Genomic DNA, 115,343 nt, shown 5'->3' on the forward strand with positions numbered 1-115,343 from the left:
ATATATATTATTATTTATATATCAATTATTTGGAGGGAGACATTTACAAATGAAAAAAAGAAAAAGAAGTATTATTTTATTATGTGCATTATTGATCGTTGCACTTATACTGCCATGTAGTGGAAGCGAGGCAGCATCTAAGCTTACTAAAAAGCAAAAGGCAACATACAAGAAGTGTTTGGATAAATATTTTTATAAGACAAATTGGCCATCTTGGTGGACTTCGTATGTAAATGATACAAAGGAACATACGGAGATAGCATTTGCGGATATTAATAATGATGGAAAAAAAGAACTTTTGGTTTACAGTGCAGCAGGAGCTTCCTGGCAGTGGAGGGCAGCATATAAGACAAATGGGAAACCTTTAAAGTTTAAATATTATTATAAAGGAAAGCTTAGAAGCAAAAGTACAAAGAGTGACCAACATGGTATATATACACGTATAACAAAAATGTCTGATAAAGCATTTGTAGATGAATTTGGTGGACATATGGGCTTATATGTAAAAACATATTTTAAAAAGACCAAATCGGGTGGAACAGAGGTCGCGAAATATAGCACACGGATGGATCCGGTAACGTATAAAACAATAAACGAGTATTATGTAAATGGTAAGAGAACAACAAAAAGAGCTTATCAGAAAAAAGTAAAATCATTAGGAAAGTTTAAAAAAATTACATATCAGAATTATAATGATGTCTGGTAAAGTGGGAATATATTTAATATGAATACAAACGCCTGTCATTGGATTGAATAAGAACCAATGACAGGCGTTTGTATTACCTGTGCGAGGACAATAAGCTAAAGTCTGTATTTATACAATGTGCTCTGATAATTGCCCACGATATAAATATTATTTTGTAATAAAGGTGCTGTAGATTGCTTTGATGGCTGTCTCGAAGTCACGGTTTTCAACACCGATGATGATGTTAAGCTCAGAAGAACCCTGATCGATCATCTTGATATTGATGCCCTTGTTTGCGAGAGCAGTGAAAAGCTTGCCTGCTGTACCGCTGGCTGACTTCATACCACGACCTACAACCGCGATCAGTGCAAGACCGGATTCAATCTCAACAGAATCCGGTTCTGCCAGACGATGGATAGCAGATACAACGCTCTGTTCCTTATCGATGAATTCGTCTGCATGAACAACGATGGTCATAGTATCAATACCGGATGGCATATGCTCAAAGGAGATGTTGTTTTCCTCAAATGCCTGAAGAACTTTACGACCGAAGCCGATCTCTGAATTCATCATTGCTTTTGTAATGAAGATTGTACAGAAATCTTTCTTTCCGGCAATACCGGTTACGACATAATCCTGCTTCTGGCAGGTACTTTCAACAATCCATGTTCCTGCATCTTCCGGTGCATTTGTATTCTTGATATTGATAGGAATACCACAGCTTCTTACAGGGAAGATTGCATCTTCGTGGAGAACGGAAGCACCCATGTAGGATAACTCACGAAGCTCGCGGTATGTGATATATTTTATCGGCTTTGGATCCGGAACGATTCTTGGGTCAGCTACAAGGAAACCGGATACATCTGTCCAGTTCTCATATACATCTGCGCGGCTGGCTCTTGCAACGATAGAACCTGTTACATCGGAACCACCACGAGAGAAGGTCTTAACATTTCCATCTTTACCCATTCCGTAGAAGCCGGGGATAACGGCACGTTCATTTTGAGCGAGACGCTCGGTCAGACGCTTGTATGTCTTATAATCATTCAGATTTCCTTCTTCGTTGAAGAAGATGACTTCTGCCGAATCGATAAATGGAATACCAAGGTAAGCTGCCATGACTTTACCGTTTAAGTATTCACCTCTGGATGCAGCATAATCGCTCTGAGGATTCTCGGCGAGGTTCTTTTTGATCTCCGCAAAATCGTCATCCAGACTGAAATCCTTCAGCTCAAGACCTGTGATGATCTCATCATATCTTGCTTTGATCGCCTTTAATTCTTCGTCAACATCATTGCCTTCGCTGGCGGTCTGATATGCATGAAGTAACATATCGGTTACCTTAGTATCTCCATCAAATCTTTTTCCCGGAGCAGAAGGAACAACATATACACGGCTATCATCTGCATGGATGATTTTACCGACCTTCTTGAACTGCTCTGCACTTGCAAGGGAACTTCCACCAAATTTAACAACTTTCTTCATAATAAACTCCTGCATTTTTATTTTTATTTACAAATTATCTCTATCTTAATATTATTGTGCCGATTAGACAAGGAAAAAATGTGATTTTTTTGAATTTTGAATGATCGAATAAAAACCTCTTGTATAATGGTTTTGTTTTAGGCAAAATGTTGAACCTTTTCAGAAATAATCAGAGATTTTTGATAGATGAAATATAAGAATATGGATTTTACATGTAAATTGTGCAAAATGACTGAAACAGATGAAAAAATTCGTTATTCCAAAATGTGAAAAAACGTTGTACTTCCTTGAATTTGCTTGTTTTCTATACTAAAATGGCAGTCGAAAAGGTAGCATAATGCCCAAACGGCTAGAAGATTGAGGTGATAATGTGATTGATTATTATAAGTGTCAGTATCATTTTAACGCCAGTCATAGCTTTGATGGAAATAAAGAACAGGTACACAGTCATACATTCACGATGATACTGTATATTCGTAATCATTCCGGCCGAGATATGGATTTTAAACGGCTTGACAGAATGATTGAGATTTTTCTCGGCAGATATGAGGGCATGTATCTGAATGAACTTCCCTGTTTTGCCGGGAATGCAAGTATAGAGGCAATCGGAGATTATTTTTACGAACAATTAAAGATAAAATTATCGGAATTGAATGCGGAGCTGATGCAGCTTGATATAGGGGATACACCGCTTGGGGTGTATCAGGTATGTGATCGCATTTTGTTACCGACGGTTAATGAGAAACGGAGCAGAGAAAATCTGGAGGCAATCTTGTTCTATAAGAAACAGATGCCTGACCAGAAAAAATAGATAGGGACTCATTCGGATAAGATGGGTCTTTTTTGTGTGGAATGTCATAAAACAGACAGAAAGAAGGCATGTATGATGAGACATAAGAAAATCTGTAAAAAACTAATAACTGTAGGGATAGTGGTATTATTGATTGCTGTTTCCTGTATGCCAATGACAGGAATGAGGAGTCAGGCAGCAACGTTTGAGGATAATGGAAATACAGTGGATATATATACGGATAATAATTATTTGTGTATCCGTTATAATGGGAGCTGGTCAGGATATCTGAATGAGCGCTTTGACCTGTCGGCAGACGGAGTGTCACTGGATCGATTGAATGCGATCATATTGAATAATGAAAATAATGGAGACGGAAGTTCATTTTCAGTAAAGGATGCATGGAGTTCGGAAATCAGTGCGGCTTCCGGAACAGTTACAAATACCGGGAAAAAACAATATTACGGATATGAATTTATGACATGGAAGATTCAGGTTCCACTTGATACTTATGAGGCTTTTAATCTTGATACGCTGAAGGTAACATATAAAGGGCAGAGCACGGAAGTTACGATTGGAACAAAGAATACTACGGAAGAAGCTTCTACAGAAAATACGGAAGAAATTACATCTGCTACAGAGAAGGACTCAACGGAAGAAATTCTGACGACCGAAGATACAACTGAAACTGAAAAAAATGATACAACAGAGATATCCGGTACGGAATCAGAAGACAGCAGTGCAACAATTCCTGAGACTACATCGGAGGATAACAATAATGCAAGCACTACCGGAGAAATGACGGACGAGGCAACAACAGAAACAACAGGCGGAATCCATGTAGGCGGCAATATCCAGATTGATGGATATTATGATGATTGGGAAGGAAGACCGAAGACGGAGATTACATATTCCAGTAATAACAAACAGTGTAATCATTATGGTCAGCTTGCATTAGACGGGGATACTTTATATGGCCATTTTAAGATGAATGAATTATATACCTCCGGTATGCAGCTTCAGATCTGGTATCTGACGATCAACGGCAAGACATTTGCCATGCAGATCCAGCCGGAAAAGAACGGAAATATCGACTGGAGTACGCAGGTTCCGAGATCAGAAGGAATCCATACCAACTTGAAAGCTTTTATCGGATATGGAAATAATAATGAATGTGACAGTAAAGTAGCATATACAGTGTATGATGCAGAACATAAGGATAATACGCCGGGAGATGAGGTTGAATTCTCGCTCAGTCTGAAACGTCTGGCAGAATTAACAGGTATTCCTGCGGATGAGATGGGAACTATCACGATCCAGAATCCGAATATCGGAGGTCAGGGTGTGTCGATTGCCGGATCTTCTACAGGACCGGTCGTAGGTGTGTTGATCGCTCTGTTACTGGCAGCAGGCTATGTTGCAAAGAAAAGAAAGGATAAAAGGTAGAGGATGAACTGGCTGGTATTTGTCTGTCTTCTTGGTTGGATCTATATATTAACAGTATTATATCGGGCAAAATTGAATTTCTGGTATTATATCTGCGGAAGTGTGGGATTGTTTATTTTCAGTCTGATACTGATAGAACCGTATGTCGTAGTTCCGCTTCAAAAGGCCGTCTCTGCTGTTGCCGGTGTGATCGGTGGGCTGACGTATCTCTATGATTCTTATTTTCAGCAGGGGATTCTGTTTATCCAGAATGGCGGGACTAGCCTGTCCTTATATATTGATTTTGAGTGTTCCGGTGTGATCGAGATGCTGGCGTTTCTTGCGCTGCTCTGGTTCTTCCCGGTCTATGACAAATATGAGAGAGTGGTTGTAAGTATGATCGGAGTGATGGCGATCTTCCTTGCAAATGTGCTTCGGATCTTCTTTATCTGCCTGCTAGTTCATATATGGGGCATCGATATGTATTTCTTTGCACATACGATATTTGCCAGAATCCTTTTCTATGGATGTACAGTATTCCTGTATTTCTATGTATTTACGAAACCACAGATTGTCAGACAGAAGGTAGGTGCATTCCGTTATGACAGCAATTAAAAATATGCTTATGTCTTCCGTGATCTTCTGGGTGGCATGGATCATCATTCCGTTGATCATGGAAGTGATTCCGACGGTCGGGAACTTTATCATCCTGTTAAAACGCAGGATCATGAAGAAGAAATATAAGCCATTATCCCATTATCCGGAGGTATCTCTGATCGTTCCGGTCTACAATTCGGCAGAAACCCTGTATGCCTGTGTGCAGTCGATCTATCAATCGAATTACCCGAAGGATAAGATATTTGTTCTGCTTGTCAATAATATGAGTCAGGATAACAGCTTTGAGATATACAGCAAATGTCAGAAGGATTTCCCGAATCTCTCGATCAATTGGATGAATTCGAAGCAGGGAAAATCCAAAGCCCTTAATCTGGCATTGTTTAACTGCCAGGGTAAATATATTATCCATATTGACAGTGATGGAATGTTAGAACCGGATGCTATCAGAAATATTGTAACAATGTTTGAGAATGAACCGGAAGTTCACAGCCTGACCGGAACAGTACTGACGAATCCGGAGTTGATCGATCAGACGAATCGGTGCGCTTTACGGTTACTGCAGAAGATGGAGTTTGGTGAATATTGTCAGGCATTTCTATCCGGCCGTAATTTCCAGTCGGAGCTGAACAGTATCTTTACTCTGTCGGGTGCTTTTTCGGCGTTCCGTAAATCTGCGATCATGAAGACGCAGTTATATAATACGGATACTCTGTGCGAGGATACTCATGTAACTTTTCAGGTACGGTTTCAGATGAAGAAGCGTGTGGCACTTTGTCCGAATGCGATCTTTTTTGTAGATCCGATCGAGAGCTTAAATAAACTATATGTTCAAAGACAGCGGTGGCAGAGCGGTGAACTGGAAGTGCTTCATATGTTCCGAAAGGACAAGATGAACATTGGCAGGAGTTTCTTTAAAGATTTCGTCATGCGGATCCTTGTGTATGATCATACGTTTGCGTTTCCTCGAATGATCTGGTATTTTGCGATTATCTGTCTGGCATTTATCAATTATCCGATGAAGCTTATTGTGACATCACTCGTATTCTTATTCTTTTTATACAGTATGGCCAACTTCCTGTTGTATATCTGTATTATTCTTTTTTTAAAGGATTTTCCATATTTGAGAAAATATTATGCAAGGAAATGGTATCTGATCTTTTTACTTCCGCTGTTTAATTTTATTGTATTCTGGTTCCGGTTTGCAGGAATTATTAATTCAACCAGAAAAACAAGAACATGGCGGACAAGAGACCTGCATGAAGAATGGAATGACTTTAAACAGGTCGTGATGCATGATTTTGCAGGAGCACACTGGGTGCTGGAGAAGATCAGAGATGAGGTAAATACCAGTGAATAAAGAGAAAAAACAATCATGGATAAAAAAATTATATACATCACCGAATCATAGGATTTTTTCAATATCCGCAACCGTGATCCTGTTTATTATGATATTTATGGGATGTATCTGTTATGAGTTATTACAGAATCGGGAAGCAGTTATACAGGCATATGAGGATGATCAGGAGGACTATCTACAGTTATTAGCCTACAACATTCAGTCAGTCCAGAAGTCAGGAAAAGATGCAGAGGTTCTTGCTTTTTTACAAGAGAAGACAGTTTCCGCAGGAGAACGGTTCTTTGTATATACAAGAGGTTCGGAAGTGCTGTGGGCCAAGAATGAGAATACAACGAATGCATTAGGTAAATATTCAGAGATCACAGAATTCTGGAAGATGATACAAGAACAGGATGTTGTAGTGAATACAGTCAGATGGACGGTCGGACAGGAAGAATGTACGATCAGTGTGGTGTCTGATATGGATAGTATTCTGGAACGGACATCTACAATAAAGCATGGATATTATGTTGTAATTGCAACAGGACTGGTAAGTGTCGTTCTGCTCAGTCTGTTGATTGCATTGTTGGAATCATGGAACAAGGCAGAGAAAAATCTGAAGGGTACGAAAAAAGAACTGGACAAACGTAACAGGAAGCTTGAAAAGGTGACGAGTAATGCCGGAAATATGGGGTTTGAAAAGACTTCAGATGACGAGGTAGCAAAGAATATCTATGTGCAGAATCAATATAACAGTTCACATGAATTCTATGATAATAATTTTCTTCGTATTATGCTTCAGAAATCGGATGATGAAGCGTTAAAACCGATCCATTATATGTTTATTCATCTGGATATGCTGGATCGTTATTACAGCAGACAGGAGATCTTTCATTTTATGAGAAAGATTCGTTCCGGACTTTATCAAAATGAGATCATGGGTGAGGTGAAGAAAGGCTTTTTTGTTATTCTGATTTACAGGCTGGATGAACAGCAGGCAAAAGACAGGGCGGATGAGATTTACCGGTACTGTATCAGAAAGTCCGAGAATGCATATCGCTCGATACGATATGACTTAATTGATGTTGGAGTGAAAAAGCCGTTGGATGTGTACGATGCTTATACCAGAAAGCAGGAGGAGGCGTAGCAGAATGAGATATCAACAGTATAAATTCAAATTTTATATGGATGCCAGACATGCTATCTATATCGGTGGAAAATTAGGCGAAGTACATCCGCATACCTGGGAGATAGTTCTGCATGTGGTAAAGGGAAAGGAGAACTTTGAACCATTTCATGTACTTGAAAAGGCGGTTGAGGAATTTCTGGAACCTTTTCAGAATAATTATCTGAATGATATAAAGCCGTTTGATATATTAAATCCAACGATCGAAAACGTATGCCTTTATTTTAAAGAAAAATTGCAGGAGATATTAAATGCAATGGGATGGATTTTCCTGATGATCGAGATGAGTGAGACACCGGGAAGAACATATGTGATCAGTATGCTGGATGAGCAGGAGATGGAGCAGAATCAGACGGTGCAGACGCTTACAGACCTGATTTTAGATGAGATAAAACATATTGGAGAGTAAGAGATATGACAGACAGTCACAAGAGAATCCGGAAAAACTGCATATGTATAAGCATTCTGTTACTTGCAGGTGCAGGGCTTGCACTGTATCTTGTGCTGTCAGGATATGAGCCGTCCGGTGGTGATATCTGGGGACATCTCTATAAGTCGCAGGAAATGTATGAGAGCCTGAAAAAAGGAAACGTCTTTCCGTTGTTCTCCCCATACTGGTATAACGGAATCCAGCTTTTCAGATATTGGGGACCGCTCTCTTATTATATTATGGCGGGACTGATGTTTCTTACAGGGGGCGATCTTCTTCTGGCTTACAGGCTGCTTGCCTTTGTTATATTCGTAGTTGGTGGACTTCCGTGGATTCTCTGGGGGATCCATGAGAACCGCAGAGTGATTGGAACCTTCTTCGGACTGCTCTGGTTCTTTATGCCGGAGCATATCAGGATTTATTTTACAGCGGGAAATCTGCCACAGATGGTGACGACGATGCTTGTACCATATGTGATCTGGTTCTTATGGCTCTATGTAAGAAAAAAGAACAATCGTGCAGCTGTCGGATTGTTTGTCTGTATGACATTGATGAGTTTTACGCATCTAATGGTTACTGCGATCATGGGTGTATCTGCATTTTTATATTTGCTGATCGATCAGATATGGAATAAGGATACTAGAAGAAAAATATTTGCTCTTATCTATATGATCTGTGGAATCCTGGCAGCGGGTATATGGGTGATTCCTTCTTTAAAAGGCGGGCTTGTGACGTCGGAGAGTGGAGATGGAAGTGTTATGTCAACCTTGATCTATCCCCTTGCGACTTCATTAAATCCATTTAAACGTCTGAGTGCAGGAAATGACAGCTTTTATTTCGGACTGGCAGCAGTACTGATCGCGATAGCCGGGATCCTGCTTGCAACAGGCGGAAAGAAAGCCGGTTTTGTATTTTTACTGGTTATGCTTGCCTGTACAACGCCTGCTGCATATAAGATATTGGTAAAGCTTCCGTTCAGCCAGTTGTTCTGGATGACCCGGTTTGCGCCGATGACCTATGGTTTTTTCTTCAGTGCATGTCTGGAATGGGTTCGTCTGAAGAAAAAATATTGTGTGCTTCTGGCTGCGCTTTTGTGTGTAGACAGCATATCATGTATGAATCTGGATTTTTACAGCGTTGCTACATCAGATGAAACGAAAATGGAGATGCATCAGCTCGCGGAACTGACAGACCAGCGGACGGCTGTCATTGATAAGAGCTCTTACGGTTCTTATCCATCCTATGGAATCAGTGGCAGCAGTCATACGATGTACACGTATGGCTGGGCATGGCAGGGTGCTGAGACAGGAGATAATATTGTTCTGTTAAATGAAGCACTTGACCGAAAATACTATCGTTTTCTGTTTGATCGGGCAGTAGAGCTTGGAGCTGATACGGTTCTGATACGGAAGATTGATCTTGAGAAACAGGACATTACAATCTCTGATATTGAGCAGGATGCTGCAGCTAGCGGTTATTCTATGGTGCTGGAAACGACGACAGCGTATATTTATAAACGGGAGACACCGGAGAACTTTGGAACGGTCACCGGATACTATGGGCTTGCAATCGGAAAATATGCAAATGAAATGACCCTGCTTTATCCGGCCTTTGTGGCAGGAAGCTCGGATGTGATCGAGGATTATTCAGTGGAAGAACTGAGCAGGTATGATACTTTGTTCTTAACCGGATTTGAATATAGGAATCAGAGTAAGGCAGAAGCGATACTTACGGACGTGGCGGCAGCAGGTACCAGAGTTGTGATCGACAGTACTCATGTTCCGGCTAATAAGAGCAATAAGCAGGAAATGTTTCTCGGAGTATTTGCACAGCAGATCCATTTTGATGAACGATATCCGGTCCTTTCTTATCAGAACAGCGAGATCCGAAGTGATGACTTTGCGGAGAAAGACAGGGATTTTAGTACAGCTTATATAACCGGAACCGATATCGATATCGGAACGTTTCAGATGGGTGAACAGAAGCTGACGTTTTTAGGTATGAAAGATGATCTGCCAAATGTATATTTCCTCGGACTGAATCTGATGTATGAAGCTGTTAATAGGAAGGATGCGGCACTGACCGATATCTTAAATGATGTGCTCGGGATATCAAATGAACAGCTTCCGGACAGAGAACTTGTACCGATCACGATATCATACACAGAAGATGGACTATCGATCGATGTTGATGCGGATTTTGATCAGGAAACAGGCGTCAATACGTCGATTGCGGCACAGGATATATTTACATCTGATCAGGAGATTTCCGAGCAGATGAATCTTCTTGTTGTGCATGAGAAGCACACAGAGATTTCCTTTGTATATCCTTTGTTTATACCGGGAATTATTATCACGATATCGGGATTTATATGCTTTATACTGTGTATAAGTATGGATGTACGCGACAGAAGAAAACCTGTTGTTAAACAGATCGGACAAGAGAGCATTGCAGGATAGACGGAATAAAAGAGTATTGTCGGACAGACTGACTGCTGATTGTGTATTTGCGTCTGTTATGGTAAAATGGGCGGAACAGGAATAATAACGGATGAATACTCCAATTATAAACAGGATGAAAATACAGAAAGGGAACGGTGTGTATGGAGCGAAATACGAAAAAAGTCAGTGATTCAATGGTAGAGCAGGTCTTTCAGGTACGGCCGGAACATTTAAATGGTGCCGGACGATTATTTGGCGGACAGTTAATGGCATGGATCGATGAGGTTGCAGGGCTTGTAGGGATCCGTCATTCAAATGGAGATGTGATCACAGCTTCGGTTGATAATCTGAAATTTATGCGAGGTGCTTATCTGAAGGATCTGATCGTATTAGTAGGCCGTATTACCTATGTCGGACATACCTCGATGGATGTCCGTGTGGATACTTATATCGAGGATCACAGAGGAATCCGGCGTTCAATCAATCGGGCGTATCTGACATTGGTGGCTGTCGATGAAAATGACAAACCAAGACCGGTTCCGGGACTGACACTTGAGAACGAAAGTGAACAAGCAGAATGGCTGGCAGGAGAGAAACGGAGAGAACTCAGAGGACAGAGACGTAAAGAAGGTTTTTAGATAAAGCCGGGGGTGTGAATATGGCAAATATATTAGACTATCTGGAATGGCGGGGTGATCTGCCGTTTGAGGCATCGGCTTTTAATGAGGTGGATGCAGTTGTATTTTCAAGATTTTCATATATACCGTTTGAGGGGATCGTGCCGGATGATTTTAGTCATACGGTCACGGTAGCGGAGGCTGCAGAGCGTTTCTTAGGGGATACGGAACGCATGACACAGGTGATTTATGAAGATGATCTGAAGCTGCTTGCTGCAATGGGAGCGAGCAGACGATTTGGTGATCTGCTCTTATGCGGTTATGAGAATCAGTTGGATGAAGAGATACAGAAGCAGTTTTCAGCAGTCACAGTAAAATTATTTGACGATGTAAGCTGCGTGGTATATCGAGGAACCGATAAAACAGTTGTCGGTTGGCGGGAGGATTGTAATATGGCATTTCTTTCACCGGTTCCGTCTCAGCGGGCAGCAGTCGAGTATCTGCGGCAGGCAGCAGAACAGATACCCGGAACATTCCTGCTGTGCGGACATTCCAAAGGCGGAAATCTTGCGATCTATGCAGCAGCAACCTGTGAACGTACTCTGCAGGATAGGATTCTGAAGGTATGCAGTATGGATGGCCCGGGATTTGAACCAAATGTGTTAGAGCTTGCCGGTTACAACCGAATGCTATCACGGATGATCACATACATACCACAGAATTCCGTAGTGGGAATGCTGCTTGAGCACAGAGAGAAATATGTTGTGATCCGAAGTATGCAGGAGGGCTTGATGCAGCATGATGTATATAGTTGGGAGGTTCTTGGACCATCCCTGATCCATGAGGATGGAATCACAGATGAATGCCGTGTATTAAATGCTTCTTTAAAAGAATGGATCGACAATATGGACTACGACCAGCGCAGACAGTTTGTAAATTCTCTGTTCGACCTGTTAGATGAATGCGATGCGAAGACCACGGATGATCTGCAAAATAACTGGTATAAGGATATCGGAAGAATCCTGACTTCAATCAAGAAGATGGACGAAGCCAGCCGAAAAGTTGTCAGCCAGACAATCCTGTCGCTATTAAAGATAACCAAGAAAAATGTCACAAATAAAGAAAACTAGAAAAGGTTATATAAAACAGACAAAAACTGAGAGAGAATAAGCAGAGACGGTAATATCAGCAGAAAGATACAGTGGATGAAAAGGAAAACAAAGAGAGGTAAAGAAATATGAAATTTTTTATTGATACTGCAAATGTAGATGACATCAGAAAAGCAAACGACATGGGAGTTATCTGTGGTGTAACAACCAACCCATCCCTGATCGCAAAAGAAGGCAGAGATTTTAATGAAGTTATCAAAGAGATCACAACGATCGTAGATGGCCCTATCAGTGGAGAAGTTAAGGCAACAACTGTAGATGCAGAAGGCATGATCAAAGAAGGCAGAGAGATCGCAGCGATCCATCCAAACATGGTTGTTAAGATCCCTATGACAGTAGAAGGCTTAAAGGCAGTTAAAGTATTATCAGCAGAAGGAATCAAGACAAATGTAACTCTGATCTTTACAGCAAATCAGGCACTTCTTGCAGCAAGAGCAGGCGCATCTTATGTATCTCCATTCCTTGGAAGACTGGATGATATCAGCACAACAGGTATCAACCTGATCGAAGATATCGTAACAATATTTGATAATTATGATTTAGACACAGAGATTATTGCAGCTTCTGTAAGAAATCCAATCCACGTTACAGACTGTGCTCTGGCAGGCGCACATATTGCAACTGTACCATACAAAGTAATCGAGCAGATGACAAAGCACCCATTAACAGATCAGGGTATTGCAAAATTTCAGGCAGATTATAAGGCAGTATTTGGCGAATAAGAGTTTTTTAGATTTATTGTAGATGTTTGAATAAAATGTTACAATAAGCTCGATTTTTACTTTACGGTACATTTGTCCTATAAAGTAAAAACGATAGGAAAGGTGGTGAGAGAGGAACTTGGCAGAGTATAGGAATAATTACCGCCAGAGAGAGAACAAATCTGTATATGGGGAACGAAATACTTATGAAAAAAAGAAAAATTACCGAAATGAAAATAACAGACAACAGAACTTGAGGCAGAAAATGTATTATGATAAGAGCCAGCAGGGAAATTCCGGCAGACAGATGAATGATTCAAAACTCAGACGTAAGATTATGGCGGATGATAATGTGAAGTTTATCTGTTCCAGAAATGAAGATGTGATCCATGATAAAAGCTGTATTCTTACAAGAAATATTAAAGACAATGATCTGAAGTATCTGGTAAATTATCCGAAGTGGATGAAACAGTGCCCAAAGTGTGCGATAGAAGCGTATCTCAGATATGGGGCAGAGGATTATGACAAATTGGCAGAATATGATGCGTTATTCCGACTTATGATGATGTCTGTAGAGATGATCCGGCATATGTATATTGATTGTGATATGAAGACAAGGATAAATGGGGATACGCTTACAATCCATCACAAAGAAGATACATGGAAGATCGTATATTTAGACAGTCCGGGAAATGTCAGACTTCTGCATAATAATTATCACATAGTGGATGAACACAGGGAATTTGAAAAAGGTTTTCATATCCAGAGCGAATTTACTTCTAATACAAAGATTAAATATGCTATCGAAAATATTGAAACATATTCGTGGAGCATGCATCGGGTGCATGAACGGGAAGCGATGTTGGAACAGAAAAAGAATGAAACAGGGAAAATGGGATTCTGGTCACGGGTAGCACGAGCATTTCGTTATGTGTTTCATAAGCAGGAAGATGATGAATCTAAAAATCAGACAGATGATAACAGAAAAGATGATCCAATCGATTTTCAGTTGGATTTTTCGGATTTTAATTTTGTAAATAAGTTCGGTTACCCGGATAATGGTACCAGATGCATCTATATCTGGAAAACAAAAAACGGGATATATCAATGGCAGATCGGAGAATATATATCAAAGAAACGACAGTTTGTGATCAAATTTTCAGATCAGACTTTTATAACGGACTGGCGAAAAGTAATTGCATGGAAATATGTATGGAAAGGTGACCTGAACTGGTCATATGGTGAAAAGAATGAGACGAACCCTGATCGTAATTGATATGCAGAATGATTTTATTGATGGTTCACTTGGGACAAAAGAAGCAAAAGTAATCGTAGAACCGGTCAAAAAGTTGATACAGGAATATAAAAACAGGGGAGATGAGGTGCTTTATACCAGAGATACCCATGGGGCAGATTATCTGCAGACGAATGAGGGGAAACATCTGCCGGTGGAACACTGTATAAAAGGAACAAACGGATGGGAGATCGCAGATGGAATATATGCAGATGGCTGTAAGATCATAGATAAGCCATCCTTTGGATATACAGGTTGGGATCGGTATGAATTTGAAGATGTCTGTCTGATCGGGCTTTGTACCGATATCTGTGTAGTTTCAAATGCTCTTATCATAAAGGCGTTATATCCGGAGATTCGCGTGGCAGTCGATGTCAGATGTACGGCAGGAGTTACGCCTGAATCAAAGGCGGCGGCATTCGAAACGATGAAGATGTGTCAGATCGAGCTGATCGGTGAAGAATAAGCAGGATAAAAAGATCAAAAGCAGTAAGAAAGGAATTAAGACATGCTTGGAATTATAGGGGCAATGGATGAAGAAGTTGCAAAGTTAAAAGAAAAAATGGAACAGGTGCATATTGTTGAGAAAGCCGGTATGCAGTTTTACAGAGGATCCTTGTGTGATCGCGAAGTAGTTATAGTAAAATGTGGTGTCGGTAAGGTTCATGCGGCGATGTGTACACAGGCAATGATCGATCTGTTTCCGGTAGATGGAATTGTAAATACCGGAATCGCAGGTTCATTAAATGCAGAGATCAATATCGGCGATATTGTATTAGCAAAGGATGCGTTAGAGCATGATATGGATGTCTCGGCACTGGGATATGGACCGGGAATCAATCCGGATTTAAAAGAAGATGAGAATATCTTCAAGACAGATGTCAAAATGCTGGAGATTGCTCTTGCCGCAGCAAAGCAGGCAGAGCTTTCCGTCAATATCTTTACCGGACGAGTAGTCAGTGGAGATCAGTTTATATCGAGTAAGGACAAGAAGAAATGGCTGGTTGATACATTTGACGGAACCTGTACGGAGATGGAGGGAGCATCAATCGGACATGTCGCAACCATGAATAAGGTTCCATATCTGGTTATTCGTGCGATCTCAGATAAAGCAGACGACAGTGCGGAAATGGATTATCCGTCTTTTGCGGCTATGGCAATCAATAATAGCGTAGCGCTTATGACCGAATTTATAAAATTATGCTAAAACCGACAGCAGAAAGCTTGAAGTAAAAATAAATAAGTGATGAATTATCATATAAAACAGGAGGAGACTGAAGAAACCATGGAAAAGATTAAAAGTTTTCAGATTAATCATTTATTATTAAATCCCGGAATTTATGTATCCAGAAAGGATAAGGCAGGGGATTCTGTTATTACCACATTTGATATCCGAATGACAAAGCCAAACTTTGAACCGGTCATGAATACGGCGGAGATTCATACGATCGAGCATCTCGCAGCTACTTATCTCAGAAATCATGAGGATTATAAGGACAAAGTAATTTATTTTGGACCGATGGGATGCAGAACCGGATTCTATCTGATTCTTGCAGGTGATTATAAGTCAGAGGATATCGTAGATTTGATGATTTCAATGTTTGAATTTATACGTCATTATCATGATCCGATTCCGGGTGCAAATCCGAGAGAATGTGGAAATTATCAGGACATGAATCTGAACATGGCAAATTACCTTGCAGAGAAGTTCTTAAAAGAGGTTCTTTATAATATAGGCGAAGATCGCCTGAACTATCCGGAGGGTTGACCTTTTTTTTTCAAAGTGATACGATAACAGATAAAGATTGCCGGAAGAGAGCGGCAACCCATAATAAGTTCATGAGTTATGGGAAAAAGAATAAAAATCGCGAGAGGTGTAAACGAATGAGTAAGAGTTTTGAAGATTTATTAGCCAAGGTTGCAAAATGCAGCAAGAAGACAGTTTCAGTAGCATGTGCTCAGGACAAGCCTGTTCTGGAAGCCGTTAAGGCAGCAAAGGAAAAGGGTATTGCAGATGCGATCCTCGTCGGTGATGAAGCTGAGATCAGAAAGATCGCTGCTGAACTTGATATGAATCTGGATGAGTATAAGATCATAAACGAACCGGATAGTATTCAGGCTGCACATAAGGCTGTTGAGCTGGTACATAATAATAAAGCAGATATGTATATGAAGGGTATCATTGATACAAAAAACTTCTTAAAGAGCGTTCTGGATAAGGAGGTAGGTTTAAGAACCGGTAAGCCTTTATCACATGTAGCAGTTTTTGAGGTTCCGGGTGTTGACAGATTATTATATCTTTCAGACGTAGCATTCATGACATATCCATCTCTTGAGGATAAAAAAGCAATTATTGAAAATACAGTAAAAGTTGTTCATGCTTGTGGTATTCCATGTCCAAAGGTTGCTCCGCTTGCGGCAGTTGAAGTTGTAAATCCTAAGATGCCTGTAACTGTAGATGCAGCAGAGCTTACAAAGATGAACGAGAATGGCGAGATAACAGGCTGTATCGTTGACGGACCATTATCACTTGACCTTGCGATCGATCCGGAAGCAGCTAAGCATAAAGGAGCAGAAGACCGTAAGATCGTTGGTGATGCAGATATCCTCTTATTCCCGGATATCCATGCAGGAAACCTCGTATATAAGTGCCTGACACATACAACAGCAAGTAAGAATGGTTGTATCCTGACAGGAACAAAGGCTCCTGTTATCCTGACATCCAGATCAGACAGCTTTGAAGTAAAGATGAATTCTATCGCTCTTGCAGCAGTTGTTGCAGAGGCGATCAAGAACGAGCAGTAATCAGACCGTTATGGTTACGGAATAAATATATAAGAATTTTGGAGGAAGAACATGTCATACAAAATTTTGATCATCAATCCGGGTTCAACATCTACAAAGATAGGTGTGTTTGAAGACGAGAATTTATTATTTGAAGAAACATTAAGACATACAACAGAGGAACTTGCAGGCTTTAACCTTATCGTTGAGCAGAAGGACTTCAGAAAGAAAGTTATCCTTGACATTCTTGCAGAGAAGAACTTTGACATCAAGACGTTAGATGTATGTGTAGGCCGTGGTGGTATGTTAAAGCCGATTCCGGGCGGTACATATCCTGTAAGTGATGAATTGTTAGAGGACTTAAAGATCGGTAAGCAGGGACAGCATGCATCCAACCTTGGTGGTATCCTTGCAAGAGAGATCGGCGATGAGTTGGGAATTCCATCTTACATTGTAGACCCAGTTGTTGTAGATGAGCTGATGCCATCCTCCCGTTTATCCGGTGTACCTGAGCTTCCAAGAAGAAGTGTATTCCATGCATTAAACCAGAAGGCAGTTGCAAAGAGATATGCAAAAGAGCATGGTAAGAAATATGAAGATCTGAATCTGATAGTTGTACACATGGGTGGTGGTGTATCTGTCGGTGCTCACTTAAACGGACGTATCGTTGATGTTAACAATGCATTGGATGGTGAAGGTGCATTTTCACCGGAGAGAGCAGGTGGAGTTCCATCAGGTGATCTTGTTAAGATGTGCTTTTCAGGAAAATATACACAGCAGGAAGTTACAAAGAAGCTTGTCGGTAACGGCGGATTTAATGCATATATCGGCAGCAATGATGCAAGAGATCTCGAGAAGCTCGTTCAGGAAGGTGATGAGCATGCAAAGCTTGTTCAGGACGCATTCCATCAGCAGGTAGCAAAGGATATCGGTGCTATGTCAACCGTACTTTGCGGCAAAGTAGATCAGATCATCTTAACAGGTGGTATCGCATATTCCAAGCATACATGTGCGGAACTGGAAAAGAGAGCCGGATTTATCGCTCCGTTTACAGTATATCCTGGTGAGGATGAACTTCTTGCACTTGCACAGGGCGCATTAAGAGTTATGAATGGCGAAGAAGAGCCGATGACATATTAATTTGATGCTTGATTGACATTTTGCCTGTGAACTGTAAAAATACAAAAATTGGCATAATAGTTTTTCTTATAATACACATAATAGAATCAAGACAACAAAGTCTTAAATAAATGTATTGGAGGAAATGTATTATGGCAAGTTCAAATTCAACAGGAACAAGCAAGATGAGTGTTCCGGAAGCTAAGGACGCTATGAACAAGTTCAAAATGGAGGTTGCTAAGGAAATTGGTGTAAACCTCAAGGATGGTTACAACGGTGACTTAACATCTGCTCAGAGCGGATCAATCGGTGGCGAGATGGTTCGTCAGATGATCAAGAGACAGGAAGAACAGATGTCAGGCAGATAAGCAGTAAAATAAGAGGAATCTTATAGCTTTTGCTTAGCAGGAAGGGGTTATTGTCGAAAAGACAATAACCTTTTTCTGCGTTATTATAGAAAATGGACTGGACATATATCCGGTATATATGGTATAATCGGATGATTGATGCGGGTATTTTTATGCCCACAATAAAAACGAAATGATAAATGGATGCTAAATAATGCCTTATATATTATTAAAAGATGATGGCATAAGGCATCATTTGCATAATTTTAAGGAGGAAATAAAAAAATGAGTTTAGCAGTAGAAAATCTGGAACACAGTATGGCAAAACTTACAATCACAGTACCGGCAGAGGAGTTTGGTAAGGCAATGACAACTGCCTACAATAAGCAGAAAGGTAAATTCAATGTACCTGGTTTCAGAAAGGGTCATGTACCACAGGCATTTATTGAGAAGATGTATGGACCTGCAGTATTTTATGAAGAGGCAGCTAATTCATTAATTAATGAGTATTATCCAAAGGAAGTAAGCGCATCAGATGTTGATGTTGTATCAAGACCAGTTATCGATGTAACTCAGATCGAAAAGGGCAAGGATTTCATCTTTACAGCAGAAGTAGCTGTTAAGCCTGAAGTTGAACTTGGAGATTATAAGGGACTCGAAGTAGAAAAGGCTGACGTAGAAGTAACAGATGATGAAGTTATGGCAGAGCTTTTAAAAGTTCAGAAAGAGAACTCAAGATATAACCCTGTAACAGACAGAGCTGCACAGATGGATGATGAAGTTACACTTGACTTCGAAGGATCTGTTGATGGTGTTCCTTTCGAAGGCGGTAAGGCTGAGAACTACAAGCTCGTTCTTGGTTCTCATTCATTCATTGATACATTCGAAGATCAGCTTGTTGGTAAGAACATCGATGAGGATGTAGAAGTAAATGTTACATTCCCGGAAGATTATCAGGCAGAAGATTTAGCAGGTAAGCCGGCAGTATTCAAATGCAAGATCAAAGAGATCAAGGCTGTAGAATTACCGGAGTTAGATGATGAATTTGCAAGTGAAGTTTCAGATTTTGAGACATTAGATGAATACAAAGAAGATATCAAGAGTAAGGCTGCTGAGAAGAAGCAGAAGGATGCTGAGAACGAGAAAGAAAACAAGCTGATCGAGAAAGTAATCGAGAATGCAAAGATGGACGTTGCAGATGCACAGGTTGCAGATGTACAGGAAAGAATCAAAGATGAGTTCGCTCAGAATCTTCAGTATCAGGGAATCAACCTTGAGCAGTATATGCAGATCTGCAATATTACAGAGGAAGCATTAATGGAGAGAATCAAACCGGACGCAGAGAAGAGAATCAAATCCCGTCTTGTTCTGGAAGCAATTGCTGCTGCTGAAAACATTGAGGTATCAGACGATGAAGTACACGAAGAACTGGAAGCTATGGCAAAACAGTATCAGATGAATGTAGAAGATATCGAAGGCTTCATGGGTGATGCAGAAAAGGATAGCATTAAAAAGGATCTTGCTGTTAAAAAGGCAGTTAAGGTTGTTGTAGATAACGCAAAGGAAGTTTAATCCATAATTTCTGATTGCGATATTTTGGAGGTGTAAATATGAGTTTAGTACCTTATGTCATTGAACAGACCAGCCGCGGTGAACGTTCATATGATATTTATTCAAGACTTCTGAAAGACAGAATTATCTTTCTGGGAGAAGAAGTAAATGATACATCAGCAAGTATAGTGATCGCACAGCTCCTGTTTCTGGAGTCCGAAGATCCATCCAAGGATATTTCATTGTATATCAACAGTCCGGGAGGTTCTGTAACAGCAGGACTTGGAATCTATGATACAATGCAGTACATCAAATGTGATGTATCTACAATCTGCTGTGGAATGGCAGCAAGTATGGGTGCATTCCTGCTTGCAGGTGGTGCAAAAGGTAAGAGATTTGCACTTCCAAATGCCGAGATCATGATCCATCAGCCATCCGGCGGATCACAGGGTCAAGCTACAGAGATTGAAATTGCTGCAAAGCATATTTTAAAGACAAAAGAGAAATTAAATAGAATGTTAAGCGAGAATACCGGAAAACCATATGAGACAATTGCTGCTGATACAGAGAGAGATAACTGGATGTCAGCAGAAGAAGCATGTGCATATGGTCTGATCGACAGTGTGATCGCAAAAAGATAGTATAAAGAGGTATTGGAATGGCAAATCGTAGTGAAGATAGAAAACTACTTAGATGTTCCTTCTGCAATAAGACGCAGGATCAGGTCAGAAAACTTATAGCAGGACCAAACGCTTATATTTGTGATGAATGTGTACAGATATGCGCAGAGATCGTTGATGAAGAACTGGAAGAAACAGGTGCTGAAGATTCCATTAATTTACTGAAACCAAAGGAGATCCGTGAATTTCTGGATCAGTATGTAATCGGTCAGGAAGAAGCAAAGAAGGTCTTATCTGTTGCGGTATACAATCATTACAAACGTATCATGGCAGATAAAGATTTTGACGTAGAGCTTCAAAAGAGTAATATTCTCATGGTAGGACCAACCGGTTCCGGTAAGACATATCTGGCACAGACGCTTGCAAAGATCCTGAATGTTCCGTTTGCCATTGCCGATGCAACTGCATTGACGGAGGCCGGATATGTTGGTGAAGATGTAGAAAATATTCTTCTGAAGCTGATCCAGGCAGCTGATTATGATGTAGAACGTGCAGAGCATGGAATTATCTATATTGATGAGATTGATAAGATCACGAAAAAGAGTGAGAATGTATCTATTACCAGGGATGTATCCGGTGAAGGGGTACAGCAGGCTTTGTTAAAGATCGTGGAGGGTACGGTTGCATCAGTACCACCTCAGGGCGGCAGAAAACATCCACATCAGGAATTTATACAGATTGATACATCGAATATTTTATTTATATGCGGTGGAGCATTTGATGGTCTGGAAAAGATCATTGATAACAGAATCGGTAAGAAAGCTATCGGCTTCAATGCTGAGGTTGTAGATAAGACAGAGCAGGATATTGGAGAACTTTTAAAGCAGGTAACTCCTCAAGACTTTGTAAAATATGGATTGATACCTGAATTTGTCGGACGTCTGCCAATCACGGTTACGCTGGATCTGTTGAATAAGGATGCACTTGTAAGAATCCTGACAGATACAAAGAGTGCGATCTGCAAGCAGTATAAAAAGTTATTTGAATTAGATGGCGTGGAATTGGAATTTGATAAAGATGCACTCTACGCTATAGCAGAAGAGGCGATGGAGAGAAAGACCGGAGCCAGAGGACTTCGTTCCATCATAGAGAAAGCAACGCTTGATCTTATGTATGAGATTCCGTCGGATGACAAAGTTGCAAAGTGCGTGATCACAAAAGAGGTTATAACGGATGGAGCACAACCAGAAATCACTTATTCTGATAATCCGGCTGAGAAAAAGCAGATAAAGAAGAAGCGTTCAGTAAAAAACAGTGATGAAATAGCTTAAACAGGGAGCCGGGATGTTATACATCCCGGTTTTTTGATATAAAGGAGATAAAAGTATGGATAATATCGTCTGGAACAGACCGATGATCGTTTTGAACAATATTGTTATTATGCCGGATACTTCCTCACATCTGGATGTGATCAGTAAGGAGTCCTGTGAAGCAGTTGCTAATGCGATGAAGGGTGATTGCAGTATCCTGTTGGTTACAGCGAAGGAAGTGAAGGAGAATGCCAAAGCTCCTGATCTGTATCCGATCGGTGTTACAGCAAAGATCAAGCAATATCTGAAGATGCCGAACAAAACAGTCCGAATTCTTATCGAGGCAGAAAAACGTGCCAGGATCGTATCATTTTACAAGGAAGACGGAGCATATAATGCGGATTTTGAATATATAGATACAGAAGAAACAAACCATCTGGATGCTGCAGAGGAAGAAACATTGAGCCGTATGCTCACGGATAAGCTCAGACAGGCATTTGCAAATGGCATGGGAACAAATAAGCTGTTATATAAAAGACTGCTTACGATCGATGATCTTGCAAAATTTGCCGATGGAGTGACAGAATTCATTCCTGCGCCATATACGAAGAAGCAGGAGATACTGGAAACCCTCGATGTAAAAGAACGTGTAATGAAGATTCTTCAGACGATGGATGAGGAGATGGAGATCTTAGCTATCCGCCAGGAGATTCAGGAGAAATTACAGGATTGTGTAAATAAGCACCAGAGAGAATATGTTCTCAGGGAACAGATGAAGGTTATAAAGAAAGAGCTTGGTGAGGATGATAATACAGAAAAAGCGGCAGATGAATACATGGAGCGTTTGCAGGAACTGACGGCTCCGGATGAGGTCAAAGAGAAGCTTACGAAAGAGATATCCAGACTTCGTGCATTACCACCGATGGCTGCGGAATCAGGCATTCTTATAAATTATATCGAGACTTTGCTCGACTATCCATGGGGTAAATCCTCAAAGGAGAACAATAATCTCGAAGAGGCAATTAAGATTCTGGAACGGGATCATTATGGATTGGAAGAAGTCAAGGAACGGATCATAGATTATCTGGCGGTTCATATTTTAAATGAAAAAGGGAATATGCCGATTCTGTGTCTGGTTGGACCACCGGGAACCGGTAAGACTTCGATCGCAAGATCGATTGCTACCGCGACAGGAAAAGAATATATACGTATGTCACTTGGCGGCGTTCGGGATGAAGCAGAGATCCGTGGGCACAGAAGAACTTATATCGGTGCTATGCCGGGCAGGATCGCACAGTCTATCGCAAAAACAAAGACAGAGAATCCTTTGGTATTGCTTGATGAGGTAGATAAGGTAAGCAGCGACTACAAGGGAGATGTATCATCTGCCCTGTTAGAAGTTCTGGACAGTGAACAGAATAATAAATTTTACGATCATTATTTTGAAGTACCGATCGATCTGAGCAAGGTATTATTTATCGCAACAGCAAATGATGCATCCCTGATCCCCGGACCGTTAGCCGATCGTATGGAGATGATCGAGATTAGCGGATACACGGAAAATGAGAAGTTCAACATTGCGAAGCTGTATTTGGTCAATAAGGCGATCGAGAGAAACGGACTGACCAAGAAGCAGTTCAAGATCAATGGATCAGCGATCAAATACATCATCCGTCATTACACCAGAGAAGCAGGTGTGCGTGATCTGGAGCGGAATATCGACAAGATATGCAGAAAAGCCTGCAGAATGATCCTTACAGAACAGGTGGAGACTGTAAAGGTAACAAAGGACATGATACCGCAGCTTCTCGGAACCGAGAAGTATATGGATGACAGCTACGATTTGACCAATAAGGTAGGCTCTGTGCGAGGTCTTGCATGGACAGCTGTAGGTGGTGTAACACTTAATATAGAAGTGAATATTATGCCCGGAAATGGCAGTATACAACTTACCGGTAAATTAGGTGATGTTATGAAAGAGTCGGCTGTTACAGGTTTATCGTATATCCGTACGATGAAGGAATCAGAGACACTTGGTGAAGATTATTTTGAAAAGCATGATATTCACATTCATATTCCGGAAGGAGCAGTTCCAAAGGATGGCCCTTCGGCGGGAATCACGATGGCAACCGCCATTTATTCTGCGATATTTAATAAGCCGGTAAGGGGAGATCTTGCGATGACAGGAGAGATCACCCTGAGAGGAAGCGTACTTCCGATCGGTGGTTTAAAAGAAAAGCTTTTGGCAGCAAAAACGATCGGTATTAAGAAGGTGTTGATCCCTGAGATGAACCGCAGAGATCTTAACGATATCAGTACAGAGATCACAGACGGACTAGATATTACCTGTGTGAAAACAATGGAACAGGTGCTGAACCTCGCACTTGCAAAAGGAGAAAAGAAATGATAATTAAGAGTGCTGAACTTGAAACAGTATGTGGAATTACAAGTACACTTCCGGAGACAGAGATGCCGGAGATTGCATTTGCCGGTAAGTCCAATGTAGGGAAATCCTCACTGATCAACGGTTTATTAAATCGTAAGTCACTTGCCAGAACATCGTCACAGCCCGGTAAGACACAGACGATCAATTATTATAATATTAATCATGATCTGTATTTTGTCGATCTTCCCGGATATGGCTATGCACAGGTATCCGTAGAGATCCGTGCAAAATGGGGTAAGATGGTAGAACGGTATCTGCATACCTCGAAGCAACTGAGACTGGTTTTTCTGTTGATCGATATTCGACATGAGCCATCGGAAAATGATTGTATCATGTATGACTGGATCGTAAAAAACGGATACGAACCGGTAATTATTGCGACAAAGCTTGATAAGATCAAGAGAAGCCAGATTCAGAAGAATTTAAAGATCATCAGACAGAAGATCCAGCCTGTAGAGGGAACAATTATAATTCCGTTTTCGGCACAGACCAAGCAGGGGAAAGAAGAGATTCTGCAGTTGATCGAAGACCGGATCGCAGAATCAGAACCTGAATTTGAATAATATATGATCAGAGAAATAAAAAATCATTTATATGTATTACAGAAATACATATAAATGATCAGGATTGTTTTTCATCCTTATTATCAGAATACAGCCAGAGAGTATTGATGAGATAGTCATATACTTCGGCACTTTTCGCACGCCAGTTATCGCAGATAGCTATGGCGTGCGTTTTTGTCGGTACGTTGAATTTCAGGTCGACAAGGGTTTCCTTGCGATCTTTTATAATGCATTTAACGGAATATTCGCCATAGTCATTCAGAGAGTAATCTGCATAGATTTCGGATTCGTTTTTCAGATTGATCTTCTGATTATCAAAATAGTCGAGAATGTCCTGCTTGATCGCATAAGGGATACGATTTTCGAACATACTTAAGGCTTCTTCCCCTTTATCTGTAATCTTGTAGTGGGAAGATGACCGTATCATGGATACACAGACAAAATCACACTCGATCAGCCCGTTGATAGCTTCCTGAAGTGTGAAGTAGTTCGTATATCCTTTTGTCAGAACAAAATCTGAAATCTGAGAATTAGTCAGAGTGAAATCCACCCGATCCAGCATGTATAATATAATTAATTTGTATAAGACGATAGAATCTGTATTCATATAATATCCTTTGTATGTTTTGTAAGAATAAATGTATCACAAGAAAAGCATAAAATCAATGAAGTAATATTTCTATATAAGAATATTCTACAAAAGAAATGTAGTAATATTCCTGTAAAAGAAAAAGATTTACAAAATTGTTTTTTATGCTATACTAAGTCTATCAATTTAAACGATCACATGGCATCCGGATATCGACATGACAGGATGCACAGGTAATCATATATAGTATTTGATATGCCTGTTTCGAAGAGAATTCATTACGATAACAATATTTCCCAAATAATATTTGAATTGAATAGAATGGATAAAATCGGAAGGAGTAGAAGATGGATTTTAAAAATGCATCATTAGATGAATTGAAGCAATTCGTAAAGGAACATAAGATAAAGGGTGTATCAGCACTCCGCAAATCTGCCCTGATCGAATTCCTTGAGAAGAATTATAATGGTGAAACAGATCATACAGCAGAAATAAACGAAGCTAAACCACAAAAAGCCGATGCAGAAAAGAAAAAAAGGCCGGGAAAAACACAGAAAAAAGGGAAAACAGAGCATACGGATAAATCCGCAAGCTCAGACCAAACTGTGCAGGTAAAGAATGCGGAAGCGACAGAACAGCAGGAAAAGTCAGAGGCAGATGTAGTAAAAAAACCAGACAGAAACAAATCTGAGAATAGTCAGAAATCCGGAGAAGCCGGTAGAAGACAGCACAGAAATAATGCCGGACGACAGACCAATCGGAACGGTAAAAGGCAGGAACGTGATCATCGGTCACAGGGAAATAATAACAGAAATAATAATTCGAATCGTGCAAGTAATATATCAAATACGAATAACGCAAGAAAAGACACTGATCAGGAGAACAAGCAGGTTGTAGCTGAACAGACAAAGCAGGAAGTTAATACGGAAAAGACGGCTGTTGAAAAATCTGTGATGGCAGACAAGAAGACAGCTTATGAAAAAACTGCAATAACGGATAAGAAAGAGACTTATGAAAAGCCGGTTATGGAAGAAAAAAATCCGGGCTTTGATACAGAGGTAAGAACGGAGATAAAATCTGAGAACAGACAGGAGAACTCGCTTTCTCAGCAGGAATCAAACGGACCGGAGCTTGACAGTGGCAAGATGGCACATGGAATTCTGGAGGTAATGCAGGAAGGCTATGGTTTTATAAGAAGTGCAAATTATCTGCCGGGAGATCAGGATATCTATGTGTCACCGGCGCAGATCCGTAGATTTGGACTTAAGACCGGAGATATCATAACCGGAAATATCCGTGTAAAGACGCAGGGGGAGAAGTTTGGTGCATTATTATATGTGGCTTCTGTAAATGGAGAAAGCCCTGCAAGTATAGCAGGAAGAAAAGCATTTGAAGATCTGACACCAATCTTTCCAAATGAACGCATTAATATGGATGGAGAAGACAGCCCGATTCCGATCCGTATGATCGATCTGTTATCACCGATCGGTAAAGGACAGCGTGGAATGATCGTTTCCCCACCAAAGACAGGTAAGACGACATTAATCAAACAGATTGCAAAATGCATCAGTACCAGATATAGTGAGATCCATCTGCTTGTACTTCTGATCGATGAAAGACCGGAGGAAGTAACGGATATCAGGGAATCCATAGAGGGACCGAATGTAGAAGTTATTTATTCGACATTTGATGAGCTGCCGGAGCATCATAAGCGTGTATCGGAAATGGTGATCGAACGTGCAAAACGACTGGTAGAGCAGAAGAAAGATGTCGTGATCTTATTAGACAGTATTACAAGACTTGCAAGAGCGTACAACCTTACAGTTCCACCAAGTGGAAGAACCTTATCCGGTGGTCTTGATCCTGCGGCGTTACATATGCCGAAGAAATTCTTTGGTGCTGCCCGTAATATGCGTGAGGGTGGAAGTCTTACGATCCTTGCGACAGCGCTGGTTGAGACAGGAAGCAAGATGGATGATGTCGTATTCGAGGAATTCAAAGGAACCGGTAATATGGAACTGGTGCTTGACCGGAAGCTCGCAGAAAAGAGAATCTTCCCTGCAATCGACATTGCAAAATCCAGTACCAGACGGGATGATCTGTTATTATCACCGGAAGAACAGGAAGTTGTATACGCACTTCATAAGATCTTATCCGGTAATAAGGCAGAGGATATGCTGGAGGATGTACTGAAATTATTCGTCCGAACCAAGAATAATAAAGAGTTTATCTATTATGTTAAAAAATCATTGTTAAGAAAATAAAAAAACACTTGCATTTCTATGTCGGTTTGTGTTAGAATACAAAAGCTGTGTTTTATGAAGAAGTGAGGCTGATGGCCTATTCTCATATATCAATAATATAATAAAGAGGTGAGATTAAATGAGAGAAGGAATACATCCAAATTATTATCAGGCAAAGGTTGTATGTAACTGCGGAAACGAATTTGTTACAGGTTCTACAAAAGAAGAAATTCATGTAGAAATTTGCTCAAAGTGTCATTCATTCTATACAGGCCAGCAGAAGGCAGCTAAGGCTCGTGGTAGAATTGATATGTTCAACCGTAAGTACGGTGTTTCACAGTCAAACTAATAAAAAGGATGATAGGTTGAGGTTAAAGCTTTTAATCTCAGCCTATTTTTGTTTTAGGAAACAATTTAACGAGGTATAGAATTTGAAAAGAGCCAGAATAGGTGGTCAGGCGGTGATCGAAGGCGTAATGATGAAATACGAGGATCAGTACGCAGTAGCAGTCAGAAAGCCGGATCAGGAAATTGAAGTTAAAGTTGAAAGCTATACACCGATAGGTGAAAAATATAAAATCCTGAAATTGCCGATCCTTCGTGGAGTGGTTAATTTCTTTGAGTCGCTGGTAATTGGAGTTAAAACGCTGACATATTCAGCCGATTTTTATGAAGAGGAAGAACCGGCTGGAAAGAGTGAAAATAAAGATGATTCCAGGTTGTCAGATACAGAAAGTAATAATGGAAGCGGTTCAGGTGAGAACGGCAGTAAAAACAATAAAAAAGAAAGCAGTACAGGAGATGATCTGATGATGATCGGAACCGTTATTGTATCACTTGCCATTGCAATCGCATTATTCATGCTGCTTCCGGCATTTATTGCAGGACTGCTTGAGCATGTGACAAAAAGCAATGCATTGATAGCGGTAGCGGAAGGTGTGCTTCGCCTGGTGATCTTTCTTGCATATGTAGTATTAATATCATTGATGAAGGATATCAAACGTGTATTTATGTATCATGGTGCAGAGCATAAGACAATCAACTGTTTTGAAGCAGGCGATCCGCTGACTCCGGAAAATGTAAAGAAACATTCCAGATACCATAAACGCTGTGGAACCAGTTTTTTGGTAGTCGTTATGATCATAAGCATTATTGTATTTATGTTTATAAATGTGAAGTCTATGTGGCTGCGCTTGCTGTCGCGTGTACTTCTGGTTCCGATTATTGCGGGAATCTCGTATGAATTTATCATGTTTGCAGGCAGAAGTGACTCAAAGCTTGCGAATATATTAAGTGTACCCGGTATGTGGGTACAGCGTCTTACGACGAAGGAACCGGATCTTGAGATGTGTGAGGTGGCAATTCGTTCGGTAGAAGCGGTGATCGACTGGCGTGCTTATCAGGACGCTATGAAGCGTGGAGAGATCGAAGATTAAGAAGTTGAAATGATGCCAGTGAATGTAAAAGGAAATAGACGTATGACTCAGTATCAGCTTGTAACAGCAGGAAAAGAAAAACTGAACGAACATAATGTGCCGGATGCAGATATCGATGCAGAGTTATTATGGCTCTTTGTATCAAAGCAGGATAAGATGGCATATATTATGAATCGGCAGGAAGATGTTACCGAAACGATCCGTTCTTCCTATGAAGCGTTGATCGATAAAAGGTCAAAACGTATTCCGTTACAATATATAACAGGCATACAGTGCTTTATGGGGTATGATTTTGAGACTGCACCGGATGTACTGATTCCAAGATTTGACACAGAAGTTCTGGTGGAACAGGCAAACCGCTTGATTCAGGACATACATTCTGATAAGATGTCTGTGCTGGATATGTGCTGTGGTTCCGGGTGCATCGGATTGTCGGTAGCACTTATGAATCAGGATATTCATATAGATCTATGTGATATCTCAGATTCCGCGATCGCACTTACGACAAAAAATGCGAAACGATTAGAAGTATCTGATTATACTGTTATAAAATCAGATTTATTTGATAAGATAGATAAAAGATATGATATGATCCTGTCCAACCCACCATATATAGAGAGCAAAGTGATCGATGGATTGATGCCGGAGGTTCGGGATTATGAGCCGAGGCTGGCATTGGACGGCGATGCGGACGGATTGAAGTTTTACAGAGCAATTATAGAGAATGCGGAGAGTTATTTAAATGAAAAAGGATATATTTTATTTGAAATTGGTAATCATCAGGCACATGATGTGCAGCAGCTCCTTGTAGATAAGCATTTTGAAGATGTACGCGTAGTGAAAGACCTCGCAGAAAATGACAGGGTTGTAATTGGAAGAAAAGCCTGAAAAAAGGCTGGATATATTAACAGACACATGAACAGGAAATGAGCATGTGCTGCAGGAGGATTATTATGTTTGATAAATTAGAAGATTTAGTAGACAGACTTGATACATTAAATAACCAGTTGACGGATCCGGACATCGTATCTGATCAGAACAAGTTCCGTAAATTAATGAAGGAGCAGAGCGAACTGACTCCTATCGTCGAGAAATATAAAGAATATAAGGATGCAAAGCAGACGATCGAAGACAGTCTGCTTATGCTTGAAGAAGAAAATGATGAAGAGCTTCGTGAAATGGCGAAGGAAGAATTAAATGAAGCAAAGGCAACAGTAGAAAAGACGGAAAATGAATTAAAGATTCTGCTTCTTCCAAAAGATCCGAACGATTCCAAGAATGTTATCGTCGAGATCCGTGCAGGTGCGGGCGGAGATGAAGCCGCATTATTTGCATATGAGATCTACAGAATGTATCAGAAATACGTTGATCAGTTCAAATGGAAAGTAGAACTGATGAGTGTAAATGAGAATGGAATCGGTGGTTTCAAGGAAGCGGTATTTATGATCACAGGTGATGGTGCATATTCCAAGATGAAATATGAGAGTGGAGTTCACCGTGTACAGAGAATCCCGAAGACAGAGTCTGGCGGAAGAATCCATACCTCAACTGTAACAGTTGCAGTTATGCCAGAAGCAGAGGAAGTTGATGTAGAGATCAATGAAAATGATATCCGTATCGATGTCATGCGAGCATCCGGTAACGGTGGTCAGTGTGTCAATACAACAGATTCAGCCGTTCGTCTGACACATATACCAACCGGTATCGTAATTTACAGCCAGACCGAGAAGTCCCAGCTTCAGAATAAGGCGAAGGCATTTGCGCTGCTCCGTTCCAAGCTGTATGATATGGAGCTTCAGAAACAGCATGATGCAGAAGCTGCAGACCGTAAGAGCCAGATCGGAACCGGAGATCGTTCAGAGAAGATTCGTACTTATAACTTCCCGGAAGGCCGTGTAACCGATCACAGAATCAAACTCACCTTGTATAAGCTGGAACAGATCTTAAACGGTGATCTGAATGAGATTATCGACAGTCTGATCGCAGCAGATCAGGCAGCCAAGCTTTCTCAGGTAAATGAGGAAGAATAAAAGAAACCCTCGATATTGAAAAAAACAAGTTGGCATCTGCCTGATCCGGCAGATGCCATTTTTAAGTAAAAGAGGGTGTTGGCGAAATAAACCGAATAAATAGTTCAAATTGATTGACATATTTTTGAATAAGTGGTTATATTATATGTGGCTTAAATGGACATACTAATGATAATTTACAGATACGAAACGAGGTAGCTAGATGTATAAAAAGAATGTAAGGTTCTTCTTTGCTTTGTTCATGAGTAAGCTGGCAAGAACCATGCAGAGAATGTTGAAGATGAACGCAAGTTATTTTCCGGGAAAGCTGGCGATCAAGCTTTGTCCTGATTTCCTTGGAAGAATAGAAAAGCCGGAGACGATCATCAGTGTTACAGGTACAAATGGTAAGACTACAGTATGTAATATGATCATTGATGCACTGGAAAAAAATGGTTACGATGTCTTAAGTAATCGTGCCGGATCAAATATTAATGCCGGAGTTGCAAGTGCCCTGATCGCTGAAAGCAAGCTTTCAGGAAAAACAAGGAAAAAGATCGCAGTATTTGAAATCGATGAGAGAAGCTCAAAACTGATATATCCATATATAAAGCCGACATTTGCAGTATGTACGAATCTGTTCCGTGATTCCATTCACAGAAATGCTAATCCGGAATTTATATTCAATATTATAAACAGCAGTCTGCCGGAAGAATCTCATTTGATATTAAATGCAGATGATCTGATCAGTTGTAACCTTGGGGAGAAAAATAAAAAAACATATTTTTCAATCAACAGACTGCCTTCGGACAGGGAAGAGAGCATTAATCTGATCAATGATATGAGAATCTGTCCAAAATGTCATCACAAATTGAAATATAACTACGTCAGATATCATCACATCGGAAATGCAAAGTGTGAATTTTGTGGCTATGCATCACCGGTTGGAGATTATAAGGCAGAGCTTGATTTTGATAAAAATGTTATGGCTGTTGCACATGGAGATAAGACAGAAAATTACCATATGGTAAGCAACAGCATCTTTAATCTGTATAACCAGTTAACAGCGATTACGACACTTCGGGAAGCCGGACTTACAGAAGAACAGGTTCAGAAATCATTTGACAATCTGAATATTGTAGAGTCCCGTTACTCAAAGGAATCTGTAAAGGGCATTAATGTAATTACCCATATGGCGAAAGGTCAGAATCCGATCGCATGCTCCTGTGTATTTGAGTATGTAGCAAAGGAACCGGGTAAGAAAGAGATCATCTTGTTATTGGATGATATCTTTGACAGACGGGGTTCATCCGAAAACATGACATGGATTTTTGACTGCGATTTTGAATTCTTAAATCAGCCGAATATTACAAATATTGTTATTGCGGGTGTCCGTACAACTGATTATAAACTTCGTCTGATGATGGCAGGTGTGCCTGAAGAGAAGTTAAAAGAGACTTCTGATGAAGAAGGTGCTTATAAACTTCTGGAATTAAATGATACAGACAGTATCTATATACTTCATGAGTTATATGCAGCAGATACGGCTATGAAACTCAGAGACAGTGTTAAGCAGTATATAAACGAAAAGGAGGCATAGAAAAATGGGAACAGGTATTAAGATCGAAGTCCTTTATGGTGAATTTGCCAATCTTTTCGGAGAGCTGCAGAATGTTAATTATCTGAAATCATGCATTCCTGATGCAGAGGTGATCTACACTGGACTGCATGACAAACCGGCGTTTGCGGATGGCGGAGCGGATTTTGTATATATGGGTTCCATGACAGAGAACCAGCAGGAGCTGGCGATAGAAGCATTAATGCCGTATAAGGAAGAGCTTGCAGCACAGATTGATGCAGGAACAGTATTTTTATTCACGGGTAATGCCATGGAAATCATGGAAATGTACATTGAGAATGAAGATGGAAGTAAGATAACCGGACTGGGCTTCTTTGATACTTATGCGAAGAGAGATATGATGCATCGTTATAATTCATTGATCCTCGGAAAATATGAAGATATCAAACTGGTAGGATTTAAAGCACAGTTCAGTCATTCCTATGGAGATAATTCAAACAGTTATTTTTATGATGTGATCCGTGGTGATGGACTTCATCCGGGTGTACAGACAGAAGGATTAAAGAGAAACAATTTCTTCGGTACCTATACGGTAGGACCGTTTCTTGTATTAAATCCGTTATTTGTTAAATATCTGATGACACTTCTTGGAATCAAGGAACCAAAGCTTGCATATGAAGAAGTCATTATGAAGGCGTACAGACAGAGGCTTTCAGAATTTGAAGATGAAAAGTTGAGATACGAATAAGAGTCTTAACAGCTAAGGAGGCACAAAGACAATGAATGGTAAAGAGGTATTTGAAACATACGAATCAGAGGTAAGATCATATTGCAGAAGTTTTCCTGCAATCTTTACAAAAGCAAAGGGATCGATCATTACCAGTACGGATGGTACAGATTATATTGATTTCTTTTGTGGAGCGGGAGCGGTAAATTATGGTCATAACAATGATTTTATTAAAGGAAAGCTGATCGATTATCTTGCAAATGATGGCATTATCCATTCTCTTGATATGATGACAGAGCCAAAGGAAGAATTTATCCGTTATTTTGAGGAAGAAGTTCTTCAGAAGCGAGGCTTGAATTATAAGATCATGTTCCCCGGCCCAACAGGAACAAATGCAGTTGAAGCAGCATTAAAACTTGCAAGAAAAGTTAAAAAGACAAATCAGATTTGGGCACTTATGGGTTGTTTCCATGGAATGACACTCGGAGCTCTGGCTCTTACCAGTGATTCAGGAAGCAGAAAAGGAGGCGGTGTATGTTTAAACGATGTTACACATATTCCTGCACCATATATGTTTCCTGAATTTGATACGATCAAATATATGGAGACGTTACTGACAGATGATCATTCAGGTGTCGAGAAGCCGGCTGCACTCTTTATCGAGACCGTTCAGGCAGAGGGTGGCGTTCAGGTATTCTCGGTTGAATACTTAAAGGCTGTCAGAGAATTATGTGATAAATATGGTATCCTTCTGATCGTTGACGATATTCAGGTTGGCTGTGCAAGAACCGGCACTTTCTTCTCATTTGAACGTGCAGGAATCGTACCGGATATGGTCGTAATGTCCAAATCAATCGGTGGATATGGTATGCCATTTGCGCTTACAATGTTCAAACCGGAACTGGATATATGGGCACCGGGCGAGCATAATGGAACCTTCCGTGGAAATCAGCTCTCTATGGTTGCTGCCAGATACGGTCTTCAGTATATGCTTGAAAATAATGTAGAAGCAGAAGTAAAACGTAAAGAGAAAATTGTCAGAACATACTTTAATGATAATTTGCAGGGGGATGCGGTCCAGATTCGAGGAATCGGCCTTATCTGGGGTATTCAGGTTGCTGATGGAAAGACGGCACTTGCGATCGCTAACAGATGCTTTGAGAAGGGACTTATCATTGAACGCGCAGGTCGTGATAATGATGTAGTGAAATTAATGCCTGCACTTACGATTCCGGATGATCAGTTGGTAAAGGGCCTGGATATTCTTGTATCAAGTGTAAAGGAAATCTGCAATTTGTAAAAGTATAGATAACAGATGTGAGTTATGCTCATAATATTATAATATACCCCCGGGTGATGATACGTTCAAAATTTATGATTCATTACCCGGGGATATTTTATTATTTCGATTAATGATCTGTATCTTTTTATTGTTTGGTAAGTACACAGATCTCAGGCAGTAGGATTGGCGAAGAGAGTTGGTTATTAAAAAGAGAATCGGTTGTTAAGAAATATTCACTTGACAAAAAACAGGTAACATGAAACTATGGATGTAGGGTTTTTTGTTATAGGATGGAATGGGAGGTAACTTAATATGGATATAAATAGAACACCACCGAATTATGACGGACAGCCAAATTATAATAACGTGCCGCCAAACTTCGGTGAACAACAGAATTATAATAACGTGCCGCCAAACTTCGGAGAACAGCAGAATTATAATAACGTGCCGCCAAACTTTGGTGAACAACAGAATTATAATAACGTGCCGCCAAACTTTGGAGGACAGCAGAATTTTAACACACCGCCAAATTTTGGATGGCAGTCAAATTACGATTATAAGCCGAGAAGATCAAGACCGGGGGTATCGCCCGAACGGTTTGAGATTTTTGGCGGTTTTGCGTTTGGTTATGCCATGATCTACAGTGTGCTGATGTATCGAAATTATGCAAGTATCTGTGCTGTATTCATGGCGGTTATGACCGTTTTGTTTATGAGCTTCAGTATCATGCGCCATGAGAAGAATCTGCCGGTAAATGACGGAGAATCGTTATCTTTTGGGAAACTTTTTGGAAAGCAGACGAAGCTGATTCCGCATTATGCAGGTATCCTTTTGCTTGGAGTATCAGTTTGCAGGACCGATGATTCATTTTTGATCGTTTTGGATCATCTTTGCATTTTATTCCTTGTGTGTGCAGGGCTTCTCCGGTATTTTGATGATCTTAAAAATATGGGATTTATCGAATATGGTCTTACGGTTATCGAGAAGATGGCAGAGCCGTTTACCTGTTTTGACCGTTTTTTCTCAGACTACAGACAATATAACAGAGAACATGAAAATGCAAGAAAACGTGCGAAATTTGTCTATATTCTGATCGGTGTTGTCGTTGCGATTCCGTTGCTGTTCGTAATGATCAGCCTGCTTTCCAGTGCAGATCAGATCTTTGGAGATGCAGTTGAAACATTACTTGGAAATATTTTCCTGTCATGGGATGCAATCTGGTTTCTTGTATTTGCATTTGCGGCGTTATTATTTACATATGGTATCATTGTGTCAGCACCATTTGGAAGCAGACATCACAGACAGACAAAAGAAGGAACACATGAACCTATCATTGCGATCACGGCAATGGGGCTTCTTACCCTGGTGTATCTGTTGTTTTCAGTGATCCAGATCCTATATCTGTTTACAAATAATATGTCACTGCCGGATGATATGACTTATGCGGAATATGCCAGACAGGGATTCTTCCAGCTTATGTTCGTATCGGTGCTGAATGTGATACTGGTATTGATCTGTCATGCAATTTTCAGTAAAAGTACGGTGCTTAATATCGTACTGACTATTATGTCGGCTTGTACCTACGTGATGATCGCATCTTCGGCACTTCGTATGACAATGTATATCAAAGCATATGATCTTACTTATATGAGGATTCTGGTATTTGCAGCACTGGCTGTTCTTGCTGTGGTACTTGCAGGCGTGATTGTCAGAATCTATACTGACCGTTTTCCACTGGTGCGTTATTCGATGTTTGTGATCGTTACTGTATATATTATTGTATCATTCCTTCGCCCGGCTTATCTGGTTGCCAGATATAATCTGGAAAATCAGGATCCGAAGGATGTGGATTTCCGGTATGTGACGTCACTTGGCGCAGATGGAGCGGAAGAAGTATATGAGTTCATCGTAGATAACTATATGACGGGACAGGATGATGATTACTACGAGTACGATAACTACCAATATGACGATTATTATAACAAATATAATAATTATAAGGATATCAAGGGCTTCTCGTATGACAGAATGGAATGGTATTTTAATGGAATTCGGGATACCTATAAAGAAAAAGGTGCGATCCGTGGATTTAACTTCTCAAGAAATAAGGCAGAGAAGTATGCAAAACGTTTCTTTAAATGGTATGGAGAAGATGAATAAGGTACATTAATTTAGGATTAAAATAAGTTGTCCCTATTGTAAAAAAATGGGAAATAGTATAAAATAAAACTAAATTTGGGGCATACAGATGAGAGGTCAGAATGCCGCCGGATAAAAGATGATTTTATGGAGGTAGTAAAAAAATGAAAAAAGCAACAAAGAGATTATTAGCTGCATTTTTAGCCCTTGCAATGGTATTCACATTATTAGCAGTACCTGCAACAAGCATGAAGGATGTCAGCGCTGCAACCAGTAAGACTGTGTATATTAACCCGTATAGTGACAGAGTCGTTTCCTATAAGCCGGGACGTGCATATCAGACATCTGGTGTTATCAGTATCATGGGATGTACAAAGGCATCTCAGATCAAAAAGTTAAAATGTTCAAACAAAGATATGAAGGTATCGGCAAAAGACGGATATATTCGTGTAGAATACGGAAAGAAAGCCGGTAAGGCAACAATTACCTGTACAGTAAAAGGTGTTAAACTTAAAACAACTTTTACTGTAAAGAAATATACCAATCCTGTAAGTTCAATCAAGATTGGAAGCAAGAAATATACTTCGAAATTTGCGAAAAATGATTATATCTACATTTCAAAAAAAGTATCAAAGAAGGCACTGAACATAAAGGCTAAAAAGGGTTGGACGATTAAATCAGTAAGTGTATATAATGGTAAGAGTAAACATTACGATGTAAATAAATCCAGTTTTTCCAAGAAAATCACATTGAACAAGAAATATGCAGATGTGATCGTTATTATGTATCAGAAGAGTACAGGACTTACAGAGTCTTTAATGGTAACATACAGATAATTAAAATATAGAATTAATGAAAAGGTGTTGATATATATATTAGAAGAGATTATATGTCAGCACCTTTTTGTTGTGCCTGTTTATAAGGTGTGGTATACTTTACATAGCGATTTGGTAAAATATATCATGTGGTTTTAAAAACCATATTTGCCATAAAAAGGTAATGGAGGATGTTAAAATGAATGATTATGTTATATTGACAGATTCATCCTGTGATCTGCCGGATGATATCGTGAAGAAATATCAACTGGAGATCTTACAGCTTGATTTTATTGTTGAGGGGGAGGGAAGCTTTCATAATGATCAGGCAGATATTGGGAAAGTATATAGCAAATTAAGGAATGGGGCAAATATCAAGACTTCTGCAGCGAATATCTCGCAGGCATCGGAGGCGATAGAAGCTTTATTTAATCAGAAGAAAGATATCTTATATCTTGGCTTTTCATCCGGACTTAGTTCTACTTATCAGACCGTGTATATGGCCGGTCAGGAATTAATGGAGGAGTATCCGGAACGAAAGATGATCAGTGTTGATACCCTTGCGGCATCTATGGGACAGGGACTTTTGGTATACAAAGCATGTCAGGCAAAAGATGCAGGAAAAAGTCTGGAGGAGAATGCACAGTATATAGAAGATATCAAGTTAAAGCTATGCCACTGGTTTACAGTAGATGATCTTTTCTTCTTAAAAAGAGGAGGTCGTATATCAGGTGTGACAGCAACGGTTGGAACGATGCTGTCGATCAAGCCAATCCTGCATGTGGACGACGAGGGACATTTGATCAATGTAAGTAAGGTCAGAGGACGGAAAGCAGCAATCACAGAACTTGTAAATCGGATGGAGAAGCTGGCGGTACATCCGGAAAATCAGGATATCTTTATCAGTCATGGTGACTGTATAGAAGATGCAGAGAAACTTGCTTCTATTATTAAAGAGCGATTCGGAAATGACAGGATCACGATATCCTATGTCGGTCCGGTGATCGGAGCACATTCGGGGCCGGGAACATTGGCGTTATTCTTCCTTGGAGAACACAGATAAACAGCTTCTTACAGAATAAGGACAGACAGCACAAAGACTGATTAAATAAAAAAATAATTGAGAATCATTCCTAATAACTATTGACATTTATCAAAAATTGTGTAAAATAGAATCATAGAAATTGATAACGTTTCTCAATAAGAATAGAAAAAAGCAAAGGAGATTTTAATTATGGCAAAGTTTGTATGTAGTGTATGTGGATATGTATATGAAGGAGAAGAAGCTCCTGCACAGTGCCCTGTATGTAAGGCACCTGCTGAGAAGTTCATCAAACAGAGTGATGATAAGACATGGGCATCTGAGCATGTTGTAGGTGTAGCACAGGGTGCACCGGAAGATATCATGGAAGATTTAAGAGCAAACTTCCAGGGCGAATGTTCAGAAGTTGGTATGTACCTCGCAATGGCTCGTGTAGCATTCAGAGAAGGCTATCCTGAGATTGGTAATTACTGGGAGAAGGCAGCTTATGAAGAAGCAGAGCATGCAGCTAAGTTTGCAGAGCTTCTTGGTGAAGTAGTTACAGATTCAACAAAGAAGAACCTTGAGATGAGAGTAGAAGCAGAGCATGGTGCAACTGCCGGTAAGACAGATCTTGCAAAACGTGCAAAGGCACTGAATCTGGATGCAATCCATGACACTGTTCATGAGATGGCAAGAGATGAGGCAAGACATGGAAAGGCATTTGAAGGTCTCTTAAAGAGATATTTCGGTTAATTATTCTATGAATGAGCGTGCATGAGAAATGGCACGGCAAAATAATTATGAAGTAAATATATAATACACTCTAATAAAAAATCCGGCTGTCAAAATTTTTGACAGTCGGATTTTTTATTATACGGAATCAACCTCTTTTAGAAGTTCGTTCGATATTAATTTTCTATTGAATTTTTCTTTTAAATATAGAGATTATATTTATAATATTGATTAATCTTTTAATTTAAAAGATGAATTACCATTGCCGCTAAAGGTGTTAGGATCTAAGCCACTTGCAGTATCTGTATTTGTGCCATCTGTGTTTGAGAATGGAGTGGTTGGCTCAAAGGTTTCAGGATTTGTATTTGTATATGCCTGATCACCGTACTGCATTGTTCCATTATAAGGGCTGTATGTATCATTCATACCCGGATTCTGTGCGCCGGAACCAGTATAGTTCATACCGGTATTCATATTAGGAGTATTTGGATCACCATATGCATCTGGATAAGGTGCTGATGGAATTTCTGGTGTATAGACCATATTTTTATGTCTGATGAAAGCAAATACAGCGAGCAGGATTCCGATGACAAAGAATACAAGTCCTATGATAATAGACGTGCGGCATCCTTCTTTTGTCATGACCTTGATGTAGTATGGCTGCATATAGGAATCCAATAGTGTTTTGTCTTCAGAGGTAAGGGTGATGTCATAAGAGGATGCATACATATCATAGACAAAATCTCTCATATAACCCATGATTTCATTGTTTGATTTGCATAGCTTTCCGGTATAGTGCAATGGCCCCGGATTGGTATCTGAATGATACCAGGTATAGTCCGATAATTTTTCGAGATCATCTTTCTTTGATTCTGAGACATTCAGTCCGAGATAGTAATCATTATTTTCAAGTGCATTGATCAGATAATATTGTTCTGTAGTTCTTTTGAATACATAATTGGTAGTTTCGACATTTTCACAGAATGAATAATTGGCATATTCAACATTGATCTCTACATATTTGCCATCAGCCAGATCGCTTACTGATGCAGTATTTAGATTGAGAAGATCGCCGTTCAGATTGTTGTAATCACGAATCCCCTGAAAGGTAAATATAGCACCAATGACTGCGAATATAATGCCGGGAATAAGGAGATCTGAAAGTCTCTTTCTTTTTGAATTGTTTTTAAACATGTAATGTCCTCCCATTTTTGTTTTTGTGAGCAAAAATCTTCTTTTTGTAGTACAATAGAGTACAAGTTACGCTCTTTTGAAATTTTATCAAATTTGCATTTTTTCGACAATATGAAATCTGCTGAAAAAAAGCAGCTATTATAAAGGTATGAGGAATGATTGAATATTATTTTTTGGATAATTTGACCAGAGTATATTATTTTAGAAAAAACAGAAGAAGGAACAGTAAAGTGAAAGAACAGTAGGGTAAAAGAATAAAGAATGAGTAAAATAAACAGATCAGAAAAGGATTCGGACAGAGATGCAGAAGAATTATTCAACCAATAAAGTAAAATCCACAAATATAAATAAAGCTAAAAATTCAGGCGGATCAAGAACAACAAATAGAAAAGCAAATAAAAATACAGACAAATCTGCAAACAGCAAGGCATCATCAGCAAAAAGAAAACACAATACAGCAGACAGTAAAAAACGTTTCCTGTATCTGATTCCGGTTATCATATGGATGGTATTTATATTCTATATGTCAGGAAAGACCGGGCAGGAATCCTCCGGACAGAGCGGAAAAATCAGTTTGTTTATAACAAATCTCTTGGAAAAGGTACGGCAGGATCCGATACAGGAGATGCAGAATCTACAAGATATTCTGGAGCTTGTTATAAGAAAGACTGCACATATGACAGAATATGCGATCCTGTTCTTACTTTCATATCTGGCAATGGTGAAGATATCCATGAGCCAAAGCAGATTCTATAACAGAAGCATAGCTGTTTTAATTTCGTTATTATATGCATGTTCGGATGAGATGCATCAGTTATTGGTTCCGGGCAGGAGCGGAAGAATGATCGATGTCGGGATCGATATGGCAGGAGTGTTGATTGTTCTAATATGTATGCTCCTGTCTAAGAATACGAAATGGAAGATCATTTGTGGGGTGCTTTTAGGAGTGCTGTTGGTTGCAGCATTTGTCGCTCTGCTATTTGTACCGTTTTGAAAAACTGACGCAGGACTTCAATCATTTCCGCGCGCAGTGGTTTACTTCATGCTGAAAAAATGATATATTATTGAATATATGTTATGCCAAAAGGAGCCGGAGAAATGACATTAGAGGAAGTTAGAAAGCAGATCGACGTGGTTGATAAGCAGATCAAGGTGCTGTTTAAGGAACGAATGATACTTGCAGATCAGGTCGCAAGGGTAAAGGCAGAATCAGAGGATGCTATATATAAGCCGGATCGGGAAGAAGCGATCATAACGAAGCTGACCGGGGATGTAGACGACAGCATCAAGAAAGAATATACGGCACTGATCAAGCGTATTATGGAGGTTAGCAGAAAATATCAGTATGGAAGAACATTAGAGCTTCGTAATTGTCTGGATGTATCGTTTGTGACGGAGGAACCGAAGGTAAAGAAGCTTGCCATGCTGAAGCATGAACTTTACATATGTCAGGGCTATTCCAGAGATCTGGTGAATACGGTCAGTGATTATGAACAGGTCATGAAACTGATCCGGAAGGATGAAGCAGATGCCGGAATGGGTATATTTGAGGATATCAGCTATGGCGTATCGGATTCGCTGCATGAGGCACTTGCCATGAATGATCTCTATATTTACAGGTGCGATGAGGTGCTGGACGAGGGACACCGGAAGAAGGTTGTTACATTCGGAAAACAACTGGTAGTTCTGCCGGAGCATAACCGGTTAAAGGTCGTATTTGTCTGTAAGAATAAGAGCGGAAGTCTGGCGAGTGTATTATCGATGATATCCGATTATGGCGTGAATCTGACCGAGATCCATTCGGTGCCGTTCCGTGGAGGAGAATGGAATTATCGGTTTTATATTGAGTTAAACGGAAACCTGCTTCAGAAAGAGATCCAGGCACTTGTATTCCAGCTGATAAATGAAACAGAGACATTTAAGATACTTGGAAGTTATTATTGTGAGCAATAAATATTTATATATAAGGGAGAAATGACATGATAGACAAATTAGTAAAAAAAATCAAAGAGACAAAGGCACCGATCGTTGTTGGACTGGACCCAATGCTTTCCTATGTGCCGGAATATATAAAGAAGGCAGCATTTGATGAGTATGGGGAGACTTTAGAGGGCGCTGCAGAAGCTATCTGGCAGTACAATAAGGGAATCGTAGATGCGGTATATGACCTGATCCCTGCTGTAAAGCCACAGATCGCGATGTATGAGCAGTTCGGTATCGAAGGCTTAAAGGTATTCCAGAAGACGATTGATTATTGTAAATCAAAGGATCTGGTCGTGATCGGTGATGTTAAGAGAGGCGATATCGGATCGACATCTGCAGCATATGCAGTCGGACATCTTGGAAAGGTTACAGTCGGAAGCAGAACTTATGCAGCATTTGATGAGGATTTTGCTACGGTTAATCCATATCTTGGTACCGATGGAATCAAGCCTTTTGTAGATGTATGTAAGGAAGAGAAGAAGGGAATCTTTGTACTGGTCAAGACATCAAATCCATCATCCGGAGAATTCCAGGATCGTCTGGTCGATGGTAAGCCACTATATGAGCTGGTTGGTGCTATGGTTGATGAATGGGGTAAGGACGTGATCGGAGAGAGTGGATACAGCAGTGTAGGAGCTGTAGTAGGAGCAACCTATCCGGAGATGGGCAAGGTACTTCGTAAGATCATGCCGAAGTCATTTATCCTTGTTCCGGGCTACGGAGCACAGGGCGGTAAGGCTGCTGATCTGGTACATTATTTCAATGAAGACGGACTTGGTGCGATCGTAAATTCATCCAGAGGAATCATTGCAGCATACAAGCAGGAGAAATATGCTTCATTTGGCGAAGCAAATTATGCAGATGCTTCCCGTCAGGCAGTTGTTGATATGATCGAAGATATCAACAGCGTATTATAAATATCGGATTTATCAGAAAAACAGTATGCAGTACACGATGTGTGGTGATAGTGGAGGCGTACAGATCATATGGAAGAGATCACGGGAGGACATAGATACATGGGAAAAGTAAAGATAACAGCAGAGGTTGTGAGCCAGACCTGTATAGCAACAGATATATATAGTCTGATCCTGAAAGCAGGAGAGATTGCATCGCAGGCGGTTGCAGGTCAGTTTGTTTCTGTATATTCAAAGGATGGAAGCCGTATGCTTCCAAGACCGATCAGTTTATGTGGAATTGATAAAGAAGCAGGTACGCTTCGTCTGGTATATCGTATCGCAGGAAAGGGAACAAATGAGTTCTCAAAATTACAGGCAGGAGATACGGTTGATATTCTTGGTCCGCTTGGAAATGGCTTTATGAAGGAGTCCGGAAAAGCAATTCTGATCGGTGGAGGAATCGGTATTCCGCCGATGCTGCAGCTTGCAAAGGAGCTGGACTGTGAGAAGTCCATCGTACTTGGATACCGGGATGAGCTTTTCTTAAATGAAGAATTTGAACCATATGGTAGTGTGTATCTGTCTTCCGAAGATGGAATGCATGGAACAAAGGGAAATGTAATAGATGCGATCAAAGCATGTGCGGTAACCGGTGATATCATATATGCCTGTGGCCCGACTCCGATGCTTCGGGGAATCAAACAGTATGCGGCAGAGCAGAATATCCGTTGTGAGATTTCATTGGAAGAAAAGATGGCATGTGGTGTAGGTGCCTGTCTTGCCTGTGTCTGTCAGACAAAGAATGTGGATGAGCATTCAAAGGTACACAATGCAAGGATCTGTGCAGATGGTCCTGTCTTTTATGCTGAGGAGGTGGAACTGTAATGAGTAAAGTAAATATGGCGGTAAACATCGCAGGAGTAGAATGGAAGAATCCAATTACAGTTGCATCCGGTACATTTGGTTCAGGTATGGAGTATTCGGAATTTGTCGATCTGAACCGTCTGGGAGCAGTTACGACAAAGGGTGTGGCAAATGTTCCGTGGCCGGGCAATCCGACACCCAGAATTGCAGAGACATATGGCGGAATGATGAATGCCATCGGACTTCAAAATCCGGGTATTGATACTTTTATAAAAAGAGATCTTCCGTTCCTTGCAAAATATGATACAAAAGTGATCGTAAATGTATGCGGAAAGTCAAAGGAAGATTATATAGATGTCGTAGAACGGCTGGCAGATACAGATATTGATATGCTTGAGATGAATGTATCCTGCCCGAATGTAAAAGAGGGAGGAATTGCATTTGGTCAGAAGCCGGAAGCTCTTTATGATATAACACAGGCAGTAAAGAAGGTTGCAAAGCAGCCGGTGATCATGAAGCTCAGTCCGAATGTTACAGATATTACTGAGATGGCAAGAGCTGCGGAAGCAGGCGGAGCAGATGCGCTGTCACTTATTAATACACTTACAGGCATGAAGATTGATGTTAAGCGTCGTACATTTGCTGTAAAGAATAAGACTGCCGGTGTATCAGGTCCCGCGATCCATCCGATCGCAGTACGGATGGTGTATCAGGTCGCAAATGCTGTCAAGCTTCCGATCATAGGCATGGGCGGTATCGCTACGACTGAGGATGCTCTCGAAATGATCATGGCAGGAGCATCGGCAATTGCAGTTGGCACAGCAAACTTCAATAATCCATATGCAACAGTGGAGATTACAGATGGAATTGAGAAGTATCTGATCGAGAATCAGATTGATGATATAAATGAGTTGGTTGGGTGTGTAAAATAAAAGATATTGGGTTGTCTGCTTTATAGGATGTATTGGGGAGGCAGTTAGTTGGTTATGGAAAAACAATTTGAAGAAATTATATATTCCAGATATCAGGCGCGTATCAGAGATATGAAGATTCTAAAGGTAGATGAGGGATTTGAACAGATCCTTGGTTATTCCGCGGAAGATGTAGAGCGCTTACAGCTTCATGTAAAGGATATTATGCTGGATGAAGATTGGGAGGATTATACAAAGATCATCTATGCAAAGATGGCGAGCCGGGGAGAAGCATATCTGGGACATCGGTTAAAAAAGAAAAATGGTGAAATTATATATGTATTTTGTTTTGGGAGGGCATTTCAGTCGGAAGAAGGAGAAATGTGCGGGGAGATCCTTATTACAGATATAACAAATACCAAGAAGTTGTCGAAGCAGCTTGAAAATCTGACCGATATCAATTCTGAACTTAATATGGAATTAGCGGATAAGAACCGTATGCTGGAGTCCATTCTCAATAATCTGGCGGGTGGTGTCGGAGTATTTGATATCGGAAATAAGAAGATCACAGTAGAATATATCAGTGAGAGCTTTTATAAGATGTTCGACCTGAAAAAAGGTCAGCTTGGTACAGAAGGAAATGAATATATCAACCTGGCATTTGAAGAAGATCGGAAAGAACTGAAACGACAGATTAAGGAGACCTTGTTGTCAAATAAGATGACAATTGGTGAATATCGCTTTATTAATAAAAATAATCCGGAATCATATTATTGGGTGCAGGTATGCCTTTCGCTTCTTGCGGCAAGAAAAAGCGTTTTTTCCATATGCGCTGTCTGTGTAGATATTACGGATAAAAAGAAAGAAGAACTGGAAAAGAGTGCACAGACCGAGATGCTGAAGTTAGTGGCGCAGGGAAGTGATGAACTCTTGTTTTCCTATACGGTAGAAGATGACAGCATGGTTATATCTAAGTATATGGACGGCAGAACCATAACTGTTTTTGATGATAAAGATTTTGCTGCAAACCTTGCTCAGTGTCAGTTGATCTATTCGGAAGACAAAAAAGAGGTATCAGACGTATTGGCTGAACTGACAGCTGTTAAGGATACCGAAACCATTGAAATCAGGGTCGATTTTATCGGTAATGGTATGTATCTCTGGCATCGTGCAACGCTTGTCGGCGTTGCTGATACAAATGGTGTGGTAAAAAAGATTGTAGGTAAATTGTATTCGATTCATGAAGAGAAGCTGCAGAGTCAGGAATTGATTCTACGTGCGGAACGAGATTCTCTTACAGGGGTTTATAATCATAGCACCTTTGTGTCTAAAGTATCCAGGTTCCTTGCGGAATTTGATGAGACGCTGTGTGCACTCTATATGATCGATCTGGATGATTTTAAATTAGTAAATGATGCACTGGGACATTATGCCGGGGATGATTTGTTGTGTGACACAGCAGTTGTTCTGGAAAGTGTTGCAAATACATATGGTGGATTTAGTGGTCGTCTCGGCGGAGATGAATTTTCTATGTTTATTCCGGATGTAGTCGATGAAGATACGGCATACATGGTTGCGAAGACACTTAATAAGGGAATTCGTGCGATTAAATGTAAGGCGGAGCACTCGGCATCGATCGGTATTGCAGTTGATACTATATCAAAGTCGTTGAAATTCGATTCTTTATATTATAAAGCAGATCAGGCGTTATATTATTCCAAACGGCAGGGCAAAGACCGCTGTATGCTTTTCTGTGAGAAGATGGATGAAGCTAAACCAGTATTAAATTCCAAGTTCAGCAGTTATTCGGATGAAGAGGATTATCTGTTGGATGATATCTCGGATGTTGTATATGTAACGGAGATGAATTCTTATAAGCTGCAATATATGAATAAGGCAGCCAAGCTTGGTGTCGGTCTGGCTGAAGATGATACTTCTTATATTGACAAGCATTGTTATAAGGTGCTTCAGGGTATGGATCTTCCGTGCAGCTTCTGTACGAATAAGCTATTATCAACGGAGAAGAGTTTTATCTCGCATCATAAGAATCTCAATAACGGAAAAGAATATGTTTTAAAAGACAGGATTGTAAACTGGCATGGAAGAAAGTGTCGTATGGAGATGGCTGTTGATATTTCTGATGCCGATAAAGTAACACAGGTTCTTTCTAACCGTTATGATATTGAGGATGCGTTGGTATCCAGTATTACACAGATTTCTACAGGAGGAGAGCATTCCTTAAATTACAGCAAACTGTTAGAAACACTTGGAGAATACTATGGCGCAAAACATGCTTGCCTGGTGGAATGTGATTCCAATAAGTTATGTGAATATCATGAATGGAAATCAGCAAATAGTAATTCGTTTGGGAAAAAACTGGAGATCTTTTATAAAGAAACTGTCCGGAGGGAACTGCAGAGTATATCGAGCAAAAAAGGTGCACTGATCATTAATCATATTCCGGACTACCCATACAAAACTTCGGATCTGTATTCGTTTTTTTTGGAAAACAGGATATGGTCAATGTATTCTGTCCCGATCAAAGACAATAAGTCTGAGATTATTGGAAGGATCATTATCTTTAATCCGCAGCTTCACAGTGGCGACCTGAAGCTTATGAATCTTTTATCCTTGTATATTGGAAATGATATTGTCAGCCGGGCGCTTGCAGAAGAACGAAATTATGAAGTAACGCATGATCGTATAACGGGAGCATATAATCGTATCTGCTATATGGATTACATAAACCGCAGACAGAATCTGGAATCAGTGGGTATAGTGATTATTGATATCAATGAAGTGCGTAACATATATGATGAATTTGGACAGTTCTTTGTTGATAATCTGATGATCGATTATTACCGACTGTTAGATAAGGTATTTCCGAAATCCTGTATTTATCGGATTGGAGATGATGATTTTGCTGTAATTTGTGAGAATATTTCACAGTGTGATTTTCTGGATCAGGTTCGTGCATTGAAAGGTCAGATTAAGATTGGCGATTTTACGGCATGTATCGGATATGTATGGGATGATTATGAGAAAGATATCAAGCGGATGGAAAACCATGCGTATGATATGCTCTATATGGAGAAACAGAAGTGGTACGATCAGAAGGATGAACATTCTTATAAATGGAGTACATTAACGAGAGAGCTTGTAAAAAAAGACATTGAAGACGGAATGTTCTTTGTGTATTTACAGCCGAAGGTGGACTATTCGAATGATCATTGTTATGGTGCGGAAGCACTGGTGAGATATGCCAAACCGGATAACCTCGCAAATGTGATCGATCGTCTGGAAAAAAGCAGAAATATAAAGTATATGGATCTTTTTGTGCTTGAAAATGTATGTAAAATGCTTATACGTTGGAAAAAAGAAGGGTATAATCTGATCCCGATCTCCTGTAATTTTTCCAGAATATCTCTGTTGGAAGAAGATATGCCGGAGCGTATCAATGCGATTGTTGAATCTTATGGAGTCCCAAAGGATATGATCGAGATCGAGATTACAGAGTCAGTTGGTGAGATGGAACATGAGATGGTTACCAGAATTGCAAATAAACTGCATACTGCAGGTTTCAGGATTGCCATGGATGACTTTGGAACAAAATATTCCAATGTATCGATTCTTTCTTCTATGAAGTTTGATGTGATCAAGCTGGATCGGAGTATGGTTTATAATATAGACAAGAATATAGCCAGCAGAACGATTTTAAGACATCTGGTTGAGATGTGCACAGATCTTGGAGTGGAATGTATTGCGGAAGGAGTAGAGACCAAGAAACAGGCAGAATACCTGAAGGAAATGGGATGCAACCATATTCAGGGCTATCTGTACAGCAAGCCTGTGAATATCGAATCCTTTGAGCAGGTCTATATGAAAAGAGAAGAATAAATAAAAGACTCCCTGTAGACGACATATATATCTTTATTTCGCAGAACACTTTCGTTCTATCTTCACGTAGCGGTGCTAAACTCATCACTTTACAGTGATTCGTTAAGAACCGACGTTCAGATAGGTCTGCTACATAAAATATATATGCTGTCTGTAGGGAGTTTTTTATTTTTTTTTCCTGATATGAACTTCCGGGATGGCCACATCATAGGAGATGTTCGCTTCCTCCTCGGAAGATTTTGTATCTACAGGATTTGAAGCTTCATCGTCATTCGAAGCCGAGTCTGACTGCGTATGAATTTCAGGAATTGCGAGATTGTCGTAAGTCAGATTATAATCTTTTTTCTTATCTTTTCTATGTCCGAACATGAGAATATCCTCCTTTTATAACAGGTTAATGAAGAATGTAATAACAAGGCTGTTGATAAAGTCTGCAAATAAACTGCCAACAAGCGGAATCAGGAGATAGGCTTTTACGGATGGCGAATATTTATCACAGATCGCCTGCATATTTGCCATGGCATTTGGTGTTGCCCCCATTCCAAAACCACAGGTTCCGGCAACCAGAACAGCAGCATCGTAGTCACGTCCCATGATGTTGAATTCAACAAAGTATGTGAACAGACAGATCAGAATAATCTGACTGGTCAGCAGGATAAATAATGGAAGAGCGAGAGATGCAAGCTGCCATAGTTTTAATGTGATCATTGCAATACCGAGAAACAGGGAGAGAGCAATACCGCCAAAGTCGTTGATCTCACCCATATGAATCGTGAACTTACCGGAATATTCACCGATATTTCGAATCAGTGCGGCTGCGATCATAGCACCGATGTAGATTGGAAAAGTTAACCCGGTTTTTGTCAGTAACCATGAGAATATCGTTCCGAGTCCTATTGCAAGGATCAATTGAAAAACAGCGGCTGCATACATATTTGTATGACGTTCATGTTTCTTTTCTTCTTCGATCAAAAGGCTGTCATCTTCAGGCACAACCGTTTCTAACAGATTCTTCTTCTCGATCAGTCGTTTTCCGAGTGGACCGCCGATCAGACTTCCGGCGATCAAACCAAAGGTTGCAGCTGCAGTACAGATTGTGGTTGCACCGGATATGTCAAAGTCTTCCAGAACCGGACCGAAGGCACCTGCGGTTCCGTGTCCGCCGACCATTGGGATTGATCCGGTACACATACCGATCAGAGGGTCAAGTCCAAGGATCCTGGACATGCCGACAGCAAGTAGGTTTTGAAGTACGATCAGAGCAATAACAAGTCCCAGAAAGACCGCCAGTGATTTGCCACCGCTCTTTAAGACCTTCAGATTTGCCTGAAAACCTACAGAGGTAAAGAAGAATACCATACAGACTTCCCGTAGGGTATCATCAAAGGAAAATTCTGCCAATCCCGTACTGTAACAGATGCAGGTGAAAATTGCAAATAAGAGTCCGCCTATAACAGGAGAAGGTATACAGAATTTTTCCAGAAAGAAGATTCTTTTTTTCAAAAATGTTCCAAGCATCAACACAAGGACGGCAATCGCAAGTGTCTGATACATATCTAATTGAATTTTCATAATTACCCTTTCTTATGTTCAGAAATTATCGTACATCAACGGTAATCCCTTTTTCTTTGTAGTAAGCAGCAGACCCTTTGTGAAATGGGATCGTGATGCCCTTTGTTGCTGTCTGTTCATTTAACTGCATATCGATTGAAAGTGAATATTGCAGATCATTTGCATGTTCAAACAGCAGCCTCGTAAGATCTTCTACAGTATCCTTCGATAAGTCGTTATCTGCAAGCATGACAGCCTGCACACAGACCGTTGATACATCCTCGGTCTGACCGGAATAGGTATTTGCGGGAATGGTAAAATCGGAGTAATACGAATAAGCAGACAATAGCTTATTTTTACAACTGTCGTTAAGTCCGATCAAACGGATATCACAGGTTCTTGTCAGCTCTTCAATGACCGTGGTCTGAATGCCTGCTGTAACAAAGAAAGCATCAATTTCACCGGAAACCAGGCTTTCGGCAGCATCGATATAGTCAAGGTTTGTGGTTTTGACCAGATCGTTATTCAGACCGGCAACCTCAAGGATCTGTTTTGCATTTCGTTCCGTACCGGAATCGGATGCTCCGATGCTTATGGTTTTTCCGGTCAGGTCATCGAGAGACTTGATGTTTGAATCTTTTTTTACAATGATCTGGCAGGCTTCCGGATACAGAGAGGCGATAGCGGAATATCCACTGATCGATTTCCCCGCAAATGTGCCTGTTCCATTTACTGCGTCGTCAATCATATCATTTTGTGCAATACAGAGATCAATGTAACCGTCGGCAAGCAGTCGTAGATTTGCCGCAGATCCGGCAGTCTTCTTTGCTTCAATGCTGTAATCAGGGGCATCATTGTTGACCAGACCGGCATAAGCATTTGCAAAGGTATAATAGATACCGCCGATATCCGCCGCACCGAATCGGATGGCGTCTTTTTGGCTGCTGCATCCTGTTCCGATAGTGGAAATAAGCAGGATCAGACAGAGAAAAAGTGCTGTTTTTTTCTTCATATTGATAAAATTTCCTTTCTAATGTATATATTTTTTCGTAAATATGGTAATATAGGACGGAATTGTTCTAAAGGTATGTCGAAAAATATAGACCTTTGGCTATTGTACAACAATTAGATACAAAATGGAACAGAAAAAATTAACCATTTGTGTTTCGAAACCATTTGTGCTAAAATGAGTTCGAAATGCCTAACTAAAGGGTGCATAAATGGTCTGAAATCAAGGAGGAATGAAAGAAAAATGGAACAGTACAAACAGGAATTCATTGAATTTATGATCGATTGTAATGTATTAAAATTTGGAGATTTTACAACAAAGAGTGGAAGAAAAACACCTTTCTTTGTAAATACCGGATTTTACAGAACAGGGGCACAGTTAAAGAGACTGGGTGAGTTCTATGCGGAAGCAATCAACAGTGCGTTTGGTCTTGATTTTGATGTATTGTTTGGACCTGCATACAAGGGAATTCCGCTTTCAGTAGCAACTACCATGTCAATTGCAGAAATGTATGATGAAGACATCAAATATTGCTCAAACAGAAAAGAGATCAAGGATCATGGAGATAAGGGGATCTTACTCGGAAGCCCGATCTCAGATGGTGATAAGGTTGTTATCATTGAAGATGTAACAACAGCCGGAACATCAATCCAGGAGACTATGCCGATCATTAAGGCACAGGGAGATGTAGATGTTATGGGACTCGTTGTTTCTGTTGACCGTATGGAGCGTGGACAGGGCAAAAAGAGTGCACTGACAGAGATTCAGGAAGAATATGGTATCCAGACAACTGCTATTGTTACAATGGCAGAGGTTGTAGAGCATTTATATAATAAAGAATATAAGGGAAAAGTCATAATCGATGATAAGTTAAAGGCTGCGATCGATGCTTATTATGACATTTATGGCGTAAAGTAGAAACGGTTGGTAGAAAAATGAAACTAGGAAGAAATGATATCTGCTGGTGCGGAAGTGGAAAGAAATACAAATCCTGCCATTTGAACATCGACAGCAAACTGGAAGAAATGAAGCTAAAGGGATATAAGATCCCGACGAGAAGAATGATGCGTTCACCGGAACAGATCGAAGGAATCCGCGTGGCATCCAAGGTAAATACAGAGGTGCTTGATTTCATCACTCCATTTGTAAAAGAAGGAGTATCTACAGGTGAGCTTGATCGAAGAATCTATGAATATACGAAATCAATTAATGCAATACCTGCCTGCCTTGGATATGAAGGATATCCGAAGAGTGTCTGTATATCGATCAACGATGTTGTCTGTCATGGTATACCGGATGAGAAAACAATCCTGAAAAATGGAGATATTGTCAACATTGACTGTACAACGAAATATAATGGATATTTTGGTGATTCATCCCGTATGTTCATGATCGGAGATGTTGATCCGGTCTGGAAGAAGCTGGTAGAGGATACAAAGAAAGCACTGGATCTTGGAGTAGAAGTGTGTAAGCCATATTCAACGATCGGTGATATCGGATATGCGATCAATACATTTGCCAAAGAGCAAGGCTATTCTGTTGTCCGTGAGATCGGCGGACATGGTGTGGGACTTGATATCCATGAAGATCCGTATGTCAGCCATATCGGACAGCCGGGCAAGGATTATGTGATTGCTCCAAGCATGACATTTACGATCGAGCCGATGATCAATCTTGGTGTGCCTGACGTATGGCAGGATGCTGATGATGGCTGGACGATCCGTACAGATGATGGCAAGCCATCTGCCCAGTGGGAATACACCCTTCTTATGACCGAGCACGGAATTGAGATTTTGGCCAAATAATACTTTCATATAATTATACAAAACACAGGAATTGCCCCTATACAGACCATAAGCCCCATTATCAATGACTCGTTACGGTTTCTGTTCAATGCATATGCCTGATTCGTAAATACTCCTGCGCTAACTCGCCAACTAAACGTTGGCTCAGACAAGCGCTCGTATTTACTGGCAATATGCATTTCACGACGAAACCTTCACTAAATGTCATATTATAATGGGGCTTATGGTCTGTATAGGGGCAATCCCTGTGTTATATATTTTAATTACAAGGTTTTATTTGGCCAGAATGCTTAAGATCTCGTTGCTTCTTGCGACGAACTTGGTCATGGCATCGGCAGATAATGGACGGTTTGCAAGGACTGCCAAGTCATATAACTGACAGCAGATGGTAGGAGTGTTCTCACCATCCGGGTTGTCAAGGACATATTTGACCAGATTATTGTTGGCATTTAATACCAGTGTTTCACCCTTGCCGCCGAACATGGCAGGATCCATGCCCATACCGGCCATACCATACATTTTCATCATTTCCTGCATACGTCTGGATTCTTCAGATAAGGTCAGCATAGAAGATAAGTCTTTATTCTTTAATGCTTCTACCTTGATCGTGATATTTTCGACATCCAGTGCTTTCTTGAAGAGTTCGGTCAGCTTGTCGGTATAATCCTTTGCTGTTTCTTCGGATAATGATTCATCTACAAAATTATCGGACAGATCTGCATCGATTCTGTAGAAATGTACATTTTCATTTTTCTGTTCCAGAAGCGTGATAAATGGGCTGTCAATCGTCTGTGTCATGATCAGGGCATCCATGCCTTCCTCTTTGAACATGTTAATGTACTGTGACTGAGCAACTTCATCCGTAACATAGAAGACTTTGTTTTCGTATTTTTCTTTTCCGGCTTCCAGATATTCCGGCAGAGTCAGGTATTTGCCTTCCAGATTCTTATAGATACAGAAATCTTTCATCTTCTCTAAGAATTTCTCATCTTTTAAGCAGCCGAATTTGATAAATGGGTTGATATCATCCCAGTATTTCTCATAATCTTCTCTGTGAACCTTATACATACCGGATAATTTATCGGCAACCTTCTTTGTGATGTAATCGGAGATCTTCTTAACAAATCCATCATTCTGCAGAGCACTTCTGGATACGTTCAGCGGAAGATCCGGACAGTCGATAGTACCTTTTAACAGCATCAGGAATTCAGGGATAACTTCTTTGATGTTATCAGCTACGAATACCTGGTTGTTATACAGCTTGATCGTTCCTTCCAGATTATCGTACTGGGTATTGATCTTCGGGAAGTACAGAATGCCTTTCAGGTTAAATGGATAGTCCATGTTCAGGTGGATCCAGAACAATGGATCTTTGTAATCATGGAATACTTTATGATAGAAGTCTTTGTATTCATCGTCTGTACAGTCATTTGGATGCTTGGTCCAGAGAGGTGTTGTAGTATTTAAAGGCTTTGGTGCTTCTTTTTCTTTCTTTTCGGCAGCATCCTTTGTTTCATCGGTTTCAGCAGTAGCTTCTTCTGATGCTTCAGCTTTGGTTGCCTTTTCTTCTTCATCTTTTGCAGGGGCATCTGCATTTGTAAAGTAGATCTCTACAGGCATGAAAGAGCAGTATTTGTCGATTACTTCTTTGATACGGTATTCATTTGCAAATTCATAGCTGTCTTCATTCAGATACAGGGTGATAACAGTACCTCTGGTTTCTTTGTCGCCTTTATCCATGGAGAAGTCCGTTCCGTTCTCACATTCCCAATATACAGGTTCTGCGTCCTGTTTGTAGGAAAGGGATTCGATCGTTACCTTATCGGCAACCATAAATGCGGAGTAGAAACCGAGTCCGAAATGACCGATGATCTGTTCCTCTGTTGCCTTGTCCTTGTACTGCTCAAGGAAAGCAGCAGCACCGGAAAATGCAATCTGATTAATATACTTTTCGACTTCTTCAGCAGTCATACCGATACCATTATCAATAAACTGTAAGGTCTTGTTGTCCGGGCTTGCGATCACATCGATACGATAAGGTTCGTCCGGTTCGTCAAATTCGCCCATCAGAGATAATTTCTTTAATTTTGTTACAGCATCACAGCCGTTTGAGATTAATTCCCGGACAAAGATATCATGGTCGGAATACAGCCATTTCTTGATGACAGGGAAAATGTTTTCGCTGTTAATTGATAAACTTCCTTTTTTCATAAAAATGCATCTCCTTATATAAATTCTATATTATTCCAGTTGTCAGAACAAATCGGAATACGCAAATATCTATATATGTGTAATGCGAGAAATATCTGCCCTATCTGTTCTGTGTTATCACTAACAGGTATCATAAATCAGAAAAAAATAGAAGTCAAGACAAAATTAGCACTCAAATATGTCGAGTGCTAATAATTCATAAATATTTTATGGTTTATTTAGAAATGAGTGCTGTAGCAGGTGGTTAAAAGATCTGATTCTGTTTAAAAAAAGCAGATACATTTGCATCCCAGATGTTTGCAAGTGTTTTATCCATGGAGAAAATGTTCATGGATGCCATCGTTGTAAGTGAGATCTTTTCTCCGTCAAAGTAGATGTTTAAAGACAGATTTGCAATGTCGGATGTCGTGAGATTCAGATGGTTCTGTTCAATGATCCGGTTAATGTTCGCGTCTGATAAGATCAGCACGATCTTGAAGTTTAATGGGAGTTTATTGCCCTTGATGACATTGAAGATATGATGTCTGACAGCCCCCCATGTCGTATAAGTCTTTGAGGTCATTTCTTCCAGTTCTTCCGTATCAAAAAAAGATGGATTCAGTCTGCCGTCGATTGTATAAGAAACGTCAGAACGGACATAGGCTTCCACTAGCAAAAATGTGTCAAAGACCGGTTCCATCAAAAGCTTTTTAACGAAGTTTTTTGTTTCAGTAATTTCTATATTAAGCATATGCAGCTCTTACCTCCCTGCAATAAACAACGGATTGCGATAAAATTCTTGCCTCTAGTTTACAGGAAAAGAGGAAAGGTTGCAATCGGAAATCTGAAAACAGCCGGATGAGAAAATCCATTTGTTGAACTTTAGCGGGAGGTGTGTTAGTATTTTTACAGATTTATAAAAATATGGGAGGTTTTGAAATGGCAGAGATTATATGGAAGGATCGCAAACGTATATTTTTCGGATTACCATGGACATTTACAAAGTACAGCTTATCAGAGGATCGGTTATTTATCAGTACGGGGTTCTTCAGTGTGAAAGAAGATGAAGTACGACTTTATCGCATCATGGATGTTTCATTGGAACGTAAATTATGGCAGAGAATGTGCGGACTTGGAACGATCAAATGCTGTTCCGCAGATAAGACAATGGGAGATTTCGAGATCAAGAACATCAAGAAGTCCAGAGAGGTCAAGGAAATGTTATCAAATATGGTAGAAGATGAACGTACCAAAAAGAAGGTTTCCAGCCGTGAGTTCATGGATCATGAACGCGATGAATTCGACGATTACGACGACCACGATACATATTAACGAGGACGATCAAAAGTACGTTGCTGCTTTATACGATAGTAGTTTGCTTTGATCGGTAATGTAAGATCGTATTTGGTTGTTCAGCAAGAGGTATGCTTTGATGATTAAATGAGAGCTGATATTACATATTATTCCGCAAGACGCTTTCGCTCTACCTTCGACGTAGTGGTACATAAGGCTGCAAAAGACGCAGCCTAAGTACCAACGCTCAGGCAGGCTTGCTTCATAATAGTAATATCAGTTCTCATTTTAAATTATAAGGTAAAGTGATTGCTGAACAACCAGATACGATCTTTTACGATATGAAAGCAAGATACCATGATATAAAAGCAACAACGCATTTTTGATCTGTCTGTGGAATCAAGTATCGAAGAAGAATATATCTTATTATAGACAGACAGAGTCCACTGCATACCTTTATGGAGCAGACCTTTTTTCACGTCGGTCCTTAACGAGTCACCGAAGGTGAGGAGGTTAGTACCGTTACGTGAAAAATAGAACGCAAGTGTTCTGCGTAATAAAGGGTATGGCAGGGGTCTCTGTCGTCAGAAAATCAGGTATTCTCGGCTATCTTGGTGACGCCAACGTAGATTTGGGAGACTTTGTACCAGGTGGAGTAGTCGGTGATGCCGGTAACGGGCAGGTCGAAGATCTGTTGAAAGCGTCTGACGGCATCGGCAGTGGCAGGTCCATAGATGCCATCGGCGGCAACAGTTGGTATGGATGGATAATTCTGTGCGATACGATTTAACTGCTCCTGAAGCTGACGAACCTTGTCACCGGTTGCGCCAATTGACAGATCATATCCCGGATAAGAGGATGGAATACCGGCAATGGTTTCGGCAGAGTTGATATAAATGGAATCGCCATAGTAGTAGCGTAAGATCTCTATCGCAGACAGTCCCTGATCGGCAAGATACTTGGAACCCCATTGGGTCATCCAGTTTGGACAGGTGACCCGTTTCCCGTCACAGTATTGTGTAAAGATCGGTTGGGTGACACCCGGCCTTGATAGATAATTGGCAAATTGTTCATCAACGATACGGGAGATATTTTTATATATTGTCTTGTTATAGATCCATTTCTGATCGTAAGCGGTTGAAGATGTGATCGTAAAATCGTATCCCTTTCCACGATACCATTCTGTATAGACACGGTTTAAGGTGAAGGACATAATTGCAAGGATGTTGGCTCGAAGGGAAGCATCCGGCCATGTGGAGTAGATTTCATTTGATGCAACATTCTTTATGTAGTCTTTGTAAGGTACATAGTAGTCGATTGCAGTTGGGTCGGAAGGAGCTCCATCATGTACCACGATGGTTTCCGGAATCACGACACGGCTTAAGACGATCTCGCCTGTCTCTGCAACTGTTTTAATCTCATCCTCAGCAATCTTTGGCGGATATTCTTCCCAGAGGGTATGAGCACCGATCACCGTTGGGTTATAGCTCGATTGGTCAGTATCAGAAACACGCAGCTTAACTGACTGAATGCCCTTTTCGTCGGTAAACATCTGTACACCGGAGATGATACGTGGTTCAAATCCGGGTGCATTGATTTTCAGATTGTATTCGGAATATGGCTGGTTGTCAGATGGTTCCATGCTGTATTCCAGTGGAGGAGTTTCAAGGGTGATGCCATCGATGATACCGTCGCTGTCTGTTTGCCGTTCCTCTATAACTTCATCCGGAGTTCCGGTTGATGCGACAGAAACGACCGCACCGGTTACCGGATATGCAGTCTGTTCCGAGATGATCCTGATTTTTAATGTTCCGTTATTGTTTCCATTTGCCATTTTAGTAATCCTGAATTATAATCTGTTTATTATATGAGACAAAATCATATTTCATGCCAATAATACTTTATCAATGCAGAAGCAGGAAAGAATGTATGTTATGCGTGGTGTAATGATCGTTTAGAAGATTTAAACGACAGAAACAAGTGTTATGCATGGTATATAATGATGAGGTATATGAAAAAAGAATTTATTGAAAAGTAATATAAAAGAAAAGAAGCGACAGGAGGTTTCACTATGGCATATTTTCCAATGTTTATCAATCTGGAAAACAAAAAAGTAATCGTACTTGGCGGAGGAAAGACCGCACTTCGAAAGATTAACTCTCTGATAAAGTTTGACTGTAAGATCGCAGTTATCGCACCGAGGATCTGCGATGAGATCAAGACAGTACCAGGAATCAGTGTACATGAGTCGAATATGACATTAGATGCGCTTGATACGGCAGATATGGTAATTGCAGCGACTAAGAGGGATGATGTAAATGCTAAGATCGGAAAGTATTGTAACGAACATAATATTCCGGTCAATGTAGCAGATAACAAGGATGTCAGCAGCTTCCTGTTCCCCGGAATTGTTATGCGTGAAGACCTGGTGATAGGGGTCACAACAGGAGGCTACAGTTCAAATGTAGCAAAGGAGATCCGTAATATGATCGAGAAGCTGATTCCTTATGAGTATGGAACCTTGACCAGAAAGATGGGAGCATACCGAGAGATTGCGTCCATTAATATCAAGGATGCTTATTTAAGGGAAATGGCACTGGATGAGATCATCAAACAGGCAATCAGCAATAAGTATATGATCGATGACCGAAAGGCAAATAAGATTCTGGATCGTTATGCGAAGGAAGATGAGCTGAGAGCGAAGGGTATGCGATAAAAAATACTTGCATTTTCCTTATAACGTGTTATAATCTTGTTTTAGTAAGATTATGGTAACTATTAAGAGTGGGTTTTGGCCCACTCTTAGTTTTTGTAGAAAGGTGGTATTGCTACGAAGAAAACAGATATTGAAGCAAAAGCAACAGAGATGGTTCTGCCGATCATTGAAGCAAATAACCTTGAATTGGTTGATGTGGAATATGTAAAAGAAGGCAGTGATTATTATCTGCGGATCTATGCAGATAAAGAAGGTGGAATAACGATCGGAGATTGTGAGATCGTGAACAGAGCCATGAGTGATCTGCTGGATGCAGATGACTTCATTAAGGATGCCTATATTCTTGAGGTCAGCTCTCCGGGGCTTACAAGACCATTAAAGAAGGAAAATGACTTTAAACGGAGTATTGGCAAGATCGTAGAGATCAAGACATATACCAAGATCGATAACTGTAAAGATTTTGAAGGTGAACTTACAGCGTACGATGAAGAAACAGTTACCATTTTGACAGAAGATGAGAAAGAACTGAAGATTGCAAGAAAAGATATATCGATGATAAGACTTGCATTTGTATATTAATAAAAGAAGCGGGAGGATAAAAAAGTGTCAGAAATTATCGAAGCATTAAATCAATTAGAAAAGGAGAAAAACATCAGCAAGGATATTCTGCTGGATGCGATCGAAAGATCCTTAAAGGCGGCCTGCAAGAAGGACTTTGATACCGATGAGAATATCGATGTTGTTATGGATCGTGAGACCGGTGAGTTTCATGTATATGCGAAGAAAGAGGTTGTAGAAGAGGTTGAAAGACCTGCGACACAGATTTCTCTGGAAAAAGCTAAGATGATGAATTCCAAATATGATCTCGGAGATATCATCAACATCGAGATCACAACAAAGGATTTCGGAAGAATCGCAGCACAGAGAGCAAGAAATGTAATCGTTCAGGCAATTAATGAGAGCGAAAGAGATGCGATCTACGATCACTTCTATACAAAAGAGAAGGATATCATCACAGGTATCGTTCAGAGATATGTTGGAAACAACATCAATGTCAGTCTGGATGATAAGACAGAAGCAATATTAAAAGAGTCTGAGATGGTTCCCGGCGAAGTATATAACAGAGGTGACCGTATCAAATTATATGTAACAGAAGTAAAGAAAGGCTCCAGAGGACCTAAGATCACAGTATCCAGAACACATCCTGATCTGGTAAAGCGTTTATTTGAAAAGGAAGTAACCGAGATCGCAGACGGTACAGTAGAGATCAAGAGCTCCTGCCGTGAGGCCGGTTCCCGTTCCAAGATCGCTGTTTATTCTCATGATGAGAATGTAGATCCGGTAGGTGCATGTGTAGGTGTAAATGGAAGCCGTGTTAACAACGTAGTAGAAGATCTGAACGGTGAGAAGATCGATATTATTTGTTGGGATGAGAATCCGGCAATCTTCATCAAGAATGCATTAAGTCCATCAGAGGTTATTGCAGTTGATGTAGATCTGAATGAAAAGAGCGCATTTGTCGTTGTACCGGATTATCAGTTATCACTTGCAATCGGTAAGAAAGGTCAGAATGCAAGACTTGCTGCAAAGCTGACAGGATATAAGATCGACATTAAGAGTGAGTCACAGGCAGAAGAGATGGGATATTTCTCAGAAGAAAATGATGACTACGAAGAGCCGGAGCAGGAAGAAGCATTTGACAATATTGACGATATCGTTGATGGTTCTTATGAAGAATCTCTGGAGCAGCAGGATGCAGAAGAAGTAAAAGAAGACGAAGAATAAAATGAAGTTCTGACCGGGTACCATGCCGATTGGAACGGAGATAAATATATAAGCATAGGAAGTGATGTTATGGCAAAGAAGATACCGCTCAGACAGTGCCTTGGTTGTAATGAGATGATACCGAAAAAAGAACTCATCCGTATCGTGAAGGATAATGAGAATAATTTTGCGATCGACCTGACCGGCAAGATGAATGGACGGGGGGCATATATATGCCGTAAGGCAGAGTGCCTGAAAAAAGCTATGAAGAGTAAATCTCTGGAACGCTCATTCAAGATGCAGATTCCAAAAGAGGTTTATGAGAAACTGGATAAGGAGTTAGAGGCAATTGAACAGTAAGAAGATTTATTCCATGATTTCCTTATGTGCAAAGGCCGGAAGGCTGGTAAGCGGAAACTTTTCAGTAGAAAAGGCCGTAAAAAACGGAAGCGCATGTGCTGTGATCGTGGCATGTGATGCAGCCCATAATACAAAGAAACTATTTGATCAAAAATGTAATTTTTATGAGATTCCATATTTTGAATTTGGAGACAAAGACAGTCTGGGAAAATTCGTTGGAAAAGAATTCCGGACGTCGATCGCGATCTTAGATGAAGGATTTGCGAAACAGATCATAAAATACATGAGTTTGAGTGAAAATATGGAGGTGTAACTTTTGACGAAACTGAGAGTACACGAATTGGCAAAAGAGCTGAATATAAGCAACAATGAAATCAAAGCAATCCTTGGCAAAAATGGTATCGAGATCAAGAGCCATATGTCGGCTGTTGATGAGAATATGATCAATATCGTTAAGAAGGCATGCGGAACCGGTACAAAGAAAGCAGATGCGCCGGCAGCAAAGCCTGTACCGGAAAAGAAGTCGGAGGACGTAAAGGCGGCAAAGACAGCACCGGAAAAGGTTCAGAAAGAGATTTCTGTAAAAGAAGAGCCTAAGAAAACGGCTGTAAGAAATGATCGACCGGCTACAGGGGAAGCGAATAAGCCGAAACAGGGTAAAGATGAGGGACATACGAGATTTGTCAGAGATGACAGAAACAGAAATAATTCCGACAGACAAAATAATGAGAGAGTAAGATTTAACAATAGTGAGCGTATGAATTCTGATAAGACAAGATTTGGCGACAAGCAGGGAAATGACAGACCAAGATATAACAACGACAGAAATAACGGTGACCGTGTAAGATTTACAAATGGTGATAGAAATAATTCTGACAGACCGAGATATAATAATGACAGAAACGGTAATGACAGAAACAATTCCGACAGACCAAGATACAACACTGACAGAAATAACATTGACAGAAATAACAATGACAGACCAAGATACAATAATTCCGGTGACAGAAATAATTCTGACAGACCGAGATTTAACAATGACAGAAATGGTCAGGACAGAGGAAGATTCTCAAACAATGGCCGTGGTGGTCAGGATCGTGGCAGATTTTCAGGCAATGGAGATCGTCAGGGCAGCTTTGACAAGCCGAAGTTCGGTGACAGACCGGATAACAGAAACAACCGGTTCAACAATAACAGAAACAATACTCCGATGGGATTTGGCAAGGATGACGAGGATGATAATAATAACAATCAGAGAAGAAGTCCAAAAGCAAATACCCGTAAGGATTTTGAAGCAAAAGAGATGCCGGGCAAAGATTTAAAGAGCCAGAACAGAGACAATTATAACAGAGATAAGAATAAGCCTCGTAAGGGCAACAGAAGATCTCCGGAAGAGGTTGAGGCAGATATCAGCAGACTGGCTAAAAATGTCAGAAACAAGCATCATCAGCCACAGCAGCCACAGCAGCAGGCAGAGGATAAGGAAACGATCCGTACGATCACACTTCCGGAGGTTGTAACGATCAAAGAACTTGCAGACATTATCAAAGAGCCTGTAAATGCGTTGATCAAGAAGCTCTTCCTTGCAGGTAAGATGTATAACGTGAACTCTGAGTTAGACTTTGAAGCAGCAGCAGAGATCGCGTTGGAATATAATTGTATTGCTGAAGAGGAAGAAAAAGTTGATGTGATCGAGGAGCTCTTAAAAGAGGATGAAGAAGACGAGAAGGATATGGTTTCCAGACCACCTGTTGTCTGCGTTATGGGTCACGTTGACCATGGTAAAACATCCCTTCTTGATGCGATCCGTAAGACAAATGTAACATCAGCCGAGGCCGGTGGTATCACACAGGCGATTGGTGCATCTGTGGTAGAGATCAACGGACAGACGATCACATTCTTAGATACACCTGGACATGAGGCGTTCACAGCTATGCGTATGCGTGGCGCACAGTCTACCGATATTGCTATCCTTGTTGTAGCAGCAGATGATGGTGTTATGCCACAGACGATAGAGGCTATTAACCATGCAAAGGCAGCCGGTATCGAGATCATCGTTGCGATCAATAAGATCGATAAACCAAGTGCAAATATCGAGCGTGTAAAGCAGGAGCTTACAGAATATGAACTGATCCCTGAGGACTGGGGCGGATCAACGATCTTCTGTCCGGTTTCCGCACATACAGGTGAAGGACTGGATAATCTGCTTGAGATGATCCTGTTAACTGCAGAGGTTCTTGAGTTAAAGGCAAATCCAAACAGAAATGCCCGTGGTATCGTAATCGAAGCAGAGCTTGATAAGGGACGTGGTCCTGTTGCAACTATGTTAGTGCAGAAGGGTACACTTCATGTAGGAGATTATCTTGCAGTCGGATCTTCCCATGGTAAGGTTCGTGCAATGCACAATTCAAAAGGTGTCCGTGTAACAGAAGCAACTCCATCCACTCCGGTGCAGATCCTTGGTCTGGATACAGTTCCATCAGCCGGTGAGATCTTTATGGCGGTTGATAATGAGAAGGAGGCAAGACAGATTTCCGAGACATACATTTCGCAGAGCAGAGTGAAGATGCTTGCTGAGACGAAATCCAGAATGTCACTGGATGATCTGTACAGCCAGATCCAGGCAGGTAATGTCAAGGAACTGAACATCATTATCAAAGCTGATGTACAGGGTTCTGTAGAGGCTGTTAAGCAGAGTCTGTTAAAGCTTTCAAATGATGAAGTTGCAGTAAAATGTATCCATTCCGGTGTTGGTGCGATCAACGAGTCAGATATCATTCTGGCATCCGCATCTAATGCGATCGTAATCGGTTTCAATATCCGGCCGGATGCAAGAGCAAAAGAGACAGCAGAGACAGAAGGTGTAGATGTTCGTTTATACAGAGTCATCTACAATGCAATTGAAGATATTGAGTCTGCAATGAAGGGTATGTTAGATCCTATCTTTGAAGAACAGGTAATTGGTCATGCAGAGATCAGACAGACCTACAAGGCTTCCGGTGTCGGTATGATCGCAGGTTCTTATGTATTAGATGGTATCATCAACCGGAACTGCAGCGTAAGAATAACCCGTGAAGGAAATCTGATCTACGAAGGCAAGATGGCTTCTTTAAAGAGATTCAAGGATGATGTGAAAGAAGTTAAGTCAGGATTTGAATGTGGTATTGTTCTTGAGAACTTTAATGACATTCAGGTAGAGGATCAGATTGAAGCATATCAGATGGTAGAGGTTCCAAGAAAATAATGAGAAAAAACAGTGTAAAAAATACAAGAATTAATGCAGAGGTTCAGAGAGAACTCTCACGGATCATCAGCAGAGAGATCAAGGATCCCCGTATTAATCCGATGACATCCGTAGTAGAGGCGGTTGTAACACCGGATCTGAAATATTGCAAGGCATACATCAGTGTCCTTGGAGATCAGGATTCCGTAAACTCCACACTGGAGGGACTGAACAGTGCAATGGGATTTATCAGAAGAGAACTTGCACATTCCATTAATCTCAGAAATACACCTGAGATCACATTTATCATGGATCAGTCGATCGAATACGGTGTAACAATGTCCAAAAAGATAGATGATGTTGTAAAAGACATCGAAGATGATGAGGATGATACAGAAAATGAAGAATGATTTTCTTACCATGATCGAGCAGGCAGACACGATCGCTATAACCGGACATGTACGTCCGGATGGCGACTGTGTAGGCTCAACGGTTGGATTATATAATTATATCATCAGCAATTATGATAAGCAGGTACAGATCTATCTGGAGGAATTCTCCAAGGATTTTCTGTTTTTACATGATGCAGATAAGATCAGTCATACACCTACAGATCAGGTCTATGATCTGTGTATTGCGGTGGATTGTGGTGATAAGGAAAGACAGGGAGATTTTCTTCCAATCTTTGAACGTGCGAAGAGCACAATGTGTGTGGATCATCATATCTCCAATCCGGGATTTGGTGAGGTATGCTATGTGGATGCAGAAGCGTGTTCCGCGGCAGAAGCACTTTATAAGCTGATGGAACAGGATAAGATTAATAAGAATGCTGCCGAAGCACTCTATATGGGAATTGTACATGATACAGGCGTATTCAAACACAGCAATACAACAAAGAGTGCGATGAGTATAGCGGGTGATCTGATCGAAAAGGGTGCAAATCCGTCATTTATTATAGATGAAACCTTTTATAAGAAGACATTTGTCGCAAATAAGCTGCTTGGAATCGCTCTGACAAAAGCAGAGCAGCATGCAGATGGCAGGATCATCAGCACAGTGCTTGAGACAGAGGATTTCCGAAAAAGTGGTGCAGGCAAGATCGATACGGATGGTATCGTTGATCAGCTTCGGATCACAGAGGGAACGGAAACGGCGGTATTTATCTATCAGACAGGAGAAGATGAATACAAGATTTCACTTCGGTCGAATAATATCGTTGATGTAAGCAGGATATCCTGCAATCATGGCGGCGGTGGTCATGTTCGTGCTGCAGGTTTCAGCATGAAGGGAGATATCAAAGAGATCCTTGCCGGCGTGATAGAGGAGATTAAGGAACAGTTATGCTAGACGGCTTTTTGAATGTATACAAGGAGCAGGGCTATACATCATTTGATGTAGTAGCCAAGCTTCGTGGTATTTTAAAACAGAAGAAGATCGGTCACACAGGCACACTTGATCCGATGGCGGAAGGTGTGCTTTTGGTGTGTCTTGGACAGGCAACAAAATTAAGCGAAATGCTGATCGATAAGGATAAGACATACCGTTGTGTCATGCTGCTCGGAAAGACAACAGATACAGAGGATGTAACAGGAAAAGTCCTTACAGAGACAGCAGATATCCCGGACGAAGCATCGGTAATAGAAACGGTAAACAGCTTTATCGGTACTTATGACCAGATACCGCCGATGTATTCGGCTATCAAGGTAAACGGCAAAAAGCTCTATGAATATGCCAGACAGGGAATTGAGATCGAACGGAGTCCGAGAGAGGTAACAATCTTTGAGGTAAAGATAGAGGATGTGTCGCTTCCAAGGGTTACATTTACCATACATTGTTCCAAGGGAACGTATATCAGAAGCTTATGCCGGGATATCGGAGAAAAGCTTGGCTGCGGAGCAGTCATGGAGAAGTTGGTCCGTACTGAAGTGAAAAACTTCAGGGTTGAAGACAGCCTGACACTTGCGGAGATCGAGCAGGCGAGAGATCAGGGAACGATCGCTTCATATGTAATGAAGAAAGAACTATTGCTGCCGGAGTATCCGGAGCTTCATATCGGTACAGATGAATATGCAAGAAAACTGTTAAGAAATGGAAATAAACTTCAGCTTTCCCAGTTTGCGGAAGCTGTGAGTCCTGAAACGGTTACAGATGTTCCGGGCATCCGTGTCTATGATGAAACGGACAGCTTTGCAGCGATATACCGATATGAAAAGGAAAAGAGCATCTGCAGGCCGGTAAAGATGTTCCCGAAGAATGCAGAGACAGATAGATGATAGGATAGAAGACAATGCAGCATTATTTTAATCAGAAAGATATACAGATCAATACAGAAAAAGGTTCCGTCGTTGCACTTGGCAAGTTTGACGGTTTTCATCAGGGCCACAAGCTGCTGCTTGACGAGGTACTTCGTTTACAGAAGGATGGATATACCGGAGTCGTATTTACCTTTGATATTCGTAAAAATTCGATCTTTGATGTAGATAAGCTTCAAAGCATCATAACCTCGGAAGAAAAATGTATGCTTGCAGAACAGATGGGAATCGATGTACTGGTGGAGTATCCGTTTGATGATGCATTTGCATCGATGGAACCGGAAGCTTTCGTAACGGATATCCTTGTAAAAAGGTTACATGCAGGATGTGTAGTCGTAGGAACCGATTACGGATTCGGAAAAAAGAAACGCGGGAATGTAGAGCTTCTGCGGAAGATGGCCGGCAAATACGGCTATCAGGTGATCGTGATAGAAAAGAAAAAGATCCATGATGTTATTGTAAGTTCCACTTATATCAGAATGTTGATCAGTGAGGGAAAAATGGAAGAAGCAGAAACCTTCCTTGGCAGACCTTATTTTCTGTCCGGTCATGTAGTGCATGGCAGAGAGCTTGGCAGGACAATCCAGGTTCCGACGGCAAATCTGCTTCCAAAGCATGGGAAAATCTATCCGGTGACGGGTGTTTATGCATCAAGGATACATCTGGAGGACGGCAGGGCCTGTTATGGGATCACGAATATCGGAGACAATCCGACGGTGAATACAGATCGCAGGGTAACGATCGAGACGCATATCTTTGATTTTGATGAGGATATCTATGAACAGAAGCTGGTCGTGGAATTGTTATCCTTTATTCGCGGAGAGCAGAAATTTTCAGGTGTTTCAGAATTAAAAGCACAGATGCTTGCAGACATGGAAGTGGCAAAACAGAGGATATTCGGATAAAAATTAATTTGTCAAGATATTTTACTTGACAACGATGCAGGCATGGTATAGAATAACCCATGGTAAAGGGAAAATACTTTACAGGCGGTGATCGTATGGAGAAAATAGTCAGACAGTCTTTATTATATGATTTTTATGGAGAGCTTTTGACGGAGCATCAGAAAGCAATTTATGAAGATGTGGTCAATAATGATATGTCCTATTCCGAGATTGCCAGAATGAATCAGATCAGCAGACAGGGTGTCTATGACATGATCAAGCGCTGCGATAAGATTTTGGAAGAATATGAAGATAAGTTACAGCTTGTTGATAAATTCATGAAAGCGAGAAAACAGGTCGAGAAGATGAAAGACTGCATTTCGGAGCTGATGGAAGAGAATCAGGATGACAGGCTGAATTTGAAGATAGAAGCAATCGACCGGTTATCGGATCGGATACTGGACGAGTTTTAGTAGATGAGTGTTAGGAACGAAGGGAGATATTCATGGCTTTTGACAGTTTATCTGACAAGCTTCAAAATGTTTTCAAGAAACTGAGAAGCAAGGGTGTTCTTACAGAAGATGATGTAAAAGAGGCAATGAAAGAAGTAAAGCGTGCTTTACTGGAAGCCGATGTAAACTTCAAGGTTGTTAAATCATTTATCAAAGCTGTAAGTGACAGAGCTGTTGGTGAAGAAGTCCTTAAGGGTTTGAATCCCGGACACATGGTCATTAAGATTGTAAAAGAAGAGATGGATAAGCTGATGGGTTCTGATGTAACAGAACTGAAATTACTTCCGTCAAATGAGATTACAGTCATTATGATGTGCGGTCTTCAGGGTGCCGGTAAGACAACAACGGCTGCAAAGCTTGCATATCAGTTTAAGAATAAAGGCAAGAAACCATTGTTAGTTGCCTGTGATGTATACAGACCGGCTGCGATCAAGCAGCTGCAGATCAATGGTGAAAAGGTTGGCGTGCCTGTCTTTACGATGGGAGAGAATCATAAGCCGCTTGATATTGCCAAGGCTGCGATCCTGCATGCAGAAAAGAATCATATGAATCTGGTATTTATCGATACGGCCGGACGACTTCATGTAGATGAAGATATGATGGATGAGCTTGCGGAGATCAAGGAAAATATCAATGTTACATATACAGTTCTTACCGTTGATGCGATGACAGGACAGGATGCTGTCAATGTTGCAACAACATTTAACGATAAGATTGGTATAGATGGTGTGATCTTAACGAAATTAGATGGTGACACCAGGGGCGGTGCGGCACTTTCCATTAAGGCTGTTACCGGAAAGCCAATCCTGTATGCAGGAATGGGCGAGAAGCTGACAGATCTGGAACCATTTTATCCGAGCCGTATGGCGAGCCGGATCCTTGGAATGGGTGATGTGGAATCGCTGATCGAGAAAGCACAGAATGCGATCGATGATGAGAAAGCGAAAGAGATGGAACAGAAGTTCCGGAAAGCATCCTTTGATTTCAATGATTTTATGGAACAGATGGATCAGCTTGAGAAGATGGGTGGAATCGGAGACCTGCTCTCCATGATGCCCGGAATGTCCAGTCAGATGAAGAATGTACAGATCGATGAAGATGCAGGCAAGAAGCCGAAGGCGATCATTCAGTCCATGACACCGAATGAGAGATGTCTGAAGGATCCGATCTCACCATCCAGAAAGAAACGTATTGCAGACGGCGCGGGCGTTCAGATCGCGGAAGTCAACCGTTTCTTAAAGCAGTTTGAACAATCCAAGAAAATGATGAAGCAGATGTCCGGTATGATGGGTGGCAAGAAACGCCACGGTGGATTCAAGCTTCCGTTTGGATTTAAATAAATTTTTATATTTTATATTTTATTTCAGGAGGAACAAACAAAATGGCAGTAAAAATCAGATTAAGAAGAATGGGTTATAAGAAGCATCCTTTTTACAGAGTAATCGTTGCAGATTCAAGATCCCCAAGAGATGGTAGATTCATCGAGGAGATCGGAACATATGATCCTAACCAGGAGCCAAGCGTAGTAAAGATCGATGAAGAAGCAGCTAAGAAGTGGCTTCAGACAGGTGCTCAGCCAACTGAGACTGTTGCTAAGTTATTCAAGCAGGCAGGTATTGAAAAATAATATCACCAGGGAGGTGTTTAAATGAAAGATTTAGTTGAAATCATTGCAAAATCCCTAGTAGATCATCCAGAGCAAATATCTGTTACTGAGACAGAGAAAGACGATATAATTAAAGTTGAACTGACTGTTGCACCAGAGGATATGGGCAAGGTTATCGGAAAACAAGGCAGAATTGCCAAATCCATCCGTACAGTTGTAAAAGCAGCTGCTTCAAAGGGTGACAAAAAGGTAATTGTAGATATTAAGTAGTACAAAGATCTTTTTGGGGGAGTTATCATAACTCCCCCATTTTTAGTTATAGTGGAGGAAAGATATAATTTTGGAAGACAGACTGAGAGTGGGTGTGATCACAGCACCGCATGGTATCAAGGGAGAGGTAAAAGTATATCCGACAACGGATGACCTGAATCGATTTAAAAGCCTGAAAAAGTGTTTTCTGGTATCAGGCAGCAAAGAGATTGAAACTGAATGTACATCCTGTAAATTTTTAAAAAACATGGTAGTTTTGAAGTTTGCAGGGTATGATAGTATAAATGATGTAGAAGCTTTAAGACAGTATGATATTCTTGTAAACAGAGAGGATGCCGTAGCCTTAGAGAATGGTGAGTTCTTTATCTGTGATGTGATCGGATCAAAGGTATACGATCAGAATGACACAGAGATCGGTGTGATCGATGATGTACTGGAGACGCCGGCGAATCATATCTTTGTTATAAAGAAAAAAGGACAGGACGATATCTACGTTCCGGTTGTAAAGGAATGGGTAACAGATATTGATACGGTAAATAAAACGGTAAAGGTACATCTTCTGAAAATCGCAGAAGATTAGAACGAATGGAGAGAATGATGAATTTTTATGTTCTTACATTATTCCCCGATATGATCATGGACGGGCTTAGAACCAGTATTACCGGCCGGGCGATGGAAGCAGGGCTGATCCATATTGAAGCAGTGAATATCAGGGATTTTACAAAGGATAAGCATAAGCATGTAGACGATTATCCGTATGGCGGCGGAGCCGGAATGGTGATGCAGGCGGAGCCGGTTTATAATGCCTATCAGTATTTGTGTGAAAAGACAGGAAAGAAATTAAAGGTTGTATATATGACACCGCAGGGACGGACATTTACACAGAAGGTGGCAGAAGAATTTGCCGTTGAAGATGATCTGGTGCTTTTATGCGGACATTATGAGGGTATCGATGAACGTGTGCTGGAGCTGATCGTAACGGATTATGTATCGATCGGTGATTTTGTCTTAACCGGCGGTGAGCTTCCGGCAATGGCAATCATTGATACTGTATCCAGACTGGTTCCTGGGGTATTGAACAATGATGACAGTGCGGAGATCGAATCCTTTCATGACGATCTGTTAGAATATCCACAATATACAAGACCGGTAGAATTCATGGGGAAGAAGGTTCCGGATGTGCTGCTTTCCGGTCATCATAAGAATATAGAGGCATGGAGACTGGAACAGTCGATCAGCCGGACAAAAGAACGGCGACCGGATCTGTATGCGAAATATGAAGCAAATCACCCGGTTGTGGAGAAGAAAAAGAGAAAAAGGTAAATTTCCCGATTGAAATTCACATTTATGACATAGATGTTTGTTAGAATACAGCAAGAAATGGAAATAACAGGAGGTCGCATATGGATAGTATAAAGGTATTGGTAGTTGACGATGAGAGCAGAATGCGTAAGCTGGTCAAGGATTTCCTGAGTAAGAAAGGATATATCGTTCTGGAAGCAGGAGACGGTGAAGAAGCGGTTGATATCTTTATGAATAATAAAGACATCGGACTGATCATTTTAGATGTTATGATGCCGAAGATGGATGGCTGGGAGACCTGTAAGGAGATACGGAAGTTCTCACAGGTTCCGATCATCATGCTGACTGCAAAGTCAGATGAAAGAGATGAACTTCTGGGATTTGAACTTGGTATTGATGAATATATCACGAAGCCGTTCAGTCCGAAGATCCTGGTTGCCAGGGTAGAAGCAATCTTAAGAAGAACCAGTGATGTACCGGCTGACAGTGTGATCTCAGCAGGCGGTATCACGATGGATCTTGCAGCCCATATCGTAACGATCGATGGAGAACCGATCGAGCTCAGTTATAAAGAATTTGAGCTGTTGAATTATTTTATGGTGAATAAAGGAGTTGCATTATCCAGAGAGAAGATACTGAATAATGTATGGAATTATGATTATTTTGGAGATGCCAGAACGATCGATACCCATGTAAAGAAGCTCAGAAGCAAGTTGAAGGATAAAGGTGACTATATCAAGACGATCTGGGGCATGGGATATAAGTTCGAGGTGGATGATGAGAAAAAGGTCGATAAGGAGTAAGATAACACTTTGTCTGATGGCGATCATTACTGTGATGATCCTGCTGTCAGGCATTTTGTCCGTTATCTTCATTAAAAAATATTATTACAATGAACTGAAAAATAATCTGATCCAGACCTATCAGGAATGTGATGCTTTTTTCAAAGATTCATCAAATAAGAACAGAGATGGCAGCTATGACCTTGACAGCATGGAGAGCCTGCTCGAGAATAAATCCGATGCGATGATCTATATTGTGGATGATGTTCATATGAAGATATATACAACGGTAAATGAGGATACGGCTGTATTTAACAATCTGAAAAGTATCGGTGAGTTCCTGATGTTCTCAGACAGTATAGATGCGAATAATTCCCAGATCGAACGGGAAGAGGTCGAGAAGCATAAGGATTATAAGATACAGATCACAAAGGATAAGGATACAGCTCAGAGTTATTTTGATCTGCTCGGATTTCTGGATAATGGATTTGTTATTATCATGCGTACCACAATTGCCAGAGTGGATTCCACGATCCAGACAACGATCAAATATTTTATGGCTGTACTGATTACAACAGCAATCATCAGTTGTATTCTGATGTATTTTGTCAGTGAGATATTTGCCGGACCGATCAAACGGCTTACCAGGGTTGCAAAACGAATGGCAACTCTTGATTTTGATGCAAGGATCGAGCATCCGTCCAATGATGAGATCGGTGAGCTGTCCTGTTATATGAATGATCTGTCGTATAAGCTGAATAAGACGCTGACGGAGCTTAAGGAGACAAACCAGAAGCTTCAGGTGGAAATTGATGAGAAGATCAAGATTGACGAGATGCGTAAGGAATTCCTGTCACATGTATCACATGAATTAAAGACACCAATCGCACTGGTACAGGGTTATGCAGAAGGCTTGCGGGATAATATCAATGATGATGAAGAAAGCAAGAATTTTTACTGTGATGTCATTGTTGATGAAGCAAACAAGATGAATAAGCTTGTAAAGCAGTTACTTGATCTGAATGAGATAGAATTCGGGCAGAACCGAGTGAATAAGGAAATGTTCAATATCGTTGATCTGATCCATAATTCCATCGATTCGTCTGCAATCCTTGCAGAGCAGAGTCAGGTTACGATCGTTTATGATGATGTAGATCCGATCAATGTCTATGCGGACGAATTCATGATCGAAGAAGTCTTCCGTAATTATCTGACAAATGCGATCCATTACTGCTATAAAGAGAAAGAAGTCCGTGTCTGGACAGAAAAATATATGTATGAAAAACCGGGAGACACATATGAAGAAGGATCGATCCTTGGAAATCTCCGTGTCTATGTATATGATCAGGGACCAAATGTACCGGAGGGCGAACTGGAGAAGCTGTTCATCAAGTTCTACAAGGTAGATAAGGCAAGAACCAGAGAATATGGCGGAAGCGGCATCGGTCTGTCCATTGTCGCGGCTACCATGCAGGCACATAAGAAGTGTTATGGTGTGTATAATGTAAAAGATGGAGTTGTATTCTATTTTGATCTGGATATCATCGGGGAGACAGATGATATCGAAGAAAAAATCGGTATTGAAAAGAAAGAAACAGAATAATTTCTTTGCAAAAAAATGGAATACAGAATATACTAATCAATGATTATGTGGATAGAGAGGAAATGTTATGTCGTATAGTGCAAAAAATATAGAGGTGCTGAAGGGACTGGAGCCTGTAAGACTCAGACCGGGTATGTATATCGGTAACACCGGAAGAAGCGGTCTGAACCATCTGATTCAGGAGCTGATCGATAACTCCGTGGACGAGCACCTTGCAGGTTATTGTAAAAATATATATGTCAGTATCAATGAAGACGGTTCAGCGACCGTGTCAGATGATGGACGGGGTGTTCCTGTTGATATACATGAGACAGAGGGAATACCTGCGGAACGTGTCGTATATACCGTACTGCATGCCGGTGGTAAGTTCAACAGCTCCACATATAAGATCAGTGGTGGTCTTCATGGTGTAGGTTCTGCTGTTGTAAATGCATTATCAAAGAAGCTGCTGGTTGAGGTCGCAAGAGACGGATATCTCTACACGGACAGCTATGAGTATGGCGTTCCGGTAACGGAGCTGACTCCGGAAGGGAATCTGCCGCGTACCCGGTTAAAAGAGAAACGAACCGGAACAAAGGTAACCCTATATCCGGATGATACGATTTTTGAAACAGTAAAATTCAAAGCCGATGCGATCATGCAGAGAATCAAGGAAACGGCATATCTGAATCCGGAGCTTACGATCACATTTCATAATAAGAGAGACGGCAAGGAACCGGTCGTATTCCATCAGCCGGGCGGTCTGTCCGCATTTGTAGAGGATATATCGGAAGGACTTACACATACTTCACCGATCATTGCGATCAGTGGAGAGAAAGAGAATATAACTGCTGATATCGTATTCGTTATGACAGAGGATGGGGAAGAAAACATCATCGGTTTTACAAATAATATCACGAATCCGGAAGGCGGAACACATGTAACAGGTTTTAAGTCAGGATTTGCAAAGCTGATCAATTCGTATGCAAGAAATGAGCTTGGGTTATTAAAGGAAAAGGATGCGAACTTAAGTGGTGCGGATATTCGTTCCGGTATGCAGGCGATCATATCTGTAAAGCATCCGGATCCGCAGTTTGAAGGGCAGACGAAGACGAAGCTGTCGAATACAGACGTTACAAAGGCAGTCGATGATATTGTAAAAGAACAGCTTACCGTTTATTTTGACCGTAACTACGATGTCTTAAAGGATATCTGTGATCGTGCAGTCAGCCTGTCTAAGAAGAAGGCTCTGGAAAAATCCAAGATTAATCTGAATAAATTCTCCTTTGAAGGAAATGGAAAGCTTGCCAAGCAGGAATCCAATGATTCGTCCAAATGCGAGATTTTCATAGTCGAGGGTGATTCTGCCGGCGGCTCTGCTAAAACAGCCAGAAACCGTAAATATCAGGCGATCCTGCCACTTCGTGGTAAGATCTTAAACGTAGAGAAGAAAACAGTAGCCAAGGTTCTTGAGAATGCCGAGATCAAAGCACTTATTAATGCATTTGGATGCGGCTTTATGCAGGGCTATGGCAACGATTTTGATATTAATAAATTAAACTATGACAAGATCATTATTATGACTGATGCCGATGTCGATGGCGCGCATATCGCTACATTGCTTCTGACATTTTTCTATCGGTTTTATCCGGATCTGATCAATGAGGGTCATATCTATATCGCGATCCCGCCGCTTTACAGAGTGGGCGAGGGCAAGCATATGCAGTATCTGTATTCAGATGAAGAACTGAACCGTTATCGAAAGAAGCATACCGGTAAATTCACGATCCAGCGTTACAAAGGTCTTGGAGAAATGGATGCAGACCAGCTCTATGAGACAACGATGAACCCGGAGAGCCGTGTGTTAAAGCAGGTATCGATCAACAGTATCGTGGAAGCAAATAAGCTGACACAGACGTTGATGGGAACAGAAGTAGCACCGAGACGAGAATATATTGAGACACACAGTACAGATGCAGTGCTTGATATCTAAGAGGAAAGAGGAAATCTATGTCTGAAAAAATCTTAAATGTTGATTATGAAAGTGAAATGGGACAATCCTATGTAGATTATTCCATGAGCGTTATAACAGAACGTGCGCTCCCTGATGTCAGGGACGGTTTAAAGCCGGTACAGCGTCGTATCCTGTATTCATTAAATGGTCTGGCAGGTTCAGATAAGCCACATCGTAAATGTGCGAGAATCGTCGGTGATACGATGGGTAAATATCATCCACATGGAGACAGTTCAATCTATGAAGGTCTTGTAAATATGGCGCAAAACTGGAAGCTTCCGATCCCGCTTGTAGATCCGCATGGTAACTTTGGTTCGGTAGATGGCTCCGGTGCAGCGGCAATGCGATATACCGAGGCAAGAATATCCAAATATACCGAGGATGTCTGCATGAAGGATCTGTCTTTCTTTAAGGATCAGTTTATTCCAAACTTCGACGGAACAGAGACAGAGCCTACATTTCTTCCGTTTCAGGTTCCAAATATCCTAGTCAGTGGTTCGACCGGAATTGCAGTTGGTATGGCGACCAATATTCCGACACATAATCTCGGAGAAGTGATCGATGCAACCGTGATGTATCTGAATGATCCGGAAGTACCGCTTGAGGATCTGTTAGATGTGATGAAAGGACCGGATTTCGCAACCGGCGGCATCATCAATGCATCCAAGGAAGATCTGATGCAGGTCTATGAAACAGGACTTGGCAGGATCAAGGTCAGAGGTAAGGTGGAGATCCGTGATATCGGTCATGGAAGAAAAAGTATCTGTGTAACCGAGATCCCGTTTACGATGATCGGTGGAACAGCGAAGTTCTTGGATACGGTTGCAGAGCTTACCAGAAACCGTGAATTACCGGCCGTTGTAGATATCGCTGACCGTGGAGATAAGAACGGAGAATGTTTGTGTATCGATGTAAAGAAGGGTACAACAGATGAAGAAATCCGGAATATTATTAATATTTTATATAAAAAGGCAGGACTTGAGGATACCTTTGGTGTAAATATCAACTGTATTTATGACGGCAAGCCGGAGGTCATGGGACTGAAGCGGATCCTGTCAATCTATACAGATTTCAAATACGGACTATACAATACTAAATACATGAAGTTGTTAGAAAATCAGATGGAAGTACGGGAGATCAAGACCGGTCTTCTTACAGCGGTTGACTGTATCGACCTGATCATAGAGATTCTGCGTGGAAGTAAGAAGGTAGCGGATGCAAAGGCATGTCTGATGCATGGAGATACCTCCAATATTACATTCCGGTTCAAAGGTTCAGAGGCAGATGCAAAGTTCTTATGCTTTACCGAGAAACAGGCAGATGCGATCCTTGCCATGCGTTTACAGAAGCTCATCGGTCTGGAAGTAAATGCCCTTAAGAAAGAACTGGAAGATGCAGAGAAGCTGATCAAGAAGTATTCAAAGCTGCTTGAAAGCAAGAGCAATATGAAGAAGCAGATGATCGCAGATATGTTAGAGATTAAGGAGAAATATGCGATTCCAAGAAAGACTGTGATCGCAGACTGTGGCGAAGTTGTCGTTAAGAAGGCACAGGCGGTCGAGACAGAGGTTGCTGTACTTCTCGATCGTTTCTATTATATCAAGGTCGTTGATGCCAATCTTTATGATAAAAACAAAGCGCAGATCGACAAAGACTACCGGTTCTCATTCAAATGTAAGAACACAGAACGTGTCGGTGTATTTGCAGATAATAATCAGATGTATATGATCAAGGTTGCTGATATCATCAAGCTTCAGGCAAAGAAGAATACCGGTAAAAAGGGAAATGGTTCCGGTCTGATCGGCAGATTGTCGGATAAGGGTATTCAGATCTTTGAATTCTGCAATATGAATGGAAATGAAAACATATTATATATGTGCTGCATCGAGCAGATCATAGATAAGAACCTGTTATTTGTGACCAAGCATGGTCAGGCAAAGCTGGTTCCGGGAAATAACTACGATGTACTTCGTAAGATGATCGCGGCATCCAAGCAGGAAGAAGATATCATCTTTATTCATGATGCCGAGATGGAAGATTTCATCGTTGTAAAGAGTATGCTTGGCTACTATGCAAGAATCCAGATCAGCGAGATCCCGGTCAAGGGAAAAGGCGCAGGCTGCATCCGCCTGGTGAACATCACCGACGATGACGAGATCGAAGAAGTAGCAGTCGGCAGCACAAAGGACAGCTTCTTTGTAGATAACACAGAGATCCTGTTTACACGAATCAAAGCATGTAAACGCGGCAGTAAAGGAACAAAGCTGCGGTTGTAGGGAAGAAAGTAAAAGCAGCATATTTAGCATGCTTGTGTTGAATATGAATTAGAGCAAATTAAATATGAATGTATGGATAAGGCATATCAGATGTGGAGGTATCTGGTGTGCCTTTTTTGTTCGGTAAATTTTTATTTAAAATAAAGAGAGTTGTATTTTTATCATGGTGTACAGCATAGAAATATGAAGAAATAAAAGCAAATATGTAGTATAATAAAAAATAACGCAAATAAAGATGTACGTATTTTTGTGTATACAATTTTATATACTAAAAGAAAGACAAAAGGAGTTCTTTTTATAATGGCAGATATTAGTAAGATTGAAGAATTTTGGGATGATAATCCTATTGATGTATCAGCAGAAGTTAATTTTATATGGTCTATTGCAAATAAATTAAGAGGGCCATATCAAAGTGATAAATACAAAGATGTAATAATTCCTATGGTAATTATTAGACGTTTTGAATGTGCATTACAGGAAACAAAAGATGCTGTTGTTGCACAATATAAAAAGATGCCGACATATCCTGCAAAGGCTATGTATAAGATTTCTGGCTATCAGTTTTATAATACAAGTGAATTTACATTAGCAGAGCTTGTAAATGATGCGGATCATCTTGCATCAAATTTTAAAAGCTATATTAATGGCTTTTCCGCCAATATTCAAGACATTATAAAAAATCTTGAATTTGACAAACAGATTGATAAGATGGACAAGCATAACAGACTTTTAGCAGTAGTAAAAGCATTTAGCGAAATAGATTTAGATCCCAAAACCATTGATAATATGAAAATGGGATATATCTTTGAGGAACTTATTAGAAAATTCTCTGAAAATGCCGAAGCTGGTGACCATTACACAGGTAGAGATATTATAAAAGCAATGGTTTCAATTCTACTTGCAGAAGGTTGTGATGATATATTTGATGATGGAAAAATTGTAACAATATTAGATCAAGCCGCTGGAACTGGCGGTATGCTTTCAACTGCAAACAATTATATTAAACGTTTTAATCCGACAGCAGATGTAAGATTATTTTCACAAGAAGTAAATCCAGAGTCTTATGCTATGAGTCTTGCAGAAATGCTTATTCGTGGACAAAATGCGGATAATATCAAATTACAAGACACAATGAAAGCAGATTGCTTTACAGATACAAAGATGAGATTTGTTATAGAAAATCCCCCATTTGGACAACCATGGGGTGGCAAGGATGCACCAGAAGGTGACGAAGAGGCAGTAAAGGCAGAAATATTAAATGGAACATCTGGAAGATTCCCAGCAGGAGCACCAAGTTCTGGAGATATGCAGCTATTGTTTATTCAGTCTGCAATAAATAAGATGGATGATGAATGTGGTAGAGCCGCTATTATTGAAAATGGTTCACCTTTATTTAGTGGTGGTACATCATCTGGTGAATCACAGATCAGAAGATGGTTGCTTGAAAATGACTATATAGAAGCAATTATCCAGTTAAGTACAGATATGTTTTACAATACTGGAATTGCTACATATATTTGGGTACTTTCTAAAAATAAAAGAGCAGAAAGAAAAGGCAAAATACAGCTTATTGATGCATCAAGTTTTGCACACTCTTTAAGAAAAACATTAGGTAATAAACGAAAAGAGATTACACCAGAAGATAGAATTAAAATTACAAAGTTATATGCAGACTTTAAAGAAAATGAGCATTGCCAGATTTATGATAATACAGAATTTATCTATCGTGAATATGCAGTTATGCAACCACTTCAAAGAAGCTATGCAATAACAGAAGATAGAATAAAGGCAATGCTTTCAAGTGGTGCGTTATCAACTCTCTATGATGAAGCAAAAGTTGATGAACTTGAAAATATGGATGAATTGACAGGTAAGGATAAGAATAAATTAGATAATTTTAAGAAAAATAAGCCTATATATGATGCTATTGTTGATGCTCTAAATAATGTTGTATCTGACAAGGTATATAAGAATCCAGAAACATTTACACCAGTGGTAAATAATATTCTATCTGGAATTATTTTAGATGCAAAAGATTTAAAAAAGATTGCTGATAAAATCATAAAAGGTTTATCAGTAATGGATAAAACAGCAGATATTCAAAAAGATAAAAAAGGCAATGTAATTTATGATACAGAAACAAAAGATACAGAAATAGTACCATGGGAAACAAATATTGATGATTATATGGCAAGTGAAGTATTACCACATGTACCAGATGCAAAGGCATTTTTTGAAGAAGATTTAGGTAAGAAGAATCCTGTAATAAAGACTGGTGCAGAAATACCATTCACAAGATATTTTTATAAATATCAAGCTCCAGTATCAAGTGATGAACTTGCCAAAAGATTCAATGAATTAGAGGCTTCCGTTGATTCAAGAATTAAAAAATTATTCGGAGGTAATTAATATGGCAGAAATGAAAGATAGTGGAATAGAATGGGTTGGTAAAATTTCAGAAAATTGGAAAGTTTTAAAGAATAAATATAATTTTGTGTTGAGTAAAGAAATAATTGGAACAAAATGGGTAGAAACACAGTTGTTATCATTAACAAAATACGGAATTAAAGCTATAAATGATGGTGAACAAACAGGAAAAGTACCTGCGTCATTGTCCACTTACCAAAAGGTTAATAAAGATGATCTTGTAATGTGTTTGTTTGATTTAGACTGTTCGGCTGTATTTTCTGGAATAAGCAATTTTGATGGAATGATTTCACCAGCATATAAATGTATTAAGTGTAAAGCACATTTGTTTCCAAAATATATTGATTATTATTTTAAAACTGTATTTGTTGATAGAAAGTATAAAAGATATTCAAAGAATGTAAGATTTTCAATTTCGGCTGATGAATTTATGAATTTACCTATTATTATTCCACCAAAGGATATACAAACGAAAATAGCAGATTTTCTTGATAAAAAATGTGCTGAAATAGATGCATTGCATACGGATATTGAAAAGCAAATAGAAACACTTGAAGAATACAAAAAATCAATTATCACAGAAGCAGTAACAAAAGGATTAATTAACATCAATATAAATGGCACACAAGTAGATTTTACAAATACGACAGATGAGCAATGGGAATGTAAAAAATTAAAGTTGCTTGTTGCTATGCCAATAATAGATGGTCCACATGAAAGTCCAGAATTATGTGATACAGGGATACCATATATATCGGCAACAGCAATAGTAGATGGAAAAATAGATTTTAACTTAATGAGAGGTTACATATCTGAGGAATATTGTACAGAATGTGAGAAAAGGTATAAACCACAGTTAAATGATATTTTGGTTGTTAAATTGGGGGCTGGAACAGGGCAAGTTGCAATGGTAGATGATAATAGAAAATTTAATATTTGGGTTCCATTGGCCGCTGTACGATGTAATGGATTAGTTATACCTAAATTTATATATTACGGATTTCAATCTGATTATGTTGTTACACAGATGGAACAATCATGGACTTATGGAACACAAGAAACATTAGGGGTTAAAACAATAGAAAAATTAAAATTTTTTATTCCAACCTTAAACACACAACGAAAAATTATTCAGTATTTGGATAACAAATGTGTAAATATAGATGGTGCTATCGAAGAGAAAAAAGAGCAGTTAGATACACTTGAACAGTATAAGAAGTCGCTTATATATGAGTATGTGACAGGAAAGAAGGAGGTCAAATAGATATGGCATTTGAAGAAGAATTAAATGCACTTGTGCAACGAACAAAAGTAAATGACGAAAATCCGTCAAGAACAGCATCATATGGTGCAATTAATGGAACAATAGGTGAAAATAAAAAAAGACATGAAGTTTGGATGAATGATGTCGATATTTTTTATAACAAATATTTAAAGGAGCATCCATTAAGTCAAAAAATTGATACATGGTTGTTTCAAAGAAAATACGATCAGTTAGTAGCGGCATTGGAAAGTATAAGTGGGGATAAAGATTTTATAAATAAAATGAATGGCATATCAACTGTGGAGGTGCCAAAATATAAAGCAAAAATGCTACCAGAATATGATGTGTTTATTTCTCATGCTAATGCAGACAAAGAAGCTCTTATAGAAGAATTGTACAACTCGCTTAATAAATTAGGAGTTAAGATATTCTATGATAAAGAAACATTAGAATGGGGCGATAAATTCAAGGATAAGATTCTTGAAGGAACTAAAAAATCAGAATTTGCAATTATTGTTATATCAACAAATTTCTTTGGTAGAGAATGGACAGAAAGAGAACTATCAGAATTTTTGAATAGACAGAATCAGAACGGACAAAAATTGATTCTTCCAATTTTACATAATATAACGATTGAACAGTTAAAAGAAAAATATCCATCAATAGCAGATATACAGGCGATTGATTCATCAAAATATACTTGTGATCAAATTGCGTTGTTATTTGCAAGACAGTTTATTAAAAGATTAAAAGCATATTAGTGGAGGAAGTACAAATGAATGAAATATTGACTGAAAAGCAGTATCAACATTTCATCATGGACTATCTAAAAAATAACAATGGTTATGTTGTAAGAAAAGATAAAGAATATGACCGCTTACATGCAATGGATAGAGAAATGTTATTCAAATTTTTGAATGACACACAACCAGATGAAATGGAAGCATTAAGAAAAGTATATAAGCAGGATTTAGAAGAAACACTTGCAAGTTATATCAATGCAGAAGTTACAAAGGCACGTAGTAGCTTACTTGATGTTTTAAAGCATGGTATAGAAATTTCAAATATAAAACTTGATTTGATGTATACAAAACCTGCAACAGACTTTAACAAAGAACTTGTTGAAAAATATGAAAAAAATGTATTCTCTGTTATGGAGGAAGTCTGGGCATCTGATAAAGAAAGAATAGATCTTGTAATATTTTTAAATGGACTTGCTATTATGACATTTGAATTAAAATGTAATGTAGCAGGACAAAGCTATGAAGATGCTATTTATCAGTACAGAACAGAAAGAAATCCAAAGACAAGACTATTTTTATTCAAGGCTGGTGCATTAGTAAATTTTGCAATGGATTTAGAACAGGTTTATATGACAACCAAACTTGAAAAAGATGCAACATTCTTTTTACCTTTTAATATGGGTAATGGTGAAGGTGTCAATGCAGGTGCAGGAAATCCAATATTTGAAGATAAATATAGTGTTTTCTATATGTGGGAAGATGTACTTACAAAGGATTCTATTCTTGAAATCATAAGCAAATTTATGTTTATTGAAGTGAGAGAAAAGGAAGATGAGGCTACTGGTAAAAAGAAGATAAAAGAAAATATTATTTTTCCTCGATTCCATCAAAGAGATGTATTACACAAGATACTTGCAGATGTATATGAAAATGGTTCTACACAGAATTATTTAATACAACATTCTGCCGGATCTGGAAAAACAAATTCTATTGCTTGGCTTGCTTACCGATTATCTTCACTTCATGATGCGGATAACAAAATTATTTTTGATAATATCATTATTGTTACTGATAGGATAGTTGTAGATAGACAGTTACAAGCGGCAATTATGGGGATGGAGCATAAATCTGGACTTATAAAAGTTATGGATGAAAAATGTAACTCGTCCGATCTTGCTATTGCTCTTGATGGAAATACAAAGATTATAGCAACAACTATTCAGAAATTTCCATATATTGTAGATGATGTGGCTAATTTGAAAAATAAGAAGTTTGCAGTAATCATAGACGAAGCACATTCATCAACAGCAGGAAAAGATATGGCGGCTGTGACAATGACACTTGGATCTGGTGAAGTAAGTATAGATGAAAGTACAACTGAGGATTTAATTGTAGAAGAAATTGCAAAGCATGGAAAACAAGAAAATGTATCTGTATTTGCATTTACAGCAACACCAAAGCCAACCACAATACAGTTATTTGGTAGGGTAAATAAAAAAGGACAAAGAGAAGCATTTCATATCTATTCTATGAAGCAGGCAATAGAAGAAGGCTTTATTCTTGATGTGTTACAAAATTACACAACCTATAAGACCTATTACCAGATTAATAAAGAAATTGCCGAAGATCCAAAATGTAAGACAAACAGTGCAAAAAGACAGATCGCAAGATTTGTTGAATTGCATGAAACCAATATAGCACAAAGAATAGAAGTTATTGTTGAACATTTCAGAACAACAGTAATGGATGAGCTTGGTGGAACTGCAAAAGCTATGGTAATAACTAATTCAAGAGAAAGTGCTGTAAAATATCGTCAAGCATTTGAAGAGTACATAAACAAAAAAGGATATAATAATATTCATGCATTAGTGGCATTTTCTGGAAAAGTGAAATTAAAAGATGATGAAAAGGAATATACAGAAGCAGGACTAAACGGATTCAGTGAAGATAAATTACCAACAGAATTTGAAAAGGATGATTATAAGGTATTGCTTGTTGCGAATAAGTATCAGACAGGCTTTGATCAACCTAAATTATGTGCAATGTACATTCTTAAAAAATTAAGAGGTGTAAATGCTGTACAGACATTATCAAGACTTAATAGAATCTGTCCACCATACGACAAGAAAACATTTATACTTGATTTTGTAAATGACTATGAAGATATACAGGCGGCATTTTCAAAATATTACACAACAACACTTTTATCCAATTCTGTTACACCATCTGCGATCTATGATTTAGAAGCAAAAATAGATGGATATACAGTAATAGATCCATTGGATATAGAAGATGCAAATGAAATTTTATATAAAGATGATATTACAGCAAAGGAAAAGAAACGATTAACATTCTTATTCCAGAAAGTAAAGAAGAACATAGATAAACTTGATTATGAAGAACAAAAAGAGCTTGTAATGACAATGAGGCGATTTGTGCGTTTCTATGAATTTTTATTACAGGTATCGTGTTTTGAAGATATTGAACTACACAAGAAATATAGATTTATAGCTTTATTGCTTGCATATGTAAATATAAAGCACCCAGGCGGTGGATTTAATTTAGATGGAAAGATAACAGCTATGAATTTTGTTCAGAAGAAGAAAGCCGAACATAAATCAAAATTAAAATCTGATCCTGTTACGAAACTTCCGACAGCAGACCATTTTGTGTTATCAGAAGATAAAGAGGAGAAGCTATCACAGATAATAGCAGAAATCAACAGCATAGCAGGAAAAGAATATGATAATGATGTAGCAGTAAAAGCAATGCTTCAGATAAAAGACATTATGATGAAATCTGAGAAACTAAAAACATCAGCAAAGAACAATACAGAAAAAGATTTTGAATTTGCATATTTTGACAACATAGATGATGCATTAATAGAAGGATTGGAGCAGAATCAAGACTTTTTCAGCTTATTACTAAGCAATGATGAAATGAAGAGAAAAGTACTTGGTATTTTTTCGGATGAAATATATAACAGCTTGAAAGAAGCAGAATAGAAATACGAGTTTGTGCTGTACTTAATAGTTGAGGAAAGTTATAATCCAGATAAAACCCGTTTATTGCTTGAATTTGCGAAAAAACAAACGATAAAAATAAACGATATAACAAACGATAAAAACGAAGGAGCCAAAAAGGAGCCGAAAAGGAGCCCAAAATAGGCAATCATTATTAAAAAATAAAAGATGTACTGGTATTTAAGTATACAAATTTGCAGAATAAACAATCATTTTTCACCAGTCATTCCGGTTAGACACATATATTTTTTTATGATATAATACCACTGTTTGATTTGTAGTTAAAATATTTGCATAGTGATGCTGATAAATATACCTGATTTGAAAGGAAATAGACAAATGATAGCGATTATTGATTACGATGCAGGTAACATCAAAAGCGTCGAAAAAGCCGTACAATTTCTTGGCGAAGAAGCCATAATTACAAGAGACAGGGATGTCATTATGGACAGCTCCGGAGTCATTCTTCCGGGCGTTGGAAGTTTTGGCGATGCAATGGGAAAGATCAATGAATATGGATTGAAAAATGTTATTTATGATGTCGTTGATTCGGGAAAACCATTTCTGGGTATCTGTCTTGGACTTCAGTTATTATTTAAGACAAGCGAGGAGACACCGGGAGTAACAGGATTGGGAATCGTAGATGGACAGATCCTCAGGATTCCGGATGCACCGGGACTTAAGATTCCACAGATCGGATGGAATTCACTTGATATCAATCCGAAAGCAAGGTTATTTAAAGGACTTCCGGAACATCCATATGTATATTTCGTTCATTCGTATTATCTGAAGGCAGATCATGAGGAAGATGTAGCTGCATCCACATTTTACTCAACGAATATCCATGCTTCGATCGAACATGGCAATGTATTTGCCTGCCAGTTCCATCCGGAGAAAAGTTCAACCGTTGGACTTCAGATCCTGAAGAATTTCATAGAATTGGAGGCGTAATTATGCATACAAAGAGAATTATTCCATGTCTGGATGTAAAAAACGGACGTGTTGTAAAGGGTATTAATTTTGTAAATCTGGTAGATGCCGGAGATCCGGTTCAGGTTGCTTCAGCTTATGATAAGGCCGGTGCGGACGAACTTGTATTCTTAGACATTACTGCATCCTCTGATCAAAGAAATATCGTAGTAGATATGGTCAGACGTGTGGCTGAGACGATCTTTATTCCATTTACGGTTGGCGGTGGTATCCGTACCGTTGATGATTTCAAAGCCATTCTCCGCGAAGGTGCAGATAAGGTATCGGTTAATTCAGCAGCGATTGACAATCCGAATCTGATCGCAGAAGCAGCCGATAAGTTCGGAAGTCAATGCGTGGTTCTTGCCATTGATGCAAAGAAACGACCGGATGGCGGTTGGAATATCTTCAAACATGGCGGTAGAATTGACTGCGGTATCGATGCAGTAGAATGGGCAATGAAAGCAGTTGAACTCGGTGCAGGAGAAATCCTACTAACCAGTATGGACTGTGATGGTACGAAAGCCGGATACGATATCGACCTTACCAGAACGATTGCAGAGAATGTAAATGTACCGGTTATTGCTTCCGGTGGAGCAGGAACCAAAGAACACTTCTACGACGCACTAACAGAAGGAAAAGCAGAAGCTGCACTCGCGGCATCATTATTCCATTACAAAGAGCTTGAGATCTCTGATCTGAAGAAGTATTTAAGTGAACGTGGCATCCCTATGCGGATGATGTAAGATATTATCTTACTATAAGAACAAAATACATGCAAAAAAAGAGTAAATGAAAACAGCTACAATATCTCTATGAAGCAGACCTTTTTTCACGTCGGTCCTTAATGAACCGCGAAAGCGGTGAATTTAGTACCGCTACGTGAAAAACAGAACGAAAGTGATCTGCGGAATAGAAGATATATGTAGCTGTTTTTATTATGAAATACTTGCCTTGTGTAGAGAATGATAATGATTCGATAAATATAAAAACTGCATATAGGCATTCGTATATAAAAGAAAAAACAGACACATATATTTCTATGAAGCAGACCTTTTTTCACGTCGGTTCTTAATGAACCGCGATAAGCGGTGAATTTAGTACCGCTACGTGAAAAACAGAACGAAAGTGATCTGCGGAATAGAAGTTATATGTGTCTGTTTTTGTAATTGTTACGTATATTTGTCTATATGCAGTTTGCCGCAATGTCCAAACAGGCGGGCTATTTCAGCTTCTTGTTGGCCGCTGCCAGCATCAGCTTAATACGGTTGATCTGGTTAACCTCGGATGCCCCAGGATCGTAGTCGACTGCCACAATGTTAGCATCCGGATAAGCCTCACGAAGATGCTTGATAACACCCTTGCCGACAATGTGGTTTGGCAGACAGGCAAATGGCTGTGCACAGACAATATTTGCGGCACCGCTGTTGATCAGCTCGATCATTTCACCTGTTAAGAACCAGCCTTCACCGGTTTGGTTACCGATGGATACAAAAGGTCTGGCATATTCTGCAAGATGCGTGATCGGTGTAGGTGGATCAAAACGTTTGCTTGCCTTTAAAGCATCAGTTGCAGGCTTTCTCATATGCTCAAGGAGCGATATGGCTGCATTTCCGATGATTGCGCCTTTGTGTGTCTTGCCCAGATATTCATATTTGTAATTACTGTTGTAGAAGCAGTACATGAAGAAATCAAGCAGATCCGGCATAACAGCTTCAGCACCTTCCGATTCCAGCAGATCAACCAGATGGTTGTTTGCAGATGGAAGGAACTTTACAAGGATCTCTCCAACGATACCGACTCTTGGCTTCTTGATGTCAAGAAGTGGGAGAGTATCGAAGTCATGTACAATTCCATTGATATTCTTTTTAAATCTTGCTGTGCTTCCTGTTTCTTCCAGTGTCTTCTTACAGATCTTTTCCCATTTCTTATGGATCGCATTTGCAGATCCCGGTTCTTTCTCGTATGGTCTTGTATGGTAAAGACAACGCATGAAGACATCACCATAGACAAGTGCCTGAATTGCCCGTTTTGCAAGCTTTAAGGTGATAGGGAAACCGGAGTTCTTCTCAAATCCCTGAGCTGATAATGCGATTACAGGGATCTGACCGTAACCTGCTTTTGCAAGCGCACGTCTGATAAATCCAACATAGTTGGTTGCACGGCAGCCACCACCGGTCTGGCTCATGATAACTGCAAGTTTATTTACATCATATTTACCGGATGTGATGGCACTCATCAACTGACCGACGACGATCAGAGATGGATAACAGGCATCGTTATTTACATATTTTAATCCGACATCGATCGTTTCCTTGGTTGCATCCGGAAGGATCTCGATATTAAGTCCCATAACTTTGAATGCAGATTCCAACAGATTGAAATGGATCGGTGACATCTGTGGAGCAAGAACGGTGTAGTCCTTCATCATATCCTTGGTAAATTCGATTCGGTTGATAGCACTGCTTGACGGGCAGGTCTTGTAGTTTTGTTCCTTTCTGGAATTAACGGCGCTGATCAGTGAACGGATACGGATTCTGGCAGCACCAAGGTTACTTACTTCATCGATCTTCAAAACGGTATAAATCTTTCCTGATTTTGTCAGGATATCATTTACACAGTCGGTTGTTACGGCATCCAGACCACAGCCGAAGGAGTTCAACTGGATCAGTTCCAGATTGTCACAGGTCTTAACATAGTTTGCTGCCTTATATAATCTGGAGTGGTACATCCACTGGTCAGATACGATAAGCGGACGATCTACCTGTCCCAGATGAGCAACGGAATCCTCTGTCAGAACAGCGATCTTATATGAGTTGATCAGTTCCGGAAGACCGTGGTTGATCTCAGGGTCGATATGGTATGGACGACCGGCAAGGACGATTCCAAGGATGTCGTGTTCATCGATATATCGAAGAGTTTCTTCGCCTTTTTCACGGATATCGGTCTTTACTTTTTCTGCTTCTTCATATGCAGCACGGACAGCAGATGCGATCTCATCGGTTGTAACATCGTAGTATTTTTTCATTTCACGATACATACGATCGACAAGAGCCTGTTCATTATCCAGTGCGACGAACGGACGGATAAAGGTGATCTTGTCATCCTTTAATTCTTCCATGTTGTTTTTGATATTTTCGGCATAGGATGTAACAATCGGGCAGTTGTAGTGGTTATTTGCTTCCGGTGTTTCGTTCATTTCATATGGAACACAAGGATAGAAAATGGATGTGATACCATTCTTTAACAGCCACATAACATGTCCGTGTGAGATCTTAGCCGGATAACATTCGGATTCACTTGGAATCGATTCAATACCAAGACTGTAGATATCTCTGGATGACTTTGGAGAAAGTACTACCGAGAATCCGAGCTTTGTCAGGAAAGTGAACCAGAATGGATAATTTTCATACATATTCAGAACACGAGGGATACCGATCACACCACGTTTTGCCATATCAGGTGTAAGCGGGGTATAGTCGAAGATCCTGTTTAATTTATATTCGAACAGATTCGGGATGTTATCAGCATTCTTCTTAAGACCGACACCCTTTTCACAACGATTTCCGGTAATGAAGTTCTTACCGTTTGAGAAACGGTTGATCGTCAGCAGACAGTTGTTGGTACAGCCCTTACATCTGGTCATATTTGTGGTATAAGTCAGCTTGCTGATCTCATCGATCGACAGCATAGAAGTCTTAAAGCCCTCTTTATATTTATTCATGGCAATAAGGGCAGCACCGAAAGCACCCATGATACCGGAGATATCCGGTCGGATAGCGGTTCTGCCGGAGATTACCTCGAAGCTCTTTAAGACAGCATCGTTGTAGAAGGTACCACCCTGTACGACGATGTTCTTACCGAGATCCTTTGGATCCGTCAGTTTGATAACCTTTAAAAGTGCATTCTTAATAACGGAATATGCCAGACCGGCTGAGATATCAGCTACAGACGCACCTTCCTTCTGTGCCTGTTTTACTTTTGAATTCATGAATACCGTACATCTGGAACCAAGGTCGATAGGAGTCTTGGCAGTTGTAGCGATCTTTGCAAAATCCGCAATATCATAATTTAAGGATTTGGCAAATGTTTCAATGAAAGAACCACAGCCGGAGGAACATGCTTCATTTAACATGACATTATCTACGACTTTGTTCTTGATCTTGATACATTTCATATCCTGACCGCCGATATCGAGGATACAGTCAACTTCAGGATCAAAGAATGCTGCTGCCGTATAGTGGGCAATCGTTTCTACTTCGCCAAAATCAAGAGAAAGTGCCTGCTTGATCAGGGCTTCGCCGTAACCGGTAGAGCATGAACCGGCGATGACAGCACCCTCCGGCAGCTTGGAATAGATATCCTTGATCGCTTTGATCGTCGTATTTAACGGACTTCCGTTGTTGCTGCTGTAGAAGTCGTATAATAATTCACCATTTGAACCGACAAGAGCTACCTTGGTGGTTGTAGAACCGGCATCAACACCGATGAAGCAGTTTCCTTTATATGTAGCAAGGTCACCGCGTTTTACTTTATATTTATTGTGCTCCTCCTTGAATGCTTCATAGGCTGCTTCGTCTTCGAATAATGGAGGGAGACGGAGTACATTTTCAGCCATATGTAACTCGCCGTCTAAGGAATGGCTGAGTTCGCCGAGCGTTCTGGATACCTCCGGCTTGGAATTCAGGGCAGCACCTGTTGCAGCAAAAAGATGAGAATGACCCGGATCGATGATCGCATCCCCGGTCAGATTCAGAGTACGGATAAATGCATTTTTCAGTTCCGGGAGGAAATGAAGCGGGCCGCCTAAGAACGCAACATTTCCTTTGATCGGCTTACCACATGCAAGACCGGAAATTGTCTGGTTGACAACAGCCTGAAAGATAGACGCAGCCAGATTCGGCTTGGTTGCACCTTCATTGATCAGAGGCTGGATATCTGTCTTGGCAAATACACCACAGCGGGCAGCGATCGGATAGATCGTATCATAGTCCTTTGCATATTCGTTCAGACCACTGGCATCTGTCTGAAGAAGAGTAGCCATCTGGTCGATGAAGGAACCTGTACCACCGGCACAGACACCATTCATACGCTGTTCGATTCCATTTGTAAAATATATGATCTTAGCATCTTCGCCACCAAGCTCGATCGCAACATCCGTCTGTGGAGCATAGTCCTGTAATGCTTCGGAAACACAGACTACCTCCTGCGTAAAAGGTACACCGATAACCTCTGCCAGCGCAAGACCGCCGGAGCCGGTGATCGCCGGAGTAACTTCTACATCACCAAGCCTGGCTTTTGCATCATTTATAAGAGACTGTAATGTCTCCTTTATGTTTGCGTAGTGTCTTCTGTAATCAGAAAATAAAATCTTGTGTGAATCATCAAGAACAACAACTTTAACGGTTGTTGAGCCAATGTCAATTCCTAATTTGTACATAAAAACCATCCTAATCTTTTTGCAAAATTTTCTCTTTATTGAACCGAATCTATTATAGTGGAACGTTTTACAAAAAACAATGATTTTTTCCCTTTTCTGACGAACTTAATATTTATTTTAGGATTGATTTTCCTTGATTTTTTATTATTTAATTTTTATTTTAGAAAAAGGCAGAGAAAGATTTATATTTTAATAAGAAGAAAAGGGAACATTTTTCAGATTCCGAATATAATAATAAAAAAAGCCGGATGGTATGAAATGGAAAATTATGATCATTGCAATGGAGTGATCCATGTAGTAGAAAAAGGGGATACATTATATAAGCTTTCAAAACACTACAAATGTAATCTCTGTGACATCATAACTGCAAATCCGTATGTAAATGTCTATAATATGCAGGAAGGGGAAGAAATCTGTATTCCGATAGAACAGGAAGGCTCCGGAGATGGAAAGATGCATTATACAGTGAAAAAAGGAGATACCTTTGAATCTGTATTCATGTATTTTGGTGTCGGTCCACAGGAATTATTTGAGAACAATAAGAACTTGTATCAGGTCGTTTTGCCGGAAGGATTGGAGCTGGTTGTGGATTAAGATATATAAAAGTTAGAAATTCTTCATGATTGTGCTGTTGTAAAGTTTTTCGTTCTATTATATAATTTGATAATGTCGGGATACTATCAGCCATATTCTCATTGGATGGGAATATGGCAGTTCCCTGATTTGTGGATATAACAGATGTTGGAAAATCTGTTTATATACCGAAAACAAATAGTTTGAATGAAATTAAAAGGAGATCCATTCATGAAGATGATAAACAAGCTTGAAAGGAAGTTTGGTCGGTATGCGATCAAGAATCTGTCCCTGTATCTGATCCTTGGATATGTCATTGGCTATCTGCTTCTGATGTTTGCACCACAGGTTTTATCAAAGCTGATTCTTATTCCTGCATTTGTTATGCAGGGAGAAGTTTGGAGATTGCTTACATGGGTAATCACTCCTCCGGAATTAAGTGTCAGTATTTTTACTATCATTATGTTGTTTTTTTATTATAGTATCGGTAATCTATTAGAACGTTCAATCGGTACGTTTTTGTACAACCTGTATATATTTGGTGGTATGTTTCTCACGATGGCAGGAACGATGATCGCATATATACTTTGTCAGTATGTATTTCATATTCCGATGTCATGGGATTCTCATATCTATATCGTATCCAGTTATTATATCTGCCTGTCTTTATTTTTGGCAGTTGCAGTTTGTTATCCGGATATGCAGGTACTGTATGCAATGATCATTCCGGTTAAGATGAAGTGGTTATCTGTTTTGTATCTGGTGTTTATAGGATATTATTTTATGAACGCAAACCTGATGGGACGTGTAAATATCGTAATGTCACTTTTAAACTTTGTAATTTTCTATTTCAGCACAAAGGATTTCAGACGGCTTTCTCCAAAGCAGATCAAGCGAAGGAGGAATTATGCGAAGCAGGTGCGTGTCAACAATTCAGAGAATGTGACACATAAATGTTATGTATGCGGCATCACAGATAAGGAAGCACCGGACATGCAGTTCCGTTATTGCTCCAGATGTACAGGCAACAAGGAATATTGCCAGGATCATTTGTTCACGCACGAGCATAAATAAGAGATGGATTTAATTAAGGATGAGAGGATAATAGATAGTTATGTATAATGAAGATAAAAAACTGATCACAGAGATAACCCGTAAGAACAATATGGATGAGAATCTTGCAAAATTTGCAGATGCAGTAATGACGGCAGATTTCGAATATGCCTGTCAGAAATTTGCGTTAAACTATGTCGTGATCCGTGAACTGATGGCAGACAAAGATTTTGCAGAGGATCCATATATTTATGAATGTGTTATGGGAATCAATAAGCTGGTCGGAACTTATCTGGCAGGAGATGCGGATCAATTGGATGACAAGGATCTGGCGTTTATCTCCGGAATGAGAAATAAGATCACGGAGAAGATGAAGGTACTTACTGCATATACTGATGCGTTTGAGTTGTACGAATATATCCTGAACCGAAAAGAATATGGATTCGAGGAAAATGTGGACGAAGAACTTGAGAAGATGTTTGAGGAATTTGATGCAGAGCAGTTCAGTGCGGAGGTCTTTAACTTCATCTTTGCAGACAAGGATAAGGTAGCGGTAAATGCGAAGATCCAGCAGATCGTAGGTCAGCTTCCGCTTCGTATGACAAAGGCAAGATTTTACGATATTATCGGACAGACTTTATCAATTTATAATGGTTGTGAGATCAGTTCATTGGATGATTTTATAGAGACAGTAGAAGAAACTGCCTTATTACAGCTTCCGGAGAAATTCGAGACAGAATATTCTTCTCTGCATGAAGCGTACGGGATTATTAAAGAGGGAGATTATGCACATCTTGATTTTGACGGATACAGGAATCTGTCAACGGTTCTGGATAAAAGTGCAGGCTTTATCAATGATGTCGTATCTGATTATATGATGCTGATCGAGCTGGTAAATGATCTGTACAGCATGATGCTTGCGGCTGAATGCAAGTCAGGAGTATCGGAATCCTGTATGCGGGCATTATCTATTATCAGACGTATCTATGAATCCATGGAAAATGAAGATGAATTCCCGACGGATGCATATGACATGCTGGTTGCAAATGAAGGCGCACAGGAGGAAGCGGGAGAACACCGGATGGTGCTTGAAGCTCCGATCTATGATATCATATCTTCCAATCAGCCGGATATTATCCGCCTTGGTCTGGAGGATGCTTATCATCGTATTGATACACTGGAAAAGCTGTTATCCGGCAGTATGTTTGTAGATATCGATCATGTGAAGATTGAGACAGGCGCACTTGCGGATTCTGAATATATTATTTCGAAAAAGGATAAACTCATAGAAGAATTCGGAGAGGTATTTACCGGAAACTCACAGGTAGTTAATCGTGCGGTCATGGCGAAGATACTTTCTACAATTCCTGTGTTCTTTAATACACAGCAGGAGATCAAAGATTATATTGATAATGCACTGGTGCGCTGTTCAAATCGCAGCGAGGTTCTTGCATGTTATGTGATCATTCAGGGAATTATGGAAGATTAGAGAGAGGTCTGACAGAGCAGGGGAGTGAAAAAATGACAATAGTAAAGCGGCTTTATACCGGAGTTATGCCGGATAGGACGGCATCCCGACTGATAAAAAGAATAAAAAAGCGGAAGCCCTGTGCGGATGTTTATGTCATAACACTTCCATTGTTTGAGGACGGGCTGTTAGAGGTTTATGAGGCAAATGAATTCCTGCAGCCGTACTATAAGAAACGAACGGATGATATCGTTATCGTTGGAATGTCGATGACAAAGGCCGGAGCGTTTTTTCTTATACGGGATATTATCCGGGATGTATACGGTACGACCGGAAAGTTTGATTGTAAGGACTATTTTCTATATGACATGACAGTGTGCTGATATAAGGGGAGCATATGTTACATATTTTCTTATTGATATTAAAGATTCTGTTGATTACAGTATTGATCCTGATAGGGCTTGTACTTGTACTGTTGCTTTTATTATTATTCGTTCCTGTCCGGTATCGGTTTTATGCAGAAAAACATGACAATTTTATATGCAAATTAAAAGCCTCATGGTTGGGTTTTGTATTCTGCTTCAAAGCAAATTATGATGAAAACGGCTTTGTATATTGGCTGCGGTCATTCGGCGGAACGCTGGTATCCAATGAAGATGGATTTTCGGAAGAAAGCCAGGAAGAAACAGATACGGAGACAGAAGCTGCAGAAAGTGAAAAAGAAACTCGTATGCGGAAAAAAGCTGAAGTCAGAGAAGCAAAAAAACTGAAAAAACAGGAAAAAGCAGAGACACGAAAAGCAAAGAAACAGGAAAAACGCGAACAGGCGGAAGCCGGAAAAGCGAAAAAAACGGAAAAGCAGGAAGCAGAAGATACTGAATCCGATCAGCAGGATGGTTTGTCAGATCAGATGATACAGGATGCAGATCCCGACAGAGAAGATAGAGATGCTAACCGGGAATTTGCAGAAGATCATTCGGAATTTCAAAAAAGTCCGGAGACGATATTTACCCGTATCGGTAAGAAGTTTGACCGATTTGTTATTGCGGTAAAGGATAAGATCGAAGCAGTTGTAAGAAAACTGCACCATATGAAAGATAAGGCGGAGCAGTATAAGAAATTCGTCCGGGCGGGTACAACGAAGCAGGCATTTCAGGTGTTAAAGCGAAACGTGATCCTGTTATTAAAGCATCTGAATCCGACAAAGATCAAAGGGCAGGTGACATATGGTTCAGGAGATCCGGCATCTACCGGAAAACAGCTTGGATATCTGAGTTTGATTTTACCGTTATATTATAATAAAATAGATATAACTCCGGATTTTTCCAAGAAGATATTGGAAGGGGATATTTTCATAAAAGGAAGAATCAGGGTTTATAATATATTATATTATTGCTGCAAGGTATACTTTAATAAATACGTGAAAAGATCTATGGCATATTTAAAAAAGATTTCGGGAGGAAATAAGTAATGGCAAATACAAATATTGACGGAACGATCAGCACTTTGTTTCATGGAATGGATGGATTTGTTTCATCCAAATCTGTAGTGGGAGATCCTATCAAGGTAGGAGATACGATCATTATTCCACTTCTTGATGTGAATTTCGGTATGGCGGCCGGTGCGTTCAATAAACAGACCGGCAATAATGCGGCCGGTGGTATCGGAGCAAAGCTCAGTCCGGCTGCGGTTCTGGTTATCTCAAATGGTAAGACAAGACTTGTTAATATTAAGAATCAGGATGCCATCAGCAAGATCATTGATATGGCACCTGAGATCGTTGACCGGATCACCGGCTTCTTTAAGAAGGAAAAGACAGAGGAAGAAGAGCAGATCGAACAGGCGGTAGAAGAAGCATCGAAACCGGCAGAGGAATAAAACAGACATAAAAGAAAAAGACTTTGCATATCTTATAATGGTATGTGAAGTCTTTTTTTGGCGGTGATGTTGTTTGAAGCGTGTAGTTGGATTTGCCCTCTTTTTCGTTGCAATCGGAATGATATTCAGCTATCTGGTAGAAGGGTTTCTGGAATTTTTGATTATTGTAATCTTTTTTTTAATGACATATATATTATTTTGCAGATGCTAAAAGTCAATGACCTGACCGGGTTACGGCAGGAGAGATTTTGAGAATTTATGATAGAAGCTTGGCCGACAGTCTGAAAAAAGAAAATAAAAAAGACTGCCATTGTTTTATGGCAGTCTTTTTTAGAAAGAATACGAGGTGAACTATGCACGCTCAACCTTTCCAGATTTTAAACATGAAGTACAAACATAAATCTTCTTTGGAGAACCATCTACGATAGCCTTAACAGACTTAACATTTGATTTCCACATCTTATTTGCTCTTCTATGTGAATGGCTCACTTTGATACCGAAATGAGCACCTTTATTACAAACTGAACATTTTGCCATGATAGCACCTCCTTATTTTTATTAAACTTATCCTCTCATAAGTTCACAACAAATGTTACTATATCAGATAATTTTGTTATATGCAAGCATATTTTTAATTTTTTTAAAAAGAATAGACAATAAATGGTTGTCTTGAAATTTGCATATTCTCTGTTATAATAGAACTATATGTTTATAATTATGGTGAGACAGGTTTGCCTATTTTTAAATATACTTTTCAGAATGACAAGGAGATGGGATTCCTGCACATCATATAACAGGACAAAAGCATGGGAGGTTTTCTATGAACGAATATATAAATAATGATAATGGAACCGTCAGTCTGGATGAGAATGTGGTTGCACAGGTAGCAGGTATGACAGCACTCGATTGCTTTGGCATTGTTGGTATGGGTATTGTCAGTGTAAAAGACGGAATCGTAAAACAGTTAAAAGGAAACAATATCACGCAGGGAATTCATGTTACGTTTGATGAGAATGGAGATATTGTGGTAGAGCTTCATATCGTTGTGGCATATGGTGTCAGCATCAAGGCTGTAACAGATAATCTGATGCAGTCTGTAAAATATAAAGTAGAAGATTTTACATCTCTTAAGGTCAGTCAGGTAAATGTATTTGTTGAAGATGTAAAGATTCTGGATTAGACGGAGGAACTGTAGAAGTGAAAAATACGATTGATGCACTTGCACTGAAGAAAGCATTTATAGCCGGTGCGAATAACCTTGATAATAAAAAAGACTATATTAATGAGCTGAATGTGTTCCCTGTACCGGATGGAGATACCGGTACAAATATGACAATGACGATTATGTCAGCAAAAAGGGAAGTTGAATCCTGTAAGGAGACAATGAGTGATATCGCAAAGGCAATGTCAACCGGTTCCCTTCGTGGAGCCAGAGGTAATTCAGGTGTAATCCTTTCTCAGCTTCTTCGTGGTTTCAGCAAGAAGATCGGGGATAAAACAGAGATCGGAGTAATCGAGATTGCTGATGCATTTCAGAAGGCGGTTGAGACAGCTTATAAGGCTGTTATGAAGCCAAAGGAAGGAACGATCCTTACAGTTGCCAGAGGTATTGCTACTAAGGCCAGAGAATGTGCAGGTACAGATATTACATTGGAGGAATTCTGCGAAACCATCATTAAGCATGGAGATGAAGTGCTTGCTTCCACACCGGAGCTGCTTCCGGTATTAAAAGAGGCCGGTGTTGTGGATTCCGGCGGACAGGGCCTGATGGAAGTATTAAAGGGTGCAGTTGACTGTATTCTCGGACGTGTCGTAATTGCAGATACAAAGCCTTCCGGAGCAGGAGTATCCGGTGTTGACAATCCAAAGTATTCTGAAGATCTGTCGGCCGATATCAAGTTCGGATATTGTACAGAATTTATTATTAATCTGGAAAAAACATACGGCATAAAAGAGGAAGAAGATCTGAAACAGTTCTTAGAGTCGATCGGTGATTCCATTGTCTGTGTATCAGATGATGAGATCGTAAAGATCCATGTTCACACAAACCATCCGGGCCAGGCATTTGAAAAAGGTCTTACCCTTGGTTATCTGTCAAATATGAAGGTCGATAATATGAGACTGGAGCATCATGAGAAGGTCATCAAGCAGGCAGAACGGGAAGAAGCAGCCAGACAGGAAGCTGCAAGACAGGCAGAGAAAGAAAAACAGCAGCCAAAGAAACAATATGGTTTCATCGCAGTATCCATGGGTGATGGATTAAAGGAGTTCTTTACGGAGCTTGGAGTTGATTATGTGATCGAAGGTGGTCAGACGATGAATCCAAGCACTGAGGATATGCTGAATGCGATCGAGAAGGTTCATGCCGAGAATATATTTATATTCCCAAATAATAAAAATGTTGTTCTTGCAGCCAATCAGGCAGCCGGCTTATGTGAAGATAAGAATATCATCGTCCTTGCAACGGCAAATGCGCCACAGGGTATCAGTGCAATGATAGCGTTTGACAGTACGATGACATTAGAGGATAACAAAAACAATATGTTAGAAGCTGTATCAAATGTAAAGAGCGGACAGGTAACATATGCGGTCAGAGATACCTCCATCGATGGAAAAGCCATCCATGAGGGAGATATCATGGGTATCGGTGATAAGGGACTGGTATCCGTTGGTAATGACATTTCGGATGTTACATTCGATCTGATCAAAGATGCAGTAGATGAAGACAGCGAACTGATCAGTATTTATTACGGAGCAGATGTAAAGAAGGAGGATGCAGAGGCATTTGCGGCAAGAGTGGAAGAAAGCTTCCCGGACTGCGATGTACAGAACTACTATGGTGGTCAGCCAATCTATTATTACATTGTTTCTGTAGAATAAAGGGAGAAAAACTACATGGAATTAAAGGATAAGGTAACTTGTATTAAAGGGATAGGAGAAAAAACAGCCGGTAATCTGGCAAAGCTTGGTATCTCTACAGTGAGTGACCTTATCCATTATTATCCAAGAACTTATATTACATATATGGATCCTGTTGACATTCAGGATATACAGGCAGATGAGCGTCAGGCAGTAAGTGTGACGATCAACAGTCGGGTGGAAGTGAAGAAGCTTCGCGGATTCTCGATTGCGACTGCTTATGCCAAAGATTATACCGGGACAATTAAACTGACATGGTTTAATTGTCCTTTTCTGCGTAATTATTTTCATATTGGAGATCGTTATATCTTTGTCGGAGAAGTGAAATATAAGAATGGCATGTATACGATGAGCCAGCCGGAGTACTATACAGTGCCCCAATATCAGGAAATTTTAAAAGAATGGCAGCCTGTATACGGTTGTACGGCGGGTATTACAAGCAAGACGATCCAGAAAGCGGTAAAGGGAACGCTTCCTCTGATTCAGACGCTTTCAGATTATATACCGGAGGACATTCGGGATGAATATGATCTGATGAGGGCAAATGAAGCCGTAACCCATATCCATTTCCCGGATACGGAGGATCACTTAAGAGCTGCGATCAAGCGGGTTGCCTTTGATGAATTTTATGAATTTATAGAGAATATGCATAGTCTGAAAGAACATGATACGGTGAAATACAATCAGGCGAAGATACCATTTACGGAGCAGGTGACAGGGTTTATCGAGAGCCTTCCGTATCGTCTGACTGGGGCACAGATGGATGCGGTTCGAGATATCATGGCAGATATGAATTCAGAGCATGTGATGAACCGTCTTGTGCAGGGGGATGTCGGTTCCGGTAAAACGATCGTTGCTGCGATCGCTTTATTTGCCTGTGCGACGCAGGGTTATCAGGGTGTGATCATGGCGCCGACCGAGGTACTTGCAAATCAGCACTTTAAAGAACTGACCGGCTTATTTGAACCATATGGAATCCATGTTACGCTGTTGACCGGTTCGATGACGGCAAAGGAGAAACGGGAAGCGTATCAGGAGATTGCAGAGCATCGTGCGGATGTGATCGTAGGAACGCATGCGTTGATACAGGACAAGGTGGAATATGATAATCTGGCGCTTGTTGTGACGGATGAGCAGCATCGGTTTGGCGTAAGACAGAGAGAGAAATTATCGTTAAAAGGGGGAACACCACATGTTCTTGTTATGAGTGCGACACCGATTCCGAGAACCCTTGCGATCATTATGTACGGAGATCTTGATATTTCGGTAATTAATGAACTGCCGGCAGGACGGATTCCGATCAAAAACTGTGTAGTGGATGAGAGCTACCGCCCGAAAGCACAGGCGTTTATCCGGGCAGAGGTTAAGAAAGGACATCAGGTCTATGTGGTATGCCCGATGGTGGAGGAAAGCGAAGCCTTAGATGATGTGGCAAATGTAGTTGAGTATTCGGAAGATCTGTCACAGAAGCTTGACAGCAGCATACATGTGGCCTATCTGCATGGCAAGATGACAGGGGATGAGAAGAACCGTATCCTGACGGATTTTTATGAAAAAAAGGTTGATGTACTGGTATCTACAACGGTTATCGAGGTAGGGATCAATAATCCGAATGCCACGGTTATGATGGTAGAAAATGCAGAACGGTTTGGACTGGCAGCTCTGCATCAGCTCCGTGGGCGTGTGGGACGTGGAAATCTGCAGTCTTATTGTATCTTTATCAGTGGAAAGAAAAATAAAGAAGTGATGGAACGATTAAATGTACTTGCAGATTCAAACGATGGCTTTTATATTGCGGGAGAAGATCTGAAACGGAGAGGACCGGGAGATTTCTTTGGTATCAGACAGAGCGGAGATGTGCTGTTTAAGATGGGAGATATCTATAAACATGCCGACATGTTAAAGGCAGCATCGGATGTCTATGAGAAGTATGGTGACCGCATACGGACAGAATTTGGCCGAAGTGTAGCAGCAAGAAATGAGATGTATGGAAAACCGATATTATAAGGAGATTAGAACGATGGAGATAGCAGAGGTAAAAGAACAGGCAGATAAGATCTGTGAGAATATATCGAGAGTACTGATCGGTAGAGAGAAGGAGATACGTGTGATACTGGCTGCACTTTTTGCGGGAGGTCATGTACTGGTGGAGGACAGACCGGGAACCGGTAAGACACTTTTAGCAAAGACATTTGCCAAAAGCATCGGAGGACAGTTTAAGAGAGTTCAGTTCACACCTGATCTTATGCCATCTGATATTACAGGTTTAAGTATATATAATCGTAAATCAGAAGATTTTGTATTGGTGAAGGGACCTGTATTTACAAATATCCTGCTTGCAGATGAGATCAATCGTGCAACACCGAGAACACAGTCCAGTCTGCTTGAGGCAATGGAAGAGCAGCAGGTGACGATCGATGGAGAAAGTCATAAGCTTGAAACACCGTTTTTTGTTATTGCAACAGAGAATCCGATCGAGACGACCGGTACATACCCGCTTCCGGAAGCCCAGCTTGATCGTTTCCTTATAAAGATCTCCATGGGAGATAATTCAAAGGCTACAGAGGTTTCGATCATGGATCGTTTTATGTCTGAGAATCCGTTTGATACACTTCAGACGGTCTGTGATACAGATCATATAAAGACGATGCAGGAAGCGGTCAGAGAAGTTTTTGTTCATCCTTGCGTAAAGGAATATATAGCAGACATGATCCTTGCGACCAGGAATAACAGCCGGATACAGGTTGGTGCAAGCTCCAGAGGTACGGTAGGGCTTCTTCGTTTGTCGCAGGCATATGCTGCTATGGAGGGCAGAACCTTTGTCCGTCCGGATGACGTCCGGTATATGGCACCGTATGTTCTGGCACATCGTGTGATCATGGCAGGGCACATGGATGAGAAAAAGGAAAAGGCAGTGATCAGGGAACTGGTCGATCAGATCGCTGTTCCGGTTGAAGATTGGGAGAATTAATATGGAGATACTGATAGCAGTATTGTGTTTTCTGGTGATCTATCTCGGACAGACTGTTATTTACCGCAAATACTGGGATCAGGGGCTTTCTCTTGATCTGGATTTTGATGACAGGTATCTGGAGATTGGCGATAAATCAGGGATAACAGAGACAATTACAAATCGAAAGATGCTGCCTCTTACAACTTTACATGTGAAGTTTTCCACAGCGAGATCCTTACAGTTTCAGGAAAATGAGAATGCGGTTGTTACGGATTTTTATCATAGAAATGATCCGTTTTCGATTATGGGAAACCGGAAGGTAGTCAGAAAGCTTTCATTTACGGCGAAAGAGCGAGGCTTGTTTTTTATCAGTGCTGTAAAGCTGATGGCAAAGGATTTTCTGATGTCGAAGACATTTGCGCTGTCTGTAGAAAATCAGGCATATCTGTATGTTTTCCCTGAAAAACTTTCTAATATACAGCTTGATACGGTCTTAGATGGTATGTTGGGTGATCTGACATCAAGGAGAAGTCTTTTTCCGGATCCGTTTGCTTTTTCCGGCCTGCGGACTTACAGCGTGGGAGATCCGAGAAAGAGCATTAACTGGAAAGCAACAGCCAGATGCGACGACCTGATGGTAAATGTATATGAGCACACGGCAGAACAGAGGGTGAAGATACTTGTCTGCCTGGAGCCGAACACCATGATAAGAGTTCATTATATACAGGAAATGTGTATCAGTATAGCATCCACGGCAGCATCTTACTTTCTGGATAACCGGATTCCTGTCATGATACGGGCAAATGGATATGATCTGTTATCCGGTGAGGTGGAATGGGTGGATTTTGGTTCTTCCGGAGAACATCGATTTACGGTTGATAAATATCTGGCACGGATAACGGAAAATGCCGGAATTGATAGATTTGTTGAAGTCTTGAAGCAGGAAGTGACAGATGTAGACAGTAATACAACATATCTGATCGTATCTGCATACCATAAAAAGGATTTGCTGAATGAACTTGATCATATGGCTGAAAAAGGAAAGAATATTTATATGATAGTTCCATATCTGAATATACAGGGGTGCGATGATATCAGACCTTATCTTCATGGAATGGAGGTAGAGTTAAATGACACATAAGATATATTGGGCAGAGCGAGGATTACGTTATCTTTATGAGGTGGTAGCGGCAGAATTGTTCATGTATACATTCTGCATGATATTTATGAGACAAGATCCGCGGTTTACGGATGCCCTTTGGATCGCAGGAATATTTCTGTTGTCCTATCTGATCAGAGATTTTGTACCGAATCATATATTACTTACCGGTGGACATCTGGTGCTTGCGGGACTTTTAGTTATCTTGCCGGGCACAGTATGGATCCGAATGGTTACAGGGATTTATGATATCGGGTATCTGCTGCCATGTGCGGTTGCTTATGCAAAGAGAGGTTCCGGACTTACAGATATGAGCGAACCATGGCCATCGATCTTAGCAGGAATTATTATTTATTTTGCAAGTATCGGCATGAAACTGTCTGTTTTGTCGAACCTGTCTTATATTGCAGTTGCATTACTTATGGCTATATATATGATGATCCGGTATATACAGGGGTTGAAACGCTATATCTCACACACAACAGAAGTATCGGAGCAATCCATCCGGGATATCGCAGTTATAAATGGCAGGGTTGTATTATTCCTTGCAGTGCTTGTGTTGTTATTAATGGGAGCCTGTCGTTTCCTTGATCTGTCCGGGTTTGTAAATGTACTTGCGCGTGCATTTGCAAAGGTGGTTCAGACAGTATTTGGTGCGATCATGGTCATATGGGTATTTGTGCTGACGCTGCTTACGAAGGGAGGAACGGCAGCAACCGGTCTCGATTATCAGGATACCTTAAATGAATATTATCAGAACAGTGTAAAGGGATATGATGTATTTACCTTGATATTAAAGGTATTTGTAGTTCTTCTTCTGATATTCTTTCTGGTACGGATATTGTTGCAGGTGATCCGTTTCCTTTTGAAACCGAGAAGCCATGCAGATGATGTGATCGAGCTTATCGCCGAAGAACCGAGGCAATATAAAGAACGTATAACAGATAGACGCATAATGCACAGGTTGACAGCTGAAGAACGGGCAAGAAAAATTTATAAGAAGTCGATCCTGCGATATAAGGATGTGATCACACTTAACAAACGGATGACCTGTGAAGATATCAGGCAGGAGATAACAGAGACGGAGGTTGGAAATGTAGAGGGTATTTCTGCTATATATGAACAGATCCGATATGGAGCCGGAGAAGTGGACAACCATGTTATACGAGAAATGAAAGCGGCATCAGGACAGAATAAAAGGGTGAATGAAAAAGGCAAATAAAAAGGGAGTAGTGCAAAAATGAACCAGAAGAAAAAGGCGATTGTATTATGGGGAGTCATCATAGTACTTGCAGCGGCTGTTGTGGCATTGTCAGTTATACTGGTGACAAAAAGTCGGAAAAATAATGATCCGGACGAACAGAAGAATGCCGGAACAGAAGCTGTGATAGAGGAATCCGGGCAGGATGCGGAGCAAAAGGCTGAGGATGGCGCTGATCAAAAGAAGAAAAAGGGTGCATCCGATACTCAGAAGTCGACAGATGACAAGAAGACCTTATATGCAGAAGTAACGGTTGGAAGTACATGGGAAAATAACGGGATGACAGCCGCTACAGAGACGGTCACGATCTATAATAAGACCGATAAAGCTGCAACGGATTGGAGCGTTGATCTGGAATTTTCCGGGAAAGTAACGATCGACCAGCTCTGGAATGGAAAGTATACGGCAGATGGATCGGTGGTTCATGTAACCGCAGAAAGCTATAATGAGGAGATACCGGCTGGTGGCAGCATTGATTTTGGATATAATTTGTCAGCATCGGATGTGAAGCCTGTTCGTTGTACATTGATGATCGCAGGAAAAGAAGTAACAACTGTCACCGGCGATGATCAGCAGAAAAATGATGAGAATGCAGCTCAGACAGATGGGCAGTCCGTTGACAGCGATAAAAAAGATCAGTCCGGCAGCGATAAGGTCACCGACAGCAAAATCGGTAAAAAAGAAGATGATCCGTATAAGGTACATGGAAAACTTGCAGTATCGGGAACGGATCTGGTGGATGCATCCGGCAGTAAATTCCGGTTAAAAGGTGTCAGTACACACGGACTTACCTGGTTTGCTGATTTTGTAAGTAAGGACACCTATCAGTATTTTAAAGATTCCTTTGGTATCAATCTGGTGCGTTTTGCGATGTATACAGATACAGGAGATTCCTATGGATATTGTTCCGGCGGAAATAAATCAGAGATCGAGGAGCTTCTTGGAAAAGGTGTTGATGCAGCAACGGATCTTGGACTGTATGCGATCATTGACTGGCATATTTTAAATGACAATGACCCGAATATGCATATAGATGATGCAAAGGATTTCTTTGATCGGATATCAAAGAAATATGCTTCTTACGGAAATGTGATCTATGAGATCGCAAATGAACCTAATGGGGGAACAACCTGGGATTCCGTAAAGAGCTATGCGGAAACGATCATCCCGATCATACGAAAAAATGCGCCGGATGCTATTATCATTGTCGGAACACCAACTTGGAGTCAGGATGTAGATGTGGCAGCTGCAGATCCGATCACAGATCAGACAAATCTGATGTATGCGGTTCATTTCTATGCCGCAACCCATAAGGATGATCTGAGAAATAAGGTTCAGTCTGCACTTGATTCCGGACTCCCGGTTTTTGTATCGGAGTTTGGCTTGTGTGATGCATCAGGAAACGGTTCGATTGATTATGATCAGTCCGATGCATGGTTTGATCTGATCGATGATAAGAATCTAAGCTATGCGGCATGGAATATTTCAAATAAAGCCGAGACATCGTCATTATTTGATTCCTCCTGTACAAAGAAAAGTGGCTTTACAGATGATGATCTGTCAGACAGCGGAAGGTATATTAAGGAAAAAATTGAGAGTTCCTATTGACAAAAGGGATGAAATATATACAATAAAAAAAGATTTTAACAACCTATGGGAGATCATGATTTATGAGAGTAATAGCGGGAACTGCCAGAAGTCTTCGTCTGGAAACGATCGACACGATGGATACCAGACCGACAACAGACCGGATCAAAGAGACCTTATTTAATATCATATCGAGAGAATTGCCGGATTGTACATTTCTGGATCTGTTCAGTGGAAGCGGAGCGATCGCGATCGAAGCATTGAGTCGTGGAGCAAAGCAGGCAGTCCTTGTAGAACAGAATCGGAAGGCAGTAGACTGCATTAACCGCAATCTGGAATTTACCGGATTAAAAGACAAGGCCAGGGTCATCACAGGAGACTGTGTTGCGGCGATTGACAGTCTGGAACGGTCAGGACTTGTGTTTGATATTATATTTATGGATCCTCCATATGGAAAATTATTAGAAAAACAGGTATTGAACCGTCTTGCGTCTTCAGGTATTGTTGATAAAAACACATGGATCATTGTTGAATCGGATCTGAATACAGAATATGATTATTTAACAGATATAGGATTCGAAATCGATCGTGTGAAGAAGTATAAGACGAATAAACATACATTTATACAGGAGATTTTATAAAATGAGTAGTGCAATTTATCCGGGAAGTTTTGACCCGGTCACATTGGGGCATTTGGATGTGATTAAACGCTCTGCAGAGATGTTTGATGAAGTGATCATCGGCGTTTTGAACAATACTTCAAAAACTCCATTGTTTTCTGTAAAAGAACGTGTTAATATGTTGTCTGAAGTGGTGTCAGATATACCGAATGTTCGTGTTGAGAGCTTTGGGGGACTGCTGATTGATTTTGCCAGACAGAATGGTGTAAAAACGATTATCAGAGGCTTAAGAGCTGTAACAGATTTTGAATATGAATTGCAGATTGCACAGAGTAATCGTAAAGTTGCACCGGAGATTGACACCGTATTTTTGACAACGAGTATTGAATATGCATATCTGAGTTCCAGTATCGTGAAGGAGTATGCAAGATATGGGGTAGATGTTACACAGTTTGTTCCAATAGAAGTTGTCGATCGTATAAAAGAAAAATATAACAGAGCATTTTAGGAGGAAGTAAGTCATGGCAAAAAAAGGCATTGAGGAAATGATTTCTGAGATTGAGATTTTTATAGATAATTGTAAGTATCAGCCGTTATCATCCAGTAAGATCGTTGTTCCAAAGGATGATCTGGAACAGATGTTAAATGAACTGAAGTTAAAGCTTCCAAATGAGATTGAGCGTTGCAAAAAGATCATGCGTAATAAAGAAGCTATCCTTGCAGATGCAAGAACAAGAGCAGATTCTATTATCACAGAATCTGTTGCGGAGGCAAATAAGCTGGTAGATCAGAGCCAGATAGTTGAACTTGCAAATATCCGTGCAAATGAGATTTTAGATATGGCAAGAAGTCAGGCTGATCAGATTGTAAACGAAGCAAATGCAGATGCAAATGAGATCCGTCTGGGTTCTATGTATTACACTAAGGATAAGCTTACAGAGGTCAGCAATTATATTAATGCAACATTAGAGGCTGAAAAGGCAAATTACGATAACCTGATTCAGTCCTTACAGTCAAATCTGGATATTGTATTGAATAATACAAATGAGATCAATGGAGATATTGCAAATATGACCGGAGCAGCGCAGCAGGCTGCGGCTCCTGAGGATGATCCACAGGCAGTACCGGAAGAGAAAGTAACTGCAGAAGAGGATCGGAATTATAATGTATATGGTAAGACTGAGTATTCCGATGATGAAGAAGACGATGAAGATGATGATTTTGACGATGACTTTCTGGATGACTAGAGATTGTCGGATTTTAGCTTAAAAGTAACAAGATTATCAGATAACTAAACGTTGCGCAGATACATTTACCAAATGTATAGCATATAAAAGACAGCTTTGTACCTTTTAGGATATGCATGGATTGGCACAGGGAGGATATTCCGCCAAATGATGTAACAGAAAGGATCAAAGCTGTTTTTTGTACATGAGAAAGGGAGAGTGCAGATAATTCCGACAGTCCCTTTGTTATCTCAAAGTAACAGGCGAGAATATGAAGAATCGGTATGCCTCCGGTAAATGCGATTACAAGATCATATAGAACAGAGAAAATGGCAACATAGATTCCTATGATGGTGATAGTTGTTATACTGTTTTCGATAACAGAAGACATATAGTTATCATCCTGTGCCGTTGCATATTCGGACAGAGTGCCTGCAGTTTCAGAGAGATATATTCGGTGATTTGGTTGATCATCAGAAGAGAGATGAGCTGTTTTTTTGATTGGCTTAAAATGTAAAATAGATAACTGCTTTTTGGATAACAGATAGTACAGGATGGCATAGCAGATCTGTGGCAGATAGATGACTGCCAGAACAGTGATGGTATTTATCTGCCCGTTTAGATATCGGTTACAGACATATCCCATCAGAAACATAGGGCTGATGTTGTTGCAGAGGGGCATAATGGCATGGGCGAAATCTTTTGATATAACTTGATTTTTGTAGAGCCTGCCTATAGCGATTGCACCGACCGGGTAGCCGCAGAACAGACCGCATAAGAATAACAGGATCAGACAGCCTGCCCGGTTTGGATGCTCCCAGTCAATCATAGACAGGAAGAAACTCGAGATCAGAAGAAAAGGAAGCAGCAGAGGAACCAGATTGTTATACCACAGTACAAGACCCTCTGCAAAACTTTTGGAAACAAATGAAGAATTCAGACAGAGTGTGATAACAAGCAGGATGAAAGCAGGATATAAGCAGAATGAGCGGATAGATAAGGCAGGATGCTTCATAGGGAAAACTCCGGTTTATTTGTTCATCTGTATTTTATGAAAAAAGAGTAATTACTATGAATTATAAATTTTCCAATTTGCGTATAATATTTACAAACAAAAAACAGATAGATTAACAGGAGAATCTCAGATAAGGTAAAGCATTTTCAGGTAAAATAGTTGAAAAAGAGAAGAAAACTGAGTATAGTTAAGCTGCTATTACAGGAGGTAGATAAAATGATCAAGGTGTGTTTTGAAAATGTAAAGGCGAAAACTCCGCTGGTGCATAATATCACGAATTATGTAACAGTAAATGATGTTGCAAATGTGCTTCTGGCATGTGGAGGAAGTCCGATCATGGCAGATGATATTGACGATGTGGAAGATATCACCGGTATCTGTGGTGGTTTAAATATTAATATTGGGACCTTAAATAAGAATACGATCCCATCCATGCTTGCTGCCGGCAAAAAGGCAAATGAGCTGGGACATGCCGTGCTGCTTGATCCGGTGGGTGCAGGAGCCAGCAGACTACGTACAGAGACAGCGATGAAGCTTTTAAATGAGATAAAATTTGATGTGATCCGTGGAAATATATCAGAAATCAAGACTCTTGCATTTGGTTCCGGCAGTACAAAAGGCGTAGATGCAGATGTGGCTGATGCAGTTACAGAAGATACTCTCGATCAGGCGGTTGATTTTGTGAAAAAATTTGCGGGAAAACTCGGCTGTATCATCGCTGTTACAGGAGCAATCGATCTGGTAGCAGATGCAGATACCTGTTATGTGATCCGGAACGGAAGACCGGAGATGGGTAAGATCACAGGAACCGGATGCCAGTTGTCCGGTCTTATGACAGCTTATCTGACAGCAAATCCGGATAACAAACTGGAAGCTGCTGCAACTGCCGTTATACTGATGGGAGTTGCCGGAGAAGTCGGATTTGCGAATATGGAGTCCACAGATGGCAATTCAACTTATAGAAACCGCATTATTGACGCAATCTATAATATGGATGCAGATAAGCTTTGCAGTATGGCAAAGTATGAGATCAGATAAGGAGTGAACGAGGCTATGAGTAAGCAGACACATATAAAGCCGGAGGAGCTTTTGCTATATGCAGTAACAGATAGACATTGGTTGAATGGGGCAACTCTGATCAGTCAGGTTGAGGCAGCATTAAAAGGCGGAGCAACCTTTATCCAGCTTCGTGAAAAAAATCTGGATGATAAAGCATTTTATCAGGAAGCTCTTGAGATCCAGAAATTATGCAAAGAATATAAGGTGCCGTTTGTAATCAATGATAATGTGGAGCTTGCAAAGAAGATTGGTGCAGATGGTGTGCATGTCGGACAGTCGGATATGGAAGCCTTAGATGTCAGAAAGGTGCTGGGAGACGATAAGATCATCGGAGTATCCGCACAGACAGTGGAACAGGCAGAACTGGCTGAAAAGCATGGAGCGGATTATCTGGGCGTTGGTGCGGTATTTCCAACCGGATCTAAGAATGATGCAACAGAAGTCAGTTTTGAGACGTTACAGGAAATCTGTGAGCATGTGCATATTCCGGTTATTGCAATCGGCGGCATAACCAGAGATAATGTTGTGGAATTAAGTCAAAGCGGAATTTGTGGTATCGCAGTTATCAGCGCGATCTTTGGTCAGACAAATATTGAGGCAGCTACGGCAGATCTAAAAAAACAGACAAAGAAGATGTTAGGAGAATAAGGATGATAAAAGGTGCGATCTTTGATATAGACGGAACACTGATCGATTCCATGGGAATGTGGGAGCATGCGGCAGAACGATATCTGGCAGAAATGAATATCAAGGCAGAACCACATCTTCAAAAAAAACTGTATACATTTACGATTACAGAATCTGCGGAATACCTAAAAAAGAATTACGGCTTGTCAAAAACGATTCCTGATATCATAGATGGAATCAACGAAACTATTGGAGCATTTTACAGAAATGAAGCAGAACCAAAGCCGGGGATCATAGAGTTCTTATCTGCCTTACAGGAGCGGAAAATTCCAATGACAGTAGCGACTGCGACAGACAGGGTTCATATCGAAGCCGTACTGAAGCATAATCATATGGATCATTTTTTCAAGAAGATCTTTACCTGCTCGGAGGTAGGAATCGGAAAAGAACATCCGGATATCTATATTCAGGCAGCAAAGTATATGCAGACGAACATTGCTGATACATGGGTGTTTGAGGACGCTTATCATGGAGCAAGAACGGCATTTGATGCAGGCTTCAAAGTATGTGGTATCTATGATGCTGCGAGTGCGGAGCATGTAAATGAGTTAAAAAAATACAGTACGCTGTATGTTGACAATACAAAGGAATTATATAATATTTTCTTCCTTTAAAGAAACCGGTATGACACAGAATGGATGAAAATGTACAGCAAACCGATAACTAAAGTATTTTTAAAAGTAAAGGAGACAAAGGGTTGAAGACAGTTCTTACAATAGCCGGAAGCGATTCCGGCGGCGGTGCGGGAATCCAGGCAGATATAAAGACCATTATGGCAAACGGTTGTTATGCCATGAGCGCAATCACCGCATTGACCGCCCAAAATACAATGGGAGTGACCGGGATTCAGGAGACAACGCCTGAGATGCTTGCTTTACAGCTTGACGCCGTATTTACGGATATCCTGCCGGATGCGATTAAGATCGGTATGGTCGCATCCGAGAAGTTGATCCGTGTGATCGCAGATAAGTTAAAAGAATATCAGGCAGAACATGTAGTTGTGGATACCGTTATGGTGTCAACCAGCGGACACCGGCTGATCGACGAGGATGCGATCGGTGCTTTAAAAGAATGTCTGCTTCCGATCGCAGAGGTTATTACTCCGAATATTCCGGAAGCAGAGGTATTGGCCGGAATGACGATCCGTGATGAACAGGATATGGTTTGTGCAGCTGAAAAAATATCAAAAGTCTATGGCTGCGCAGTTCTCTGCAAGGGAGGACACAGTATCAACGATGCAAATGATGTCTTATATTCAGACGGAAAAGTCAACTGGTATTATGGAAAACGAATCGATAATCCGAATACTCATGGAACCGGATGCACACTATCAAGTGCAATCGCATCAAATCTTGCAAAAGGATATAAAATCGATGAAGCAATAAAGAACGCAAAAGACTATATATCCGGTGCGCTTGCAGATGGCATGGATCTGGGACATGGAAGCGGACCTATGAATCACGGCTTTGATCTGAAAAGCAGATTTGCAGAATCATGAAAAAAGTGGTTGCGAATCTCAAATGACTATGTTATTATGGACAAAGTTGGTGTAAAAGCGCATTTGACACCAGAACACTTGGAATGGAGGTGGCAATATGGTAAAGACAATTATCATGGTCGTATATGTAATTATATGTATAGCATTAACAATTATTGTCCTGTCACAGGAAGGTAAATCAGCCAGTCTGACAAGTTCAATTACCGGCGGTAATTATGATAATTCATACTGGGGCAAGAATAAAGGAAGTTCAAAAGATGCGGTTCTCAGAAAGATCACAACAGTGCTTGGTGTTCTTTTTATAGTAATTGCATTGCTTCTTGATTCTAAGCTGTTCTAGTTCATATACAGAATTTATCAGTGCTTACATATGTCCTATATGTAAGCACTTTTTAGATATACGGAGAGGTATTTATGACAGAAGAATTAAAGAATGAAAGAAAAGAGAATATATATACCCTGATCAATGACGATGATTACAGACCATTGAAATTTAAAGAGCTTTGTTATCTGCTTCAGATCGGAGGACGTGATAAGGATGACCTGTTAGAAATCTTAAATGAGCTTGTCGATGAGGGCAGGATCGAGAAAACCTCCAAAGGTAAGTATCAGAAGCTTGGAAAGGGTGTCCTTGTCGGTACATTCATCAGCAATCAGAGAGGATTTGGATTTGTCCGTGTGGAAGGATATAAGGAAGACTTCTTTGTACCACAGAAGTATACGATGGGCGCATTCCATAATGATAAGGTGCTGATCCGTGTTGCATCCGGTAACCGGGGCAGATCAACGGAAGCACATGTAGAACGGATTCTGGAACGAGGCTTAAAGCAGTTGGTCGGAACTTATCAGAAGAACTGGAACTTTGGTTTTGTGATTCCGGATAATGGTAAATTAGACAGTGACATCTTTATACCGGAGAAGAAATCCATGGGAGCAGTAACCGGACATAAGGTTGTTGTGGAGATCACAAATTATGGAGAAAAGTCCAAATCTGCAGAGGGACGTGTTGTTGAGATACTTGGACATATCAATGATCCGGAGACGGATGTATTATCGGTTGTAAGAGATCTTGATATTCCGGTTGATTTTCCGGATGTTGTTATGGCAGAGGTGAAGAATATACCGGATGAGGTAACATCAAAAGAAATGGCAGGAAGAACCGATCTCAGACAGTTGCAGACCGTTACGATCGATGGAGAGGATGCAAAGGATCTGGATGATGCGATCACACTCTATGAGGAAAACGGGTTATATAAGCTTGGCGTTCATATTGCAGATGTTACACATTATGTAAGGGAGAATTCTCCGCTTGATAAAGAAGCATTGAAGCGTGGAACAAGCTGTTATCTGATCGATAAGGTCATACCGATGCTGCCGCATAAGCTGTCAAACGGTATCTGTTCACTGAACGAGGGAAAAGACCGTCTGACGCTTAGCTGCCTGATGGATATAGATGCAAACGGCAAGATCATCAATCATAAGATCTGTGAATCGGTGATCAATGTTAACCGCAGAATGTCATATACAAGTGTATCCGCAATCGTAGAGGATCATGATCCGGCAGAAACAGAAAAATATAAAGAACTGGTTCCTATGTTTGAATTAATGCTTCATGTGTCAGAGTTGTTAAGAACGATCCGACATGAGCGAGGTTCGATTGATTTTGATTTTGATGAGTCTAAGATTACAGTTGATGAAGACGGTCAGGTATCTTATATCGGAGTGTATGAGAGAAGACGTTCGAATCAGATTATTGAAGACTTTATGCTGGCTGCAAATGAGACGATCGCTGAAGACTATTTCTGGCAACAGATTCCATTTGAATATCGTATC

At 40.3% G+C, this 115,343-nt stretch carries 104 protein-coding genes (1 of these 104 running past the window's edge); 92 read left to right on the plus strand and 12 right to left on the minus strand.

Features of this window, described 5'->3' with window-relative positions:
- The first annotated feature begins 49 nt into the window (after positions 1-49).
- The gene (locus tag DWW43_RS05855; RefSeq protein ID WP_119963009.1) at positions 50-706 is read left to right on the plus strand and encodes a hypothetical protein; all 657 of its coding nucleotides are present in this window, start codon (positions 50-52) and stop codon (positions 704-706) included.
- A gap of 147 nt (positions 707-853) precedes the next feature.
- On the opposite strand, the gene DWW43_RS05860 is transcribed toward DWW43_RS05855, so the two are convergent.
- A complete protein-coding gene (locus tag DWW43_RS05860) occupies positions 854-2,170 on the minus strand; it encodes an aspartate kinase (protein ID WP_044944857.1) in 1,317 nt (438 codons plus the stop codon).
- A 370-nt stretch (positions 2,171-2,540) separates the two neighbouring features.
- Here DWW43_RS05860 and DWW43_RS05865 point away from each other — a divergent pair, with 370 nt between their 5' ends.
- From DWW43_RS05865 to yihA, 22 genes are all read left to right on the plus strand, one after another.
- Complete coding sequence (locus tag DWW43_RS05865; protein WP_119963010.1) at positions 2,541-2,981, plus strand: 6-carboxytetrahydropterin synthase; 441 nt, start codon at positions 2,541-2,543, stop codon at positions 2,979-2,981.
- A 75-nt stretch (positions 2,982-3,056) separates the two neighbouring features.
- Complete coding sequence (locus DWW43_RS05870) at positions 3,057-4,406, plus strand: Firmicu-CTERM sorting domain-containing protein (protein WP_165853023.1); 1,350 nt, start codon at positions 3,057-3,059, stop codon at positions 4,404-4,406.
- Positions 4,407-4,409: 3 nt separating this feature from the next.
- The gene (gene xrtG, locus DWW43_RS05875) at positions 4,410-5,000 is read left to right on the plus strand and encodes an exosortase family protein XrtG (RefSeq protein ID WP_119963012.1); all 591 of its coding nucleotides are present in this window, start codon (positions 4,410-4,412) and stop codon (positions 4,998-5,000) included.
- Positions 4,987-6,360, plus strand: coding sequence for a TIGR03111 family XrtG-associated glycosyltransferase (locus DWW43_RS05880; RefSeq protein ID WP_119963013.1), 1,374 nt, complete (start codon positions 4,987-4,989; stop codon positions 6,358-6,360). The genes xrtG and DWW43_RS05880 overlap by 14 nt, the downstream gene beginning before the upstream one ends.
- On the plus strand, positions 6,353-7,486 hold the full coding sequence (locus DWW43_RS05885; protein WP_119963014.1) for a hypothetical protein: 1,134 nt from the start codon (positions 6,353-6,355) through the stop codon (positions 7,484-7,486). Before DWW43_RS05880 ends, DWW43_RS05885 begins: the two co-directional genes overlap by 8 nt.
- Before the next feature lie 4 nt (positions 7,487-7,490).
- Positions 7,491-7,934 carry a 6-carboxytetrahydropterin synthase gene (locus DWW43_RS05890; RefSeq protein WP_119963015.1) on the plus strand — a complete coding sequence of 148 codons (444 nt, stop codon included), beginning with the start codon at positions 7,491-7,493 and terminating at the stop codon, positions 7,932-7,934.
- 5 nt (positions 7,935-7,939) lie between these two features.
- On the plus strand, positions 7,940-10,414 hold the full coding sequence (locus DWW43_RS05895; protein ID WP_119963016.1) for a 6-pyruvoyl-tetrahydropterin synthase-related protein: 2,475 nt from the start codon (positions 7,940-7,942) through the stop codon (positions 10,412-10,414).
- Between the two features lie 143 nt (positions 10,415-10,557).
- Positions 10,558-11,034 (plus strand): acyl-CoA thioesterase, encoded by a 477-nt coding sequence (locus tag DWW43_RS05900; RefSeq protein ID WP_008400583.1) that lies wholly within the window; start codon positions 10,558-10,560, stop codon positions 11,032-11,034.
- A 20-nt stretch (positions 11,035-11,054) separates the two neighbouring features.
- Positions 11,055-12,143: a DUF2974 domain-containing protein gene (locus DWW43_RS05905; RefSeq protein WP_008400585.1), complete on the plus strand. Its 1,089-nt coding sequence runs from the start codon at positions 11,055-11,057 to the stop codon at positions 12,141-12,143.
- A gap of 107 nt (positions 12,144-12,250) precedes the next feature.
- Entirely contained in the window at positions 12,251-12,904 is a 654-nt protein-coding gene (gene fsa / locus DWW43_RS05910; protein WP_008400586.1) for a fructose-6-phosphate aldolase, read from the plus strand.
- A 118-nt stretch (positions 12,905-13,022) separates the two neighbouring features.
- Positions 13,023-14,159, plus strand: coding sequence for a hypothetical protein (locus DWW43_RS05915; RefSeq protein WP_133302404.1), 1,137 nt, complete (start codon positions 13,023-13,025; stop codon positions 14,157-14,159).
- The gene (locus tag DWW43_RS05920; RefSeq protein ID WP_119963018.1) at positions 14,134-14,643 is read left to right on the plus strand and encodes an isochorismatase family cysteine hydrolase; all 510 of its coding nucleotides are present in this window, start codon (positions 14,134-14,136) and stop codon (positions 14,641-14,643) included. Before DWW43_RS05915 ends, DWW43_RS05920 begins: the two co-directional genes overlap by 26 nt.
- 42 nt (positions 14,644-14,685) lie before the next feature.
- Entirely contained in the window at positions 14,686-15,384 is a 699-nt protein-coding gene (locus DWW43_RS05925; protein ID WP_119963019.1) for a 5'-methylthioadenosine/adenosylhomocysteine nucleosidase, read from the plus strand.
- Between the two features lie 78 nt (positions 15,385-15,462).
- Complete coding sequence (locus DWW43_RS05930; RefSeq protein WP_044944886.1) at positions 15,463-15,945, plus strand: S-ribosylhomocysteine lyase; 483 nt, start codon at positions 15,463-15,465, stop codon at positions 15,943-15,945.
- 116 nt (positions 15,946-16,061) lie between these two features.
- The gene (ptb, locus tag DWW43_RS05935) at positions 16,062-16,982 is read left to right on the plus strand and encodes a phosphate butyryltransferase (RefSeq protein WP_044944867.1); all 921 of its coding nucleotides are present in this window, start codon (positions 16,062-16,064) and stop codon (positions 16,980-16,982) included.
- Between the two features lie 51 nt (positions 16,983-17,033).
- Positions 17,034-18,101, plus strand: a complete 1,068-nt coding sequence (buk, locus tag DWW43_RS05940; RefSeq protein ID WP_008400594.1) for a butyrate kinase — start codon at positions 17,034-17,036, stop codon at positions 18,099-18,101.
- 131 nt (positions 18,102-18,232) lie between these two features.
- Positions 18,233-18,448: an alpha/beta-type small acid-soluble spore protein gene (locus DWW43_RS05945; RefSeq protein WP_021944153.1), complete on the plus strand. Its 216-nt coding sequence runs from the start codon at positions 18,233-18,235 to the stop codon at positions 18,446-18,448.
- A 264-nt stretch (positions 18,449-18,712) separates the two neighbouring features.
- Positions 18,713-19,999, plus strand: a complete 1,287-nt coding sequence (gene tig, locus DWW43_RS05950; protein ID WP_008400597.1) for a trigger factor — start codon at positions 18,713-18,715, stop codon at positions 19,997-19,999.
- 38 nt (positions 20,000-20,037) lie between these two features.
- The gene (clpP, locus tag DWW43_RS05955) at positions 20,038-20,619 is read left to right on the plus strand and encodes an ATP-dependent Clp endopeptidase proteolytic subunit ClpP (protein ID WP_008400599.1); all 582 of its coding nucleotides are present in this window, start codon (positions 20,038-20,040) and stop codon (positions 20,617-20,619) included.
- A gap of 17 nt (positions 20,620-20,636) precedes the next feature.
- Positions 20,637-21,929 carry an ATP-dependent Clp protease ATP-binding subunit ClpX gene (clpX, locus tag DWW43_RS05960; RefSeq protein ID WP_008400600.1) on the plus strand — a complete coding sequence of 431 codons (1,293 nt, stop codon included), beginning with the start codon at positions 20,637-20,639 and terminating at the stop codon, positions 21,927-21,929.
- Between the two features lie 55 nt (positions 21,930-21,984).
- Entirely contained in the window at positions 21,985-24,315 is a 2,331-nt protein-coding gene (lon, locus tag DWW43_RS05965; protein WP_008400602.1) for an endopeptidase La, read from the plus strand.
- Positions 24,312-24,917, plus strand: coding sequence for a ribosome biogenesis GTP-binding protein YihA/YsxC (gene yihA / locus DWW43_RS05970; RefSeq protein WP_008400603.1), 606 nt, complete (start codon positions 24,312-24,314; stop codon positions 24,915-24,917). The genes lon and yihA overlap by 4 nt, the downstream gene beginning before the upstream one ends.
- 58 nt (positions 24,918-24,975) lie before the next feature.
- Here the strand turns inward: yihA and DWW43_RS05975 are convergent, their stop codons facing one another.
- The gene (locus DWW43_RS05975; protein WP_044944871.1) at positions 24,976-25,524 is read right to left on the minus strand and encodes a DUF4364 family protein; all 549 of its coding nucleotides are present in this window, start codon (positions 25,522-25,524) and stop codon (positions 24,976-24,978) included.
- Between the two features lie 329 nt (positions 25,525-25,853).
- Here DWW43_RS05975 and rho point away from each other — a divergent pair, with 329 nt between their 5' ends.
- From rho to DWW43_RS06035, 12 genes are all read left to right on the plus strand, one after another.
- The gene (rho, locus tag DWW43_RS05980; RefSeq protein ID WP_119963020.1) at positions 25,854-27,770 is read left to right on the plus strand and encodes a transcription termination factor Rho; all 1,917 of its coding nucleotides are present in this window, start codon (positions 25,854-25,856) and stop codon (positions 27,768-27,770) included.
- A gap of 118 nt (positions 27,771-27,888) precedes the next feature.
- Entirely contained in the window at positions 27,889-28,098 is a 210-nt protein-coding gene (gene rpmE, locus DWW43_RS05985; RefSeq protein ID WP_008400609.1) for a 50S ribosomal protein L31, read from the plus strand.
- Between the two features lie 82 nt (positions 28,099-28,180).
- Positions 28,181-29,185 carry a DUF1385 domain-containing protein gene (locus DWW43_RS05990; RefSeq protein ID WP_207666000.1) on the plus strand — a complete coding sequence of 335 codons (1,005 nt, stop codon included), beginning with the start codon at positions 28,181-28,183 and terminating at the stop codon, positions 29,183-29,185.
- Between the two features lie 9 nt (positions 29,186-29,194).
- Positions 29,195-30,073, plus strand: a complete 879-nt coding sequence (gene prmC, locus DWW43_RS05995) for a peptide chain release factor N(5)-glutamine methyltransferase (protein ID WP_008400611.1) — start codon at positions 29,195-29,197, stop codon at positions 30,071-30,073.
- Positions 30,074-30,138: 65 nt separating this feature from the next.
- Entirely contained in the window at positions 30,139-31,215 is a 1,077-nt protein-coding gene (gene prfA / locus DWW43_RS06000) for a peptide chain release factor 1 (protein ID WP_008400612.1), read from the plus strand.
- Between the two features lie 202 nt (positions 31,216-31,417).
- Positions 31,418-32,794, plus strand: coding sequence for a Mur ligase family protein (locus tag DWW43_RS06005; protein WP_008400613.1), 1,377 nt, complete (start codon positions 31,418-31,420; stop codon positions 32,792-32,794).
- Positions 32,795-32,798: 4 nt separating this feature from the next.
- Positions 32,799-33,521 (plus strand): hypothetical protein, encoded by a 723-nt coding sequence (locus DWW43_RS06010; protein ID WP_008400614.1) that lies wholly within the window; start codon positions 32,799-32,801, stop codon positions 33,519-33,521.
- 31 nt (positions 33,522-33,552) lie between these two features.
- A complete protein-coding gene (gene ectB / locus DWW43_RS06015) occupies positions 33,553-34,800 on the plus strand; it encodes a diaminobutyrate--2-oxoglutarate transaminase (RefSeq protein ID WP_119963021.1) in 1,248 nt (415 codons plus the stop codon).
- Positions 34,801-35,094: 294 nt separating this feature from the next.
- Positions 35,095-36,942 (plus strand): DUF4153 domain-containing protein, encoded by a 1,848-nt coding sequence (locus DWW43_RS06020; protein WP_119963022.1) that lies wholly within the window; start codon positions 35,095-35,097, stop codon positions 36,940-36,942.
- 143 nt (positions 36,943-37,085) lie between these two features.
- Complete coding sequence (locus DWW43_RS06025) at positions 37,086-37,757, plus strand: hypothetical protein (RefSeq protein WP_119963023.1); 672 nt, start codon at positions 37,086-37,088, stop codon at positions 37,755-37,757.
- A 178-nt stretch (positions 37,758-37,935) separates the two neighbouring features.
- Positions 37,936-38,799, plus strand: coding sequence for a DegV family protein (locus DWW43_RS06030; RefSeq protein ID WP_119963024.1), 864 nt, complete (start codon positions 37,936-37,938; stop codon positions 38,797-38,799).
- Positions 38,800-38,970: 171 nt separating this feature from the next.
- Positions 38,971-39,513 (plus strand): NADH peroxidase, encoded by a 543-nt coding sequence (locus DWW43_RS06035; protein ID WP_008400622.1) that lies wholly within the window; start codon positions 38,971-38,973, stop codon positions 39,511-39,513.
- Positions 39,514-39,723: 210 nt separating this feature from the next.
- On the opposite strand, the gene DWW43_RS06040 is transcribed toward DWW43_RS06035, so the two are convergent.
- Entirely contained in the window at positions 39,724-40,686 is a 963-nt protein-coding gene (locus tag DWW43_RS06040) for a DUF6709 family protein (protein WP_119963025.1), read from the minus strand.
- A gap of 301 nt (positions 40,687-40,987) precedes the next feature.
- Between DWW43_RS06040 and DWW43_RS06045 the strand changes: the two genes are divergently transcribed.
- The 6 genes from DWW43_RS06045 to DWW43_RS06070 all read left to right on the plus strand — a co-directional run bounded on the left by DWW43_RS06045 (position 40,988) and on the right by DWW43_RS06070 (position 49,237).
- Positions 40,988-41,680: a VanZ family protein gene (locus DWW43_RS06045; RefSeq protein ID WP_119963026.1), complete on the plus strand. Its 693-nt coding sequence runs from the start codon at positions 40,988-40,990 to the stop codon at positions 41,678-41,680.
- Positions 41,681-41,784: 104 nt separating this feature from the next.
- On the plus strand, positions 41,785-42,639 hold the full coding sequence (locus DWW43_RS06050; RefSeq protein WP_119963027.1) for a chorismate mutase: 855 nt from the start codon (positions 41,785-41,787) through the stop codon (positions 42,637-42,639).
- Between the two features lie 26 nt (positions 42,640-42,665).
- On the plus strand, positions 42,666-43,586 hold the full coding sequence (pyrF, locus tag DWW43_RS06055; protein ID WP_119963028.1) for an orotidine-5'-phosphate decarboxylase: 921 nt from the start codon (positions 42,666-42,668) through the stop codon (positions 43,584-43,586).
- A gap of 99 nt (positions 43,587-43,685) precedes the next feature.
- Positions 43,686-44,450, plus strand: coding sequence for a dihydroorotate dehydrogenase electron transfer subunit (locus DWW43_RS06060; protein ID WP_117784772.1), 765 nt, complete (start codon positions 43,686-43,688; stop codon positions 44,448-44,450).
- Positions 44,450-45,361, plus strand: a complete 912-nt coding sequence (locus DWW43_RS06065) for a dihydroorotate dehydrogenase (protein WP_119963029.1) — start codon at positions 44,450-44,452, stop codon at positions 45,359-45,361. The genes DWW43_RS06060 and DWW43_RS06065 overlap by 1 nt, the downstream gene beginning before the upstream one ends.
- A gap of 54 nt (positions 45,362-45,415) precedes the next feature.
- Positions 45,416-49,237: an EAL domain-containing protein gene (locus tag DWW43_RS06070; protein ID WP_119963030.1), complete on the plus strand. Its 3,822-nt coding sequence runs from the start codon at positions 45,416-45,418 to the stop codon at positions 49,235-49,237.
- A gap of 165 nt (positions 49,238-49,402) precedes the next feature.
- On the opposite strand, the gene DWW43_RS06075 is transcribed toward DWW43_RS06070, so the two are convergent.
- The 3 genes from DWW43_RS06075 to DWW43_RS06085 are packed head-to-tail and all read right to left on the minus strand — an operon-like array spanning position 49,403 to position 51,800.
- On the minus strand, positions 49,403-49,606 hold the full coding sequence (locus DWW43_RS06075; RefSeq protein ID WP_119963031.1) for a hypothetical protein: 204 nt from the start codon (positions 49,604-49,606) through the stop codon (positions 49,403-49,405).
- 15 nt (positions 49,607-49,621) lie between these two features.
- The gene (gene gltS, locus DWW43_RS06080) at positions 49,622-50,809 is read right to left on the minus strand and encodes a sodium/glutamate symporter (protein WP_119963032.1); all 1,188 of its coding nucleotides are present in this window, start codon (positions 50,807-50,809) and stop codon (positions 49,622-49,624) included.
- A 25-nt stretch (positions 50,810-50,834) separates the two neighbouring features.
- Positions 50,835-51,800 carry a TAXI family TRAP transporter solute-binding subunit gene (locus DWW43_RS06085; protein WP_119963033.1) on the minus strand — a complete coding sequence of 322 codons (966 nt, stop codon included), beginning with the start codon at positions 51,798-51,800 and terminating at the stop codon, positions 50,835-50,837.
- Between the two features lie 240 nt (positions 51,801-52,040).
- Here DWW43_RS06085 and pyrE point away from each other — a divergent pair, with 240 nt between their 5' ends.
- Together pyrE and DWW43_RS06095 are read left to right on the plus strand one after the other, a co-directional pair.
- Positions 52,041-52,715: an orotate phosphoribosyltransferase gene (pyrE, locus tag DWW43_RS06090; RefSeq protein WP_044944879.1), complete on the plus strand. Its 675-nt coding sequence runs from the start codon at positions 52,041-52,043 to the stop codon at positions 52,713-52,715.
- A gap of 17 nt (positions 52,716-52,732) precedes the next feature.
- A complete protein-coding gene (locus DWW43_RS06095) occupies positions 52,733-53,602 on the plus strand; it encodes a methionyl aminopeptidase (RefSeq protein ID WP_008400640.1) in 870 nt (289 codons plus the stop codon).
- Positions 53,603-53,875: 273 nt separating this feature from the next.
- Here the strand turns inward: DWW43_RS06095 and htpG are convergent, their stop codons facing one another.
- On the minus strand, positions 53,876-55,813 hold the full coding sequence (gene htpG, locus DWW43_RS06100) for a molecular chaperone HtpG (RefSeq protein WP_117784778.1): 1,938 nt from the start codon (positions 55,811-55,813) through the stop codon (positions 53,876-53,878).
- 244 nt (positions 55,814-56,057) lie between these two features.
- A complete protein-coding gene (locus tag DWW43_RS06105) occupies positions 56,058-56,543 on the minus strand; it encodes a DUF5721 family protein (protein ID WP_008401024.1) in 486 nt (161 codons plus the stop codon).
- Positions 56,544-56,731: 188 nt separating this feature from the next.
- Between DWW43_RS06105 and DWW43_RS06110 the strand changes: the two genes are divergently transcribed.
- The gene (locus tag DWW43_RS06110; protein ID WP_226801015.1) at positions 56,732-57,124 is read left to right on the plus strand and encodes a PH domain-containing protein; all 393 of its coding nucleotides are present in this window, start codon (positions 56,732-56,734) and stop codon (positions 57,122-57,124) included.
- 553 nt (positions 57,125-57,677) lie between these two features.
- Here the strand turns inward: DWW43_RS06110 and DWW43_RS06115 are convergent.
- On the minus strand, positions 57,678-58,919 hold the full coding sequence (locus DWW43_RS06115; protein WP_119963034.1) for a peptidoglycan-binding domain-containing protein: 1,242 nt from the start codon (positions 58,917-58,919) through the stop codon (positions 57,678-57,680).
- A gap of 237 nt (positions 58,920-59,156) precedes the next feature.
- On the opposite strand from DWW43_RS06115, the gene DWW43_RS06120 reads away from it, so the two are divergent.
- The 26 genes from DWW43_RS06120 (at position 59,157) to hisF (ending at position 87,860) form a co-directional block, all read left to right on the plus strand.
- Complete coding sequence (locus DWW43_RS06120; protein ID WP_118616092.1) at positions 59,157-59,801, plus strand: bifunctional precorrin-2 dehydrogenase/sirohydrochlorin ferrochelatase; 645 nt, start codon at positions 59,157-59,159, stop codon at positions 59,799-59,801.
- 108 nt (positions 59,802-59,909) lie between these two features.
- Complete coding sequence (gene rimP, locus DWW43_RS06125) at positions 59,910-60,380, plus strand: ribosome maturation factor RimP (RefSeq protein WP_226801019.1); 471 nt, start codon at positions 59,910-59,912, stop codon at positions 60,378-60,380.
- A gap of 24 nt (positions 60,381-60,404) precedes the next feature.
- Positions 60,405-61,586, plus strand: a complete 1,182-nt coding sequence (gene nusA / locus DWW43_RS06130) for a transcription termination factor NusA (protein ID WP_021943980.1) — start codon at positions 60,405-60,407, stop codon at positions 61,584-61,586.
- A 69-nt stretch (positions 61,587-61,655) separates the two neighbouring features.
- The gene (locus DWW43_RS06135; protein WP_008401017.1) at positions 61,656-61,925 is read left to right on the plus strand and encodes a YlxR family protein; all 270 of its coding nucleotides are present in this window, start codon (positions 61,656-61,658) and stop codon (positions 61,923-61,925) included.
- Positions 61,915-62,238 carry a ribosomal L7Ae/L30e/S12e/Gadd45 family protein gene (locus DWW43_RS06140; protein WP_021943979.1) on the plus strand — a complete coding sequence of 108 codons (324 nt, stop codon included), beginning with the start codon at positions 61,915-61,917 and terminating at the stop codon, positions 62,236-62,238. Before DWW43_RS06135 ends, DWW43_RS06140 begins: the two co-directional genes overlap by 11 nt.
- Positions 62,239-62,241: 3 nt before the next feature.
- Positions 62,242-65,169 (plus strand): translation initiation factor IF-2, encoded by a 2,928-nt coding sequence (infB, locus tag DWW43_RS06145; RefSeq protein ID WP_119963035.1) that lies wholly within the window; start codon positions 62,242-62,244, stop codon positions 65,167-65,169.
- The gene (rbfA, locus tag DWW43_RS06150) at positions 65,169-65,558 is read left to right on the plus strand and encodes a 30S ribosome-binding factor RbfA (protein ID WP_008401014.1); all 390 of its coding nucleotides are present in this window, start codon (positions 65,169-65,171) and stop codon (positions 65,556-65,558) included. Before infB ends, rbfA begins: the two co-directional genes overlap by 1 nt.
- On the plus strand, positions 65,548-66,495 hold the full coding sequence (locus DWW43_RS06155; RefSeq protein ID WP_165853024.1) for a bifunctional oligoribonuclease/PAP phosphatase NrnA: 948 nt from the start codon (positions 65,548-65,550) through the stop codon (positions 66,493-66,495). The genes rbfA and DWW43_RS06155 overlap by 11 nt, the downstream gene beginning before the upstream one ends.
- On the plus strand, positions 66,489-67,421 hold the full coding sequence (truB, locus tag DWW43_RS06160; RefSeq protein ID WP_021943976.1) for a tRNA pseudouridine(55) synthase TruB: 933 nt from the start codon (positions 66,489-66,491) through the stop codon (positions 67,419-67,421). Before DWW43_RS06155 ends, truB begins: the two co-directional genes overlap by 7 nt.
- Before the next feature lie 14 nt (positions 67,422-67,435).
- Positions 67,436-68,365 carry a bifunctional riboflavin kinase/FAD synthetase gene (locus tag DWW43_RS06165; RefSeq protein WP_119963036.1) on the plus strand — a complete coding sequence of 310 codons (930 nt, stop codon included), beginning with the start codon at positions 67,436-67,438 and terminating at the stop codon, positions 68,363-68,365.
- A gap of 95 nt (positions 68,366-68,460) precedes the next feature.
- On the plus strand, positions 68,461-68,817 hold the full coding sequence (gene ylxM / locus DWW43_RS06170) for a YlxM family DNA-binding protein (protein ID WP_165853025.1): 357 nt from the start codon (positions 68,461-68,463) through the stop codon (positions 68,815-68,817).
- Positions 68,818-68,849: 32 nt separating this feature from the next.
- On the plus strand, positions 68,850-70,196 hold the full coding sequence (ffh, locus tag DWW43_RS06175; RefSeq protein WP_117822592.1) for a signal recognition particle protein: 1,347 nt from the start codon (positions 68,850-68,852) through the stop codon (positions 70,194-70,196).
- 41 nt (positions 70,197-70,237) lie between these two features.
- The gene (rpsP, locus tag DWW43_RS06180) at positions 70,238-70,483 is read left to right on the plus strand and encodes a 30S ribosomal protein S16 (RefSeq protein WP_021943973.1); all 246 of its coding nucleotides are present in this window, start codon (positions 70,238-70,240) and stop codon (positions 70,481-70,483) included.
- Positions 70,484-70,504: 21 nt separating this feature from the next.
- A complete protein-coding gene (locus DWW43_RS06185; RefSeq protein WP_008401006.1) occupies positions 70,505-70,732 on the plus strand; it encodes a KH domain-containing protein in 228 nt (75 codons plus the stop codon).
- A 70-nt stretch (positions 70,733-70,802) separates the two neighbouring features.
- Entirely contained in the window at positions 70,803-71,312 is a 510-nt protein-coding gene (gene rimM / locus DWW43_RS06190) for a ribosome maturation factor RimM (protein ID WP_119963037.1), read from the plus strand.
- Between the two features lie 17 nt (positions 71,313-71,329).
- Entirely contained in the window at positions 71,330-72,055 is a 726-nt protein-coding gene (trmD, locus tag DWW43_RS06195) for a tRNA (guanosine(37)-N1)-methyltransferase TrmD (RefSeq protein WP_021943971.1), read from the plus strand.
- 80 nt (positions 72,056-72,135) lie between these two features.
- The gene (locus DWW43_RS06200) at positions 72,136-72,837 is read left to right on the plus strand and encodes a response regulator transcription factor (protein WP_008401003.1); all 702 of its coding nucleotides are present in this window, start codon (positions 72,136-72,138) and stop codon (positions 72,835-72,837) included.
- Positions 72,809-74,419, plus strand: a complete 1,611-nt coding sequence (locus DWW43_RS06205) for a HAMP domain-containing sensor histidine kinase (RefSeq protein ID WP_243104407.1) — start codon at positions 72,809-72,811, stop codon at positions 74,417-74,419. Before DWW43_RS06200 ends, DWW43_RS06205 begins: the two co-directional genes overlap by 29 nt.
- A 67-nt stretch (positions 74,420-74,486) precedes the next feature.
- Positions 74,487-76,391 carry a DNA gyrase subunit B gene (locus tag DWW43_RS06210; protein WP_008401000.1) on the plus strand — a complete coding sequence of 635 codons (1,905 nt, stop codon included), beginning with the start codon at positions 74,487-74,489 and terminating at the stop codon, positions 76,389-76,391.
- A gap of 17 nt (positions 76,392-76,408) precedes the next feature.
- Positions 76,409-78,688, plus strand: coding sequence for a DNA topoisomerase (ATP-hydrolyzing) subunit A (locus tag DWW43_RS06215; protein WP_119963039.1), 2,280 nt, complete (start codon positions 76,409-76,411; stop codon positions 78,686-78,688).
- Positions 78,689-78,988: 300 nt separating this feature from the next.
- On the plus strand, positions 78,989-81,097 hold the full coding sequence (locus DWW43_RS06220; protein ID WP_119963040.1) for a class I SAM-dependent DNA methyltransferase: 2,109 nt from the start codon (positions 78,989-78,991) through the stop codon (positions 81,095-81,097).
- Position 81,098: 1 nt separating this feature from the next.
- The gene (locus DWW43_RS06225) at positions 81,099-82,379 is read left to right on the plus strand and encodes a restriction endonuclease subunit S (protein ID WP_119963041.1); all 1,281 of its coding nucleotides are present in this window, start codon (positions 81,099-81,101) and stop codon (positions 82,377-82,379) included.
- A 2-nt stretch (positions 82,380-82,381) separates the two neighbouring features.
- On the plus strand, positions 82,382-83,140 hold the full coding sequence (locus DWW43_RS06230; protein WP_119963042.1) for a toll/interleukin-1 receptor domain-containing protein: 759 nt from the start codon (positions 82,382-82,384) through the stop codon (positions 83,138-83,140).
- Between the two features lie 14 nt (positions 83,141-83,154).
- Positions 83,155-86,127, plus strand: a complete 2,973-nt coding sequence (locus tag DWW43_RS06235) for a DEAD/DEAH box helicase family protein (RefSeq protein ID WP_119963043.1) — start codon at positions 83,155-83,157, stop codon at positions 86,125-86,127.
- 357 nt (positions 86,128-86,484) lie between these two features.
- Positions 86,485-87,096, plus strand: a complete 612-nt coding sequence (gene hisH / locus DWW43_RS06240) for an imidazole glycerol phosphate synthase subunit HisH (protein ID WP_021943968.1) — start codon at positions 86,485-86,487, stop codon at positions 87,094-87,096.
- A gap of 2 nt (positions 87,097-87,098) precedes the next feature.
- Positions 87,099-87,860 (plus strand): imidazole glycerol phosphate synthase subunit HisF, encoded by a 762-nt coding sequence (gene hisF, locus DWW43_RS06245; RefSeq protein WP_117784789.1) that lies wholly within the window; start codon positions 87,099-87,101, stop codon positions 87,858-87,860.
- A 476-nt stretch (positions 87,861-88,336) separates the two neighbouring features.
- Here the strand turns inward: hisF and DWW43_RS06250 are convergent, their stop codons facing one another.
- Entirely contained in the window at positions 88,337-92,554 is a 4,218-nt protein-coding gene (locus DWW43_RS06250) for a 2-hydroxyacyl-CoA dehydratase (protein ID WP_044944994.1), read from the minus strand.
- Positions 92,555-92,812: 258 nt separating this feature from the next.
- Between DWW43_RS06250 and DWW43_RS06255 the strand changes: the two genes are divergently transcribed.
- From DWW43_RS06255 to DWW43_RS06280, 6 genes are all read left to right on the plus strand, one after another.
- On the plus strand, positions 92,813-93,148 hold the full coding sequence (locus tag DWW43_RS06255; RefSeq protein ID WP_008400969.1) for a LysM domain-containing protein: 336 nt from the start codon (positions 92,813-92,815) through the stop codon (positions 93,146-93,148).
- Positions 93,149-93,358: 210 nt separating this feature from the next.
- On the plus strand, positions 93,359-94,201 hold the full coding sequence (locus DWW43_RS06260; RefSeq protein WP_243104408.1) for a hypothetical protein: 843 nt from the start codon (positions 93,359-93,361) through the stop codon (positions 94,199-94,201).
- 40 nt (positions 94,202-94,241) lie between these two features.
- Positions 94,242-95,669 carry a hypothetical protein gene (locus tag DWW43_RS06265; protein ID WP_119963045.1) on the plus strand — a complete coding sequence of 476 codons (1,428 nt, stop codon included), beginning with the start codon at positions 94,242-94,244 and terminating at the stop codon, positions 95,667-95,669.
- A gap of 32 nt (positions 95,670-95,701) precedes the next feature.
- Positions 95,702-96,031 carry a hypothetical protein gene (locus DWW43_RS06270; protein WP_119963046.1) on the plus strand — a complete coding sequence of 110 codons (330 nt, stop codon included), beginning with the start codon at positions 95,702-95,704 and terminating at the stop codon, positions 96,029-96,031.
- A 14-nt stretch (positions 96,032-96,045) separates the two neighbouring features.
- A complete protein-coding gene (locus DWW43_RS06275) occupies positions 96,046-97,119 on the plus strand; it encodes a DUF2953 domain-containing protein (RefSeq protein WP_243104409.1) in 1,074 nt (357 codons plus the stop codon).
- Entirely contained in the window at positions 97,119-97,526 is a 408-nt protein-coding gene (locus DWW43_RS06280) for a spore germination protein GerW family protein (protein WP_117784793.1), read from the plus strand. Before DWW43_RS06275 ends, DWW43_RS06280 begins: the two co-directional genes overlap by 1 nt.
- A 351-nt stretch (positions 97,527-97,877) precedes the next feature.
- On the opposite strand, the gene rpmB is transcribed toward DWW43_RS06280, so the two are convergent.
- The gene (gene rpmB / locus DWW43_RS06285; RefSeq protein WP_008400961.1) at positions 97,878-98,063 is read right to left on the minus strand and encodes a 50S ribosomal protein L28; all 186 of its coding nucleotides are present in this window, start codon (positions 98,061-98,063) and stop codon (positions 97,878-97,880) included.
- Positions 98,064-98,346: 283 nt separating this feature from the next.
- Between rpmB and DWW43_RS06290 the strand changes: the two genes are divergently transcribed.
- The 10 genes from DWW43_RS06290 (at position 98,347) to DWW43_RS06335 (ending at position 109,272) form a co-directional block, all read left to right on the plus strand.
- Positions 98,347-98,706: an Asp23/Gls24 family envelope stress response protein gene (locus tag DWW43_RS06290; RefSeq protein ID WP_008400960.1), complete on the plus strand. Its 360-nt coding sequence runs from the start codon at positions 98,347-98,349 to the stop codon at positions 98,704-98,706.
- Positions 98,707-98,723: 17 nt separating this feature from the next.
- Complete coding sequence (locus DWW43_RS06295; protein ID WP_119963047.1) at positions 98,724-100,406, plus strand: DAK2 domain-containing protein; 1,683 nt, start codon at positions 98,724-98,726, stop codon at positions 100,404-100,406.
- A gap of 15 nt (positions 100,407-100,421) precedes the next feature.
- Positions 100,422-102,452 (plus strand): ATP-dependent DNA helicase RecG, encoded by a 2,031-nt coding sequence (gene recG / locus DWW43_RS06300; RefSeq protein ID WP_119963048.1) that lies wholly within the window; start codon positions 100,422-100,424, stop codon positions 102,450-102,452.
- A 13-nt stretch (positions 102,453-102,465) separates the two neighbouring features.
- Positions 102,466-103,416, plus strand: a complete 951-nt coding sequence (locus DWW43_RS06305) for a MoxR family ATPase (protein ID WP_165853026.1) — start codon at positions 102,466-102,468, stop codon at positions 103,414-103,416.
- Position 103,417: 1 nt separating this feature from the next.
- Positions 103,418-104,539 (plus strand): DUF58 domain-containing protein, encoded by a 1,122-nt coding sequence (locus DWW43_RS06310; protein ID WP_008400955.1) that lies wholly within the window; start codon positions 103,418-103,420, stop codon positions 104,537-104,539.
- On the plus strand, positions 104,529-105,779 hold the full coding sequence (locus DWW43_RS06315; protein WP_119963050.1) for a hypothetical protein: 1,251 nt from the start codon (positions 104,529-104,531) through the stop codon (positions 105,777-105,779). The genes DWW43_RS06310 and DWW43_RS06315 overlap by 11 nt, the downstream gene beginning before the upstream one ends.
- An 18-nt stretch (positions 105,780-105,797) precedes the next feature.
- The gene (locus DWW43_RS06320; RefSeq protein WP_119963051.1) at positions 105,798-107,426 is read left to right on the plus strand and encodes a cellulase family glycosylhydrolase; all 1,629 of its coding nucleotides are present in this window, start codon (positions 105,798-105,800) and stop codon (positions 107,424-107,426) included.
- A 62-nt stretch (positions 107,427-107,488) separates the two neighbouring features.
- Positions 107,489-108,046 (plus strand): 16S rRNA (guanine(966)-N(2))-methyltransferase RsmD, encoded by a 558-nt coding sequence (gene rsmD, locus DWW43_RS06325; RefSeq protein WP_008400951.1) that lies wholly within the window; start codon positions 107,489-107,491, stop codon positions 108,044-108,046.
- 1 nt (position 108,047) lies between these two features.
- Complete coding sequence (coaD, locus tag DWW43_RS06330) at positions 108,048-108,533, plus strand: pantetheine-phosphate adenylyltransferase (RefSeq protein ID WP_008400949.1); 486 nt, start codon at positions 108,048-108,050, stop codon at positions 108,531-108,533.
- 13 nt (positions 108,534-108,546) lie between these two features.
- Positions 108,547-109,272 (plus strand): hypothetical protein, encoded by a 726-nt coding sequence (locus DWW43_RS06335; protein WP_008400947.1) that lies wholly within the window; start codon positions 108,547-108,549, stop codon positions 109,270-109,272.
- Positions 109,273-109,285: 13 nt separating this feature from the next.
- Here the strand turns inward: DWW43_RS06335 and DWW43_RS06340 are convergent, their stop codons facing one another.
- The gene (locus DWW43_RS06340) at positions 109,286-110,266 is read right to left on the minus strand and encodes a hypothetical protein (protein ID WP_119963052.1); all 981 of its coding nucleotides are present in this window, start codon (positions 110,264-110,266) and stop codon (positions 109,286-109,288) included.
- A 216-nt stretch (positions 110,267-110,482) separates the two neighbouring features.
- On the opposite strand from DWW43_RS06340, the gene thiM reads away from it, so the two are divergent.
- From thiM to rnr, 6 genes are all read left to right on the plus strand, one after another.
- Positions 110,483-111,304, plus strand: a complete 822-nt coding sequence (gene thiM, locus DWW43_RS06345) for a hydroxyethylthiazole kinase (RefSeq protein WP_044944986.1) — start codon at positions 110,483-110,485, stop codon at positions 111,302-111,304.
- A gap of 15 nt (positions 111,305-111,319) precedes the next feature.
- The gene (gene thiE, locus DWW43_RS06350; RefSeq protein WP_119963053.1) at positions 111,320-111,973 is read left to right on the plus strand and encodes a thiamine phosphate synthase; all 654 of its coding nucleotides are present in this window, start codon (positions 111,320-111,322) and stop codon (positions 111,971-111,973) included.
- 2 nt (positions 111,974-111,975) lie between these two features.
- Complete coding sequence (locus DWW43_RS06355) at positions 111,976-112,626, plus strand: HAD family phosphatase (RefSeq protein WP_119963054.1); 651 nt, start codon at positions 111,976-111,978, stop codon at positions 112,624-112,626.
- Positions 112,627-112,709: 83 nt separating this feature from the next.
- On the plus strand, positions 112,710-113,510 hold the full coding sequence (gene thiD / locus DWW43_RS06360) for a bifunctional hydroxymethylpyrimidine kinase/phosphomethylpyrimidine kinase (protein WP_008400941.1): 801 nt from the start codon (positions 112,710-112,712) through the stop codon (positions 113,508-113,510).
- Positions 113,511-113,607: 97 nt separating this feature from the next.
- The gene (gene secG, locus DWW43_RS06365) at positions 113,608-113,850 is read left to right on the plus strand and encodes a preprotein translocase subunit SecG (RefSeq protein ID WP_008400940.1); all 243 of its coding nucleotides are present in this window, start codon (positions 113,608-113,610) and stop codon (positions 113,848-113,850) included.
- A 74-nt stretch (positions 113,851-113,924) separates the two neighbouring features.
- A protein-coding gene (gene rnr, locus DWW43_RS06370; RefSeq protein ID WP_119963055.1) for a ribonuclease R crosses the window boundary here: on the plus strand, positions 113,925-115,343 show its 5' portion. 768 nt of this gene lie beyond the right edge of the window; 1,419 of the gene's 2,187 nt are visible here — the first part of the coding sequence; the start codon lies at positions 113,925-113,927; the stop codon falls past the right edge of the window.

It is taken from the genome of Clostridium sp. AF15-41, from assembly GCF_003604095.1.
Classification (GTDB): Bacteria; Bacillota; Clostridia; order Lachnospirales; family Lachnospiraceae; genus Coprococcus.

Excerpts from the sequence above, each read along its gene's own strand:
- DWW43_RS05855 (WP_119963009.1), top strand. The coding sequence starts at position 50 with ATGAAAAAAAGAAAAAGAAGTATTATTTTATTATGTGCATTATTGATC.
- DWW43_RS05860 (WP_044944857.1), bottom strand. The coding sequence starts at position 2,170 with ATGAAGAAAGTTGTTAAATTTGGTGGAAGTTCCCTTGCAAGTGCAGAG.
- DWW43_RS05870 (WP_165853023.1), top strand. The coding sequence starts at position 3,057 with ATGAGACATAAGAAAATCTGTAAAAAACTAATAACTGTAGGGATAGTG.
- xrtG (WP_119963012.1), top strand. The coding sequence starts at position 4,410 with ATGAACTGGCTGGTATTTGTCTGTCTTCTTGGTTGGATCTATATATTA.
- DWW43_RS05880 (WP_119963013.1), top strand. The coding sequence starts at position 4,987 with ATGACAGCAATTAAAAATATGCTTATGTCTTCCGTGATCTTCTGGGTG.
- DWW43_RS05890 (WP_119963015.1), top strand. The coding sequence starts at position 7,491 with ATGAGATATCAACAGTATAAATTCAAATTTTATATGGATGCCAGACAT.
- DWW43_RS05895 (WP_119963016.1), top strand. The coding sequence starts at position 7,940 with ATGACAGACAGTCACAAGAGAATCCGGAAAAACTGCATATGTATAAGC.
- DWW43_RS05900 (WP_008400583.1), top strand. The coding sequence starts at position 10,558 with ATGGAGCGAAATACGAAAAAAGTCAGTGATTCAATGGTAGAGCAGGTC.
- DWW43_RS05905 (WP_008400585.1), top strand. The coding sequence starts at position 11,055 with ATGGCAAATATATTAGACTATCTGGAATGGCGGGGTGATCTGCCGTTT.
- fsa (WP_008400586.1), top strand. The coding sequence starts at position 12,251 with ATGAAATTTTTTATTGATACTGCAAATGTAGATGACATCAGAAAAGCA.
- DWW43_RS05920 (WP_119963018.1), top strand. The coding sequence starts at position 14,134 with ATGAGACGAACCCTGATCGTAATTGATATGCAGAATGATTTTATTGAT.
- DWW43_RS05925 (WP_119963019.1), top strand. The coding sequence starts at position 14,686 with ATGCTTGGAATTATAGGGGCAATGGATGAAGAAGTTGCAAAGTTAAAA.
- DWW43_RS05930 (WP_044944886.1), top strand. The coding sequence starts at position 15,463 with ATGGAAAAGATTAAAAGTTTTCAGATTAATCATTTATTATTAAATCCC.
- ptb (WP_044944867.1), top strand. The coding sequence starts at position 16,062 with ATGAGTAAGAGTTTTGAAGATTTATTAGCCAAGGTTGCAAAATGCAGC.
- buk (WP_008400594.1), top strand. The coding sequence starts at position 17,034 with ATGTCATACAAAATTTTGATCATCAATCCGGGTTCAACATCTACAAAG.
- DWW43_RS05945 (WP_021944153.1), top strand. The coding sequence starts at position 18,233 with ATGGCAAGTTCAAATTCAACAGGAACAAGCAAGATGAGTGTTCCGGAA.
- tig (WP_008400597.1), top strand. The coding sequence starts at position 18,713 with ATGAGTTTAGCAGTAGAAAATCTGGAACACAGTATGGCAAAACTTACA.
- clpP (WP_008400599.1), top strand. The coding sequence starts at position 20,038 with ATGAGTTTAGTACCTTATGTCATTGAACAGACCAGCCGCGGTGAACGT.
- clpX (WP_008400600.1), top strand. The coding sequence starts at position 20,637 with ATGGCAAATCGTAGTGAAGATAGAAAACTACTTAGATGTTCCTTCTGC.
- lon (WP_008400602.1), top strand. The coding sequence starts at position 21,985 with ATGGATAATATCGTCTGGAACAGACCGATGATCGTTTTGAACAATATT.
- yihA (WP_008400603.1), top strand. The coding sequence starts at position 24,312 with ATGATAATTAAGAGTGCTGAACTTGAAACAGTATGTGGAATTACAAGT.
- DWW43_RS05975 (WP_044944871.1), bottom strand. The coding sequence starts at position 25,524 with ATGAATACAGATTCTATCGTCTTATACAAATTAATTATATTATACATG.
- rho (WP_119963020.1), top strand. The coding sequence starts at position 25,854 with ATGGATTTTAAAAATGCATCATTAGATGAATTGAAGCAATTCGTAAAG.
- rpmE (WP_008400609.1), top strand. The coding sequence starts at position 27,889 with ATGAGAGAAGGAATACATCCAAATTATTATCAGGCAAAGGTTGTATGT.
- prmC (WP_008400611.1), top strand. The coding sequence starts at position 29,195 with ATGATGCCAGTGAATGTAAAAGGAAATAGACGTATGACTCAGTATCAG.
- prfA (WP_008400612.1), top strand. The coding sequence starts at position 30,139 with ATGTTTGATAAATTAGAAGATTTAGTAGACAGACTTGATACATTAAAT.
- DWW43_RS06005 (WP_008400613.1), top strand. The coding sequence starts at position 31,418 with ATGTATAAAAAGAATGTAAGGTTCTTCTTTGCTTTGTTCATGAGTAAG.
- DWW43_RS06010 (WP_008400614.1), top strand. The coding sequence starts at position 32,799 with ATGGGAACAGGTATTAAGATCGAAGTCCTTTATGGTGAATTTGCCAAT.
- ectB (WP_119963021.1), top strand. The coding sequence starts at position 33,553 with ATGAATGGTAAAGAGGTATTTGAAACATACGAATCAGAGGTAAGATCA.
- DWW43_RS06020 (WP_119963022.1), top strand. The coding sequence starts at position 35,095 with ATGGATATAAATAGAACACCACCGAATTATGACGGACAGCCAAATTAT.
- DWW43_RS06025 (WP_119963023.1), top strand. The coding sequence starts at position 37,086 with ATGAAAAAAGCAACAAAGAGATTATTAGCTGCATTTTTAGCCCTTGCA.
- DWW43_RS06030 (WP_119963024.1), top strand. The coding sequence starts at position 37,936 with ATGAATGATTATGTTATATTGACAGATTCATCCTGTGATCTGCCGGAT.
- DWW43_RS06035 (WP_008400622.1), top strand. The coding sequence starts at position 38,971 with ATGGCAAAGTTTGTATGTAGTGTATGTGGATATGTATATGAAGGAGAA.
- DWW43_RS06040 (WP_119963025.1), bottom strand. The coding sequence starts at position 40,686 with ATGTTTAAAAACAATTCAAAAAGAAAGAGACTTTCAGATCTCCTTATT.
- DWW43_RS06045 (WP_119963026.1), top strand. The coding sequence starts at position 40,988 with ATGCAGAAGAATTATTCAACCAATAAAGTAAAATCCACAAATATAAAT.
- DWW43_RS06050 (WP_119963027.1), top strand. The coding sequence starts at position 41,785 with ATGACATTAGAGGAAGTTAGAAAGCAGATCGACGTGGTTGATAAGCAG.
- pyrF (WP_119963028.1), top strand. The coding sequence starts at position 42,666 with ATGATAGACAAATTAGTAAAAAAAATCAAAGAGACAAAGGCACCGATC.
- DWW43_RS06060 (WP_117784772.1), top strand. The coding sequence starts at position 43,686 with ATGGGAAAAGTAAAGATAACAGCAGAGGTTGTGAGCCAGACCTGTATA.
- DWW43_RS06065 (WP_119963029.1), top strand. The coding sequence starts at position 44,450 with ATGAGTAAAGTAAATATGGCGGTAAACATCGCAGGAGTAGAATGGAAG.
- DWW43_RS06070 (WP_119963030.1), top strand. The coding sequence starts at position 45,416 with ATGGAAAAACAATTTGAAGAAATTATATATTCCAGATATCAGGCGCGT.
- DWW43_RS06075 (WP_119963031.1), bottom strand. The coding sequence starts at position 49,606 with ATGTTCGGACATAGAAAAGATAAGAAAAAAGATTATAATCTGACTTAC.
- gltS (WP_119963032.1), bottom strand. The coding sequence starts at position 50,809 with ATGAAAATTCAATTAGATATGTATCAGACACTTGCGATTGCCGTCCTT.
- DWW43_RS06085 (WP_119963033.1), bottom strand. The coding sequence starts at position 51,800 with ATGAAGAAAAAAACAGCACTTTTTCTCTGTCTGATCCTGCTTATTTCC.
- pyrE (WP_044944879.1), top strand. The coding sequence starts at position 52,041 with ATGGAACAGTACAAACAGGAATTCATTGAATTTATGATCGATTGTAAT.
- DWW43_RS06095 (WP_008400640.1), top strand. The coding sequence starts at position 52,733 with ATGAAACTAGGAAGAAATGATATCTGCTGGTGCGGAAGTGGAAAGAAA.
- htpG (WP_117784778.1), bottom strand. The coding sequence starts at position 55,813 with ATGAAAAAAGGAAGTTTATCAATTAACAGCGAAAACATTTTCCCTGTC.
- DWW43_RS06105 (WP_008401024.1), bottom strand. The coding sequence starts at position 56,543 with ATGCTTAATATAGAAATTACTGAAACAAAAAACTTCGTTAAAAAGCTT.
- DWW43_RS06110 (WP_226801015.1), top strand. The coding sequence starts at position 56,732 with ATGGCAGAGATTATATGGAAGGATCGCAAACGTATATTTTTCGGATTA.
- DWW43_RS06115 (WP_119963034.1), bottom strand. The coding sequence starts at position 58,919 with ATGGCAAATGGAAACAATAACGGAACATTAAAAATCAGGATCATCTCG.
- DWW43_RS06120 (WP_118616092.1), top strand. The coding sequence starts at position 59,157 with ATGGCATATTTTCCAATGTTTATCAATCTGGAAAACAAAAAAGTAATC.
- DWW43_RS06135 (WP_008401017.1), top strand. The coding sequence starts at position 61,656 with ATGGCAAAGAAGATACCGCTCAGACAGTGCCTTGGTTGTAATGAGATG.
- rbfA (WP_008401014.1), top strand. The coding sequence starts at position 65,169 with ATGAGAAAAAACAGTGTAAAAAATACAAGAATTAATGCAGAGGTTCAG.
- DWW43_RS06155 (WP_165853024.1), top strand. The coding sequence starts at position 65,548 with ATGAAGAATGATTTTCTTACCATGATCGAGCAGGCAGACACGATCGCT.
- truB (WP_021943976.1), top strand. The coding sequence starts at position 66,489 with ATGCTAGACGGCTTTTTGAATGTATACAAGGAGCAGGGCTATACATCA.
- DWW43_RS06165 (WP_119963036.1), top strand. The coding sequence starts at position 67,436 with ATGCAGCATTATTTTAATCAGAAAGATATACAGATCAATACAGAAAAA.
- ylxM (WP_165853025.1), top strand. The coding sequence starts at position 68,461 with ATGGAGAAAATAGTCAGACAGTCTTTATTATATGATTTTTATGGAGAG.
- ffh (WP_117822592.1), top strand. The coding sequence starts at position 68,850 with ATGGCTTTTGACAGTTTATCTGACAAGCTTCAAAATGTTTTCAAGAAA.
- rpsP (WP_021943973.1), top strand. The coding sequence starts at position 70,238 with ATGGCAGTAAAAATCAGATTAAGAAGAATGGGTTATAAGAAGCATCCT.
- DWW43_RS06185 (WP_008401006.1), top strand. The coding sequence starts at position 70,505 with ATGAAAGATTTAGTTGAAATCATTGCAAAATCCCTAGTAGATCATCCA.
- trmD (WP_021943971.1), top strand. The coding sequence starts at position 71,330 with ATGAATTTTTATGTTCTTACATTATTCCCCGATATGATCATGGACGGG.
- DWW43_RS06200 (WP_008401003.1), top strand. The coding sequence starts at position 72,136 with ATGGATAGTATAAAGGTATTGGTAGTTGACGATGAGAGCAGAATGCGT.
- DWW43_RS06205 (WP_243104407.1), top strand. The coding sequence starts at position 72,809 with ATGATGAGAAAAAGGTCGATAAGGAGTAAGATAACACTTTGTCTGATG.
- DWW43_RS06210 (WP_008401000.1), top strand. The coding sequence starts at position 74,487 with ATGTCGTATAGTGCAAAAAATATAGAGGTGCTGAAGGGACTGGAGCCT.
- DWW43_RS06215 (WP_119963039.1), top strand. The coding sequence starts at position 76,409 with ATGTCTGAAAAAATCTTAAATGTTGATTATGAAAGTGAAATGGGACAA.
- DWW43_RS06220 (WP_119963040.1), top strand. The coding sequence starts at position 78,989 with ATGGCAGATATTAGTAAGATTGAAGAATTTTGGGATGATAATCCTATT.
- DWW43_RS06225 (WP_119963041.1), top strand. The coding sequence starts at position 81,099 with ATGGCAGAAATGAAAGATAGTGGAATAGAATGGGTTGGTAAAATTTCA.
- DWW43_RS06230 (WP_119963042.1), top strand. The coding sequence starts at position 82,382 with ATGGCATTTGAAGAAGAATTAAATGCACTTGTGCAACGAACAAAAGTA.
- DWW43_RS06235 (WP_119963043.1), top strand. The coding sequence starts at position 83,155 with ATGAATGAAATATTGACTGAAAAGCAGTATCAACATTTCATCATGGAC.
- hisH (WP_021943968.1), top strand. The coding sequence starts at position 86,485 with ATGATAGCGATTATTGATTACGATGCAGGTAACATCAAAAGCGTCGAA.
- hisF (WP_117784789.1), top strand. The coding sequence starts at position 87,099 with ATGCATACAAAGAGAATTATTCCATGTCTGGATGTAAAAAACGGACGT.
- DWW43_RS06250 (WP_044944994.1), bottom strand. The coding sequence starts at position 92,554 with ATGTACAAATTAGGAATTGACATTGGCTCAACAACCGTTAAAGTTGTT.
- DWW43_RS06255 (WP_008400969.1), top strand. The coding sequence starts at position 92,813 with ATGGAAAATTATGATCATTGCAATGGAGTGATCCATGTAGTAGAAAAA.
- DWW43_RS06260 (WP_243104408.1), top strand. The coding sequence starts at position 93,359 with ATGAAGATGATAAACAAGCTTGAAAGGAAGTTTGGTCGGTATGCGATC.
- DWW43_RS06265 (WP_119963045.1), top strand. The coding sequence starts at position 94,242 with ATGTATAATGAAGATAAAAAACTGATCACAGAGATAACCCGTAAGAAC.
- DWW43_RS06270 (WP_119963046.1), top strand. The coding sequence starts at position 95,702 with ATGACAATAGTAAAGCGGCTTTATACCGGAGTTATGCCGGATAGGACG.
- DWW43_RS06275 (WP_243104409.1), top strand. The coding sequence starts at position 96,046 with ATGTTACATATTTTCTTATTGATATTAAAGATTCTGTTGATTACAGTA.
- DWW43_RS06280 (WP_117784793.1), top strand. The coding sequence starts at position 97,119 with ATGGCAAATACAAATATTGACGGAACGATCAGCACTTTGTTTCATGGA.
- rpmB (WP_008400961.1), bottom strand. The coding sequence starts at position 98,063 with ATGGCAAAATGTTCAGTTTGTAATAAAGGTGCTCATTTCGGTATCAAA.
- DWW43_RS06290 (WP_008400960.1), top strand. The coding sequence starts at position 98,347 with ATGAACGAATATATAAATAATGATAATGGAACCGTCAGTCTGGATGAG.
- recG (WP_119963048.1), top strand. The coding sequence starts at position 100,422 with ATGGAATTAAAGGATAAGGTAACTTGTATTAAAGGGATAGGAGAAAAA.
- DWW43_RS06305 (WP_165853026.1), top strand. The coding sequence starts at position 102,466 with ATGGAGATAGCAGAGGTAAAAGAACAGGCAGATAAGATCTGTGAGAAT.
- DWW43_RS06310 (WP_008400955.1), top strand. The coding sequence starts at position 103,418 with ATGGAGATACTGATAGCAGTATTGTGTTTTCTGGTGATCTATCTCGGA.
- DWW43_RS06315 (WP_119963050.1), top strand. The coding sequence starts at position 104,529 with ATGACACATAAGATATATTGGGCAGAGCGAGGATTACGTTATCTTTAT.
- DWW43_RS06320 (WP_119963051.1), top strand. The coding sequence starts at position 105,798 with ATGAACCAGAAGAAAAAGGCGATTGTATTATGGGGAGTCATCATAGTA.
- rsmD (WP_008400951.1), top strand. The coding sequence starts at position 107,489 with ATGAGAGTAATAGCGGGAACTGCCAGAAGTCTTCGTCTGGAAACGATC.
- coaD (WP_008400949.1), top strand. The coding sequence starts at position 108,048 with ATGAGTAGTGCAATTTATCCGGGAAGTTTTGACCCGGTCACATTGGGG.
- DWW43_RS06335 (WP_008400947.1), top strand. The coding sequence starts at position 108,547 with ATGGCAAAAAAAGGCATTGAGGAAATGATTTCTGAGATTGAGATTTTT.
- DWW43_RS06340 (WP_119963052.1), bottom strand. The coding sequence starts at position 110,266 with ATGAAGCATCCTGCCTTATCTATCCGCTCATTCTGCTTATATCCTGCT.
- thiM (WP_044944986.1), top strand. The coding sequence starts at position 110,483 with ATGATCAAGGTGTGTTTTGAAAATGTAAAGGCGAAAACTCCGCTGGTG.
- thiE (WP_119963053.1), top strand. The coding sequence starts at position 111,320 with ATGAGTAAGCAGACACATATAAAGCCGGAGGAGCTTTTGCTATATGCA.
- DWW43_RS06355 (WP_119963054.1), top strand. The coding sequence starts at position 111,976 with ATGATAAAAGGTGCGATCTTTGATATAGACGGAACACTGATCGATTCC.
- secG (WP_008400940.1), top strand. The coding sequence starts at position 113,608 with ATGGTAAAGACAATTATCATGGTCGTATATGTAATTATATGTATAGCA.